This window comes from Streptomyces sp. NPDC034085 (genome assembly GCF_055575555.1).
The window spans coordinates 337893-450251 of record NZ_JBVISL010000004.1; the positions used below are offsets into that span (position 1 = coordinate 337893).

101 protein-coding genes and 1 pseudogene (2 of these 102 running past the window's edge) are annotated in these 112359 nt (G+C 74.8%); 54 read left to right on the plus strand and 48 right to left on the minus strand.

Annotation, left to right across the window (positions count from 1 at the left end):
* A protein-coding gene (locus ACZ501_RS16345; protein ID WP_468796023.1) for an acyl-CoA synthetase crosses the window boundary here: on the plus strand, window positions 1–209 show its 3' end. The gene continues 1348 nt to the left of window position 1, outside the view; the window shows 209 of its 1557 coding nt (coding positions 1349–1557); the start codon falls outside the window, past its left edge; it ends in the stop codon at window positions 207–209.
* A gap of 10 nt (window positions 210–219) precedes the next feature.
* On the opposite strand, the gene ACZ501_RS16350 is transcribed toward ACZ501_RS16345, so the two are convergent.
* A complete protein-coding gene (locus tag ACZ501_RS16350) occupies window positions 220–771 on the minus strand; it encodes a DinB family protein (protein WP_362464854.1) in 552 nt (183 codons plus the stop codon).
* A gap of 164 nt (window positions 772–935) precedes the next feature.
* Here ACZ501_RS16350 and ACZ501_RS16355 point away from each other — a divergent pair, with 164 nt between their 5' ends.
* Entirely contained in the window at window positions 936–2054 is a 1119-nt protein-coding gene (locus ACZ501_RS16355; protein WP_468796026.1) for a calcium:cation antiporter, read from the plus strand.
* Window positions 2055–2150: 96 nt separating this feature from the next.
* Here ACZ501_RS16355 and ACZ501_RS16360 read toward each other — a convergent pair whose 3' ends face one another.
* Window positions 2151–2876, minus strand: a complete 726-nt coding sequence (locus tag ACZ501_RS16360) for a hypothetical protein (protein WP_468796029.1) — start codon at window positions 2874–2876, stop codon at window positions 2151–2153.
* A gap of 385 nt (window positions 2877–3261) precedes the next feature.
* Here ACZ501_RS16360 and ACZ501_RS16365 point away from each other — a divergent pair, with 385 nt between their 5' ends.
* Window positions 3262–4761 carry a fatty acyl-CoA synthetase gene (locus tag ACZ501_RS16365; RefSeq protein WP_468796032.1) on the plus strand — a complete coding sequence of 500 codons (1500 nt, stop codon included), beginning with the start codon at window positions 3262–3264 and terminating at the stop codon, window positions 4759–4761.
* 89 nt (window positions 4762–4850) lie between these two features.
* Here ACZ501_RS16365 and ACZ501_RS16370 read toward each other — a convergent pair whose 3' ends face one another.
* The 4 genes and pseudogenes from ACZ501_RS16370 to ACZ501_RS16385 form a co-directional block, all read right to left on the minus strand.
* Window positions 4851–5711, minus strand: a complete 861-nt coding sequence (locus ACZ501_RS16370; RefSeq protein ID WP_468796035.1) for an oxidoreductase — start codon at window positions 5709–5711, stop codon at window positions 4851–4853.
* A 69-nt stretch (window positions 5712–5780) separates the two neighbouring features.
* On the minus strand, window positions 5781–6599 hold the full coding sequence (locus ACZ501_RS16375; RefSeq protein ID WP_361608338.1) for a YhjD/YihY/BrkB family envelope integrity protein: 819 nt from the start codon (window positions 6597–6599) through the stop codon (window positions 5781–5783).
* A 202-nt stretch (window positions 6600–6801) separates the two neighbouring features.
* Window positions 6802–8146: pseudogene (gene paaK, locus ACZ501_RS16380) on the minus strand (phenylacetate--CoA ligase PaaK).
* A 119-nt stretch (window positions 8147–8265) separates the two neighbouring features.
* Window positions 8266–9897, minus strand: coding sequence for an acyl-CoA synthetase (locus tag ACZ501_RS16385; protein ID WP_361608328.1), 1632 nt, complete (start codon window positions 9895–9897; stop codon window positions 8266–8268).
* Between the two features lie 174 nt (window positions 9898–10071).
* Between ACZ501_RS16385 and ACZ501_RS16390 the strand changes: the two genes are divergently transcribed.
* From ACZ501_RS16390 to ACZ501_RS16410, 5 genes are all read left to right on the plus strand, one after another.
* Window positions 10072–10872 (plus strand): crotonase/enoyl-CoA hydratase family protein, encoded by an 801-nt coding sequence (locus ACZ501_RS16390; RefSeq protein WP_468796038.1) that lies wholly within the window; start codon window positions 10072–10074, stop codon window positions 10870–10872.
* Window positions 10873–10985: 113 nt separating this feature from the next.
* Window positions 10986–11963: a Zn-ribbon domain-containing OB-fold protein gene (locus ACZ501_RS16395; protein WP_468796041.1), complete on the plus strand. Its 978-nt coding sequence runs from the start codon at window positions 10986–10988 to the stop codon at window positions 11961–11963.
* A complete protein-coding gene (locus ACZ501_RS16400; protein WP_468796044.1) occupies window positions 11963–13030 on the plus strand; it encodes a thiolase domain-containing protein in 1068 nt (355 codons plus the stop codon). Before ACZ501_RS16395 ends, ACZ501_RS16400 begins: the two co-directional genes overlap by 1 nt.
* Window positions 13027–14211, plus strand: coding sequence for a thiolase domain-containing protein (locus tag ACZ501_RS16405; protein WP_468796047.1), 1185 nt, complete (start codon window positions 13027–13029; stop codon window positions 14209–14211). The genes ACZ501_RS16400 and ACZ501_RS16405 overlap by 4 nt, the downstream gene beginning before the upstream one ends.
* Before the next feature lie 165 nt (window positions 14212–14376).
* On the plus strand, window positions 14377–14616 hold the full coding sequence (locus tag ACZ501_RS16410; protein ID WP_361608318.1) for a DUF397 domain-containing protein: 240 nt from the start codon (window positions 14377–14379) through the stop codon (window positions 14614–14616).
* 15 nt (window positions 14617–14631) lie between these two features.
* Here the strand turns inward: ACZ501_RS16410 and ACZ501_RS16415 are convergent, their stop codons facing one another.
* Window positions 14632–15171: a hypothetical protein gene (locus ACZ501_RS16415; RefSeq protein WP_468796050.1), complete on the minus strand. Its 540-nt coding sequence runs from the start codon at window positions 15169–15171 to the stop codon at window positions 14632–14634.
* A gap of 455 nt (window positions 15172–15626) precedes the next feature.
* Here ACZ501_RS16415 and ACZ501_RS16420 point away from each other — a divergent pair, with 455 nt between their 5' ends.
* Both ACZ501_RS16420 and ACZ501_RS16425 read left to right on the plus strand, forming a co-directional pair.
* The gene (locus ACZ501_RS16420; RefSeq protein WP_468796053.1) at window positions 15627–18302 is read left to right on the plus strand and encodes an ATP-binding protein; all 2676 of its coding nucleotides are present in this window, start codon (window positions 15627–15629) and stop codon (window positions 18300–18302) included.
* Between the two features lie 34 nt (window positions 18303–18336).
* Entirely contained in the window at window positions 18337–19161 is an 825-nt protein-coding gene (locus ACZ501_RS16425) for a maleylpyruvate isomerase family mycothiol-dependent enzyme (RefSeq protein WP_468796056.1), read from the plus strand.
* Between the two features lie 27 nt (window positions 19162–19188).
* On the opposite strand, the gene ACZ501_RS16430 is transcribed toward ACZ501_RS16425, so the two are convergent.
* Genes ACZ501_RS16430 through ACZ501_RS16445 form a run of 4 tightly spaced genes read right to left on the minus strand, consistent with a single transcriptional unit; the run spans window position 19189 to window position 22953 of the window.
* Entirely contained in the window at window positions 19189–20607 is a 1419-nt protein-coding gene (locus ACZ501_RS16430) for an FAD-dependent oxidoreductase (protein WP_468796059.1), read from the minus strand.
* Entirely contained in the window at window positions 20604–21794 is a 1191-nt protein-coding gene (locus ACZ501_RS16435) for an MAB_1171c family putative transporter (RefSeq protein ID WP_468796062.1), read from the minus strand. Before ACZ501_RS16435 ends, ACZ501_RS16430 begins: the two co-directional genes overlap by 4 nt.
* Before the next feature lie 2 nt (window positions 21795–21796).
* A complete protein-coding gene (locus tag ACZ501_RS16440) occupies window positions 21797–22327 on the minus strand; it encodes a toxin-antitoxin system, toxin component (RefSeq protein WP_362464908.1) in 531 nt (176 codons plus the stop codon).
* Window positions 22328–22341: 14 nt separating this feature from the next.
* A complete protein-coding gene (locus ACZ501_RS16445; RefSeq protein WP_361611477.1) occupies window positions 22342–22953 on the minus strand; it encodes a hypothetical protein in 612 nt (203 codons plus the stop codon).
* Window positions 22954–23358: 405 nt separating this feature from the next.
* Here ACZ501_RS16445 and ACZ501_RS16450 point away from each other — a divergent pair, with 405 nt between their 5' ends.
* On the plus strand, window positions 23359–23859 hold the full coding sequence (locus ACZ501_RS16450; RefSeq protein ID WP_361611550.1) for a hypothetical protein: 501 nt from the start codon (window positions 23359–23361) through the stop codon (window positions 23857–23859).
* Window positions 23860–23929: 70 nt separating this feature from the next.
* Here ACZ501_RS16450 and kstD read toward each other — a convergent pair whose 3' ends face one another.
* Entirely contained in the window at window positions 23930–25726 is a 1797-nt protein-coding gene (kstD, locus tag ACZ501_RS16455) for a 3-oxosteroid 1-dehydrogenase (RefSeq protein WP_468796065.1), read from the minus strand.
* A 199-nt stretch (window positions 25727–25925) separates the two neighbouring features.
* Complete coding sequence (locus ACZ501_RS16460; RefSeq protein ID WP_361609309.1) at window positions 25926–27050, minus strand: aminoglycoside phosphotransferase family protein; 1125 nt, start codon at window positions 27048–27050, stop codon at window positions 25926–25928.
* Between the two features lie 231 nt (window positions 27051–27281).
* On the opposite strand from ACZ501_RS16460, the gene ACZ501_RS16465 reads away from it, so the two are divergent.
* Window positions 27282–28778 carry a DNA-binding protein NsdB gene (locus ACZ501_RS16465; RefSeq protein WP_468796068.1) on the plus strand — a complete coding sequence of 499 codons (1497 nt, stop codon included), beginning with the start codon at window positions 27282–27284 and terminating at the stop codon, window positions 28776–28778.
* Window positions 28779–28911: 133 nt separating this feature from the next.
* Here ACZ501_RS16465 and ACZ501_RS16470 read toward each other — a convergent pair whose 3' ends face one another.
* Both ACZ501_RS16470 and ACZ501_RS16475 read right to left on the minus strand, forming a co-directional pair.
* Window positions 28912–30336, minus strand: coding sequence for a PP2C family protein-serine/threonine phosphatase (locus ACZ501_RS16470; RefSeq protein ID WP_361609313.1), 1425 nt, complete (start codon window positions 30334–30336; stop codon window positions 28912–28914).
* 261 nt (window positions 30337–30597) lie between these two features.
* Window positions 30598–30846 carry an SCO4226 family nickel-binding protein gene (locus ACZ501_RS16475; RefSeq protein ID WP_361609323.1) on the minus strand — a complete coding sequence of 83 codons (249 nt, stop codon included), beginning with the start codon at window positions 30844–30846 and terminating at the stop codon, window positions 30598–30600.
* 296 nt (window positions 30847–31142) lie between these two features.
* Between ACZ501_RS16475 and ACZ501_RS16480 the strand changes: the two genes are divergently transcribed.
* The 3 genes from ACZ501_RS16480 (at window position 31143) to ACZ501_RS16490 (ending at window position 35898) form a co-directional block, all read left to right on the plus strand.
* A complete protein-coding gene (locus ACZ501_RS16480) occupies window positions 31143–33374 on the plus strand; it encodes a xanthine dehydrogenase family protein molybdopterin-binding subunit (protein ID WP_468796070.1) in 2232 nt (743 codons plus the stop codon).
* Window positions 33375–33392: 18 nt separating this feature from the next.
* Complete coding sequence (locus tag ACZ501_RS16485) at window positions 33393–33848, plus strand: (2Fe-2S)-binding protein (protein WP_361609317.1); 456 nt, start codon at window positions 33393–33395, stop codon at window positions 33846–33848.
* Window positions 33849–33957: 109 nt separating this feature from the next.
* The gene (locus ACZ501_RS16490) at window positions 33958–35898 is read left to right on the plus strand and encodes an APC family permease (protein ID WP_468796073.1); all 1941 of its coding nucleotides are present in this window, start codon (window positions 33958–33960) and stop codon (window positions 35896–35898) included.
* Here ACZ501_RS16490 and ACZ501_RS16495 read toward each other — a convergent pair.
* Window positions 35816–37075, minus strand: a complete 1260-nt coding sequence (locus ACZ501_RS16495; RefSeq protein WP_468796076.1) for an RsbRD N-terminal domain-containing protein — start codon at window positions 37073–37075, stop codon at window positions 35816–35818. The genes ACZ501_RS16490 and ACZ501_RS16495 overlap by 83 nt on opposite strands.
* Window positions 37076–37219: 144 nt before the next feature.
* Between ACZ501_RS16495 and ACZ501_RS16500 the strand changes: the two genes are divergently transcribed.
* The 7 genes from ACZ501_RS16500 (at window position 37220) to ACZ501_RS16530 (ending at window position 44507) form a co-directional block, all read left to right on the plus strand.
* Window positions 37220–37795 (plus strand): TetR/AcrR family transcriptional regulator, encoded by a 576-nt coding sequence (locus ACZ501_RS16500; RefSeq protein ID WP_361610079.1) that lies wholly within the window; start codon window positions 37220–37222, stop codon window positions 37793–37795.
* A 159-nt stretch (window positions 37796–37954) separates the two neighbouring features.
* Window positions 37955–38350, plus strand: coding sequence for a hypothetical protein (locus ACZ501_RS16505; protein ID WP_361610080.1), 396 nt, complete (start codon window positions 37955–37957; stop codon window positions 38348–38350).
* On the plus strand, window positions 38347–39141 hold the full coding sequence (locus ACZ501_RS16510) for a transcriptional regulator (RefSeq protein WP_468796079.1): 795 nt from the start codon (window positions 38347–38349) through the stop codon (window positions 39139–39141). Before ACZ501_RS16505 ends, ACZ501_RS16510 begins: the two co-directional genes overlap by 4 nt.
* A gap of 98 nt (window positions 39142–39239) precedes the next feature.
* A complete protein-coding gene (locus ACZ501_RS16515) occupies window positions 39240–39689 on the plus strand; it encodes a roadblock/LC7 domain-containing protein (RefSeq protein WP_362458555.1) in 450 nt (149 codons plus the stop codon).
* A 90-nt stretch (window positions 39690–39779) separates the two neighbouring features.
* Entirely contained in the window at window positions 39780–40151 is a 372-nt protein-coding gene (locus ACZ501_RS16520) for a hypothetical protein (protein WP_361610082.1), read from the plus strand.
* Between the two features lie 166 nt (window positions 40152–40317).
* Window positions 40318–43902, plus strand: a complete 3585-nt coding sequence (locus ACZ501_RS16525; protein WP_361610083.1) for a bifunctional glycosyltransferase/CDP-glycerol:glycerophosphate glycerophosphotransferase — start codon at window positions 40318–40320, stop codon at window positions 43900–43902.
* 119 nt (window positions 43903–44021) lie between these two features.
* The gene (locus ACZ501_RS16530; RefSeq protein ID WP_361610084.1) at window positions 44022–44507 is read left to right on the plus strand and encodes a VOC family protein; all 486 of its coding nucleotides are present in this window, start codon (window positions 44022–44024) and stop codon (window positions 44505–44507) included.
* An 81-nt stretch (window positions 44508–44588) separates the two neighbouring features.
* On the opposite strand, the gene ACZ501_RS16535 is transcribed toward ACZ501_RS16530, so the two are convergent.
* Window positions 44589–45719, minus strand: coding sequence for an agmatine deiminase family protein (locus ACZ501_RS16535; RefSeq protein WP_468796082.1), 1131 nt, complete (start codon window positions 45717–45719; stop codon window positions 44589–44591).
* A 76-nt stretch (window positions 45720–45795) separates the two neighbouring features.
* Window positions 45796–47352: an APC family permease gene (locus ACZ501_RS16540; RefSeq protein WP_468796085.1), complete on the minus strand. Its 1557-nt coding sequence runs from the start codon at window positions 47350–47352 to the stop codon at window positions 45796–45798.
* Between the two features lie 175 nt (window positions 47353–47527).
* Here ACZ501_RS16540 and ACZ501_RS16545 point away from each other — a divergent pair, with 175 nt between their 5' ends.
* Complete coding sequence (locus ACZ501_RS16545; protein WP_361608101.1) at window positions 47528–48202, plus strand: TetR/AcrR family transcriptional regulator; 675 nt, start codon at window positions 47528–47530, stop codon at window positions 48200–48202.
* Window positions 48203–48275: 73 nt separating this feature from the next.
* On the opposite strand, the gene ACZ501_RS16550 is transcribed toward ACZ501_RS16545, so the two are convergent.
* The gene (locus ACZ501_RS16550; RefSeq protein ID WP_361608104.1) at window positions 48276–48998 is read right to left on the minus strand and encodes an SIR2 family NAD-dependent protein deacylase; all 723 of its coding nucleotides are present in this window, start codon (window positions 48996–48998) and stop codon (window positions 48276–48278) included.
* Window positions 48999–49205: 207 nt separating this feature from the next.
* On the opposite strand from ACZ501_RS16550, the gene ACZ501_RS16555 reads away from it, so the two are divergent.
* Window positions 49206–49652, plus strand: coding sequence for a hypothetical protein (locus ACZ501_RS16555; RefSeq protein ID WP_468796088.1), 447 nt, complete (start codon window positions 49206–49208; stop codon window positions 49650–49652).
* A 79-nt stretch (window positions 49653–49731) separates the two neighbouring features.
* Entirely contained in the window at window positions 49732–50592 is an 861-nt protein-coding gene (locus tag ACZ501_RS16560) for a GNAT family N-acetyltransferase (protein WP_362458493.1), read from the plus strand.
* Window positions 50593–50635: 43 nt separating this feature from the next.
* On the opposite strand, the gene ACZ501_RS16565 is transcribed toward ACZ501_RS16560, so the two are convergent.
* The 4 genes from ACZ501_RS16565 to ACZ501_RS16580 all read right to left on the minus strand — a co-directional run bounded on the left by ACZ501_RS16565 (window position 50636) and on the right by ACZ501_RS16580 (window position 53107).
* Window positions 50636–51079, minus strand: coding sequence for an SSI family serine proteinase inhibitor (locus tag ACZ501_RS16565; protein WP_468796091.1), 444 nt, complete (start codon window positions 51077–51079; stop codon window positions 50636–50638).
* Window positions 51080–51284: 205 nt separating this feature from the next.
* Window positions 51285–51749, minus strand: coding sequence for a Crp/Fnr family transcriptional regulator (locus ACZ501_RS16570; protein ID WP_361608116.1), 465 nt, complete (start codon window positions 51747–51749; stop codon window positions 51285–51287).
* A gap of 175 nt (window positions 51750–51924) precedes the next feature.
* A complete protein-coding gene (locus tag ACZ501_RS16575) occupies window positions 51925–52227 on the minus strand; it encodes a hypothetical protein (protein ID WP_468796094.1) in 303 nt (100 codons plus the stop codon).
* Between the two features lie 217 nt (window positions 52228–52444).
* A complete protein-coding gene (locus ACZ501_RS16580) occupies window positions 52445–53107 on the minus strand; it encodes an HAD family hydrolase (RefSeq protein ID WP_361608122.1) in 663 nt (220 codons plus the stop codon).
* A 162-nt stretch (window positions 53108–53269) separates the two neighbouring features.
* Between ACZ501_RS16580 and ACZ501_RS16585 the strand changes: the two genes are divergently transcribed.
* Entirely contained in the window at window positions 53270–56002 is a 2733-nt protein-coding gene (locus ACZ501_RS16585; RefSeq protein ID WP_468796097.1) for a DNRLRE domain-containing protein, read from the plus strand.
* A gap of 28 nt (window positions 56003–56030) precedes the next feature.
* On the opposite strand, the gene ACZ501_RS16590 is transcribed toward ACZ501_RS16585, so the two are convergent.
* Window positions 56031–56498, minus strand: coding sequence for a hypothetical protein (locus ACZ501_RS16590; RefSeq protein WP_361608128.1), 468 nt, complete (start codon window positions 56496–56498; stop codon window positions 56031–56033).
* A gap of 100 nt (window positions 56499–56598) precedes the next feature.
* On the opposite strand from ACZ501_RS16590, the gene ACZ501_RS16595 reads away from it, so the two are divergent.
* Window positions 56599–56925, plus strand: coding sequence for a hypothetical protein (locus tag ACZ501_RS16595; protein WP_361608131.1), 327 nt, complete (start codon window positions 56599–56601; stop codon window positions 56923–56925).
* Here ACZ501_RS16595 and ACZ501_RS16600 read toward each other — a convergent pair.
* Entirely contained in the window at window positions 56894–57727 is an 834-nt protein-coding gene (locus tag ACZ501_RS16600) for a MerR family transcriptional regulator (protein ID WP_468796100.1), read from the minus strand. The two genes, ACZ501_RS16595 and ACZ501_RS16600, sit on opposite strands and share 32 nt — an antisense overlap.
* Before the next feature lie 62 nt (window positions 57728–57789).
* On the minus strand, window positions 57790–58230 hold the full coding sequence (locus tag ACZ501_RS16605; protein ID WP_468796103.1) for a hypothetical protein: 441 nt from the start codon (window positions 58228–58230) through the stop codon (window positions 57790–57792).
* Window positions 58231–58518: 288 nt separating this feature from the next.
* Here ACZ501_RS16605 and ACZ501_RS16610 point away from each other — a divergent pair, with 288 nt between their 5' ends.
* The 4 genes from ACZ501_RS16610 (at window position 58519) to ACZ501_RS16625 (ending at window position 63142) form a co-directional block, all read left to right on the plus strand.
* Window positions 58519–59937: an MFS transporter gene (locus tag ACZ501_RS16610; RefSeq protein ID WP_468796106.1), complete on the plus strand. Its 1419-nt coding sequence runs from the start codon at window positions 58519–58521 to the stop codon at window positions 59935–59937.
* A 217-nt stretch (window positions 59938–60154) separates the two neighbouring features.
* Window positions 60155–60904, plus strand: coding sequence for a peptidoglycan-binding domain-containing protein (locus tag ACZ501_RS16615; protein ID WP_468796109.1), 750 nt, complete (start codon window positions 60155–60157; stop codon window positions 60902–60904).
* A gap of 115 nt (window positions 60905–61019) precedes the next feature.
* Window positions 61020–62096, plus strand: a complete 1077-nt coding sequence (locus tag ACZ501_RS16620) for an RNA ligase (ATP) (RefSeq protein WP_468796112.1) — start codon at window positions 61020–61022, stop codon at window positions 62094–62096.
* Window positions 62097–62224: 128 nt separating this feature from the next.
* Window positions 62225–63142 carry an NADP-dependent oxidoreductase gene (locus tag ACZ501_RS16625; protein WP_362458552.1) on the plus strand — a complete coding sequence of 306 codons (918 nt, stop codon included), beginning with the start codon at window positions 62225–62227 and terminating at the stop codon, window positions 63140–63142.
* 45 nt (window positions 63143–63187) lie between these two features.
* Here the strand turns inward: ACZ501_RS16625 and ACZ501_RS16630 are convergent, their stop codons facing one another.
* From ACZ501_RS16630 to ACZ501_RS16640, 3 genes are all read right to left on the minus strand, one after another.
* Complete coding sequence (locus tag ACZ501_RS16630; RefSeq protein WP_468796115.1) at window positions 63188–66016, minus strand: poly(A) polymerase; 2829 nt, start codon at window positions 66014–66016, stop codon at window positions 63188–63190.
* Entirely contained in the window at window positions 66016–67773 is a 1758-nt protein-coding gene (locus tag ACZ501_RS16635) for an RNA ligase family protein (RefSeq protein ID WP_468796118.1), read from the minus strand. Before ACZ501_RS16635 ends, ACZ501_RS16630 begins: the two co-directional genes overlap by 1 nt.
* A 114-nt stretch (window positions 67774–67887) precedes the next feature.
* The gene (locus ACZ501_RS16640; RefSeq protein WP_468796121.1) at window positions 67888–68349 is read right to left on the minus strand and encodes a hypothetical protein; all 462 of its coding nucleotides are present in this window, start codon (window positions 68347–68349) and stop codon (window positions 67888–67890) included.
* A 301-nt stretch (window positions 68350–68650) separates the two neighbouring features.
* On the opposite strand from ACZ501_RS16640, the gene ACZ501_RS16645 reads away from it, so the two are divergent.
* Together ACZ501_RS16645 and ACZ501_RS16650 are read left to right on the plus strand one after the other, a co-directional pair.
* Entirely contained in the window at window positions 68651–69658 is a 1008-nt protein-coding gene (locus tag ACZ501_RS16645; RefSeq protein WP_468796124.1) for an NUDIX domain-containing protein, read from the plus strand.
* 55 nt (window positions 69659–69713) lie between these two features.
* Window positions 69714–70226 carry an SRPBCC family protein gene (locus ACZ501_RS16650; RefSeq protein ID WP_361610363.1) on the plus strand — a complete coding sequence of 171 codons (513 nt, stop codon included), beginning with the start codon at window positions 69714–69716 and terminating at the stop codon, window positions 70224–70226.
* Window positions 70227–70273: 47 nt separating this feature from the next.
* On the opposite strand, the gene ACZ501_RS16655 is transcribed toward ACZ501_RS16650, so the two are convergent.
* The 3 genes from ACZ501_RS16655 to ACZ501_RS16665 are packed head-to-tail and all read right to left on the minus strand — an operon-like array spanning window position 70274 to window position 74741.
* The gene (locus ACZ501_RS16655) at window positions 70274–71191 is read right to left on the minus strand and encodes an antibiotic biosynthesis monooxygenase (RefSeq protein ID WP_468796127.1); all 918 of its coding nucleotides are present in this window, start codon (window positions 71189–71191) and stop codon (window positions 70274–70276) included.
* A complete protein-coding gene (locus ACZ501_RS16660; protein WP_468796130.1) occupies window positions 71188–73914 on the minus strand; it encodes a molybdopterin-dependent oxidoreductase in 2727 nt (908 codons plus the stop codon). The genes ACZ501_RS16655 and ACZ501_RS16660 overlap by 4 nt, the downstream gene beginning before the upstream one ends.
* Complete coding sequence (locus ACZ501_RS16665; protein WP_468796133.1) at window positions 73911–74741, minus strand: FAD binding domain-containing protein; 831 nt, start codon at window positions 74739–74741, stop codon at window positions 73911–73913. The genes ACZ501_RS16660 and ACZ501_RS16665 overlap by 4 nt, the downstream gene beginning before the upstream one ends.
* A gap of 240 nt (window positions 74742–74981) precedes the next feature.
* Here ACZ501_RS16665 and ACZ501_RS16670 point away from each other — a divergent pair, with 240 nt between their 5' ends.
* The gene (locus ACZ501_RS16670; RefSeq protein WP_468796136.1) at window positions 74982–75734 is read left to right on the plus strand and encodes an SDR family oxidoreductase; all 753 of its coding nucleotides are present in this window, start codon (window positions 74982–74984) and stop codon (window positions 75732–75734) included.
* Window positions 75735–75789: 55 nt separating this feature from the next.
* Complete coding sequence (locus ACZ501_RS16675) at window positions 75790–76329, plus strand: hypothetical protein (protein WP_468796139.1); 540 nt, start codon at window positions 75790–75792, stop codon at window positions 76327–76329.
* A 33-nt stretch (window positions 76330–76362) separates the two neighbouring features.
* Here the strand turns inward: ACZ501_RS16675 and ACZ501_RS16680 are convergent, their stop codons facing one another.
* On the minus strand, window positions 76363–77871 hold the full coding sequence (locus ACZ501_RS16680) for a DEAD/DEAH box helicase (RefSeq protein ID WP_468796142.1): 1509 nt from the start codon (window positions 77869–77871) through the stop codon (window positions 76363–76365).
* Window positions 77872–78033: 162 nt separating this feature from the next.
* Window positions 78034–78531, minus strand: coding sequence for a MarR family transcriptional regulator (locus ACZ501_RS16685; RefSeq protein WP_361611413.1), 498 nt, complete (start codon window positions 78529–78531; stop codon window positions 78034–78036).
* Between the two features lie 90 nt (window positions 78532–78621).
* Here ACZ501_RS16685 and ACZ501_RS16690 point away from each other — a divergent pair, with 90 nt between their 5' ends.
* Window positions 78622–78990 carry an HGxxPAAW family protein gene (locus ACZ501_RS16690; protein ID WP_362458432.1) on the plus strand — a complete coding sequence of 123 codons (369 nt, stop codon included), beginning with the start codon at window positions 78622–78624 and terminating at the stop codon, window positions 78988–78990.
* A 108-nt stretch (window positions 78991–79098) separates the two neighbouring features.
* Window positions 79099–79302, plus strand: a complete 204-nt coding sequence (locus tag ACZ501_RS16695) for a cold-shock protein (RefSeq protein WP_362458429.1) — start codon at window positions 79099–79101, stop codon at window positions 79300–79302.
* Between the two features lie 147 nt (window positions 79303–79449).
* On the opposite strand, the gene ACZ501_RS16700 is transcribed toward ACZ501_RS16695, so the two are convergent.
* From ACZ501_RS16700 to ACZ501_RS16710, 3 genes are all read right to left on the minus strand, one after another.
* A complete protein-coding gene (locus ACZ501_RS16700; RefSeq protein ID WP_468796145.1) occupies window positions 79450–79689 on the minus strand; it encodes a ferredoxin in 240 nt (79 codons plus the stop codon).
* 5 nt (window positions 79690–79694) lie between these two features.
* Window positions 79695–80882: a cytochrome P450 gene (locus tag ACZ501_RS16705; RefSeq protein WP_468796148.1), complete on the minus strand. Its 1188-nt coding sequence runs from the start codon at window positions 80880–80882 to the stop codon at window positions 79695–79697.
* Between the two features lie 166 nt (window positions 80883–81048).
* Complete coding sequence (locus ACZ501_RS16710; protein WP_361611359.1) at window positions 81049–81393, minus strand: thioredoxin family protein; 345 nt, start codon at window positions 81391–81393, stop codon at window positions 81049–81051.
* A gap of 116 nt (window positions 81394–81509) precedes the next feature.
* On the opposite strand from ACZ501_RS16710, the gene ACZ501_RS16715 reads away from it, so the two are divergent.
* A complete protein-coding gene (locus ACZ501_RS16715; protein WP_361611357.1) occupies window positions 81510–81779 on the plus strand; it encodes a hypothetical protein in 270 nt (89 codons plus the stop codon).
* 197 nt (window positions 81780–81976) lie between these two features.
* On the plus strand, window positions 81977–82333 hold the full coding sequence (locus ACZ501_RS16720) for a YciI family protein (protein WP_362458420.1): 357 nt from the start codon (window positions 81977–81979) through the stop codon (window positions 82331–82333).
* 133 nt (window positions 82334–82466) lie between these two features.
* Here the strand turns inward: ACZ501_RS16720 and ACZ501_RS16725 are convergent, their stop codons facing one another.
* The 4 genes from ACZ501_RS16725 to ACZ501_RS16740 form a co-directional block, all read right to left on the minus strand.
* Window positions 82467–83933 carry a condensation domain-containing protein gene (locus ACZ501_RS16725; protein ID WP_361611173.1) on the minus strand — a complete coding sequence of 489 codons (1467 nt, stop codon included), beginning with the start codon at window positions 83931–83933 and terminating at the stop codon, window positions 82467–82469.
* A 123-nt stretch (window positions 83934–84056) separates the two neighbouring features.
* Window positions 84057–85022 (minus strand): ABC transporter ATP-binding protein, encoded by a 966-nt coding sequence (locus tag ACZ501_RS16730; protein WP_468796151.1) that lies wholly within the window; start codon window positions 85020–85022, stop codon window positions 84057–84059.
* Window positions 85019–87766 (minus strand): hypothetical protein, encoded by a 2748-nt coding sequence (locus ACZ501_RS16735; protein ID WP_468796153.1) that lies wholly within the window; start codon window positions 87764–87766, stop codon window positions 85019–85021. Before ACZ501_RS16735 ends, ACZ501_RS16730 begins: the two co-directional genes overlap by 4 nt.
* Window positions 87763–91011 (minus strand): FtsX-like permease family protein, encoded by a 3249-nt coding sequence (locus ACZ501_RS16740; RefSeq protein ID WP_468796155.1) that lies wholly within the window; start codon window positions 91009–91011, stop codon window positions 87763–87765. Before ACZ501_RS16740 ends, ACZ501_RS16735 begins: the two co-directional genes overlap by 4 nt.
* Window positions 91012–91230: 219 nt before the next feature.
* Here ACZ501_RS16740 and ACZ501_RS16745 point away from each other — a divergent pair, with 219 nt between their 5' ends.
* The gene (locus ACZ501_RS16745) at window positions 91231–91914 is read left to right on the plus strand and encodes an ABC transporter ATP-binding protein (RefSeq protein ID WP_468796619.1); all 684 of its coding nucleotides are present in this window, start codon (window positions 91231–91233) and stop codon (window positions 91912–91914) included.
* On the opposite strand, the gene ACZ501_RS16750 is transcribed toward ACZ501_RS16745, so the two are convergent.
* A complete protein-coding gene (locus ACZ501_RS16750) occupies window positions 91808–92317 on the minus strand; it encodes an STAS domain-containing protein (RefSeq protein ID WP_468796157.1) in 510 nt (169 codons plus the stop codon). The genes ACZ501_RS16745 and ACZ501_RS16750 overlap by 107 nt on opposite strands.
* Before the next feature lie 17 nt (window positions 92318–92334).
* Between ACZ501_RS16750 and ACZ501_RS16755 the strand changes: the two genes are divergently transcribed.
* Entirely contained in the window at window positions 92335–93231 is an 897-nt protein-coding gene (locus tag ACZ501_RS16755; protein WP_468796159.1) for a hypothetical protein, read from the plus strand.
* A 37-nt stretch (window positions 93232–93268) separates the two neighbouring features.
* On the opposite strand, the gene ACZ501_RS16760 is transcribed toward ACZ501_RS16755, so the two are convergent.
* Both ACZ501_RS16760 and ACZ501_RS16765 read right to left on the minus strand, forming a co-directional pair.
* On the minus strand, window positions 93269–94483 hold the full coding sequence (locus ACZ501_RS16760) for a hypothetical protein (RefSeq protein ID WP_468796161.1): 1215 nt from the start codon (window positions 94481–94483) through the stop codon (window positions 93269–93271).
* 149 nt (window positions 94484–94632) lie between these two features.
* Window positions 94633–95112 carry a hypothetical protein gene (locus tag ACZ501_RS16765; protein WP_468796163.1) on the minus strand — a complete coding sequence of 160 codons (480 nt, stop codon included), beginning with the start codon at window positions 95110–95112 and terminating at the stop codon, window positions 94633–94635.
* Between the two features lie 122 nt (window positions 95113–95234).
* On the opposite strand from ACZ501_RS16765, the gene ACZ501_RS16770 reads away from it, so the two are divergent.
* A complete protein-coding gene (locus ACZ501_RS16770; RefSeq protein ID WP_361611309.1) occupies window positions 95235–96341 on the plus strand; it encodes a DUF2330 domain-containing protein in 1107 nt (368 codons plus the stop codon).
* A 12-nt stretch (window positions 96342–96353) separates the two neighbouring features.
* Entirely contained in the window at window positions 96354–97223 is an 870-nt protein-coding gene (locus ACZ501_RS16775; protein WP_468796165.1) for an alpha/beta fold hydrolase, read from the plus strand.
* A 146-nt stretch (window positions 97224–97369) separates the two neighbouring features.
* Here ACZ501_RS16775 and ACZ501_RS16780 read toward each other — a convergent pair whose 3' ends face one another.
* Window positions 97370–98170 carry an ATP-grasp domain-containing protein gene (locus ACZ501_RS16780; protein WP_468796167.1) on the minus strand — a complete coding sequence of 267 codons (801 nt, stop codon included), beginning with the start codon at window positions 98168–98170 and terminating at the stop codon, window positions 97370–97372.
* Complete coding sequence (locus ACZ501_RS16785) at window positions 98167–99081, minus strand: ATP-grasp domain-containing protein (RefSeq protein ID WP_468796169.1); 915 nt, start codon at window positions 99079–99081, stop codon at window positions 98167–98169. The genes ACZ501_RS16780 and ACZ501_RS16785 overlap by 4 nt, the downstream gene beginning before the upstream one ends.
* A gap of 229 nt (window positions 99082–99310) precedes the next feature.
* Here ACZ501_RS16785 and ACZ501_RS16790 point away from each other — a divergent pair, with 229 nt between their 5' ends.
* The 8 genes from ACZ501_RS16790 to ACZ501_RS16825 all read left to right on the plus strand — a co-directional run bounded on the left by ACZ501_RS16790 (window position 99311) and on the right by ACZ501_RS16825 (window position 107162).
* Window positions 99311–100837 carry a sensor histidine kinase gene (locus ACZ501_RS16790; protein ID WP_468796171.1) on the plus strand — a complete coding sequence of 509 codons (1527 nt, stop codon included), beginning with the start codon at window positions 99311–99313 and terminating at the stop codon, window positions 100835–100837.
* The gene (locus tag ACZ501_RS16795; protein WP_361610367.1) at window positions 100834–101235 is read left to right on the plus strand and encodes a roadblock/LC7 domain-containing protein; all 402 of its coding nucleotides are present in this window, start codon (window positions 100834–100836) and stop codon (window positions 101233–101235) included. Before ACZ501_RS16790 ends, ACZ501_RS16795 begins: the two co-directional genes overlap by 4 nt.
* Entirely contained in the window at window positions 101232–101588 is a 357-nt protein-coding gene (locus ACZ501_RS16800; protein WP_361610369.1) for a DUF742 domain-containing protein, read from the plus strand. The genes ACZ501_RS16795 and ACZ501_RS16800 overlap by 4 nt, the downstream gene beginning before the upstream one ends.
* Window positions 101569–102225 (plus strand): GTP-binding protein, encoded by a 657-nt coding sequence (locus ACZ501_RS16805; RefSeq protein WP_468796173.1) that lies wholly within the window; start codon window positions 101569–101571, stop codon window positions 102223–102225. The genes ACZ501_RS16800 and ACZ501_RS16805 overlap by 20 nt, the downstream gene beginning before the upstream one ends.
* Window positions 102222–103451, plus strand: coding sequence for a cytochrome P450 (locus ACZ501_RS16810; RefSeq protein WP_468796175.1), 1230 nt, complete (start codon window positions 102222–102224; stop codon window positions 103449–103451). The genes ACZ501_RS16805 and ACZ501_RS16810 overlap by 4 nt, the downstream gene beginning before the upstream one ends.
* Window positions 103448–104686, plus strand: a complete 1239-nt coding sequence (locus ACZ501_RS16815) for a cytochrome P450 family protein (protein WP_361610374.1) — start codon at window positions 103448–103450, stop codon at window positions 104684–104686. The genes ACZ501_RS16810 and ACZ501_RS16815 overlap by 4 nt, the downstream gene beginning before the upstream one ends.
* Window positions 104687–104746: 60 nt before the next feature.
* On the plus strand, window positions 104747–105475 hold the full coding sequence (locus tag ACZ501_RS16820; protein WP_468796177.1) for a DUF7873 family protein: 729 nt from the start codon (window positions 104747–104749) through the stop codon (window positions 105473–105475).
* A gap of 514 nt (window positions 105476–105989) precedes the next feature.
* A complete protein-coding gene (locus ACZ501_RS16825) occupies window positions 105990–107162 on the plus strand; it encodes an alpha/beta hydrolase family protein (protein WP_468796178.1) in 1173 nt (390 codons plus the stop codon).
* 213 nt (window positions 107163–107375) lie between these two features.
* On the opposite strand, the gene ACZ501_RS16830 is transcribed toward ACZ501_RS16825, so the two are convergent.
* Both ACZ501_RS16830 and ACZ501_RS16835 read right to left on the minus strand, forming a co-directional pair.
* On the minus strand, window positions 107376–108107 hold the full coding sequence (locus ACZ501_RS16830) for a zf-HC2 domain-containing protein (protein WP_468796180.1): 732 nt from the start codon (window positions 108105–108107) through the stop codon (window positions 107376–107378).
* The gene (locus ACZ501_RS16835; RefSeq protein WP_361611079.1) at window positions 108104–108706 is read right to left on the minus strand and encodes a sigma-70 family RNA polymerase sigma factor; all 603 of its coding nucleotides are present in this window, start codon (window positions 108704–108706) and stop codon (window positions 108104–108106) included. The genes ACZ501_RS16830 and ACZ501_RS16835 overlap by 4 nt, the downstream gene beginning before the upstream one ends.
* Window positions 108707–108971: 265 nt before the next feature.
* Between ACZ501_RS16835 and ACZ501_RS16840 the strand changes: the two genes are divergently transcribed.
* From ACZ501_RS16840 to ACZ501_RS16850, 3 genes are all read left to right on the plus strand, one after another.
* Window positions 108972–109706: a DUF1838 family protein gene (locus ACZ501_RS16840; protein WP_468796182.1), complete on the plus strand. Its 735-nt coding sequence runs from the start codon at window positions 108972–108974 to the stop codon at window positions 109704–109706.
* Between the two features lie 385 nt (window positions 109707–110091).
* Complete coding sequence (locus ACZ501_RS16845; RefSeq protein WP_468796622.1) at window positions 110092–111867, plus strand: S8 family peptidase; 1776 nt, start codon at window positions 110092–110094, stop codon at window positions 111865–111867.
* A gap of 236 nt (window positions 111868–112103) precedes the next feature.
* On the plus strand, window positions 112104–112359 hold the start of the coding sequence (locus ACZ501_RS16850; RefSeq protein ID WP_468796184.1) for a helix-turn-helix transcriptional regulator. Its footprint extends 2501 nt past the window's final position; 256 of the gene's 2757 nt are visible here — the first part of the coding sequence; its start codon is at window positions 112104–112106; its stop codon lies beyond the right edge, outside the window.

Consider the following 112359-nt stretch of genomic DNA (forward strand, 5'->3'; position numbering starts at 1 on the left):
TCAAGGCCGTCATCGAACCCGCCGAGGGGTTCGAGGCGGGCGACGCGCTGGCCGCCGAGATCCTGCACCACTGCGAACGGCAGCTGGCCGGCTACAAGCGGCCGAAGTCGGTCGACTTCATCGAGACGATGCCCCGCGACCCGAACGGCAAGCTCTACAAGCGCCGGCTGCGCGACCCCTACTGGGAGGGCCGCGAGCGCGCCGTCTGACCGGGTCGTGTCACACGCCGACGGCCCCGTCGATCCGCTCCCGCAGCAGATCGGCGTGGCCGTTGTGGCGCGCGTACTCCTCGATCATGTGGATCAGCACCCACCGCAGCGACACCGTCCCCCGCCATGCGTCATGCCCTTCGACGTCCAGGTCGGGGGCCTCGGCGGCGAACCGGTCGGCGAACTCCACCTCGTGGCGCCAGGCTTCCCACGCCTCCTCCACGTCCCCGGGTGCGGACACCGCCCCGTCGAAGTCCCCGTCCGGGTCGGCCGCCGAGGAGAAGCGCGGCGCCGCGTCCTGCCCGGCCAGGACCCGGCGGAACCAGCCCCGTTCCACGTCCGCCATGTGGCGGACCAGGCCGAGGAGCGAGAGCGTCGACGGCTCCACCGCCCGCCGGGCCAACTCCGCGCCCAGACCGGCGCACTTGAGTTCCAGCGTCGCGCGCTGGGCCGCCAGCATGGAGAGCAGCATGGGCCGTTCGCCGCCGGTCGCCGGACCCTCGAACCGGCTCTCGCTCCCCGGCCCCCGGAACAGTTCCGCTCTTCTCGTACGGTTCGTCATGTACTGATCATGAATGAAGGGCTCCGCGCCCGGAAGGCCCCCGGGCGGGGCACGGCCCGCGTCGTGTCCATCGAAGCCCGATATTTCGTGAGAAGTGCCACTCGGTGCCCCCGGACGCGCGCCGCTCGGCGCACCGGGGCGGCGGTTCTGGCAACTTGGCTGGCATGAGTACGGCAACGCGCAGATCCCCCCTGACCGACTGGACGCTCCTGGTCCCCGTGGTGGCGCTCGTCGCGCTCGTCCTCAGCTGGGGACGCGACCTGCCCGGGGGCGCGGTGGCCCTGGTCGCCCTGTGCCTCGCGGGGGCGGTCCTCGCAGCCGTCCACCACGCCGAGGTCGTCGCCCACCGGGTCGGCGAGCCCTTCGGCTCGCTCGTCCTCGCCGTCGCCGTCACCGTCATCGAAGTGGCCCTGATCGTCACCCTGATGGCCGACGGCGGCGACAAGACCGCCTCCCTCGCCCGGGACACCGTCTTCGCCGCCGTCATGATCACCTGCAACGGCATCGTCGGCCTGTCCCTGCTCGTGGGGGCCCTGCGCCACCGGATCGCCGTCTTCAACGCCGAAGGCTCCGGCGCGGCCCTGGCCACCGTCGCGACCCTGGCCGTGCTGAGCCTGGTGCTGCCGACCTTCACCACCAGCAGGCCGGGCCCCGAGTTCTCCACGCCCCAGCTGGCCTTCGCCGCCGTCGCCTCGCTCGCCCTCTACGGGCTGTTCATCGCCGTCCAGACCGTCCGGCACCGGGACTACTTCCTGCCGGTGGAGGGCACCGGGAGCAGCGGAGGCGGCAGCGGCGGCACCCCGGGAGACCACGCCGAACCGCCCAGCGCCCGGGCCGCCCTGATCAGCCTCGGCCTGCTCTTCGTCGCCCTCGTCGCGGTCGTGGGCAACGCCAAGGCCGTCTCCCCGACCATCGAGAAGGGCGTCTCCGACGCCGGGCTTCCCCATGCCGTCGTCGGTGTGGTCATCGCCCTGCTCGTCCTGCTGCCCGAGACCCTCGCCGCCGTCCGGGCCGCCCGCCGCGACCGCGTCCAGACCAGCCTCAACCTGGCCTACGGTTCCGCCATCGCCAGCATCGGCCTGACCATCCCGGCCATCGCCCTGGCCTCCGTCTGGCTGACCGGGCCGCTGCTGCTGGGTCTGGGGCCGATCCACATGGTGCTGCTCGCCCTGACCGTGGTGGTCGGCGCCCTGACGATCGTGCCGGGCCGCGCCACCCTGCTCCAGGGCGGCGTCCACCTCGTCCTGCTGGCGGCGTACCTGTTCCTCGCGGTCAGCCCGTAGCGGGGCGGCCCCCGGGCGTCCGCCGCCGGCCGGCCGGGCCCGGGTGGTGCCGCTCGCCGGAGGCGGGAGCGGCACCACGGAAGGGGGCCGCTGCCGTCAGGCCTTGCCCGTCAGGGAGGCCACCAGTTGCTTCGCCAGCTTGGTCGCGCCCGGCAGGCCGTTGTCGGTGCTGCTGCTGACGAGCACGGTCACCACCGAGGTGCCGACCCGCGCGGCCACCAGCGTGGTGCCGCCCTGCCAGGCGGTGCTGGTCTGGGTGATGGACCAGGCTCCGTCACCCACGCCCGCCAGGGGCTTCTCGGCGACCGTCACCTTGGCCTGGGTGTCGCTGTCGGTGTAGCCGGGGCAGGCCTTGGAGATCTTGCCCAGCGCGTCGAGCACGGTCGTGGCGGTCGTGCCCCGGTAGACGTCGATCTCCTGGGCGAACTCCTCCGAGGAGTTCTTGTTCACGTACGCGTTCTGCGCGAAGGAGACGCCGCTGATGCCGGTGATCTCCGTCCACGAGGTCGCGCCGAGCCTGGTGCAGTCGGGGGCGGGCACCTCGGTGGTGGCCGGCAGCTGGTAGGTGTCGCCGGTGTCGCGCGTGAGCTCCGGGTCGGCGGCGAAGCCGGCACCGAAGAACGAGGCGGGCGCGAGCGCCGCCTTGAGCTGCCTGCCCGTCAGGAGTCCCTTGTTGGGGTCGGCGGACGGCGCCGCGGCGGCCGACGGCGTGCCCGTCGTGGAGGGCGCCGCGGCCTTCGGGGCGATGAAGGAGCAGGCGGTCAGCGCCAGCGGAAGTGCCGCGACGGTGACGATCCTGGCGGCGGAAGATATCTGACGCACGGTGTGGCTCGACCTCGATGTTCATGTGTGGCGTACCGGATATGCCGATACGTCACGGGTTGGCTGAGAGTGGCTCCACCGGGCAGGGTGCGGCCCGGCGGGGCTCGGCAAGGGACCCGCGCATCCCATCCGGTTCCGCTCCGGAGGGCAAGAGCCCGGCAAAGGCTTTGCCGGAGTATGGAAAACGTTTACCGGAATACGCCCGTCCGGGTTTCGTTCCTGGTAAAGGCCGTAGCTGGCTGACATGCCGTCACCGACTGTGCGGTGGTCAGCCGGAGGGCGTGCGGCCGTCACCGCCCCGGCCCTCGCCGGGCGCCCGGGCGCCGGGCCCCGGTTCGCGCGCCGATCTTGACCCCGGCGCCGGGGCGGGGCGAGGATCGCGCCCATGACGGCAGTGCGGCACCAGACGGTCGACGGACTCCTGCGGGACAGCGCGCGACGGACCCCGGGCCGGGTCGCCGTCCGCTACCGGGAGCGGAGCTGGACGTACGCAGAACTCGATGCGGCCGTCTCCACCGGCGCCGCCGTACTGCGGGAGGGGTACGGGCTGGCGGCGGGGGACCGGGTCGCGGCCTTCGCCCACAACTCCGACGCCTATCTGATCGCCTTCCTCGCCTGCGCCCGCGCGGGCCTCACTCATGTCCCGGTCAACCAGAACCTCACCGGCGAGGACCTCGCGTACATCCTGGGGGACTGCGCGAGCGCCCTCGTCCTCGCCGACCCGGACCTGGCCCCGCTGGTCCCCGGCGGACACCCCGTACGGGCGCTGCGCGACGCGCCCGGGTCCTTCCTGTCCGAGCTGGCCGAGCCGATCGCCTACGAGGCCGCCGGGGACCCGTCCGCGGTGGTGCAGCTGCTGTACACCTCGGGCACCACCGCCCTGCCCAAGGGCGCCATGATGACCCACCGGGCGCTGGCCCACGCGTACGAGAGCGCGATCGAGGCCCTGGACCTGGCGGAGACCGACCGCCCCGTCCACTCGCTGCCGCTCTACCACTCGGCGCAGATGCACGTCTTCCTGCTGCCCTACCTGGCGGTCGGCGCGCACAACACCGTCCTGGACGCGCCGGCCGCCGAGCAGATCTTCGACCTGGTGGAGGCGGGCGATGCCGACAGCCTCTTCGCGCCGCCCACGGTGTGGATCGCGCTGGCCGGCCATCCGCGGTTCGAGCACCGGGAACTGGGCGCCCTGCGCAAGGCCTACTACGGCGCCTCGGTCATGCCGGTCCCGGTACTGGAACGACTGCGGGCCCGGCTGCCCGGGCTGGGCTTCTACAACTGCTTCGGGCAGAGCGAGATCGGCCCCCTGGCCACGGTCCTGCGGCCGGAGGAACACGAGGGCCGGATGGACTCGTGCGGGCGCCCGGTGCGCCACGTGGAGGCCAGGGTCGTCGACGAGGACGGCGCGGACGTCCCCGACGGCACGGCGGGGGAGGTCGTCTACCGCTCCCCGCAGCTGTGCCGGGGCTACTGGAACGCCCCCGAGGCCACCGGGAAGGCCTTCCGGGACGGCTGGTTCCGCTCCGGGGACCTCGCGGTACGGGACGCCGAAGGCTACTTCACGGTGGTCGACCGGGTGAAGGACGTCATCAACTCGGGCGGCGTGCTGGTGGCGTCCCGGCAGGTCGAGGACGTGCTGTACACCCACCCCGGGGTGGCCGAGACGGCCGTCGTCGGGCTGCCCGACGAGCGGTGGATCGAGGCGGTCACGGCGGTGGTCGTACCGCGCGGGGAGGTGACGGAGGCGGAGCTGATGGCCTACGCCCGGGAGCGGCTCGCCCCTTTCAAGGCACCCAAGCGGGTGCTGTTCGTGGAGGCCCTCCCGCGCAACGCCAGCGGCAAGATCCTCAAGCGGGAACTCCGCGACCGCTTCGGCCCCCGCTGAGGCCCCGCCGACCGGCTCCCCCCAGCCGCGAGACGCCGGCCGGGGGGACGGTCGGGGCGGGGGTCCGGCCGGTCAGGGCCGCGGGCCGGTCAGGCGTCGTCGAAGTCCGTGCCCCGGCTGACGGACTCCCAGGTACGGGCCTCCGCGCGGGCGGCGTCGGCGTGGGCGAGGATCGCGTCGAGCGCGTCGTTGCCCAGCGCGAGCCGCAGCGGTGTCCGCTCGGCGTCCAGGGCGGCCAGGATGGCGGCGGCCGCCTTGACCGGGTCGCCGGGCTGCTTGCCGTCGCTGTCGGGCAGCCCGGTCCGGACCCCGCCGACCGTGCCCTCGTACGCCGGAAGCACCGCGGCCGTCTGACGCAGCGCGCCGCCGCCCGCGAAGCCGGTACGGAACGCGCCGGGCTCGACGATCAGCGTCCTGATCCCGAACTCCGCGACCTCTCCCGCGAGCGCCTCGGTCAGCCCCTCCAAGGCGAACTTCGTCGCCGAGTAGGCCCCGACCCCCGGGAAGGACAGCCGCCCGCCCATGCTGCTCATCTGCACGATCGCCCCGGACTTCCGCGCCCGCATGTGGGGCAGCGCGGCGCGTACCAGTGCGGCGGGGCCGAAGAAGTGCAGGTCCATCAGGTCGCGGAGCTCGGCGTCGGAGGTCTCCTCCACCGCTCCGACCAGGCCCCGGCCGGCGTTGTTGACGAGGACGTCGATCCGCCCGAACCGCTCGACCGCCTCCGCGACGACCTGCTCGGCGCGCGCCGTGTCCGTCACGTCCGCCGCCACCGGTACGAGCCGCTGCGGGTGGGCGGCCGCCAGGTCGTCGAGCGCGGCGGGCCGGCGGGCCGCGGCGACGACGGTGTCCCCGGCCGCCAGCGCGGCCTCCGCCAGCGTCCGGCCGAAGCCCGACGAGGCTCCGGTGATCAGCCATACCCGGCCGGCGGCGTGCGTCTGCTCTGACATCAATCCCCCTGCGTGACAACGGTGTTGTGGGTGGTGCACGGCAATCCTGCCAGCCGTCACCCGGCTGGGTCACTCCGGTTCCGTATCATGAGAAGGGCCGTCCCCGGCGGGCAGGAGCCCGCCGGCGCGCAGTCTGCGCAGGGTGAGGTGCTCGTGGACGAGGCGGCCGACGAGGGCGCCGCCGTAGACCACGAAGCCGACCCCGACGAGCCAGGACTGGACGACCAGCAGCGTGCCGAAGGGGCCGTAGGTGACGGCGTTCGAGGCGATCAGCGGGGAGAACACCAGCTGCGAGAAGACCCTGAGGCCCACCAGCCCGATGCTCGTCGCCACCGCCCCGGGCAGCAGGGCCCGCCAGCGGACCCGGCCGCCGAGCAGGAGCCGGCCGGAGCTCCAGAAGAAGAGGCAGGTGCCGACCGTGTCGCTGACGGTGCCCACCACCGTGCCCACCGCGGTGTCGGAGGGGGCGGGGATGCCGACGAGCAGCGCGAGGTAGCAGACCAGCAGTGCCAGCCACACGACGTGCCGCCACATGGTGTGCCAGCGGGCGGTCGGCACGTCCCACACCTTCTCGTAGCCGGTCTGCACGGCGGAGCCGAAGGTCAGGCCGAACACCGCGAGGGCCGCCAGTCCGAAGGCGGTGGTCCGCTCCAGTGCCAGGTCCGCCGCCCCGAACAGCATCTCCACCCGGGCCCGCGAGGCCGCCGTCACCCCGAGGGCCTGGCCCAGCCAGCGGCCGAAGCCGGAGCCGCTCCCCGGTGCGGCCGCCGCGACGACCACCAGCAGCGGGACGAGGGTGAGGAAGCCCAGGGCGGCGAAGCCCATCGCCCGGTGCATCAGCTCGATCTCCCGGCCCCGGCTCCAGGCCAGGCCGGCCGGGGAGCCCATGAGCCGGTCGTGGAGGTGCCGGAGGGTCGAGATCACACCTGATCCCCTACCCGGGCGGACCCGGCCGCTCCCGGGAGCGGCGCCGAAATCAACCCGAACAGGTGGTTTCAGCCCCCGTCGGCGCGGCGCACCACCCCGGGCCGGGCTCCGGGCTCCGGTCAGGCCCCCGCCCCCTCGGTGCGGTGGCCGTCCTCGGTGGCGCCTACGCCTCTTCCGCGGTGGGCGGGGGCTCCCGGAGGTCCTTCACCCGCTTGATCTTGCCCACCGACCGCTCCAGGCTCTCCGGTTCCACCACCTCGACGGCGACGGACACCCCGACGGACTCCTTGACCGCCCGCACCAGCTCCGCGGCGGCCGCCCGCCGGGTGCCGGGCGTCGGCGTCCCGGCGCGCCTCCACCCGCACGGTGAGGGCGTCCAGCCGGCCCTCCCGCGTCAGCCGCAGCTGGAAGTGCGGAGCGAGGCCGGGGGTGCGCAGGAGTATCTCCTCGATCTGGGTCGGGTAGAGGTTTACCCCGCGCAGGATGATCATGTCGTCGCTGCGGCCGGTCACCTTCTCCATCCGGCGGAAGGCGGGCCGGGCCGTCCCCGGCAGCAGCCGCGTCAGGTCCCGGGTGCGGTAGCGGACTATCGGCATGGCCTCCTTGGTGAGGGAGGTGAACACCAGCTCCCCGGGCTCTCCGTCCGGCAACACCGCCCCGGTCAGCGGGTCGATCACCTCGGGGTAGAAGTGGTCCTCCCAGATGTGCAGGCCGTCCTTGTGGGAGGCGAACTCCTGCGCCACCCCCGGGCCGATCACCTCAGACAGGCCGTAGATGTCCACGGCGTCGATCCCCAGCCGGTCCTCGATCTCGCGGCGCATCTCCTCGGTCCAGGGCTCGGCGCCGAAGACCCCGGTGCGCAGCGAGGTGGCGCGCGGGTCCACGCCCTGGCGCTCCATCTCGTCCAGCAGCGTGAGCATGTAGGAGGGGGTCACCATGATCACTTCTGGGCGGAAGTCCTGGATGAGTCTGACCTGGCGGTCCGTCATGCCCCCGGAGGCCGGCACGACCGTGCACCCCAGCCGTTCCGCGCCGTAGTGGGCGCCCAGGCCGCCGGTGAACAGGCCGTACCCGTACGCGACGTGCACGATCTGCCCCGGCCGGGCGCCCGCCGCCCGCAGGGACCGGGCGACGACATCCGCCCAGGTGGCGAGGTCCCCGTCGGTGTAGCCCACCACCGTCGGGCGCCCGGTGGTGCCGCTGGAGGCGTGGATGCGGCGGACATCGGTGCGGGGCACGGCGAACATCCCGAAGGGGTACTGTTCGCGCAGGTCGGCCTTGGTGGTGAGCGGGAAGAGGGAGAGGTCCGCGAGCGAACGGCAGTCGTCCGGGTGGACTCCGGCCTTGTCGAAGGCCTGCCGGTAGAAGGCCACGCCGTCGTACGCCCGGCGCAGGGTGGCCCGCAGCCGCTTCAGCTGGAGCGCCGCCAGCTCGTCGGGACTCAGCCGCTCGCCCTCGTCCTGGACATCCTCCGGGTCGTCGAGACCCGCACGCGCACGCGCCGTCATTGCCGTCACCTCATCGTGAGCCGGACCGCCATAAGCCAACCGAACGTTCATTCGGTAGATTGCCGGACCCTGCCCGGTAAAGCAATGACTCGAACGAGTGATCGTCTGCCCGGGGTTCCTCAGCGCTGCGCGTCGGCCTCCGCGGCCACCGCCTTCGCCCAGCGGTAGTCCGCCTTGCCGCTCGGGGAGCGCTGCACCGCCGGTGTGACCACCAGCTGGCGCGGGATCTTGTAGCCGGCGAGCCTGGTCCGGCAGTGGCGCTGGATCTCCTCCAGCGTCGGCTCCGGCGCACCCTCCCGGACCTGCACCACCGCGGCCACGTGACTGCCCCACGTCGGGTCGGGGACGCCCGCGACCAGGGCGTCGTACACGTCCGGATGGGACTTCAGCGCCTGCTCCACCTCCTCGGGGTAGACCTTCTCCCCGCCGGTGTTGATGCACTGCGAGCCGCGCCCCAGCACGGTGACGATGCCCTCCTCGTCGACCGTCGCCATGTCGCCGAGCAGGACCCAGCGTTCCGTGCCCTTGCGGAAGAACGTCTCCGCGGTCTTCGCCGGATCGTTGTAGTAGCCGAGCGGGACGTGCCCGCGCTGCGCGAGGCGCCCGGGCACGCCGACCGCCACCGGCTCGTGCGTCACCGGATCGACCACCTGCGTACGGTCGTTGACCTGGAGCCGGAAGCCCTTCTCGGGTCCGGAGTCGTCCGTCGCCCGCCCGTTGGAACCCGACTCGGACGAACCGAAGTTGTTCAGGAGCACCACGTGCGGCACCAGGCGCTGGAACTCGGCGCGGACGCTCTCCGACATGATCGCCCCCGAGGAGGAGACGCTGAACAGCGAGGACAGGTCCGTTCCCTTGAGCGGCCCGTTCAGGGCGTCGATGAGCGGCCTCAGCATCGCGTCGCCCACCAGCGACACGCTCGACACCTTCTCCTTCTCGATGGTGCGCAGCACCTCCTCGGGCGCGTACTTCCGGTGGATCACCACCCGCTGGCCGTAGTTGAAGGCGATGAACGAGGTGAGCGTGGAGGTGCCGTGCATCAGCGGGGGAGCCGGGAAGAAGGTGAGCCCGGCCCCCCGCGCCGCGACCCGCTCGGCCAGCTCCTCGGGCCGCTTCACCGGCTCGCCCGAGGGCTCCCCGCCGAAGAGCCCCGCGAAGAACAGGTCCTCGGCCCGCCACATGACGCCCTTGGGCATGCCGGTCGTGCCGCCGGTGTAGATGATGAACAGGTCGTCGGCGCTGCGCTGCGGGAAGCCGCGCTCCGGGGAACCGGCCGCCTCGGCGTCCTCGTACGCGACCGGTGCGATCGCCGGCTCCGGAGCGCCGTCCGGGGCCCGCCCGACGCGGATCAGGTGCCGCAGCCGCGGCGTCCGCGGCAGCGCGGCCGCCACCCGCTCGGTGAACTCGCCCTCGAAGACGAGGGCGGCGAGGTCGGCGTCGTCGTAGAGGTAGACCAGCTCCTCTTCCACGTACCGGTAGTTGACGTTCACCGGCACGAGGCGGGCCTTGAGGCAGGCGAGCACCGTCTGCAGGTACTCGATCCCGTTGTAGAGGTGCAGCCCCAGGTGCTCACCGGGCCTCAGCCCGCGCTCCAGCAGGTGGTGCGCGACGCGGTTGGCCGCAGCGTCCAGCTCCGCGTAGGTCAGCCGGCGCTCCGCGCCGGTCCCGGGGTGGTCCACGTACACCAGCGCCTCGCGGTCCGGGACCACGTCCACCACCGACTCGAACAGGTCGGCAAGGTTGTACTCCACCGTTCCTCCTGACCCGAAAGTGCTCATGGCTGGGCTGCTCGGCGGTCATTAGAGCGCCGCCCGCTCCAACTGGGAAGGGCGCCCGCCAAGAAATCTGACTGGGTGTCAGAAAACTATTGAACTGCACCCGGCCCTCCTGCAACCTGTTCTAGGTCTTGAGACGGGAGGACGGCAATGGGTGGGACCGAACACCTGACCGTGGAGCGCCGCGGCGCCACGCTGGTGCTCACCATGAACAGGCCGGAGGCGAAGAACGCGCTCTCGCTTCCGCTGTTGGTGGGCCTGTACGACGGCTGGCTGGAGGCGGACGCGGACGACACGGTCCGCTCGGTGGTCCTGACGGGCGCGGGAGGCGACTTCTGCGCCGGCATGGACCTCAAGGCGCTGGCCGGCCGGGGCATGGCGGGCGCCCCCTACCGGGACCGCCTCAAGGCCGATCCCGACCTGCACTGGAAGGCGATGCTCCGCCACCACCGGCCGCGCAAGCCGGTCATCGCGGCGGTGGAGGGGTACTGCGTGGCGGGCGGCACCGAGATCCTCCAGGGCACCGACATCCGGGTCGCCGGGGCCGGGGCCACGTTCGGGCTGTTCGAGGTCCGGCGGGGGCTGTTCCCGATCGGCGGCTCCACGGTGCGGCTGCCCCGGCAGGTCCCGCGCACCCACGCGCTGGAGATGCTGCTGACGGGGCGTCCCTACTCGGCGGAGGAAGCGGCGCGGATCGGGCTCGTGGGGCGGGTGGTGCCCGACGGGACGGCGCTGGAGGCGGCGCTGGAGACCGCCGAGCTGATCAACGCGTGCGGGCCGCTGGCCGTGGAGGCGGTGAAGGCGTCGGTCTACGAGACCGCCGAGCTGACGGAGACGGAGGGCCTCGCCGCCGAACTGGCCCGGGGCTGGCCGGTCTTCGACACGGCCGACGCGAAGGAAGGGGCGCGGGCCTTCGCGGAGAAGCGCCGGCCGGTCTACCGCCGGGCGTAGGCGCCGGCCGCGCGCATGTGGAACCGCCGGCCCTGCGGCCCCGCTCCGGCGTCCCGGCCCGCCCGCAGGCCCGGTCCAACCGCCCCCCTCGATCGAGAATCGGAGAGTCATCCATGACAGCCGCGTCCCCGCCCGAGGTGCTGCGAGCGCCCCTCGTCGTCGAGTTCCCCTTCACCCGCTCCCTCGGCCCCGTCCAGAGCGCCTTCCTCACCGGTCTCCGCGAGGGCGTCGTACTCGGCGTCAAAACCTCCGACGGCCGCGTGATGGTGCCGCCCGCCGAGTACGACCCCGTCACCGCCGAGGAGATCCGCGAGCTCGTCGAGGTCGCCCCCACCGGCACCGTCACCACCTGGGCCTGGAACGGGGAGCCCCGCCCCCAGCAGCCCCTCGGCACCCCCTTCGCCTGGGTGCTCGTCAGGCTCGACGGTGCCGACACCGCCCTGCTGCACGCCCTCGACGCCCCGGGCCCCGACGCCGTCCGCACCGGGATGCGGGTACGCGTCCGGTGGGCCGCCGAACGCACCGGGGCCATCACCGACATCGCCTGCTTCGAGCCCCACGAGGACGACGGCGGCCACGACGGCCCGGCCGCAGCCCGCGCCACCCCCCACGACGGCCGCTTCACCGACCCCGTCACCGGCATCGTCGCCGAGGCCCGCCTCGACTACACCTACAGCCCCGGCCGCGCGCAGACCGCCTACATCAACGCGCTCTCCGAGCGGCGCACCGTCGGCGAGCGCTGCCCCTCCTGCCACAAGGTGTACGTCCCCCCGCGCGGCGCGTGCCCCACCTGCGGCGTGGCCACCACCGACCGGGTCGAGGTCGGCCCGGCCGGGACCGTGACCACCTTCTGCATCGTCAACATCAAGGCGCGCAACCTCGACATCGAAGTCCCGTACGTCTACGCCCACATCGCCCTCGACGGCGCCGGCCTCGCCCTCCACGGCCGGATCGGCGGCATCCCGTACGACCAGGTGCGCATGGGCCTGCGCGTCGAACCGGTGTGGACCGACGGCGGCCGCTACCCCGACCACTACCGCCCCACCGGCGAGCCGGACGCGGACTACGACGCGTACAAGGAGCTCCTCTGATGCCCAGGACCCACCGGTACGCGCGCGAGGTGGCCGTCGTCGCCTTCGCCCAGAGCGACCACCTGCGCCGCACCGACGAGCTCAGCGAAGTCGAGATGGTGATGCCCGTCCTGCACCGGGTGCTGGCCGCCACCGGCCTCAGGCCGGGCGAGATCGGCTTCACCTGCTCCGGCTCCAGCGACTACCTGGCCGGCCGGGCCTTCTCCTTCACCATGACCCTCGACGGGGTCGGCGCCTGGCCGCCGATCTCCGAGTCGCACGTGGAGATGGACGGCGCCTGGGCGCTCTACGAGGCCTGGGTCAAGATCCAGACCGGCGAGGCCGACACCGCGCTCGTCTACGCGTACGGGAAGTCCTCGCCCGGGTCCGTCCGGGACGTGCTGACGCGCCAGCTCGACCCGTACTACCTCGCCCCCCTGTGGCCGGACGCGGTGGCCCTGGCCGCCCTCCAGGCACAGGCGCTGATCGACGCGGGCGAGACCGACGAGAGCGCGCTCGCGGCCATCGGCGCCCGCAGCCGGGCCGCAGCCGAGGGCAACCCGCACGCCCAGCTCAGCGGCTCCGTCCCGCAGGGCGGCTACCAGGTCCGGCCCCTGCGCACGGGCGACTGCCCGCCCATCGGGGACGGCGTGGCCGCCGTGGTCCTGGCCGCGGGCGACGTGGCGCGGCGCCTGTGCGGACGGCCCGCCTGGATCACCGGCATCGACCACCGCATCGAGGCGCACGGCCTCGGCCTGCGCGACCTGACCGACTCCCCGTCCACCCGGACCGCCGCCGAGCACGCCGGGGTGTTCGAGGCACCCGTCGACACGGCGGAACTGCACGCGCCGTTCTCCTCCCAGGAGGTCGTGCTGCGCAAGGCGCTCGCACTCGGCGACGCGGTGGCCGTCAACCCCTCCGGCGGGGCCCTGGCCGCCAACCCGATGATGGCCGCCGGCCTGATCCGGATCGGCGAGGCGGCCGCCCGGATCCACCGCGGCGCGTCCGACCGGGCCGTCGCGCACGCCACCTCCGGCCCCTGCCTCCAGCAGAACCTGGTCGCCGTCCTGGAAGGGGACCCCGCATGAGCACACCGGGCGCACCGGGCAAGGAGCCCGTGGCCGTCGTCGGAATCGGGCAGACCAAGCACGTCGCCGCCCGGCACGACGTCTCCCTCGCCGGCCTGGTCCGCGAGGCGGCCACCCGCGCCCTCGCCGACGCCGAGCTGACCTGGGCCGACGTCGACGCGGTCGTCATCGGCAAGGCCCCCGACTTCTTCGAGGGCGTGATGATGCCGGAGCTCTACCTGGCGGACGCCCTCGGCGCGGTCGGCAAACCGATGCTCCGCGTCCACACGGCCGGGTCCGTCGGCGGGTCCACCGCCCTGGTCGCCGCCAACCTGGTCGCGGCCCGCGTCCACCGCACCGTCCTGACCCTCGCCTTCGAGAAGCAGTCCGAGTCCAACGCCATGTGGGGGCTCTCGCTGCCCGTCCCCTTCCAGCAGCCGCTGCTGGCGGGCGCGGGCGGCTTCTTCGCCCCCCACGTGCGCGCCTACATGCGGCGCACCGGCGCGCCCGACACGGTCGGCTCGCTCGTCGCGTACAAGGACCGGCGCAACGCGCTGAAGAACCCGTACGCGCACCTGCACGAGCACGACATCACCCTGGAGAAGGTCCAGGCCTCGCCCATGCTCTGGGACCCGATCCGCTACTCCGAGACCTGCCCGTCCTCCGACGGCGCCTGCGCGATGGTCCTCACCGACCGTGCGGGCGCGGCCCGTGCGCCGAAGCCGCCCGCCTGGGTGCACGGCGGGGCGATGCGCAGCGAGCCGACCCTCTTCGCGGGCAAGGACTTCGTCTCCCCGCAGGCCGGCAAGGACTGCGCGGCCGACGTCTACCGGCAGGCCGGGATCACCGACCCCCGCCGGGAGATCGACGCGGTCGAGATGTACGTGCCGTTCTCCTGGTACGAGCCGATGTGGCTGGAGAACCTGGGCTTCGCGCAGGAGGGCGAGGGCTGGAAGCTCACCGAGGCGGGGGTCACCGAACTGGACGGCGACCTCCCGGTGAACCCCTCCGGCGGGGTGCTGTCCACCAACCCGATCGGCGCGTCGGGCATGATCCGCTTCGCGGAGGCGGCCCTCCAGGTCCGCGGGCAGGCGGGGGAGCACCAGGTCCCGGGAGCCAGGCGGGCACTGGGGCACGCGTACGGCGGGGGAGCGCAGTTCTTCGCGATGTGGCTGGTGGGGGCAGAGCCGCCGCGTTCCTGAACCGGCGCGGTGCGCCGGGACCGGTGGCGGGTGACCCGCCGTGCCCTGTGCGGCACCCGCCGCGATGGCTACCCTGGCCCCCGGACAAGCGCGGCCGCGCGGGAGCGGGGCGGAGCTCGACCGAGGGCATGGACGACGACGTACCGTACCGGGAGGAGCACGCACGTGGCCGAGAGCACGACTTCGCAGCCGTACGCCGGCTGGGGCAGGCCCGAACTCGACCTCAGCCGGGCCGACTGGCAGCCGGGCAGCCGGGGGGTGGGCGACGTCCAGATCGCCTTCGTGGAAGGGTTCATCGCGATGCGCCGCGGCGAACGCCCCGACGGCCCCCCGCTGGTCTTCGCGCCGCACGAGTGGCGCAAGTTCGTCGTGGGGGCGCGGGGCGGGCGCTTCGACCTGACCTGAGCCGCCCCCTCCGGATCACGCCGGGCGGGCGGTCAGCCGCAGGGAGACCTGGAGCTCGTGCTCGCCGGACACCGTACCGAGGTGTTCCCCGGCGAAGGCGTCCTCCAGCACGGCGCGGACCTGCCGTACGGGGTCCGCGGCGCCGTCCAGCTCGGCGGTCACGGGCGAGGCGGGCCGGGCCTGGGGGTGCGTGCCGGGCGCGCGGCGGCGTACGTCCACCGTCGCCGACCAGATGCCCGGAGCCGCCGCGGGCCCCGCGTTCCACACGGGCGTCGGCCGGGTCATCCCGGGGAACGCCTCGGCCAGGACCCCCAGCACGGCGTCGGCGCCCGCACTGTCGCAGTGACTGACCAGTACGTTCACCTCGGCCTCGGCCTGGCGCTGCTCCTGCGCGCGCGCCGCGTCCACCCGCGCGGGATCGGCCGCCGCGCCGGAGCCCGTCCCGGTGCGCGAGGGCGCGCCCGGCGGGCGGCCGTGCTCGTCCAGCATGGCTCCCGCGTCCGGGAGCAGCGCGCCGCGCCGCTCCGGGGCGTCGTGCCCGCGGTTCGTGTTCATCGTTCGCCTCCGGGTCGGGGTACGGCCCCGCGCGGAGCCCGAGGCCGACCGTGGACCGGCACGTGTGGGTGCCTCACCTGGCGGCTATCCGTGCACGGCCGTGCCAAACCCGTCACGGCGGGCCGATCCCTCGCGGCGGCGCACTACCGCCGCGTCGACGGCCGGCCCCTGCCCGCGCCACCCCCCGGCACCGCCCGACCGCCCGCGACGTCCGCGGGTCGCCGCCCGCTCCTCGCCATCACGCGCCGTCCCGGACATGCGTGCAGGCCGCCCTGCCCGCGCCCGCCGTGCCGCTGCCCGTGGCCACCGCGGGCGTCGCCGTCGTCGCCGCCCTGGTCGCGCGTCTCGGAGGCGACGGCCCGCAGCAGAAGATCGGATTCTTTCCCGATAGTGGGATCCCCCGGGATGTGCGCGGGCGTACGCTGATCCCCCGAGCCGGCCTGGGGGGTACAGCCATGACGGAACGCCGGACCCGCACACGGCGCGCGCTCTTCGAACGCGAAGCCGAACTCCTCGCCGTCGACGACGCGTTGGACCGGCTCGCCGGATCCGGCCCCGACAGCGGCGGCGGCCTGCTCGCGCTCTCGGGCCCGGCCGGCCTCGGCAAGACCACCCTGCTCGCCGAAGTCCGCCGCCGCGCCCTCGCCCGCTCCTGCACCCTGCTCGCCGCACGCGGCGGCGAGCAGGAGCAGACCCAGCCGTTCCACGTCGCCCGCCAGCTCCTCCAGCCCCAGCTGGCCGGCCGCCCCGAAGCCGAACTGCGCGCCGCGCTCGGCGGCTGGTACGCCATCGCCGGCCCCGCGCTGGGCCTGTGCGCCCCCGCCCAGGGCGCCCCGCCCGACCCGCAGGGCCTGCGGGACGGGCTCGACTGGGTCCTCACCCACCTCACCGTCCAGCGCGCCCCCGTCGTGCTCGTCCTCGACGACGCCCACTGGGCCGACCCAGAATCCCTCGGCTGGCTCGCCGGCTTCGCCCCGCGCGCCGAACACCTCCCCCTGCTCCTCGTCACCGCCTACCGCCCCGACGAGCTCCCCGCGCACGCCGAGGCCTTCCGCACGCTGCCCGGACGGGCCGGACAGCGCCCGCTCAGCCTCGCCCCGCTGAGCGCGGACGCCGTCACCACCCTGGTCCGCGAAGCCGTCGGGGAGCACGCCGAGGACGCCTTCTGCCGCGAGGCCTGGGCCGTCACCACCGGCAACCCCTTCGAGGCCGTTGAACTCACCGCCAAGGTCCGCGCCGAGGGCCTCGACCCCGTCGAGGCCAGCGCCCCGCTGCTGCGCGACCTCGCCGCCGCCCAGCGCGGCAGCGGGCTCGTCGCCCGGCTGCACAGCCTCGGCCCCTCCACCGTCCGCTTCGCCTGGGCCTGCGCCGTCCTCGGCACCGCCATCCCCCGCCGGATCGCCGCCCGGGTCGCGGTGCTCGGCGCGGAGGAGGCCGCCGACGCCACCGTCCGGCTCCGCGACGCCCGCATCCTGTCGGCCCCGCCGGCCGAGGCCGGAGCCGGCGAAGAGGACGACGCCGGGCTGGAGTTCGTCCACCCGCTCATCGCCACCGCCATATACCGCGCCATCCCCGACGCCCTGCGCGTCGCCCTGCACGGCAAGGCCGCGGCCGCCGTCGTGGACGCCGGGCTCGGCTCCTCCGCCGCCGCCCGGCACCTGCTGGAGACCCAGCCGGAGAACGACCCCTGGGTGGTGCGCACCCTGCGCGAGGCCGCCGCCGAGAACCTCCGCGCCGGCGCCCCCGAAGCCGCCCGCCGCCAGCTCGCCCGCGCCCTCGAAGAACCGCCGGACTTCGGCGAACGCGCCGCCGTCCTCTACGAACTGGGCTGCGCCTCCCTGCTCACCGAGCCCGCCACCACCGTCAACCACCTGCGCGCCGCCCTCGCCGAACCCTCCGACGACCCCGTGCTGCGCCAGGGCATCGTCATCCGGCTCGCCCAGGTCCTCGCCCACAGCGACCACCTCGCCGCCGCCTCCGAGCTGCTCGGCCGCGAGATCCCGCGCACCCCCGACGCCCGCGCCCGGCTGCGCCTGCAGGCCGAGCAGTTCATGTGGGACGCCTTCAACGCCGCCGAACCGGACTCCCCGGCGCGCTCCCGCCGCCTGGCCCGCCTCGCCGACCGACTCGTCGGCCGCGATCTCACCGAGCGCTACGTCATCGGCCTGCGCGCCTGGGACGCCTGCCTGCGCGGAGAGCCCCTCGACGTGGCCCTCCGCCACGCGGACCGGGTCCTGCGCGAGCCCTTCGGCTGGGCCCACGAGGACCGCGGCTTCGAGGTGCCGGTGCTCGCCGCGATGGTCCACATGTACGCCGACCGGCCCGGACGCGCCGAGGAGCTCTTCGAGGAGGGCACCGCCGAGTTCGAGCGCCAGGGCTGGCACGGCGCCCACCTGTCCTTCGCGTACAGCCTGCGCGCCTACCTCCGCTACCGGCGCGGACGGCTCGCCGAGGCCGAGGAACTGGCCCGGGACGGACTGCGCCTCGCCGAGCGCGTGGGCCGCCGTACGCCCGTGCACTGGTACGCCATCGCCATCCTCCTGACCACGCTGATCGCCCGGGGCCGGGTGGAGGAGGCCTGGCGGCTGGCGCGGGAACACGAGTACGGGGAACCCTTCCCCGCCGCCGTGGTCTTCCCCGACTCGCAGACCGTGTACGCCGAACTGCTCCTGGCCGGCGGCGACCGGAAGGCGGCCGCCGCCGAACTCGAGGCCGTCGGACGGCGGCTGACCCCGCGCGGCATCCAGAACCCGTCCTGGTGCCCCTGGCGGCTGCTCCTGGCCCGGGCCGTCGCCCCCGAGGACCCCGCCCGGGCCCGGGCCCTGGCGGCCGAGGCCCTGCGCCGGGCCCGCGTCTTCGGCGCGCCCTCCGCCGTCGGCCAGGCCCTGCGCGTCACGGCGGAGGTGGCCGCCCCCGAGGACCGGGCGGACCTGCTGCGCGAGGCGGTGGCCCTGCTGGAGGACTCCCCGGCCACCTACGAACTGGCCCGTGCCCTGGCCGCGCTGGGCACCGAACTCCAGGACCCGGGCCTCCTCGACCGCGCCCGCCTCACCGGCCGCGCGTGCGGCGCGGACGCCCTGGAGGCGAGCACGGCCCGGGCGCTGGAGGCGTTCGCCCAGCGCGCAAGCTGAGTCCCCGGGGCCGCGACCGGGCAGGGTGGGTCCCATGGACCACCACACCAGACTCGACGTCTTCGAGAACGAGGCGGCGGCCTTCGCCGAAGCCGTCCGGCGCGCCGCCGACGGCGGCCGCGAGGCGCCGCCCGTGCCCTCCTGCCCCGGCTGGTCGGTCGCCGACCTCGTCGGACACCTCGGCAGCGTCCAGCGCTACGTCACCCACCACCTGCGGGAACGGCTCACCGCACCCTGCGACCCCACCGACCCGCAGCTCTACGCCCTGCCCGCCGACCCGGCCGTACGGGCGGCCTGGCCGAGGCCGGACCGGACCCCGCACCGCGGGCCCGTACCGCAGGAGCTGTTCGACTGGTCGCAGGCCGCCGCCCGGGACCTGGCGTCCGTCCTGCGCGAACTGGGCCCGGACGCGCCGGTGTGGACCTGGTCGGCGCAGGAGGAACACACCAGCGGCTTCTGGCTGCGGATGCAGACCATCGAACAGGCCGTCCACCGCTGGGACGCGCAGGCGGCGCTGGGGGACCCCGCCCCCTTCGACCCCGATTTCGCCGCGGACGCCGTCGCCCAGACCTTTGAGGTCATGGCCCCCGCCCGGCGCGGCTGGAAGCAGGCCCCGCCCGGCACGGGGGAGCGCTACCGCTTCCGCCGCACCGACGGACCCGGCACCTGGACGGTGGAGTTCGACGGCGACCGGGTCGGCCTCGCACCGCAGGACACGGCCCCGGTGGACGTCGAAGCCGCCGGCACGGCCGGCGACCTGATGCTGTTCCTCTGGCAGCGGCTCCCCGCCGGCCGCCTGCACGTCACCGGTGACGCCGCACGGCTCGACCACTGGTTCACCCTCGTACCCCCGGTCTGAGCGGTGTCCTGCGCCGGAGGAGACGGCTCAGCCCCGCTGCGCCGCGACCGCGGCCAGCTCCGCCGGCGCGAGCGGCGGCCCGGTCAGCTGCGGCCGGCGCGGCCCCAGCAGGGCCGCCAGCAGCACCGGCGGGGTGAACAGCCGGCTGGCGGGACGCTCCAGGGTCATCACGTCCGTCACCGCCCGGGTCACCCGGCCGTTGCCGGTGCTCGTGCGCATCAGCCGCCGCACGTAGGCCGCGGCGACCCGCTCGGCCGGCGTCGGGCCGCTCTCCGTGGCGCCGGGGTAGAAGACGTCGTTCCCCGTGGACAGCGCCCACGCGGCGGCCACCGGCCCGGCGACGGCCTTCTGGGCGCGGGCGGCGAGCCGCCCGTCGGACCAGCCGTACCGGACGACGGTGTCCCGCAGGGCGAGCGCGCTCTGCGCGGCCACCGACATGCCGTGCCCGTAGACCGGGTTGTAGGCGGCGACCGCGTCGCCGAGCACCAGGAAGCGCCCGGGCAGCGCGGCCTTCTCGTAGTGGTGCCTGCGGTTGACGGTCGTACGGGTGAGCACCACGTCCGTCAGCGGCTCCGCCCCGGCGATCAGCTCGCTCACGATCGGGTGCCGCAGCGCGCGGGCGAACTCCTCGAAGTCCCCCGCGTCCGCGGTGGGTTCGCCGCCCCGCGTCCCCGACAGGGTGACCAGCCAGCGGTCGCCCTCGATCGGGACCAGGGTCGCGGACCGCCCGGGGCCGGTCTCGCGCGGGTCGGCCTGGACGTTCACGATGACGGGGAAGGTGCTCCCGAGGTCCTTCGGGGCCCGGAAGATCCGGCTGGCGTAGACGAGGCCGGGGTCGACCGTCCGTACGGCGGGCTCGGCCACGCCCAGCTCGCGCAGCCATCGCGGCGTGCGGGAGGCCCGCCCGGAGGCGTCCACCACCAGGTCCGCGTCCAGCACCCGCTCCGCGCCGTCCTCCCCGCGCACCCGGACGCCCGTGACGCACCGGGCGTCGCCCGCCGGGCCGAGCACCTCGGTGCGGTCGGCGACGGTGACGCCGGGCAGCGCCGCCACGGCCCGGCGGACGTGCCAGTCGAGCAGGTCGCGGCTGGCGAGGAGCACGTAGTGGGACTCCTTCTCCCACCGGCGGAACCAGCCCTCGGGGGAGAAGCCGACCATGTTCGTGGGCAGCGAGATCCGGTGGGCCCCGTCGTCCCGCAGCGCTGCGATGGTGCCCGGTACCAGGGCGTCGACGGCCGCGGCCCCGCCGGACCACAGCAGGTGCGCGTGGTGGGCCTGCGGCAGCCCCTTGCGGGAGAGCGGCCCCTGCGGCAGCGCGTCCCGCTCGACGACCACGACCTCCCCCGCCCCGGCGCGGACGAGCGCGGCCGCCGTGAGCATGCCGGCCAGGCTGCCCCCGATGACGACCGCGACGGGCCGGCCGGGGGACGGTGCTGAACTGCTCATGAAGTCACGCTCTCTGGGTGGTCTGACGGCCCGGACCGGGCGCGGAGGGAGAGGACGGCAGGGGACCGGCGCAGGGCCTTGGCCACCGCCACGAGGTCCGGCGCCGCCGCCGGGCCCGCCACCGGCCCGTCCCCTGCCCCGGCCTCGACGCCGTCGCGCAGGGCCGCGACCGCCGCCACCACGGCCACCGCCTCGGCGGTCGCCGCCGCCCGCTTGGGCGCCTCGCCGCGGGCCAGGGCCTCGGCGAGCGCCCGCTCGCGGACCCCGGGGTCCGTGTACGGCTGGAGCCGCAGCAGCCCGTCGCTGATCTGGGTCCTGCGCTGGACCAGGCGCCGGCTGATGGGGGACCGCCGGGGGAGCCGCACCGAACCGGTGTCCAGACCGGCCAGTTCCCGTACGAACGGGCCGAGGCACCGGTAGTGGTAGTAGTCGGTGCAGAGCCCCTGGAGCGCCTGGCCGGCGTGGGGCAGGATGAAGCCCACGGCGATGAACAGGGCGCACACGGAGGCGATGGGCGGGGCCACGTACGTGCTGAGCCAGTCCAGGTCGTGGCCGCCCCAGCGGGCGAACACCGCCGTCAGCTTCACGCTGTCGTAGCAGAGGTTCAGGACGAACCCGATGACCAGGAGCACGAGTCCGGAGCGCAGCCAGCCCGTCACCTCCCGCAGCCAGGCCCAGGTGACCGCCGCGGTGATCGCGCAGGCGATGGTGTGGGCCCCGAGGTAGAGCATGATGTGCTCGCGCATCCACGGCGTGTTGGCGTAGTACGTGTCCAGGTCCCGCAGCCGCTCGACCGGTACGTCGGCGAACGCGAAGGTGGTCCACAGGCCCGCCACGACCGCCGCGTAGGCGATGCCGATCGTCCAGTTGGTCCGGCGCACCCGCCGGGGATCGCCCCCGCGCCAGTGGATGATCATGATCAGGCAGGAGGCGCAGAACATCGTGAGCAGTGTGTAGACCAGCGGCGCCGCGAAGTTGCTGATGCCGGTGGAACTGTTCAGCAGCGCCAGGGTCTTCGGCCGGCCGAAGTAGAAGACGGCCGAGGCCAGCAGGAGCAGGCCGCCGACGGACCGCACGTTCGGGTCGATCCGCCAGAACCTCATCATGACCGGGAGACGGATCGCGAAAGCGAGGGTGAGGATCGCCGCCGGTATGAGGTACGGGATGTAGTACTTGTCCGAGGTCACCGTCAGCCGATCGGTCCGCGGTAGCCCAGGGCGTTGCCTATCCGCCCGGCGACGTCGTTCCTGCGGACGGCCCCCGGGGCGTCGCCGCCCACCAGCCACGCCCGGCACCGGTCCCCGAGCATCAGGCCGAAGCTCTCCGCCTCGATCTCCTGGGCGTCCTCGTAGTGCGAGCGCGCGGCGACACTGGCGTACGTCAGGTCCGACGCGTCGGGCAGGGCCCGGGCGGCATCGGCCGCCCCGCGCCCGTGGCCGGTGCAGTGGCCGGCCTTCATGTGCCACAGCTCGTGCCCCAGGATGACCAGTTGGTGGTCCGGGGTCGTGTACTTCTCCACCACGACGATGTCGTATTCCTCCATGTTCAGCCACAGGCCCGAGGTGGTCAGCTCGGAAGGGAAGCGCTCGAAGCGCAGCACGATCGGGCGGCCGCCGCGGGTGCGGCTCATGGCGTCGCACAGGGCCCGGAAGAGGGTCTGCGGCTCGACCGGCGCCTCGAGGTCGAGGGAGGAGGTCAGCGCCGTGCACAGCTTGCGCATCGAACGGGACAGGTTCACCGGGCCACCTCGGTGGAGAGCATTCCGCTGATCATGCCCAGGAGCAGCGTCTCCTGCGTACGGCTGAGGGCCCTTCCCCGGGTGGAGATGGAAACCAGCCCGTACTGGTTCGTGAGGTCGGCCATCAGGTCGCCCGATCCGTAGCTGAGGGACTCGACCGCGGGCCACAGGGCCCTGCTCACCGCCTGCGCGGGCGTGTCCGTCAGGAAGGTGATGTCCCGGCCGAAGAAGGCCGCGAACTCCTGGCAGTGCCGCAGGTGCGGAGGTTTCCCGCCCGACACCAGATCGCCGACCCACCGGGGGTCCGCGCCGATCGCCGCCGCGATCTCCGCGACAGAGTACGGCTGTCCGTGGGTGTCGCGCGAGCCGGCGTACAGGAACGCCGCACGGGCGCGGACCGTCTCCCCGGTCTCCTCGGACGCGGGCCCGGCGGACTGCTCGCCCCGCAGCAGCGCCGCCGTCACCTCCACGGGGACGCCGGTCCGCTCGGAGAGCGACTCCGGGTCGAGGATCTCGTCCACGTCCAGTTGCCTCTCCGCGGCGAGCGCCCGGATCCGGGCGAGCGTCGTGGCGAGGGAAAGCGGCGGACCGCCAACGGGGACAGTCATCTGTCTGTGCTCCCATACGTCCGAAGGGCAGATCCGTCTGCACTCCCGGGACGACGGTAGGCCCCCCCGGGCAACAAGATCCCCAGCGCCGAACGGATCGTTGTCGAATCGAAAACGATCGATGACCGGACGCGGGGACGCACAGCAAGATACAGCCAGCGCGGCGGCCCGTGGCGGGAAAGGGTGCATGCCCGCAGCTCATCGGGGCGACCTGCCCGGCCGGTAAGGAGTACGCCGGGCATCCGCCCCATACCCGCAGGTCCGGGCACCCGCCGTCCGCGCCCCACCGCCCCGCACCCGCCCGCCCCGTCCCCCGCCGCCGCGCCCGCGCACCCGGCCGGGCGCCGCCCGGCACCGGGGAGCCCCCGGCGCCGGAAAACCCGCGCGGCCACGTACCATGGCCGCATGTCCTTCCTCCGCCGCCACCGCGCCGCCACACCCGCCGGCCCGGACTTCGACGTCCTCGCCATGGACCCGGGGGACTGGCCGGGCAACCTCGGGGCCGGGCTGCTGCCCGCACCCGACGGCAGCTGCCAGGGCGTCTTCCTGCGGTACGACCTGTTCGGCGGCCGCGGCCCCGCGATGATCATCGGCAACCTGCCCGAGGGATCCCCGGCGCGGGAGCTCGCCGAGGGCCAGGTCCCCTTCGAGGTGGCCCAGCTCCTCGACGCCCTCGAGAACGACGAGGACGTCGAGGTCACCGGGACGGAGGACTGCCCCGTCATGCAGGGCGACAACCTCCTCATCGTCCGGAAGATCAAGCTCTCCGAGGGCCGCATCTCCTGCGTCCAGTTCGACCGCAGCGACAACGTCCTCGTGACGATCGCCAGCTGGGACCGGCCGATCACCGACGACCTCTACGCGCTGCTGAAGCCGCTCCCCGCCGAGCTCTTCCAACAAGGCTGACCGCCGCACCGCGCGGCGCCACCGCGCATACGGCCGCACCGCGCGGCGCCACCGCGCACACCGCCGGGCGCTACGCGTCCGCGATGTCGTTCGCCGCGACGTAGCCGAACGTCATCGCGGGCCCGATCGTCGATCCGGCCCCCGCGTAGCTGTGGCCCATCACCGCCGCGCTCGCGTTGCCCGCCGCCCACAGCCCCCGGATCACCGACCCGTCCGCCCGCAGTGCCCGGGCCCGCGCGTCGGTGACGATGCCGCCCTTGGTCCCGAGGTCGCCCGGGACGATCCTGAAGGCGTGGAACGGGGGCGCCCAGACCGGCGCCAGGCACGAGTTCGGCGCCACGTTCGGGTCCGTGTAGTAGTGGTCGTACGCCGTGTCCCCCCGGTGGAAGTCCGCGTCCGTCCCGCTCCAGGCCTGGGCGTTGAAGCGGTTGAGCGTCGCCCGCAGCGCGGCCGCCGGCACCCCGATCTGCCCGGCCAGCGCGTCCCAGGTCCACGCCTTCTTCGCGGCGCCCGCCTCGTACCACGCGTCCGGGAAGGGCAGCGTCGGCAGGATGTCCTTGAACAGGTACCTGTTGCGGTAGTTCTGGTCCACGATCAGCCAGGCCGGGATGTGCGAGCCCGCCGCATCCCGGTCCTTCTCGTACATCACGTGCACCACGTCGCTGTACGGCGCGGCCTCGTTGACGAAGCGGGCACCCGCCCGGTTCACGATCAGACCGCCGGGCAGGGTCCGCTCCGCCAGGCAGAAGTACGGCTCCCCGGGCAGCGGGATCGACGGCCCCCACCAGGCGTCCTCCATCAACGCCAGGGCCGCGCCCGCCCGTTGGCCGGCCCGGATCCCGTCACCGGTGTTCTCCTTCGCGCCCACCGACCACTCGGTGCCGATCGGCTGCTGCTGGTACTGCGCCCGCATCTGCGCGTTGTGCTCGAAGCCGCCGGAGCCGATCACGACCCCCTTGCGGGCCCGTACGACGCCCCGGACGCCCTCCTTCTCCACCACGACCCCGGTGACCGCCCCGCCCTCCTGCACCAGGTCGGCCAGCGGGCTGTTCAGCCACACGGGCACCCCCGCGCGCAGCAGCCCGGCCCGCAGTCCGGCCGCCAGCGCCTGGCCCATCGTCAGCGGCTTCTCGCCGCGCAGCGCGGCCTTCGTCCCGCGTGCCAGGCACTCCGTGGAGACCGCGAGCCCCCTCGCGCTGACGGCGGCCAGGTTCAGCCACTTGTAGTCCTGGCTGAACACGACCATCCCGGCGGGCACCGGCATGTACGGCGGGTTCAGGTGCGCCAGTTCGGCGCCCAGGACGTTGCCGTCGATCTGGTCCGGCTCGATGGAGCGGCCGTTGGGCAGTCCGCCCGGCAGGTTCGGGTAGTAGTCGCTGTAGCCGTCCATGAAGCGGAACCGCAGCGGGCTGTGCGCCATGACGAAGTCCAGCATCCGGGGACCGTTGTCGAGGAACGCCCGCTGCCGGCCGGCCGGCACCTGCGGACCCACCACCGCCGACAGGTACGCGGCGGCCTTCTCCGGGGTGTCCGGCACCCCCGCCTCCAGGATCACCGAGTTGTTCGGCAGCCAGATCCCGGCGCCGGAGCGCGCCGCCGAACCGCCGAAGGTCGCCGCCTTCTCCACCACCAGCACGGTCAGTCCCCGCCCGGCGGCGGTCAGGGCGGCGGTCATCCCCGCCGCCCCCGACCCGACCACCACGACGTCGTACTCGCCGAGCGGGGTCTCGGCAGCCCGCGCGGCCGCACCCGGCAGCACGGTGGCGGCGAGCACCCCGGCCCCCGTGCCGGCGAGGACCGCCCGGCGGGAGGGAGGGGCGGGGTGCCGTCGGTCGGGGCTCTCGGTCACGGGCACGGCCTCGGTCATGGGCGGGCTCCAGCGGGAGGGGAGGGCGGGGGGCGGCTCCGGCACGTCTGATGCCGGGTCAGAGAAACTGTTCGGGGGATCATGTGATGTCAAGGCACGCGCGCCGCACAACCGGTCCGGCCCCGGACAGGCCGAATCCCGTGCCCCGCACACGAGGTGTGCGGGGCACGGGATTCGGAAGGGGCCGGACGGCCGGCGGTCAGCGGGTGCCGACCGCCGCCCGGACCGCTCTGCGGGCCATTCCCGCGTCGTCGTGCAGGCGGCGCAGCAGCAGGCGCTGCTCCTCGCCCGAGGAAAGGGCCCCCGCCGGCAGCGGCTGGGCCGGTGCGGCCGCCAGCATGGAGCGCTGCACCGCCGTCTCGGACATCCGGATCTCCCGGGTCAGTACCAGCATCAGGTTGACCAGGAAGGCGTCCCGCGCCGCCGGGCCGGCCGACTGCGCCAGCCGGCTGATCTGGCTGCGCGCCGCCGGGGCGTCGCCCAGCACGGTCCACAGCGTCGCCAGGTCGTACCCGGGCAGGTACCAGCCGGCGTGCTCCCAGTCGAGGAGCACCGGCCCGGCCGGGGACAGCAGCAGGTTCGACAGCAGCGCGTCGCCGTGGTTGAACTGCCAGGGGAGGGCCGCCGGCCGCAGTCCGCGCAGCAGCTTCTGCAGGTCGCCGAAGTCCCGGTCCGTCAGCAGGCCCAGCTCGTGGTCGCGGGAGATCCGCCGCGCGTAGTCCACCGGGTGGCCGAACAGATCGGCGGGCGGCCGCCACTGGTTCACCCGGCACACCGCACCCAGCGCGGCCCGTACGTCGGCCCGCGGCGGCGCCTCCACCGGATGCCGCTGGAGCGCGGCGACCCGGCCCGCCATCCGCTCCACCACCAGGACGCAGTTCTCCGGGTCCGCGGCGATCAGCCGGGGCACGCGGACCGGCGGGCGGTGCCGGACGAAGGTCCGGTACGCCGCTATTTCGTGCCGGTACCGCTCGCGCCACTCGGGCGAGTGGTCCAGTAAAACCTTCGCGACCGCGGTCATCCGTCCCGTCGTCCCCACCAGGAGCACCGACCGGCCGCTGCGCCGCAGCACCTGCACCGGCGCGAACTCCGGACAGATCCGCTGCACCGACGCGAGCGCGGTGCGCAGCTGTGCCCCCTGCGGCCCGGACAGGTCGATTCTTCCGCTGAGCGGCTGCGGTCCGGTCCCCGGCATCCGGCGCGCCCGTACGGCGCCCTGCGCCGGTACCGGCTGGCGGCCGGGTTCGAGGTAGGAGCCGCCCCCCGCCGGGAGGGTGCGGTGCTGGCGGACCGGGGCGGACACGGAGGACGTTGCTGCGTACATGGCGTTTACGGTTCCCTTCGTGCGCCGACGAGTGCGTACGCCGCCCCGCCGGATCCCGTACTTCACCCTGGGGAGTTCCGCCGGTGAACCGGGTCGGGGAGGCGCATTCCTACCTGACACCCGGCGGTCCCTGGCGAACCACGGGGCGTGCCCTGGCGAACCCTGGCGAATAGTCCACGGGGATCTGACAGGGGGTTACTGTCAACTCAGCCGAGAACCTGGGGGCTTGACGTGAGCAAGGGTCCAAACACCCGTCTGAACGACCTGTTCGGCCTGGCCGGCTGGTCGAAGGGCGAACTCGCGAGGATGGTCAACCGGCAGGCGGCCGCGATGGGCCACCACCAGCTGGCCACCGACACCTCGCGGGTGCGGCGCTGGATCGACATGGGGGAGACCCCGCGCGAACCGGTGCCCACGGTACTGGCAGCACTGTTCACCGAGCGGCTCGGTCGTGTCGTGACCATCGAGGACCTCGGGTTCGTACGGCAGCGGCGCACCACCAGACGGCAGCCGGACGGGGTGCAGGAGAACCCCGACGGAGTGCCATGGGCGCCCGAACGCACAGCCGCGGTCCTCACCGAATTCACGGGAATGGACCTCATGCTCAACCGTCGCGGCCTGATGGGCGCGGGAGCCGCGCTCACCGCCGGCTCAGCCCTCAGCAACGCCATGTACGACTGGCTGCACACCGAGCCCGCCGGCGCCAAGAACGCGCGTGGTTTCGCCGACCCCCACCAGGCCGACCCAGCGGGCTACGACCGCTACGAGGCCGCACCGATCGGCTCCCAGGAGATCGAGGCCCTGGAGCGCTCCGTCGAGGTCTTCCGGGCCTGGGACGCCTCCCGGGGCGGAGGGCTCCAGCGCAAGGCCGTCGTCGGCCAGCTGAACGAGGTGGGCGGCATGCTGGCCTACCACCACCCCGACCACCTCCAGCGCAGGCTGTGGGGGGTGGCGGCCAACCTGGCGGTCCTGGCGGGCTGGATGTCGCACGACGTGGGCCTCGAACCCACCGCGCAGAAGTACTTCGTCATCGCCGCGCACGCGGCCCGCGAGGGAGGCGACCGGCCGCGCGCCGGCGAGGCCCTCTCCCGCGCCGCCCGCCAGATGGTCCACCTCGGCAAGCCGAACGAGGCCCTGGACCTGATGAAGCTGGCGCAGTCCGGCTCGGGGGAGCAGACCCTGCCGCGCACCCGCGCCATGCTGCACACCATCGAGGCGTGGGCCCAGGCCGCCATGGGCAAGGGCCAGGCCATGCGCCGCACCCTGGGCGAGGCCGAGGACCTGTTCGTCTCCGACAAGGGCGACGTACCCCCGCCCTCGTGGATGCAGCACTTCGACGAGGCCGACCTGCACGGGATGCAGGCCCTGGCGTACCGCACGCTCGCCGACCACGACGCCTCGGCGGCGCCCGTCGCGGCACGCCACGCGCGGGAGGCGCTGCGGCTGCGCGGCGACGGCTACCAGCGCTCGCAGATCTTCGACTACATCTCCATGGCCTCCGCCTGCTTCATCGCGGACGACCCGGAGCAGGCGGACCGCTACGCCCGCCTCGCCCTGGTCTCGATGAACGAGACCTCCTCGCACCGCACCTGGGACCGGCTGCGCGAGATGTACCGGCTCACCGGCCAGTACGCCGGGTACGGGCGCATCGAGGACCTGCGCGAGGAGATCAAGCTGGCGCTCCCGGACAGCCCCGCGCCCCGCGTCGCCCGCGGTGCGGAGGTCTGAGGCGGGGGTGTGGCCGAGGGGACGGGCAGGGCGGGCGGGACGCGGAGAGGACGGGCGGACGGCCACGGAAGAGGGCCGCGCCTCACCGGCGCGGCCCCCGACGTTCCTCCAGCAGTCGCCCGACCCGCCGCCGTCAGCCGCCGATCCGGGCCACCAGCACGCAGGCGTCGTCCTCGCGCTCGCTCTCGCCGAACTCCTCCGCCACCATCCGTACGCAGTCCCGCGCCGACCGGGCCTGCGAGAACCGCGGCGCGAGCGCCAGCAGCCGCTCGGTCCCGTCCGTCCGGCTGAACTCGATGCTGCGCGGGGTCAGCCCGTCCGTGTGCAGGACGAGCACGTCGCCCCGTTCGAGCCGCTCCTCGGCCTGCCCGTACACGGCCCCCGAGGTGGCTCCCAGCAGCACCCCCTCCGGGGAGTGCAGGGCCCGGCCCTGGCCGCGGCGGAAGAGCAGGGGAGCGGGGTGGCCGGCCTGGGCCCAGGAGAGCACCCGGCGCGCGGGGTCGTAGCGGCAGCAGACGGCCGAGCCGAGGGCGGGCTGTACGGAGGTCTCCAGCAGCTGGTTGAGCCAGCCCATCAGGGGGCCCGGCTCGATCCCGGCCATGGCCATCCCGCGCAGGGCGCCGAGCATCATCGCCATCCCGGAGGTGGCGGTCACCCCGTGGCCGGTCAGGTCACCGACCGTCAGCAGGGAGCGTCCGTCCGGAAGTTCGAGCGCGTCGTACCAGTCGCCACCGATCAGCGCGCTGGTCGCGGAGGGGAGGTAGTGCGCGGCCACGTCCATCGTGCCGGCGTTCTCGTGCGGGAACCGCAGGGAGCCGCGCCACGGGGGGAGCACGGCTTCCTGCAGCTCGACCGCCAGCCGGTGCTCGGTCTGTGCGATCTGCCGCTGGCGCTGGAGCGAGTCCCGTGACTCGCGCACTGCCCGCTGGCTGCGGCGCAGCTCGCTGACGTCGCGCAGCACGGCCCACATGGAGGCCGTGCAGCCGTCGGAGTCGAGCACCGGCTCGCCCCTCATGTGGAGCGTCCGGACCCGTCCGTCGGCGCGGACGATGCGGAACTCGCCGTCTATCGGCTTGCCGTCGACCAGGCAGTCCGTGACCATCGCGGTCAGCAGGGGCTGGTCCTCGGAGAACAGGGTCGAGCCCAGCTCGTCCAGGGGCAGCGCGCCCGCCTCGGGGGGACGGCCGAAGATCTGGAAGAGCTCCTCGGACCAGGTCACCTCGTCCGTCAGCAGGTTCCACTCGGCGCTGCCGACGCGGGTCTGGCGGTCCTCCTGCGCGACCTCCGGGGGGGCCGGGGGGAGTTCGACGGGCTCGGGAGCGGGCGGCAGGCCCTCCTTGAGCTGGCCGAGGTGCTGGCCGAGGTCGTCGAGGTGGTGCACCGCGAGGTCGCAGAGCGCGCGCTGCCAGCGGCCGTGCGCGTCGTCGTCGTCCACGACGGTGTCGCGGCGTACGGCGTCCACCTCGCCGCGCAGCCGGCGGGTCTGCGAGATCAGTGCGTCCACCGATCCCGGCTCGGGCGGCTGCGCGGGACGGTCCGCGTACAGGTGGGACGGCATGATGACTCCGATACAGGCGCGGCGATGCAGACGCTGCTCGGTCGGGTCCCGGGGGGCGACCGGTGACGGCTGTGGACCGACTCCGACTGTGGCACAGCCGGAGACTGCCTGTAAGGCGTTTGGCAACATCCGTAGCGGCCTTGCTCGGGGCATATGCCGAAGGCCTCCCGGTCACCTCCACTCCGTACGAACATTTCCGGTCAGCCGTGGGCGCCGTTCCGCCCGTTCGCGGCTGTGCTCGCGCCGTGTCCGCGCAGTCCGTCAGACCATGAGCGGCACCGGGTGGATCTCGTCGGCGGGGTGTCCCGCGCGTTCGTGGATCCGGCGGATCGCGTCGGCCGAGGGCGCCTCGGACAGGCAGTACACCTCGCCGGAGGCGGGGTCGGCCCAGGCGCGCTCGAACTGCACCTTCTCGTCCGCCTGGATGGCCAGGTCCGCCCGGTGGGCGGCCATCAGCTCGTCCGCGGTGATGCCCTTCATCCCGTGGTGGACATCCATGAACTTGGCCACCGCGAACACCTCCTCACGTGTTGCGACGTACAGGTCTGCTTCCATCGTGCGCCCGCGGCCGGAAAAGGGCCCTCCGGCGGACGGCGGTCGATCGTACGGGCGAGGTGTACGAGCCGCCCGCGCCCCTCCTCGCGCCCGGGCCGGCGGTCACCGCCCCGTCAGCGGGACCACCCGAACGAAGGACCCCGTTCCGGCGGCACGCTTCCCACGGCACCCCGTGATCGCTACCCTACGTGTCGGTAATGAGCCGGGGGGCGGTCCGTTCGGCGGGCCCGGGGGCGGGGGACGACGACCGGATGGCCGAACAGAGCAGCGCGCCGGCAGGGCGGAGCCGGCGCTCCTTCCTGACCCACCTGGTCGCGGCGCCCACCCTGGCCCTGGTCACCCGGACCGGCGCCGACCTGCTCGCCCCCCAGACCGCCCACGCCGTGGTCCCGACCCTGCCGGCCCTCGCCGACCTCGTCGACCTCGGGGACCTCTTCATCCTGGCCGGCGCCCCCACCTCGGCGCTGCTGGCGCTCGCCGTGGAGGCGGACGGCACCATCCGCTTCCGGCTGCCGCGCGAGGAGGTCGGCCAGGGCCTGACCACCGCCGTGGCCATGCTGGTCGCGGAGGAACTGGACGCGCCGCTGGACGCGGTCCGGGTGGAACTGGACGACGCCCGGCCCGAGTTGCTCTTCAACCAGCTCACCGGCTCCTCCAACTCGATCCGCTCGCTGTACGGGCCGGTCCGCCAGTGCGCCGCCACCGCCCGGGCCCGGCTGGTCGCGGCCGCCGCCGCCCGCTGGAGCCTGTCCGCCGCGACACTGACCACCGCGAACGGCTCCGTACGGGCCCCCGACGGCCGCTCCGCGAGCTACGGCAGCCTCTCCGCCGCGGCCGCCTCGCCCGGCCTCGTCGTCCTCGGCGCCTCCCCGAAGCCGGCGGCGGAGCACGCCCTCGTCGGCACCCCGACCCGGCGGATCGACGCCCGCGCCATGGTCACCGGCGCCCAGAAGTACACCCTCGACCTCGACGTCCCCGGTGCCAAGCCGTGCGTGGTGCGCCGCCCGCCCTCCGTCGGCGGCACCGTCCGCGCCGTCGGCAACCTGGCGGCCGTGCGGGCCATGCCCGGCGTCCTGGACGTGGTGACCGTCGCGACCGGGGTCGCCGTCGTCGCCGAGACGTTCGGCCAGGCCCTGGACGCCAAGGCCGCCCTCCGGGTCGACTGGGGCCCCGGCCCCGCCGACCGGCTCTCGGACGCGCAGATCCGTACGAAGCTGCGGGCCGCCACCCCGCCGCCGCTGGTGCCGCCGCTGCTCACCCCGTACGTGGACGCCGAGTTCGACTTCGCCTTCGTCAGCCACGCCCCGATGGAGACCAACTCGGCCGTCGCCGACGTACGCGACGACCGCGCCGAGATCTGGTCCGGGCTCAAGTCCCCCATCGTCGCGCGGGAGACCATCGCCGCGGAGCTCGGGCTGCCGCTGGACCGGGTGAAGGTCCACGTGGTGCAGGCCGGCGGCTCCTTCGGCCGGCGGCTGTTCTTCGACGCCGCCCTGGAGGCCGCCCGGATCTCCAAGGCCTGCCGCCGCCCCGTGCGGCTGATGTGGACGCGCGTGGACGACACCCGGCACGGCCGGATGCGCCCCGCGACCCACCACCGCATCCGGGCCACCCACCTGCTCGGCGAGGTGCTCAGCTTCGAGCACCGCGTGGCCGCCGCCGAGACCGACTTCCGGCACGGACTCGGCGAGATCATCACCGCCACCGCCGCGAGCCTGCCCTCCGGCATCGGCAACGCCACCCTCGCCCAGACCCTGTTCCTGACCACCGTCAAGTCCCCGTACCACTTCGGGCTGACCACCCAGGCCCTGACCGAAGTCCCGACCGGCATCCCCACCGGGTCCTGGCGGTCGGTGTACTCGGCCAACACCCGGGGGGCCGAGGAGATCGTGGTGGACGAACTGGCCGCGGCCACCGGCAAGGACCCGTACCGCTTCCGGCGGACCTTCCTCAAGACCGACGCGCAGCGCGCCGTGCTCGACAAGGCGGCCGCCGAAGGACAGTGGGGCCGCGCCCTGCCGGCCGGCTGCGCGCAGGGCATCGCCTTCCACGAGGAGTACAAGTCGCGCACCGCCTGCCTCGTGGAGATCGACACCCGCGACCCCGGCCACGTCCGCGTCACCAAGGCGGTCATCGCCGTCGACGTGGGCCTGCCCGTCAACCCGCGCGGGCTGGAGGCCCAGATGATCGGCGGCCTCACCGACGCGATCTCCACCACCCTGCGGGCCGGACTCCACCTGGACAACGGGCTTCCCCTGGAGGGCAGTTACAGCCAGTTCCACTGGGCGCAGCAGCGCGACACCCCGCGTGACGTACGGGTCTTCGTGCTCCCGGCGACCGGCGGCGAGCCGGGCGGCGCGGGCGAGCTCGGCGTGCCGGCCGCCGTCGGCGCCATCGCCAACGCCTGGGCCCGCGCCACCGGTTCCAAGCCCCGCAGCTTCCCCCTCGACTTCGACGTCGACTTCACCCCCTACCCGCGCTGACCGCTGGAGTACGCCGCCGTGCCTCTGCACACCTTCACCGTCAACGGCCGCAGCGTCACCGTCGACGCCCCCGACGACCTGCCCCTGCTGTGGGTGCTCCGCGACATGCTGGGCGTCACCGGCCCCAAGTACGGCTGCGGGGTGGACGTCTGCAAGGCCTGCACCAGCCATCTCGACGGCGTCGACGTCCGCCCGTGCGTGGTGCCGGTGTCCGCATGTGCGGGCAAGCGGGTCACCACCATCGAGGGGCTGGCCGACGGGGACCGGCTGCACCCCGTCCAGGAGGCCTGGCTGGAGCAGGACGTCGCCCAGTGCGGCTACTGCCAGCCCGGCCAGATCATGGCCGCCGTGGCGCTGCTCCGGCGCACCGCCGAGCCCACCGACGAGGACATCGACGCCATCGCCAACATCTGCCGCTGCGGCACCTACTTCCGCATCCGCGAGGCCATCCGCAGCGCGGCCGCCCGGATGTGAGGACCGCCCGCCGCGCCGGCGCGGCGGCGGCCGGACGGCGTACCGCCTCCCGCACGGGACACAGCGCTCATGCGCCTGATATCCGGCTGGAATGGCAGATCATGCCGGAATGAGGCGAATCAATGCGAAACGCGTGCTGGTCGGCGAGCCGCTCGACACCGCGCGCCTGGGCGAGACCCTCCTGCCCAAACGGCTCGCGCTGCCCATTTTTTGCAGCGACCCGCTCTCCTCCGTGGCCTACGCCACGGAGGAGATCCTGCTGATCCTCGCCCTCGGCGGAGTCGCCCTGCTCCACCTCACCTGGTACGCGGCCGCCGCCATCGTCTTCCTGCTGGTGGTCGTCGTCGCCTCCTACCGGCAGACCTGCCACGCCTACCCCGGGGGCGGGGGCGCCTACGTCGTCAGCTCCGAGAACCTGGGACCGGCAGCCGCCCTCACCGCCGCCAGCGCCCTGCTCGTCGACTACGTGATGACCGTCGCCGTCTCCGTCGTCTCCGGGGTCGCCGCCATCACCTCGGCGATCCCCTCCCTCAGCGACCACCGCGTCGTGCTGTCCGTGGGCTTCGTGGTGCTGCTGACCCTGATGAACCTGCGCGGCGTACGCGAGTCGGGACGCGTCTTCGCCGTCCCCACCTACGGGTTCGTCCTCGTCATCTACCTGATGTTCGCCGTCGCCGCCGTCCGGCTCGCCACCGGCGACACCATCCGGGCCGAGTCCGCCCACCTCCCGATCACCGCCGCCGGGACCTACACCGGCCTCGCCCTGGTGCTCCTGGCCATGCGCGCCTTCGCCTCCGGCTGTACGGCCCTCACCGGCGTCGAGGCCATCAGCAACGGCGTCCCCGCCTTCCGCAAGCCCAAGGCCGCGAACGCCGCCACCACCCTGGCCGCCATGGGCGCGCTCTCCGTGACCATGTTCGCCGGCATCACCGCCCTCGCCATGTCGTACCGGGTGCACGCCGCGGCCGACCCCACCGAACTGGGCCTGCCCCCCGGCACCCCCATGTCCACGGCCCTCGCCCAGATCGGCCGGGCCACCTTCGGGGACTGGCACGTCCTCTTCTACCTGCTCCAGGCCGTCACCGCCGGCGTCCTGGTCCTGGCCGCGAACACCGCCTTCAACGGCTTCCCGATGCTGGCCTCGATCCTCGCCAGGGACCGGTACGCGCCGCGCCAGCTCGCCAACCGCGGCGACCGGCTCGTGTACTCCAACGGCGTCATCCTGCTCGCGCTCGCCGCCATCGCCCTGATCGTCGCCTTCGACGCCGAACTCACCCGCCTCATCCAGCTCTACATCATCGGCGTCTTCGTCTCCTTCACCCTGTCCCAGTCCGGCATGGTCAGGCACTGGAGGCACGAGCTCGCCTCGCCCGCGACGCCCCGGTCCGAACGCGTCCACATCCACCGCCGCCTCGCCGTCAACGCGGTCGGCGCGGTCCTGACCGCCCTGGTCCTGGTCATCGTCCTGGTCACCAAGTTCACGCACGGGGCCTGGCTGGTGGTCATCGCGATGCCCGCCCTCTTCCTCGGCATGAAGGGGGTCCGCCGCCACTACGACCAGGTCGCCGGGCAGGTAGCCGCCGCCCCCGGGGCCAGGCCGCGCAGACCCTCCCGCCACCACGTGGTCGTCCTCGTCGCCAACGTGCACGCCCCGACGCTCAAGGCCCTCGGCTATGCCCAGGGACTGCGGCCCGACACCCTCAGCGCGCTCTCCGTCGCCGCGGACGAGGAGGAGGCGCTCCGGCTGCGCGCGGCCTGGGCGGAGCACGACCCCGGGATCCCGCTGAAGGTGCTGCACTCGCCCTACCGCGAGGTGGTCGGGCCGCTGCTGGAGTACATCGAGGAGGCGGCGGCCGCCGAGGGGACGGACGCGCTGTCGGTGGTCATCCCGGAGTTCGTCGTCGGGCACTGGTGGGAGCAGCCCCTGCACAACCAGAACGCGCTGCGGCTGAAGGCGCGCCTGCTGTTCACCCCGGGGGTCGCGGTGATCGACGTACCGTACCTGCTGGAGTCGGCCCGGTCGGCGCGGCCGCAGCCGGGCCCGGAGTAGGCCCGGCGGGGGAGGGGGCCTGGGCCGCCGCCGCGTGGGCCAGGGCCAGTTCCACCACGTGCGCGGGATCCGACAGCGCGCGGCCGGTGAGCCGCTCCAGGCGGCGCAGCCGGTTGGAGACCGTGTTGCGGTGGCAGTACAGCCGCTGGGCGGCCTGCGTGGTCGACCCCCGGCAGGCCAGCCAGGTGCCCAGGGTGGTCAGCAGCACCCGGGCGTCCTCCGCGGGCAGCGCCAGCACGGGTCCCAGCACCACCTCGCGCAGCCGGGCGGCGAGTTCGGGGTCGGCCGCCACCAGCGCGGCCGGGAGCCGCTCGTCCAGCAGGGCCGCGCCGCCCGCGGCGGACGGCGGGGCGGCTGCGGTGCGCAGGGCGAGGGCCGCGAGCCGCCGGGCCCCGGCCAACTCGGCCGGGGCCCCGACCACCGGGCTGATCCCGGCCCGCACGGCGAGCGGGGCGAGCAGGTCGCGCAGGGAGTCCAGCGGATGGTGGCCCAGGTCGGCCAGGGCCGTCTCGCCGTCGGCCCGGATCCGCCAGAGCAGGCGCGGGGAGCCCGGTCCCGCACCCGCCCCGCCCTCGGGGCGGACCGGCGTAGCGGGGGCGGCCGGGCCGAGGACGACCACCGCGAAGCGCCCCCGCTCCGCCAGCCCCAGCTGCGCGGCCGCCTGCGCGGAGGGGCCCGAACCGTCGAGCAGCGCGTCCAGCAGCGCGGCCCGGCGCTCCCGTTCGCGCGCGCCCCGCTCGGCCTCGGCCAGCCGGTACGCCTCCGAGGCGGCGTCCGTCATCTGGTCCAGTACCTCCCACAGCGCGCCCGCCCCCGGCAGCAGCCGGGGCAGCGCCGCCCGGTCGTGGGCGGCCACGGCCTCGGTCAGGCTCTGCCACAGCAGCCGGCCGCCGTACCGGTAGGTGCGCCGCAGTGAGTCGAGCGGCAGCCCCTGCCCGGCGCGCAGGGCGCCGGTGGCCCGGGCGCCGGACAGCTCCACCGGCAGCCCCCGGGAGCTGCGGACCAGGCCCTCGACGGCCTGGTCGAGGCTGTGGTGGATCCGCTCGCGCAGCTCGGCCCGCCCGGTCAGGGCGGCGTAGGCGGGATCCTCGGTCAGCGTCCGGTCGGTGAGCCGGTCCGCCGCGACGGCGATCCGGCGGCTCAGGTCCTCGCGTATCTCCTCGATGATCCGGTCCATGACGGGCAGGGTGACACGGGGGAGGGGGCCGTGGGGAGGGGCCGGGGACCGGCGGTCCGCTAGCGTGGCCTGAGTACGGTGGGCGCAGTGCTTCGCGGGCGCCCGACCGCCCGCCGACCGCCACACCACCCCGGGGAGCCCTCCATGCGCCAGAATCCGCAGCGCCGCGCCGCGCTCCTCGACGCCGCCATCGAGGTCCTGGCCCGCGAGGGCTCCCGGGGCCTGACCCTGCGCGCCGTCGACGCGGAGGCCGGGGTCCCGACCGGCACCGCCTCCAACTACTTCGCCAACCGGGGCCAGTTGCTCGTCCAGATCCTGCACCGCACCCGCGAACGGCTCACCCCCGCCCCCGACGAGCTGGCCGGCCCCCTCGACACCCGGGTGCTGCTCGGCCGGCTCCTCGGACGGATCCGCCGCGAGCGCAGCGTGCACACCGCCATGCTGGAGCTGCGCCTGGAGGCCACCCGCAGGCCCGAACTCCAGGCGGAGCTGTCCGCGTTCCTCGCCGCCGAACTGGAGGAGAACATCGCCTGGCACCTGGAGGCGGGCCTGCCCGGGGACCGGGAGGGCGTCGCGCTGCTGTACTTCGCGATGCAGGGGCTCATCGTGGACGACCTGACGGTCCCCGCCCTGCTCGCCTCCCACCCGGTGGACGACCTGCTCGGGGTGATGGTGGAGCGTCTGCTTCCGGAGCGGCCCGCCGACCTGACCCAGTCTTGATCAAAAACGGACGGGTTCCGGCCAAGCCGGCACGTGCCAACGTGCATGTTCCAGCGGAAAATGCCAGAACACCCTTCCGCTGTGTGGAACTTGAGTAAGTTCCCTCCTGTCACGCCGTACGACCGTGCGACCAGCACGTCCGCCGGGAGGGGAGCCCGCGTGCCCGGGATCGACGAATGCCTGCTCGAAGCCATGGCCCTGCCTGGTGCGCGGGGCGCCGCGCTCGTCGACTGGAGCAGCGGGCTGGCCCTCGGCACCGCCGGTGACTCGCCCGTCGGCGACCATGAGACCACAGCCGCGGAGACCGCGGAACTGGCGCGGGCGGCGGCCGAGTACGAGTCCTTCGCCCCCGCGCCCGACGACCCCGGCCCCGCCGGGCCGCCCGTCGAGGACCTGATCGTCACCACCCGCACCGGCTACCACGTGCTGCGCTTCGTCGAGACCAGCTTCGACAGCAGCGTCTTCCTGCACCTGTGGCTCGACCGCACCGACGGCAACCTCGCCCTCGCCCGGCACCGACTCCGCGCCCTCGCCGAAGGACTGGTCCTGCGATGACCGCCGCCACAGCCACCACCACCGCCGCTACCGCCGTCTCCCCGCTGCTCACCCGGCTCGCCGCCGAGCGCGCCACCGGCGCCCTCCTGCGCGACCGGGGCACCCTCTTCCTGGAGGACGGCCGCGTCGTGCACGCCGAGAGCCCCTCCACCCCCGGCCTCGACGTCCTGCTCACCACCGGCGGGGCCCTGGCCCCCGAGCGCTGGAACGAGGCGGTCAACGAGGCCGGTGCACGCCGCCAGGTGGGCCGGTTCCTCGTGGACAGCGGCGGGCTGGCGGGCGGCGAGCTGGAGATCTGCCACCTCGCGGCCATTTTCGACGCGGCCTTCTTCGCGCTCTCCCCGGGCAGCGGCCCCTCCCGGTTCCGCCGCGGCGCCACCCACTGGCTCGGCTCCGTCCGCTCCGTCCCGGCGGCCGCCGTGGAACGGGAGACCTGCCGCCGCCGCGAACTGCTGGACGCCGTGTGGCCCTACCCGCTGCTGGACACCGCCCCGGTGGTGCCCCGTCCGGCCGCGCCCGGGCAGACCGTCACCGCCCGGCAGCGGCTCCTGCTCGAACAGGCGGACGGCATACGCACCCCCGCCGACCTCGCGTGGCTGCTGGGCCGGCCCGCCTTCCACACCCTGCTGGAGGTACGAAGACTCGCGGCCGCCGGCCTGGTCGACACCCCGCACGCCCCCCCGGTCCCCGCGCCGGCCCCCGAACCCCTGCCCGACTGGATCACCCGGGCCCAGCCCCCGGACGTGGCACTGCTCCGCCGGTTACGCGACGCACTGGAGGCAAGCCTGTGAGGCTCCCGCTGCGACCGGTCCTGCGAGCCGACCGCTCCGAGCGGAGGCCGCCGGAGGAGAGGCGGCCCGAAGAGAGGAAGGCCGACATGAGCCCGCCCATGGTGCCCGCCGAGGCCGAAGCCGACATACTCGCCGAACTCCGCCGGCTGCGGGCCCGCGTACCCCAGCTCACCGGCGTCCTCGCCGCCAGTGCCGACGGCCTGGTGCTCGCCCAGGAGAGCGCCGCCACCGAGGCCGAGTCCCTCGCCGCCCTGACCGCGGCCGCCCTCGGCGTCGCCCAGCGGCTCAGCGACTGCACCGGCCAGGGCGGCTTCCGGGAACTGCTCGTGCGCGGCGAGCACGGGTACGTCGCCACGTACGCGGCGGGGGACACGGCCGTCCTGACCCTGATCGCGGAGCCGCGCGTCAACGTCGGCCGCCTCCACCTGGAGGCCCGCCGCTCCACCCTGCGCATCACCGAGCTCATAGACGACAGCCTCGGCCGCCGCGGCGCCGGAGCGCCGCCCGTCGGCGGCGCACCCCCGGGCCGCCTGGCGGACCGCCCCTGACCTTCCCCGCAGCACACGAGCACGACGCGAACGCAAACCATCGGGCCCGGTACGGCTACGGGCGACGACAGCAGAAAGAGGAACCATCCCATGCTCAACGTGGAGACCGCTCTCAAGGAAGTTGCCGGCATCGAGGGCACCCTCGGCGCGGCCCTCGTCGACTACGGCAGCGGCATGCCCCTGGGTACCGTCGGCGGGAACAAGGAACTCGACCTGGCGGTGGCGGCCGCGGGCAACACGGACGTCGTGCGGGCCAAGGTCCGCACGATGGAGATGCTCGGCCTGAAGGACGAGATCGAGGACATCCTGATCACGCTCGGCAACCAGTACCACCTGATCAGGCTGCTGAAGGGGCGGGGCGGCGAAGGGTTCTTCCTCTACCTCGCCCTCGACCGGAACCGGGCCAACCTCGCGATGGCCCGCCTCCAGCTGAAGAAGGTCGAAGCGGATCTGGACATCTGACGGAGGTCCCGGCGAACCGCGACGGCGCGGTGGCGGGCGGCTGAATTCTTTGCCGTCCGCCCCGGCGGTCCCTGGGGATGTGTCCAGGATGGGCGGACTTTATCATCCTGTTACAGAGTAAGATGCTGTAATCAGCTGATCTTCAACCCCCGTCGAACACGCGAACATGCTGGAGAACCCGTCACCCATGCCCCCGCGCCTGAGCATCGTCGTACCCGTCTACAACGTCGAGCTCTACCTCGACGAGTGCCTGGAGTCCCTAGCAGCTCAGACGTTCGACGACTTCGAGGTCGTGATCGTCGACGACGGGTCCACCGACACCAGTGCCGTGCTCGCCAAGGCCTTCGCGGAGCGTGACAAGCGCTTCCGGGTCGTCCTCCAGGAGAACGCCGGCCTCGGTGCCGCACGGAATGTCGGATTCCGGCACGCTTCCCCCGACAGCGAGTACATCGCGTTCGTCGACAGCGACGACACCATGCCGCCGTACGCCTACCAGCGGATGATCGACTCCCTCGACGAGACCGGCTCCGACTTCGCCGCCGGCAACGTCAAGCGCTTCCGCTCCGTGGGCATGCAGCAGTCCTGGGGCCACCGCGTCGCATTCGCGAACAACCGGCCCAAGACCCACATCTCCAAGTTCCCGGCGCTGGTCACCGACCGCACCGCGTGGAACAAGGTCTACCGGCGCGGCTTCTGGGAGGAGCACGGCTTCCAGTACCCGGAGGGCATCCTCTACGAGGACGCCCCCGTCAGCATCCCCGCGCACTACTTCGCCGAGAGCGTCGACGTCATCAGCGACGTCGTCTACCACTGGCGGGTCCGCGAGACCGGCGAGCGCTCCATCACCCAGCGCTCCACCGACCCGGTCTCCGTCATCGACCGCGTCAAGTCCGTCCGCCTGGTCCGCGAGGCCCTGCTCGCCAAGCCGGGCGAGAAGTACGCCCGCTACCTGCGCGAGTACGACCACAACGTGCTGAGCGAGGAACTCCCGCTCATCTACAAGTACGTCGGCGAAGGGGGCCCCGACTTCCGCGCCGCCTTCGTCAAGGAGGTCGGCGGCCTCATCCGGGAGATCGGAACCGGTCCCTGGAACGACCTGACCGTCGCCGACCGGCTCAAGGCGTACCTGGCCCGCGAGGGCCGCGTCGAGGAGTTCATCGCCCTCACGCACCACCAGCGGGACTTCAGCTACAGCGTGCCGGTGAAGGGACTGGCCCGCCCGCAGGCCGACTACCCCTTCCTCAAGGCACCGGTCCCGGCCAAGCTGCTCACCCTCGGCCCGCGCGAGCGCCGCGTCGTCAGCCGCCTGGAGCAGGCCGTCTGGAGCGACGGCAAGCTGCTGCTGCGCGGCTACGCCCTGCCCGGGCACCTGGGAGCCGAGAGCCGCCTCGGCTCCCGCAAGATGCTGGTCTTCCGCGAGCAGGGCAAGCGCCGCCGCACCGTCGTCAGCGCCCGCACCGTCGCCTCCCCGATGGCGACCGTGAACTCCCCGCACCTGGCCCTGCGGCACGCCGACTGGGCCGGGTTCACCGCCGTGGTCGACCCCACCGTCTTCCAGTCGGGCGGCACGTGGCGCGAGGGCATATGGACCACCTCCATCGCCGTCACCGGCGCCGGAGGCCTGCACCGGGCCCGCCTCAAGGGCGGCGAGCACGACAGCGGAATGGCCCCGCCCGCCCACTGGGCCACCCCCGACGTCCGCATCCTGCCGCTGGTCTCCGGCTCCCTCACCGTCCAGGTCGAGATCGTCCGGGCCCGGGTCCTGGACGTGCACCACCGCGACGACGCCCTGGAACTGACCGGCGAGCTCGCCGCCGAGGCGGCCGGCGGCGCCACCCTGCACGCCCGGCACACCACGACCGGCACGGTCGTCACCACTCCGCTGACCACCGCCGCCGCCACGGCCGGCGGCCGGATCCCCTTCACCGCGGTCGTCCCGCTCGCCGAGCTGGCCGCCGTTCCGGACGGCGAGACGCAGCCCGGCGGCTGGAACCCCGAGCCGTGGACCCTGTCCGTGGTCGGCGCCGACGGCACCGTCCACCCCCTGGCCCACGACGAGCGCAGCGGCTTCACCGGCCTCGTCGCACCGCTCCCCGGCAGCGCCGGCGAGCGCACCGTCTACGCCAAGCGCGGGGCGAGCGGCCACCTCGTCCTCTCGGTCCAGCCCTCCCCGCCGCTCGTCGACTCGGTCACCTCCCGCGACGGCACGCTGACCCTGCGCGGAACCTTCCGCGCCCCGGCCGCCACCGCCGACGCCCCGTACGAGCTGGTCCTGCACGACCAGCACGGCACCGAGTTCTGCTACCCCGTCACCCGCGACGGCGACCGCTTCGAGGCCACCTTCGAGCCCAGGCTCCCCGAGCCGTACGCCGGCCGCACCACCCTCCCGCAGGGCCGCTGGTGGCCCACCCTGCGTCCGGCCGCCCAGGGAGGCACCACCGCGGGCCTCCTCGGCGTCGACCGGGGCGCGCCCGTCCAGCTGATCGCGCCGGCCCTGGGCTCCGGTCCGCACGCCGTCACGGTCCTGGGCCGCCGGATGCGCGTCGAAGCACGTCTGAAGGACCGCATGGTCCTGGTCAGCGACCCCCTGCTGAGTCCGCACGACCGCTCCCGCTACGCCCAGCGCATCGCCCGCGACGAGACCTACCCGGCCCAGCGCCGGCTGCCGGTCAAGGACATGGTCGTCTACGACACCTTCCAGGGCCACGGCGCGGGCGACGCGCCCCGCGCCATCCACGAGGAACTCCTGCGCCGGGGCGAGAAGCTGGAGCACATCTGGCTCGTCCGCGACGGCCGGGCCGAGGTCCCGCCGACCGCGCGCGCCGTCCAGTACGACAGCCTGGAGGCCTGGGACGTGCTGGCCCGCGCCCGGTACTACGTCGTCAACGACAGCGTGCCGTCGCACTTCCGGCGCCGCCCGGGCCAGACCGTCGTACAGACCTGGCACGGCACGCCGCTCAAGCAGATCGGCTACGACTACACGCACGACTACTACACCAGCCCCGACGTGCTGGAGGCCCTGGAGCACGACAGCGCCCAGTGGACGCTGCTCGCCTCCCCGAGTTCGTACGCCACGACGGTCCTCAAGCGTGCCCTCGGCTACCAGGGCGAGGTCGTCGAGTACGGCAGCCCGCGCACGGACGCGCTCGTCAAGCCCGACGCGCAGCGGATCGCGGAGGTCCGGCGCCGGCTCGGCCTGCCCGAGGGCAAGAAGGTCGTCCTCTACATGCCGACCTGGCGCGAGAACCGCGAAGGCTGGTCGGGCGGCTACAAGCTCGACCTCCGGATCGACCTGGACGCGGCCCGCCGCGAGCTGGGCGAGGACCACGTGCTGCTGGTCCGCGGGCACCACCGGGTGACCGAGCAGGTACGCGACCGCGTGCGCGACGGCTTCGTCGTGGACGTCTCCCGCTGGCCCGACGCCACGGACCTGCTGCTCGTCGCCGACGTCCTGATCTCGGACTACTCCTCCGCGCTCTGCGACTTCGCGCTGACCGACCGGCCGATCCTGCTGTTCACGTACGACCTCGCGCACTACCGCGACACCCTGCGCGGCTTCACCGTCGACCTGGAGGAGAAGGCTCCCGGCCCGCTGCTGGCGGACTCGGCGAGCCTGATCCGGGCCGTGCGCGACGCGGACGCGCTCGGCGCCGAGTACGCCGGGGCGCGGGCCGCGTTCCGCGCCGAGTTCTGCGACCTCGACGACGGCCGGGCCGCCGAGCGGGTCGTCGACCGCATGCTCGGGATGTAGCCCGCGAGGGTGAACGTACGGACAGGTCCCGCGCCCACCGATGAGTTTCGGGCGCGGGACCGGTCTGTTGGTGAGGGACGGCGTTCCAGCCCCCTCATCCACCCGCCCGGGAGGCAGTCATGACCACCGAGGGTTTCACCACGTGCCTGTGGTTCGACGGCGAGGCGGAGGCCGCCGCCGACTACTACGTGTCCGTCTTCAAGGACGGCCGGATCCTGCGGACGGCCCGCTACACCGAGGCGGGCCCCGGCCGGCCCGGGTCGGTGATGACCGTCGAGTTCGAGATCAACGGCCAGAGGTTCGTGGGCCTCAACGGCGGCCCCGAGTTCCGCTTCAGCGAGGCCATCTCCTTCCAGATCCACTGCGCCGACGAGGCGGAGGCGGACTACTACTACGACGCGCTGACCGGGGACGGCGGCGAGGAGTCGGCCTGCGGCTGGGTCAAGGACCGGTTCGGGGTCTCCTGGCAGGTCGTCCCGCCGGGCGCGATCGACCTGGTCAGCGACCCCGACCCGGCGCGCGCCGCCCGCGCCATGGCGGCGATGATGCGGATGAAGAAGCTCGACGTCGCGGCCATGAGGCGGGCCGCGGACGCCGGCCGGTAGCCCGGACCCGCGACGCACCGGGCCCGTGCGACGGCCTCCTGACGGGGCCGTCGCACGGGCTGCCGGGTGCTCTCGTACGGGTCAGCGCAGGCGCGGGACGTGCTGGGTCACGCAGTGGACGCCTCCGCCGCCCCAGGCGAGGTTGCGGGCCGGGGCGCCGACCACCTGGCGGCCCGGGAAGAGGGCGGCGAACTGGGCGAGCGCCGCCGAATCCGCCGCCGCTTCGCCGGAGGTCGGGACGACGACGTTGCCGGTGGTCTCGTAGTAGTTGGTGTAGCTGAACGTCCGCACCGTCAGCCCGTTGTGGCGGAACTGCGGCTGGTGGTGCATCTCCACGAGCTGGAAGGGCCGCCCGGACGCGTCGGTCGCCGCGGTGAGCACCGCCTTGTTGGCCGCCATGCGGTCGTGGTTGGGGTTCGCGGGGTCGGGCTGGGTGTGCAGCAGCAGCCGGGCCGGGCCGAGGTAGGCGGCGACCAGGTCGACGTGCCCGTTGGTGATGTCGTCGCCGGCCAGGCCGTACGGCAGCCAGATCACCTTGCTCGCGCCGTACGCGGCCAGCAGCGCGGCCTCGACCTGGGCGCGGGTCATCCCCGGGTTGCGGTTGGGGTTGAGCAGGCACTCCTCGGTGGTGATGAGGGTGCCCTGGCCGTCGGTGATGACGGAACCGCCCTCCAGGACCATGTCGACGGGCCGGCGGGTGACGCCCAGGTACGCGCAGGCGCCGACGGGCAGGAAGTCGTCCTTGTCGTAGGGGTACTTCTCGCCCCAGCCGTTGAAGCGGAAGTCCAGGCCGACCGAGTGGGTCTTCGCGTCGTTCACGGCGAAGACGGGTCCGGTGTCGCGGGCCCAGCAGTCGTTGACGGGGTACTCGGTGACGGTGACCGAGCTGCCGCAGCGGGCGCGGGCCTGCGCCGCCTGGCCAGGTTCGGCGAACATCACGACCGGCTCGAAGCGGGCGATGGCCCGGGCGATGCCGGCGATCTCGCCCTGGACGTCGGTGAGCAGTCCGCCCCAGCCCACCGTTCTGTCCCACGGCCAGGCCATGACGCAGGCGGAGTGCGGCTCCCATTCGGCCGGGGCGTGGTGGAGCTCGCCGCCGCTCGTCTGCGCGTCCGCGGCGAACGCGGGGAGGGCGGCGCCGACGAGGGGGTACGCGGCGGCCGCGAGGGCCGCGGCGCCGAATCCGCGCCGGCTCATGCGTGGCAGGTGCATGCCATATCTCCTTGTGAGGGTGGGGAGGTTGCGGGGGCTGGAGGTCAGGGGGTCAGCGGGTCGGTGCGTCAGGGGGTCAGGGGGTTTCGGGGGTGAGCTCGCCGGCCCGGGTCTCGCCGGCGCTCGTCCCGACGGCGTCCTCCTCGCGCGCCCGCGCCGCCCGCAGGGTCTCCTGCGGCTTCTTGACGGCGAGGTAGAGCAGGCCGACGGTGATCACCGCGCCGGTGCCCAGCAGGCCGGCCCAGACCTGGTACCAGGGGGCTTCCGGCGGGGCGAGGATCGCGCGCGGCCAGCACACGTTGACCACCTCGAAGGCGGTCCAGAGCACGGCGAGGACGTTGAGGACGGTGCCCTTGCGGCCGAGCCGGATGTGCCCGGAGGGAACCCACGTCCCGCAGGTCCGGGCGATCAGCGCGGCCAGGCTGACCAGGAAGAACGGCAGGAAGGTGGCCGCGGTGCCGAAGGCGATCAGGCTGCCGATGGCGGTGGCGTTCAGGCCGAGCAGCAGGCCGGTGCAGCTGACCAGCGTGGAGGCGATCAGCCCGCCGATGGGCGCCTGGCGCCGGTTGACCCTGCGGACCAGCCGGGAGAAGGGGAAGGCGCCGTCGCGCGCCAGCGAGTACACCCCGCGGGCGGCGCCGCCCTGGGAGGCCATGGCGCAGGCGAGGAAGCCGACCAGGACCACGGCCACGAAGGGCTTGTCGGACCAGGAGCCGAAGGCCGTGACCACGGCCGTGGTCACCGGGTCGAGGTCCTCGCCGGCGACGACGGCCCGCGGGTCGGGGTGGGCCAGGGCGACCGCCATGGCGTTGAGGATGACGACGAGGCCGACGCTGAGCAGGGCCCACCACATGGCGCGCGGCACCTGGCGGCCGGCGTCCTTGGTCTCCTCGGCGGTCGAGACGCAGGCGTCGAACCCGATGAAGCCCCAGCCGGCGACGGCGAGGACGGCCAGGAAGGCCATCGTGGTCGACCCCCCGGACAGCTCCTCGGCGCCGAGGGTCTCGGTGAACATCGAGAAGCCGTGCTCGCGGAAGAACAGCAGCAGGGCGAAGCCGACGAGCACCGAGGCGATGGCCTCGGCGGCGATGCCGAGGGAGACGAACCAGCTCAGGATCCGGATGCCGTAGGCGTTGACCAGCATGCACGCCAGCAGGATCCCGGCCGCCACCGCGACCATGGCGCCCGGCGTGGGCACCACCCCGACGAGGGCGAAGACCCAGGGGGCGGCCAGGTAGGCGACGGTGGTGTTGCCGAACATCACCGCGAACTGCCACACCCAGCCGCTCATCCAGCCGAACGACGGGCCGAGCAGCCGCCGGCCCCACTGGTAAGGGCCGCCCGCCAGCGGCCACTGCGAGGCCAGCTCGGAGTAGACGTTCACCACGAGGCACTGGCCGAGCAGCACGATCGGCAGCGCCCAGACCCAGGCGGGCCCGGCGATCATCGTGCCGACCATCGACACGGCGTAGAGGGCGACGACGGGCGAGACCACGGCGAAGCCCATGGCGATGTTCCCGAGGACGCCGAGGCTGCGGTTCAGCTCCTGCTTGTAGCCCAGGTCGTTCAGGCGGGCGGCGTCGTCGTCCTGCGGGACGGCCGCTCCGGGAGCGAGGGGGGAAAGGTCTGGCATGCGCACCTCTTGAGGAGGCGGAACGGCTCCGGCCGCCCCGAGGGGCGCCGGACCGATCCGGAACTTAAATCTAACGTTGTTAGGTATCGGGAATGCGGGGACCCTAACCCGCCCCGAACCTCTTGGGAACCCCTCCGTCCGGGTAACCTGGCGGCGGAAAACGAGGGGGATCACCGTGGGCCGACCCAACCAGCCGCTGCTCAACCGCGGGATCATCGCCCGCGCCGCCCTCGAACTCCTCGACGAGGAGGGCCCGCAAGCCCTGAAGATGCGCACCCTCGCCGACCGCCTCGGCGTGCGCGGGGCCTCGCTCTACCACCACGTCGCCTCCAAGGACGACGTCCTCGACGCGGTCTCGGAGCTGATCAACGAAGAGATCGACCTGCGCCCGCTCGACGACCCGCGGTGGCGGGAGGGGATCGCGGCGTACGCCCGCGGCTACCGGCAGGTCTACCTCCGCCACCCGAACGCGATCGCCCCGGCGGCCCGGCGCCAGGTGGAGGCCGACAAGGCGCTGCGCGGCTACGACGCGCTGCTCGCCGCGCTCGTGCGGGCCGGCTGTACCCCGGCGCGGGCGGCCGAGGCCGCCGCCGCGGTCGACTACCTGGTCCTCGGCTCGGCCCTGGAGACCTTCACGGCCGGCTTCAGCCGCAGCCCCGCCGACTACCGCCCCCGCTACCCGGCCCTGGCCGACGCGCTCACCGGCGCCGCCGCCACCGGAGCGGGCCTGGCCGCGCTGGACGACCGCGGCTTCGAACTCGGCCTCGGCCTCCTCCTGGACGGCCTGGCGGCCCAGCTCCCACCGGCCCCGCTCTCGCCGGCCCGGCCCGATCCGAAGGTCACGCCCTAGCCGGAACGCGGGCGCGCCGCGCGACCGGTCAGGCTGCGGGCCGGGATACGAAGGCGGCGTTCCGCAGGCGGTGTTACGCGAAGCGCGCCAGGAGCGGCGGGAGGGCGGTGCCGATCGGCTCGCGGATCACCTCGTCGGCCAGCGCGTCGTACGGGGTCTCCTCGGCGTTGACGATGATCAGGCGCGCCCCCGCCTCGGCCGCCATGCCGGCGAGCGAGGCGGCCGGCTGGACCTGGAGGGTCGTTCCGACGGCGATGAAGACCTGGCACCCCTTCGCCACGGCCACCGCCCGCGCGAGCACCTCCGGGTCGAGGCGCTCGCCGAACATCACCGTCGCCGTCTTCAGGATGCCGCCGCAGGTCAGGCAGGCCGGATCCGGCTCCCCGGCCGCCACCCGGGCCAGCGCCTCCTCCGTCCCCGACCGGGCGTGGCAGCGGGTGCAGACCACCGACCGCGCGGTCCCGTGCAGCTCGAACACCTTCCGCGCCGGCATCCCGGCGAGCTGGTGCAGGCCGTCCACGTTCTGCGTGATCACCCGCACCGGAGTGCCCGAGCGCTCCAGCTCCGCCACGGCCAGGTGCGCCGCGTTCGGGCGGGGTGCGAGGGCCCACACCTCGGAGCGCATGAGCCAGGACCGGCGGCGGATCTCCGGATCGGCCATGTAGTACTCGTACGTCACGAGCTTCTCGGCGCCCGGGTCGCGCCGCCACAGCCCCTGCGGCCCCCGGTAGTCCGGAATCCCGGAATCCGTCGACATCCCGGCCCCACTGAACACTGCGACGAGCGGCTTCCCCATGGGCCGACCCTATGCGGCCCCCGCCCGCACCCGCGACCCGATTACGCCCCGTCCGGCAGCTCCCGCAGCCACCGCATGACGGCGGTGCGCGCGGGGGCCGGCCGGCGCAGCGGGAGGGCCGTTCCCGCGGTGAATCTGCGCGCCCACCGGAGTGAGCCCGCGCCGCGCCCCTGCGGCGGGGCGGGAGCGGGCGGCTACAAACCGGACATGACGCTCACCCCGTACCGCCCGGGCGCCCTGCTGCTCGCACTGTCCGCCTCCCTGCTGCCCCTGATCGCGTCGTCGGCCCCGGCGGCCGCCCTCGCCGCCCCCGTGCCCCGCCCGCACCGCCACCAGCACACCGCCGACGAGATCACGGGGTTCCTCACCGCCTTCTACGGGACCCACGGTCCCTCCGCGCCGGACCGCGGCCAGCGGATCTCGCAGCAGCTGAAGGACAAACAGGCCCACGCCCCGGACACCGACGTCCTGCTCTGCGCTCCCGGCACCCCGAGGGCGATCACCGTCGGCCCCGCCACGGTCGCCCAGGCGGCCGGCGTCGGCTGGGCCACCGTCACCACCGTCTGGGACTCCGGCGTCCTCGACACCTTCACGGCCTACGTCCGCCTCGACTCCCGGCCGATCACGCTCGACGACGTGATCTGCGCGGGCTGACGGAGGGAGCGGGTACGGCCGTTCACCGTCCCCGGAGGCGCCCTGTGGCGACCCCGGCCGTTCTGGTACAACACGGGCCATGACGGGATTCGAGATCACCGGCGCGAGCGCCGCCGACATGGAACTGCTGCGCACCTGGGCGGACCGGGAGGGCTGGAACCCGGGGGACGACGACCGCTTCGCCTTCGCGGTGGCCGATCCGGAGGGCTTCCTCGTCGGCCGCCGGGACGGGGAACCGGTGGCCTGCATCTCGGCCGTCCGCTACGGCGCCGGCTTCGGCTTCATCGGCTTCTACATCGCCCGGCCCGACGTACGGGGCCGGGGCTACGGCATCCGGCTGTGGCGGGCCGGGATGGACCGCCTCCACGGGCGGCTCGTCGGACTGGACGGGGTGGTCGAACAGCAGGCCAACTACCGCAAGTCCGGGTTCCGTTCCGCCTGGACCACCATGCGGTACGAGGGCGTCCCCCGGCCCGGTGCGGACGGCGCCGACGGCATCGGGGGCGGCGTGGAGATCGTCGACGCCGCCTCGCTGCCCTTCGCCCGCCTGGCCGCCTACGACCGCCGCTTCTTCCCCGAGCCGCGCGACGCCTTCCTCTGCGCCTGGACCTCCCTGCCGGGCAGGACGGCCCTCGCGGCCGTCCGGGACGGCCGCATCGAGGGCCTCGGCGTGGTCCGGCCCTCCAGCGGCGCCTCCCGCATCGGCCCGCTCTACGCCGCCACGCCGGAGGTGGCCGCCGCGCTCGTACGGCGGCTCGCCGGGCACGCCCGCGGCGGCGAGGTGGCCGTGGACGTGCCCGACGCCAATCCGGCGGCGGGAGCGGTGGCGACCGGGCTGGGCCTGGCCCCGGCCTTCGAGACGGCCCGCATGTACACCGGTCCGGTCCCGGAGGTGGAACTGGCCGGGCTGTACGGGATCACCAGTCTCGAGCTGGGATGAGGGAACCCGTCGCGGCTTACGGCGCGGCCGGCTCAGGCCGTGCTCAGACGCCGAAGAGCACCCCGGTGGTGCTGCGCAGCCCGCACGGGTTGCCGAAGGTGTAGGTGTAGCTCAGCCGGCGGCCCTGCCAGACGCCCTCGGCCGTGACCGTCACCGGGTTCCACTCCCTCGTACACGCGGTGTCCGGACGGGGTGCGGCCAGCGCGTCCAACGAGGCTCCCGCCGCCCGTAATTCGGCGCAGGCCGCCGCCGGGTCGGGGTGCGTGCCGCCGGGCCGCGGCGCGCACACCAGCGTGGCCGCGCGCAGTACCGTCCCGTGGGCGGCGTCCTCTCCGGCCGTCACGCTGACCACCAGCGCGGACGGCGCGTACAGGCTCTGCGTCCCGGCCGGCGCCGCGTCGGCGGCTCCGCTTCCGGCCACCGCGGTGAGGGCGGTGAGGGCCATTGCTCCGGTAGCCAGTCCCAGACTCCTGGTGATGGACCGCATTGCGAACACTCCTCGGGTCGGTGGATCGGATAACGGACGCGAGTCTTGCCCATGCGGACCGGGAGCGCCCGTTCGTACCGCCATTTCCCGTCACTGATCGTGAGCGCATGAGTGCAGCCCGCAGCCGCCCACCGGAAGCTGACCTGTGGGGGAGGGGCGTCGGGAAACGGCTGAACACACCACCCCGGACGGCTCGGGAGGCGCCTCAGCGGTCCGCGCGCGTGCGCGGCGAGTAGAGGTCGAGGAGCCGGGTGCGGGTCTGTTGCAGCCGTACCGCGAGGACCCGGCCGACCCAGTGCCCGATCGCGGAACCGAAGGCGGGATCGGCGTCCATCAGCATGCGGACGGTCGCCCCGTCGAACTCGTAGGCCCGTACCGGCGTCATCGCCTCGGCGCTCAGCTGCCACACGTACGGCGGGAACAGCCACGACCAGCCCACCAGCTCCCCGGGCCCGAGGCTCTCGACGGGGGCGGGGCCGCGGCGGCCGGGCACCGGGATCTCCAGCGTCACCGTGCCGGAGCGCACGATCCAGAAGGCCCTCGCCGCGCCGCCCTCGTCGAAGAGCCGTGCGCCTTCGGGGAAGTTGACCTCACGGGCGTGGGACATCAGCCGGCCGCGGTGCTCGGCGGTCAGGACGGCGGCGATCCGGATGGGGGAAGGTGTGCTCACGACGGCCTCCGATCACGGCCCCCCGGAACTCTGTTCCCCCAGTGTCGCCGACCCGGCCCGGATTCCGGCATGCCGCGGTCAGGGTAAACGGGCGGTCGCCCGCCGCCCACCGAGGGTGGCGGGGCCCCCGAAGCGCGGACCGCACACCGGCGGCGAAACCGCTCCGGGGGGGCGCTCAGTCCTCGGCGTTCGCCTCCAGGCAGGCCAGCTCCATCGCGTCGAGCACCGCTTCGTGGCTGCGCCCGCTCAGATCTGCGACGTTCTCGATCTGCGCCGTCGCCCAGGCGGCCAGCGTCATCACCAGCACCCGCAGCCCGTCGGTGCCGTGATCGGCGAGGATCGCGTCGGCGGCCGCCATGGCGTCCTCCGGCACCTGCTCCGGAGGCTCCAGCCCGGCGAGACCGCGCAGCATCGCCAGGGTGCGGCGGGAGATCTCCGGGGTGATCCTCGCCAGCCGCATGTCCTCTTGGTCGTCCATCAGCCCCGCCCTCCGTAGCCCGGCCCTGCCCCTCAGGGCACGGTAGAGGCGCCGGGCCCCGCGCGGGGCGGTTTCGCCGGGGCGGGCCAGCGCGAGGGGATGGCCCGAGCCTGCCGGAATTGACGCCTCCGGCAGCGGCGCACCGCAAGCCGGCCCCGCCCCCGGCCGTCGCGCCCCGCACGGCGCCCGGGCCGCCTCCCCGGGCCGCCCCGGCGGTTCACACCAGGTCCTCCAGCAGCGCCGGGAGCTCGCGCATGTCGCCGAAGACCACCGTGCCCGGCCCGCCGAGCGCGGACGCCGGAGTCAGGCCGCCGGCGTAACCCAGGGACCGCATGCCCGCCGCGCGCGCCGCCTCGACGCCCGGCCGGCTGTCCTCGACCACCACGCACGCCGCCGGTTCGACCCCCATCCGCCGGGCCGCGTACAGGAAGAGGTCCGGGGCCGGTTTGCCGCGCGGGACCTCCGTGGCGCTGTGGATGCGGCCCGCGAAGCGCTCGTACAGGCCCGTACGGCCGAGGGTGTGCCGCATCTTCTCGTGGGAGCCGCTGGACGCGACGCAGGTCGCCAGCGTGATCCGGTCGAGGGCCTCGGGCAGCCCCTCGACCGGCGCCAGCCCCGCGTCCACCGCCTCGGCGTGCAGGAGGGCGAAGCGCTCGTCCCACTCCTGAGCCGTCGCGGCGCCGAGCCGGGCGGCGATCTGCTCGCGGACGGACGCGCTGGAGCGCCCGATGAAGCGCTCGATCACCTCGGCCTCGGTCAGCGGCCAGCCCAGCTCCGCGCCCAGCGCCACCTGCACGCGGGCCGCTATGCGCTCGCTGTCGACCAGGACGCCGTCGCAGTCGAATATCACCAGCCGGACCGGCTCAGTTGGAACGATCATGGGGGAAGGGTAGGGCAGGTCCCCCCGGCCCCGGCCGCCGCCCCGTACGCGTCCGGTATCCGATGGGCCAGTCGGCTGCCCCGTACGGCAATTCGCCCTAGGGTGCGCCCGTACGGAAGTGCTGTGGCACCGCAGTGCGACGGACGACGAACTGGGGGGTTCATGCGTAGATCCAGAGGACCGGCGGCCGCTCTCGCCCTGTCACTGGCCGGCGCCGGCGCGGTCGTCGGCCTCGGCCCCGTGCCGCAGGCGGCGGCCGTCACCCCGCCCGTGGCCTTCACCGCCGACCCGCTGCCCACCTGGCAGCCCAACGGGGTCGTCTGGGCCCTCGCCGAAGCCGGCGGCACCGTCTTCACCGGCGGCACCTTCTCCGCCGTGCGCCCGCCCGCGGGCGCGGGCGGCAGCGAGCGCCCGGCGGTCAACTTCGCCGCGTTCGACGCCGCGACCGGCGCCCCGACCTCCTGCACCCTGTCCTTCACCATCGGCAGCGGCACCGCCACCGTCCGCGCGCTCACCGTCTCGCCCGACAAGAAGACGCTCTACGCGGGCGGCTACTTCGGCGCGGTCAACGGCACCCCCGTCTCCAGCATCGCCGCCATCGACGTGGCCACCTGCACCGTCAAGCCGTCCTTCCGGCCCGCCTTCGCGGCCACCGTACGGGCCATCGCCGCCACCGCGGACACCGTCTACGCGGCCGGCGACTTCCTCACCGTCGCGGGCCGGCCGCGCGGACGCTTCGCGGCCGTCGCCGCGGCCGACGGCGCGCTGCGCCCCTTCACGGCCGACGCCGACGAACCGGGCCGAGCGATAGAGGTCACCCCGGACGGGAAGAACGTCCTGCTCGGCGGCGACTTCTTCACCGTCAACGGGACGGACACCCACGCCCTGGCCGTCGCCGACGCCACCAGCGGCGCCCTCACCAAGGCCTACCCCGGCTTCATCGAGACCAACTCGGTCGTCAAGGACATCGCCGCCGACGCCACCGGCTTCTACACCGCCAACGAGGGCACCGGAGGCGGCGTGTTCGACGGCCGCATCGCCCTCGACCTGACCGGCTTCGGCCAGCGCTGGCGCGACACCTGCCTGGGCGCCACCCAGGCCGTCCTGCCCTACCGGAACGTGCTCTACAGCGCCTCGCACGCGCACGACTGCTCCAGCGTCGGCGAGTTCCCCGACGGGCAGCGCCACCACCTGCTGGCGCAGCCGACCGCGGGCACCGGCAAGCTCGGCTGGTCCCCCGACACCAACGACGGCATCGGCGAGGGCATCGGCCCGCGCGTGATGGCCGTCGGCGCCAAGGCGGACGTCCCCTACCTGTGGGTGGGCGGCGAGTTCACCACCGTCAACGGGGCGGCGCAGCAGAGCCTGACGCGCTTCTCCTCCACCGGCGACACGGGCGCGCCCACCGTTCCCGTCGCGAGCGCCGCCGCCTTCACGCCGGGCGAGGTCCAGGTGCGCTGGCGCACCAGCCTCGACCTGGACGACAGCGCCCTCACCTACCGGATCTACCGCAACGGCGCGGCCACCCCCGTCGCCACGGTCACCGCCGACTCGCTGTTCTTCAGGCGGCCGCAGGCCTCCTGGACCGACACCACCGCCCAGCCGGGCCAGTCGTACACCTACCGGGTGACGGCCACCGACGCGGCGGGCAACGTCAGCGCCCCCTCCGCCCCGGCGGGCGTGACGGTCCCGGTCACCGCCGAGGCCTACCCGAGCCAGGTCCGTGCGGACGGCGCCCAGCTGTACTGGCGCTACGACGACCCGGTCCTGCCGTACGCGGCCGACTCCTCGGCCGCCGGGAACCAGGCGGGCGTGCACCAGGGCGGCCCGGCCCTGCGCCAGTCGCCGGGCGCGGTGGGCGGTGCGAGCACGGCGATCGGCTTCAACGGCACCGACGCGCACGTCTACGGCGACCGCCGCCAGAGCGTGGGCAGCACCTACAGCATCGAGACCTGGTTCAAGACCGGCACCACGCGGGGCGGCAAGCTCGTCGGCTTCGGCAACCAGCAGATCAACGGCAGCAGTCAGTACGACAAGCACATCTACATGACCAATGACGGCCGGCTGGTCTACGGCGTCTACACCGGAGCCACCCGCACCATCACCACGGCCGCCGCCTACAACGACGACAGGTGGCACCACGTCGTCGCCACCCAGGGCCCCGGTGGAATGACCCTCTACGTGGACGGCGCCCCGAAGGGCACCCTGAACGTCACCACCCACGAGAACTTCGCCGGCTACTGGCGCACCGGCTTCGACGGCCTCGGCGGCTGGCCCGACCGCCCCGCCGACGAGCACTGGGCGGGCCGGCTCGACGAGACCGCCGTCTACCCCGGCGTCCTCAGCGCGGCGCAGGTCCAGCACCACTTCGCCCTCGCCTCCGCCCCGGCCGACTCGGTCGTGCTGCTGACCGCCGCCGAGGACACGTACGCCAACGCGGGCGCCCCGGGCTCCACCTACGGGACGTCCGGGTCCCTCGCCGTGCGCGGGACCCCGCTGTACACGAGCTACCTCCGCTTCCAGCTGCCGCCCGCGCCCGCCGGCCAGGTCCTCACGTCGGCCGCGCTGAGCGTCAAGACCAGCACCATGGCCGGCGCCGGGACCACCGACACCGTCTCGGTCGTGCCGGTCACCGGCGCCTGGTCGGAGGGCGGGACCACGTACGCCAACCGCCCGGGCACGGGCGCTCCGGCGCTCGGCGCCTTCCCCGGTGTCCCGGACGGCTCGGCGGTCCACACCGCCGGGCTGGACACGGCCGCCGTGGCGGCCGCGCTGGGCGGCTCCTACAGCCTGGCGCTGACCAGCACCGGGACCGACGCCCTGTGGCTGTGGTCCTCGGAGGCCGCCGCCAACGAGGGGACGCCCCAGCTGCGCCTGACCTTCGGACCTCCGTAGCCCCGGGAGCCCCGGCCCGCCGACCGGATCAGCGCGGGCCGGTGGCGCGGTGCGGGCCGGGGGGCTCGACCTCCAGGAAGCGGCGGCCGCGGGGGCCGCGGTAGAGCAGGCACTCCCACCCGTGCCGCTCCAGCTCCGCCGCGCACGCCTTCAGGCGTTCCTCTTCCACCCGGGCGGCGCCGCCGCCGGGCGGGCCCGTCCAGGTGACCTCCACCCGGTCCGCACCCGGCGCCACCCGGTACCCGGTCCGCACCCGCCGCCCCGAGCCGTCCACCGCCGACGGGGGGAACCCGGCCGCCTCCAGGACGAGGGCCACCGCGCGCGGCATCAGGCGCAGTTCCCACGGCGCCGGGACCCCCGGCCCGCCGGCGAGCAGCCGGCGGATCTGCACCAGCCCCTCGTACGCGGTGGCCACCTCGGCCGCCCGCCCGGCGGAGGCCGGCTCCGGGCCGTCTCCGGTCGCCGGCTCGAAGCCCGCCCCCTGGGGTTCCGTCACCGCTACCGCCCTCCGCCCCGCCCCGTCTGAGTACGCCGTACCCAACGGCCTGAGTATCCGCCCCGATTCCCGGCCGCGCCGCCGCTGCTGCAATGACGGCATGACCACCACCGCACCACCCGCACCCGCCCGGCCGCGCCTGGGCCACGTGACCGCCGCCGGCTCCGCGCTCGCCGTGGCCCTGGTGCCGCTGGTCGTCGGCGTGCTGATCGCCAAGGGGGTCGCCGCCGACCCGCACGCGCCGGTCAACGCCCTGATCACCGGCGGCGGCCAGCGGGCCGGGCTGCCCCGCGCCGAGTGGAGCCGGCGCGGGCACGGCGCGGTGCGCCGGCTGCGGACGGCCCGCCGGGGCACCGCCCGGTGCTGCGCGGCCGTCCGCGCCCGCCGCCGGGCCCTCAGGACGCCAGCGGCTCCTGTAGCTCGGTGACCCACTGGTCCCGGTCCGGCGGGCACGCCAGCGTGAGCTCGCGGGCGTAGCCGGCCGAGCGGTGGCCGTTCGCGTCGATCCACCGGGCCAGGGCCTGCGCCGTCGGGAGCACGCCGTCCATCGCGCCCCGGTGGACCACGGTCGCCGCCCGCTCGACCCCGGGCAGTTCGACGATCCGCACCCCGGCTCCGAGGTCCTCCGCGCCGACGGCCGCGGCCACCGGAAGCCCGGCGTGCACCAGGACGGATCCCGGCTCACCGCCCGGGGCCTCCTCGTAGTACGCCAGACCCGGGCCGGCCGGGACGACCCCGGCGGTCTCGACGCGGCGGCACAGGTCCTCGTACAGGGGGCCGATGACCGGCCCGATGTCCTGGGGGGCGTAACTGCCCGCCACCCCGGTCAGCACGGCCAGCCGCACGGGCGGCAGGCTCTTCACGACGATCTCGTCAGCGGGCATGGTCCCCTCGCTCTCGATGGTCCGGAGCCTCGTCTCGACCTGGACCAGGCGGGCCGCGGCCTCCGCCACGGCGGTCTCCAGTTCCGCCCGGCGCAGTCGCAGCATCCCGCGCAGTTCCTCCGTGCCGACCTTGTCGTCCAGCACCGCGCCCACCTGTTCGAGGCTGAAGCCGAGCTCCTTGAGTGCGATGAGGCGGTTGAGGCGGGCCAGCTGGCCGGCCTCGTACGAGCGGTAGCCGGTCAGCGGGTCGACACGCGCCGGGCGCAGCAGTCCGAGGGCGTCGTAGTGACGCAGCATGCGGACCGACACCCGGCCGTGCTTCGCGAAGTCTCCGATGGTGAACATGACGCCTTCCAGTGGACGGCCTGACACGGTGTGAGGGTCAAGTCTGTCCGGCCGGCGGCCGGTCAGCGGCCGTACTGGCGCACGCAGAGGTCCACGATCGACGGCGGGACGGCCCCTTCCGCCGCCTCGCACAGCTCCTCCCCGCGCAGCGGACGCGGCACGCGCGCCGGGGGCGGCTTGGGGGGCCGCGCGTGCCGGGGCGCGGCGGGCTTCGAGGGCCGCTCGGCCGGCGGGCGGGCCCGGCGGACGGGCGGAGCCGGCGCCGGCGGGTCCGGCTCCGGGCCCGCCTCCCGTTCCGGGACGTCGCCCAGCGGCAGGGGCCGCGGTGGCGGGTGGTGGGCGTGGTGCGCGCCGGTGGCGTCGGGTGCGTCCGTGGCGTCCACGGGAGGTACGGAGCCCCGTGCCGGGCCCGCTGCACCGGATTCCGGGCCCACGGAGACGCAGCCGGCGCTCGCGAGGAGCGCGAGGAGGGAGAAGGGCAGGGCGGCCCGGCGTAACTGCATCCGACCACCATGCCGTAGTCCGGGCGGGCCGGATCCCGGCGCTCACGCGTCCGGGTGACCCCGGGACGGCGGGGTACCGGCCCCGGGCGTTGCCGAATCGATTCTTCATGGGGTGGCCGGAAACGCCCCCGGCGGTCGCAGAATGAGCGGGAACGCGATCGGCACGGCACGGCAGTGCGGGCGGCGGGGGAGGCGCGACCCCCGGCGGCTGGTGCCGCCGTGCCCCTCCCCGGACTCCGTCCGGGGGGCCGCGAACCGTCCGCCCGCCCGCCGTACGGAGTGCCGAGCATGACCCAGCCAGCCGCGTCCAGCGTTCCCGACCCCGTCTCCCACCCCGATCCCGTCTCCGCCCCCGTCTCCGCCCCGCCGGCCGCCCCCGCCGCCGTCGCGGAGGGCGGGCGCAGTCCCTGGAAGGGGTGGGCGGCCGTGGGGGCCGTTTCGCTCGGGATCTTCTGCCTGATCACCTCCGAGCTGCTGCCCATCGGCCTGCTCACCCCCGTCGGCGCCGCCCTCCACGTCTCCGACGGCACCGCCGGGCTGATGGTCACCGTCCCCGGGCTGGTGGCCGGCTTCTGCGCCCCCTTCGTCACCGTCGGCGCCGCCCGCACGGACCGGCGGCACCTGCTGTGCGCACTGATCGCCCTGATGGCCGCCGCCAACCTCGCCGCCGCGTTCGCCCCGGACTTCACCGTGGTCCTGGCCGCCCGGCTGCTCGTCGGCATCAGCGTCGGCGGGTTCTGGGCCATCGCGGGCGGCCTCGCCGTCCGGCTGGTCCCCGCGCAGCACGCCGGCCGGGCCACGGCCCTCATCTTCGCCGGGGTCCCGACCGCCTCCGTGCTCGGCGTCCCCGCCGGGACCCTCCTCGGCGAACTCGGCGGCTGGCGCGCGGCCTTCGCCGCGGTCGGCGTCCTCGGCGCCCTCACCCTGGCCGCCCTCCTGCTGCTGCTCCCCGCGCTGCCCCCGGCCGGGCCCGTCACCTTCCGGGAGCTGCCCGCCCTGCTGCGTCGCAATCGCGGGGTCCGGGCCGGAGTGATCGTCACCTTCCTGGTGGTCACCGGCCAGTTCGCCGCCTACACCTTCGTACGGCCGATCCTGCGCGACGTCTCCGGCGTCGACTCCGGGCTGGTCAGCACCCTGCTCCTGGGTTACGGCCTCGCCGGGGTCGCCGGCAACTTCCTCGCCGGGCCGCGCGATGCCCGGCGTACGCTGCTCACCGTCAGCGGCACCCTCACCGTCGTGCTGGCGCTGATCGCCGTCCTGCCCGGAGCCGTCGCCGGGACCGCGCTGCTGCTGCTCTGGGGCCTGGTCTACGGCGGGGTCTCCGTCAGCCTGCAGCGCTGGATGCTCCACGCCGCGCCGCAGGCGGCCGAGGCGGCCTCCTCCCTGATGGTGGCCATGTTCAACTTCGCCATCGCGGCGGGAGCCCTCGCCGGCGGGCTCGCGGTGGACGGCGTCTCCGTGCCCGCCGCACCGCTCACGGGGGCGGCGCTGATGCTGGCGGCCGCCCTCACGGTGGCGGTCACCTCGCGAAAGGACCGCGACCGCGACCGGGACCGCGACCCGAAGCCGGCCCGGGACCGCGACCCGGAGCCGGCCCGGGACCGCGCCGTCGGGATCCCCGACCACCACCCGGCCGCGTCCGCCGAGGCCGCCGGTCCGGTGTCGGAGCAGAAAGGATGGATGGGGCGGAACGGACACCCGGCTTGACGAAGCGGTCGCGGACGGAAAGAGTCCGCTCAAGAGCCACCGAATGATCCGCACTTCGGAGAAGTCCCAGATGCCGATATCCGCCCGCGCCCCGCTCACCGTGCCGGCCCCGGGGGCGGGCACGGCCCTCGCCGCCCGGCGGCGCTGGGCCTGACCGGCTGGACGGGGGCCGGTACCGCACCGCCGCACCGGCCCCCGTCCGCGCCCGGAGACAACCGTGTCCCCACACCCCGATGAGAGCGGTCCCGAGCCCGACGACCGCCTGTTCGTACGCCCCTACGTCGCCGTCTCCGACGGCCCGTCCGGCTCGGCGTACCCCGCCTGGCCGTCCGGGCCGGCGTTCCCGGAGCCGGACCACGTGACGGAACCCCTTCCGGTGGTGCCGCCCGCACCCGCGCCCCCGGCCTCCCCCCGGCGCGCCGCCCGGGAGCAGGCCGCCGCCGCGCGGCGGGGGAGCCGGCTGCCGCTGGCCGTCATCGCGCTGCTGGCCCTGGCCGGCGGGGCGGGCACGCTGGCGTTCCTGATGAGCGGGCCCGCACCCGAGCCCGCTCCGGCCTCCCTCCACCCCGACCTGGCCGTACCGGCGCTGCCCGCCCGCAGCCCGGGCGCCGGGGAGCCCAGCGTGCGGAGCCGGGCCGCCACCGGGACGCCCCCGGCCTCCGCCACCGCGCGCACCCCCTCAGCCACCCCGTCCTCGGCGAAGCCCGCGACGAGCCCCCCGGGTGCCGGCAAGCCCTCGCCGAAGCCGGCGGTCGGCACGTCCCGGACGCTGCGCCCGGGTGACCGGGGGCCCGACGTCAGCGCCCTCCAGGAGCGGCTCTACGGGCAGGGGTTCACGTACGTCTCGGTGACCGGGGTCTACGACGGCCAGACCAAGCGCGGGGTCGCACAGCTCCAGCGGGACCGGGACATCCAGGGCGACCCGAAGGGCGTCTACGGACCCGCGACCCAGGCGGCCTTCGGCTGAGCCCGCCTGCGTGCGGCGCAGGCTAACACCCCGATTTCCGCTGGACCAGCGGGAATGGCGGGGCCGAGAGTGGTGCGGTCATGCCACATCCCCGTCGCCGTCCCAGGAGGCGCCCATGTCCACCCTGCGGGTCACCGTCGAAGAACTGACCGTCCACGAGCACCCCGACGCCGACGCGCTGGAGCTGGCCCAGGTGGGCCTCTACCGCGCCGTCGTCGCCAAAGGCGCCTACCGCACCGGCGACTTCGCCCTCTACATACCCGAACAGGCCGTCCTCCCGGCCCCCTTGATCGAGGAACTGGGCCTGACCGGCCGGCTGGCCGGCGGCTCCCGCGACCGGGTCAAGGCGGTCCGGCTGCGCGGGGAGCTCTCGCAGGGGCTGGTCTGCCGGCCCCGCGCCCTGGCCGGCGTGGACCTGGCGGCGGCGGCGAAGGAGGGCACCGACTTCGCGGAGGCGCTGGGCATCGTCAAGTGGTCGCCGCCCGTGCCCACGACGATGGACGGCGAGGTCGAGGCGGCCCCCGACCTGCTGCCGTGGGTGGACATCGAGAACCTCCAGCGCTACCCGCGGATCTTCGAGCCGGGCGAGCCCGTCGTCCTCACGGAGAAGCTCCACGGCACCGCCTGCCTCCTGACCTACGTCGCCGCGGAGGAGCGCGTCCTGGTCTCTTCCAAGGGCGTCGGCGCCAAGGGGCTGGCGCTCAAGGAGGACGAGCGCAACGTCTACTGGCGTGCCGTACGCGGCCACGGCGTCGCGCTCGCCGCGGCCCGGCTGGCCGAACGGCTGGGCGCGAGCCGGGTCGGCGTCTTCGGCGAGGTGTACGGGGCTGGGGTGCAGGACCTGGCGTACGGGGTCCATGCCGCGACGGCGGACACGCCGCCCGGCTACGCCGTCTTCGACGTGTCCGCCGAGATCGACGGCCAGGTGCGCTGGCTGGACCCGGCGCAGGTGCTGCGGCCCGGGGAACTCCCGCTCGTACCCCGCCTCTTCGAGGGGCCGTACGACCCGGAGGCGGTGCTGGAACTGGCGAGCGGCCGGGAGGGCGTCTCCGGACGAGGCCTGCACCTGCGCGAGGGCGTCGTCGTCCGGCCGGCGGCCGAGCGGTACAGCCCGGTGGTCGGCGGACGCGCCATCGCGAAGGCCGTCAGCCCGGCGTACCTGACGCGCAAGGGCGGCACCGAGTACGAGTGAGGCGGCCCGCACGGTGCGGGCGGCGTTGCGCACGGCGGTGCGGGCGGCCTTCCGTGATGGGATGGGGCAGGTCGATTCCGCCGGTTCACGGAGAGGCCGCAGCCATGTCGCAGGACACCGAGGGCACCATGAGGGCGATGACGTACGAGACGTACGGCGGGACGGAGGTGCTCGCCGAGTCCCGGCTGCCGGTCCCCAAGGTCGCGCCCGGCGAGGTCCTCGTCCGCGTCCGCTGCGCCGCGGTCAACCCGGTCGACTGGAAGATCATGTCGGGCGGGCTCGACGGCATGATGGACACCGTGTTCCCCGTCGTCCCGGGCTGGGACGTGGCCGGCACCGTCGAACGGGTCGGCATCGACGCCCCCGAGTTCACGCCGGGCGACGAGGTCATGGGCTACGCCCGCAAGGACTGGGTGCACGGCGGTACCTTCGCCGAGTTCGTCAGCGTCCCCGTACGGTGCCTCGCGCCCAAGCCCGCTTCGCTGGACTGGGGGCAGGCGGCCGGCCTGCCGCTGGCCGGGCTCACCGCCTACCAGCTGCTCACCCGCCTGGGAACCGGCGCGGGCGACACGGTCCTCGTCCACGGGGCGGCGGGCGGCGTCGGCTCCCTCGGCGTCCAGATCGCCCGCGCCCTCGGCGCCCGGGTCATCGGTACCGCCTCCCCGCGCAACCACGACCGGCTGCGCGAGCTGGGCTGCGAGCCGGTCGCCTACGGGGACGGCCTGACCGAACGCGTCCGCGCCCTCGCCCCCGAGGGCGCGACCGTCGTCGCCGACTTCGTCGGGGGCGTCCTCGACGTCACCCGCGCCGTCCTGGCCGCCGGCGGCCGCCACGCCTCCATCGCCGACCACACCGTCCTCGGGGCGGGCGGCCAGTGGATCTGGGTCCGCCCCGACTCCGCGGACCTCGCCGCTCTGGGCCGCCTCGCCGACTCGGGCCGGCTGACGGTCACGGTCGCCCGGACCTTCCCGCTGTCGGACCTGGCCGCCGCCTTCGCCCTCAGCCAGGAGGGCCACACCGCGGGCAAGATCGTCATCGAGGTGTGAGGCCGGCCCGGCGTCCCTTCACCGGGCCCGGCCCCTGCGGTGAGGTCAGGTGAGGTCCGGGACCTCACCCGACGCCGCCCAGGCGACCTCCACCCCCGCGAGCCCCGCCGCCCACGGCGCCGCCAGCGCCGCCAGGGCGGCGGCGTCCGGCGGGGTGGGGCCCAGGCCGACGGCGTAGCGGGCCAGGGTGGCGGTCCGCTCGAAGGGGCGGGGCCAGGCATGCGCGTCCGGGAGCGTGGCGAGCAGGGCCCGCAGCCGGCCCCGGGCCCGGCCCAGCCGCTCCTCGAACTCCCCGGGCGCGTCCGCCCGTACGCTCACCACCGCCCACGCCGCGTGCCGGCGGTGCAGCGGCGGCGGCGACAGCAGCCCGCCGAAGCCGTCCGGCTCCGCCTCCAGCAGCTCCCAGGCCGCGTACAGCTCCTGGACCAGCAGGTCCCGCAGACCGGGACCCACCTGTGCCGTGCAGCTGCGCACCGGCGCGCAGGGGGTGAGGACCGTGACCGGGTCCGCCGCACCGCCCGCCTCGCCCGCCCCGCCCGACGGGAGCAGGGACACCGGCTCGCTCCAGTCCCAGGCGGCCCAGCCACCGAAGAACTCCCTGCGCAGCGCGCCGGGGGAGCGGTCCGCGGCCTCCCGGACGGTCCGTGCCGCCAGGACGGCCCAGGCCAGTCCCGGCAGCCCGCCGAAGGGCGCCGAGTCCAGCCCCCGTGCCCGCGCCCAGGCCTTGACCTCCCGCGCCAGCCGGGCGAAGGCGGCGTGCTCCGCACCCACCGCCTCCCGTACCGCCCCGGCGTCGGCGAGCGCGCTCAGCGCGACGGCCGCCGCCCCGCCCAGCTCCGCCCGCCGGGCCACCGCGAGTGCCGGGTCCAGTGCGCCGGCGCCGACCACCACCAGGTCCACGTCCAGCCCGGACGCGGACAGCCGCAGCCCCGGCACCCGCGCGCCCGTCACCTCCCGCAGCCGCCGGGCACCGGGCAGCGCGGCCGCCACCCGCGCCCGCACCCCGGCGGCATCCCCCGGCCCGGGCAGCACGGCCACCAGGTCCAGGTCGGCCCCCGGCAGCGCGCACCCCATGGCGCGGGAACCGGCCGTCCCCACCAGGCCCTCCGGCAGGGCCGCCGCGATCCGCGCCGCGACCTCCTCGGCGGCGCCCGCCGCCTCGACGGCCCCGGCCGGGGCCTCGGGCGGCGTCCAGCGCACCGCACCGGTGCCCAGCTCCACCACCGCCCGCACCCGCATCGGCCCGTCCCCGCGCCGCGACAGCACCGCGAGCTCCCCGACCCGGGCCGTGCGCCCGCCGGGGCCGAGCCGCTCCGCGAACTCCCGCTCCGCCCGCAGCGGGTCCCCGCTGCGGCCCAGCGTCAGGTGCGGGGTCCAGCCACCGGCAGACCCCCGGCACCCCGGGAACCGGTCGGCGAGGGCGTCGCGCAGCGCGTGCCACGGCGCGTCGCCGCCCTCGCCCGCCGCCGGGTCCAGCCACAGGGTGGCGTCCTCCCGGTGCCCGAAGGAGTGCACGCCCTCCAGCCGGGCGGTGAACGGCCGCGTCGCCGCCGCGACCTGCGCCAGCAGCGGCAGCGCCTCCTCGAAGGACGACTCGGGCACGAAGCCGGACAGCAGGTCCACATGCGCCGGCCAGCGCTCCGCCTGCGGGTCGTGCGCCCGGCGCAGCGCCTCGACGACCGGGTCCGGCGGCGCCGGCCACGCCACGGCCGTCCGCGCCGTCGCGGCCGCCGCGCACCGCTCGGCTCCGGCGTCCGCCGTCCCGTACTCGACGGTGGCCTCCACCCCGAAGTGGTCCGAGACGAACAGCCCGTCGGGCCCGGGGGAGTCGCCCCGCAGTGCGGCCTCCCGCACCAGCGCGCCGCCCGACGGCCGCAGCAGGATCCGGTCCAGGCGGGCCGCCCGCCCCGACAGCGAGCCCACCGCCGCCAGCGGGTTGACGCCCGGGTCGAAGGTCGGGGTGTCGTCCTGCGGCCCGTGGACGTCGTTCCACGCGTCCCGCAGCCCCAGCGCGGCGGCCGGCCCCTCGGCCCCGGAGCGGCCGTCGTTGAAGTCGCCGAGCAGTGCGATCCCGGCGTCGATCCCGCCCAGCCCCTCGGCCAGGCGCGCCAGTTCGGCCTCCCGCCGGCCGGCGCCGTCCTCGGTGTGGTCGCTGGTCAGGTGTGTCGCGGCGACGACCAGCGGCCCGCCGGCGGTGTCCACGGTGACGGCGGCGACCGCCTTGTGCGGGCCGAGCGCGTGCATCCCGGCCTCGCGCACCGGCAGCCGGCTCAGCACCAGCAGCCCGCTGTCGGCCACGTCCGCGCCCTGCGGATCGGTACCGAGCGCGTACCCGTCCCGCACCCACGGCGCGGCCAGCAGCAGCGCGAGCAGCGCCGGCTCGACCTCCTGGAGGGCGATGACGTCGGCGTCGGCCGCCGCCAGGCCGGCCAGCAGCATCGGCCTGCGCAGGGCGGTGGCGATGCGCGGGGCGTCGTACCGGTCCCACAGGGTGTTCCAGGTCAGCAGCCGCACGCTCGCCGCGGGACGCGCGGCCGGCGCGGCCCGCACCGGCCGCCAGTCGCCGGCCGAGGCGTCCCACGCGTGCGGGGTCCGGGCCGTGAAGAACGGGGCGTTCAGCAGGCGCCGCTCGCGCACCCGCCCGGCCCGCGTCGTGTCGATCCGGTCCACCCCGGTGGCCCGGTCCCACACCAGCTCACCGTCCGCCTCGACGAACAGCACCCGGTGCCAGGGGATGTCGCCGCCGGGCACGAACGAGGGCAGCGGCACCCGTTTCGGCGCGGCCCCGCGCTGGAGCAGGCCGAGCGTGAACCGCGCCGGATCGAAGCGGGGGTCCCAGCGGACCTGGTGGTAGAGCTGCTCGCTGGTGCGCATCAGACGCCGTCCTCTTCGTCGCTCCCGGCCCCGCCGTGCGGCGCCAGGTGCCCTGCCCTGTCCTCGACCGCACCGGACGCCCCGACGTACCAGGTCCGGTGCGCCTGCCCCGGGTACGGCGGGCTGAACCGCCGCAGCTGCGCCGCCAGCACGGACTCCGGCACCGGGTGGGGGCGTACGGCGTTGCGCCGCGCCAGCTCCGCCTCCCCGACCAGCACCACCACCCGGGTGACCAGCGCGTCGCGGCGCCGGGCGACCGCGCCGGCCAGCCCGCGCTGCTGCTCGGTCAGGGAGGTGGCGTCCCACACCACCGTCCCCCCGGCGGCCAGCGCCGCGTCGAGCCGCTCCAGGCCCTCGCGCAGCACCTCCGGATTGGCCCGCTGGTCGGCGCGCGCACCCCGCGCCGCGCGCAGGTCGTCCAGGGCGACGTACGCGTCGACCCCGGGCAGGGTCCGCGCGAAGGTGCTCTTCCCGCTGCCCGAGGGCCCGCACAGCTGTACCAGCCGCGGGTACGCCGACCCGTCCCGCCAGCGCCAGGTCGCGGCCACCGCCTCCTGCGCCGTGGACAGCGAACCCCGCCCGAAGGCCTCGCGGGCCTCGGCCCAGCACCGGTCGGCGGCCTCGGCGTCCAGCCCGGCGAGGGCCTCGCGCAGCCCGGCCCGCAAGCCCCCGAGGGGGTCCGGGCCGAGCAGGCCGGCCTCCTCGGCACACAGCGCGGACCACTCGGCGCACTCCAGCTCCCCGGCCGTCGCCGGGAGCCCCGCGGCCAGCGCGTGCAGCACCCCGAGGTCGGCCGCCGCGGCCATCCGGACCAGCCCGGCCCGCCGCTCGTCCTCCGGGAACGGCCGCCGCAGCGCCGGGTACAGCCCCACCAGGTCCGCCACCCGCCGCGCCGTCCGCATCCCGAGCGGCCCCGCCGCGAGCCGCGCCCCGAGGGCGGCCCGGGGGCGGCGGTGCAGCGCGGCGGCCAGCACACCGGCCAGCCGGGCCTCCCCGGTGCGGCCGGCGCCGTCGAGCCGGGCGGTGACCTCGGCCACGGCACGCTCCGCTGCGGCGTCGGCCGGCTCCTCCACCCCGAGTGCGGCCAGCAGCCCGGCCGTGTCGGGCTCGGAGCCGGAGCGGACCGCCCACAGGGGAGCGCCCGGGCCGAGCCCGTTGGGCACGACGGGCGCGTACATCCAGTGGGTGCCGGTCTGCACGTGGCCGCCCCGCACCCACTTGGCGACGTAGCGGCCGAAGTCCGCGCGGCCGAAGCCGGCCGTCGTGCGGACCACGTAGCCCTCCTGGCGGGTGGTGTCGACCCGCAGCCGGCGCAGCGCCCGCTCGTCGTAGGTCCCGCGCCACAGCACCTTCGGGACGGGGATGCCGAGCCGGCCGAGGAAGCGCACCGTGCGGTCCCAGTCGAGGCACCGGTCGCCGTCCCACACCGAGAACCCGTAGAACCAGCTGTCCAGTTCCTCGTAGGCGAGGGAGTGGCGGGCGTACAGGTTCTCCCCGCACACCCGCCACCCGGCGGGTATCCCGGCGCCGATCCGGCCCTGGAGGCCCTTGACCCAGGCGCGGGAGGGGTGGTGGCCGGAGTCGAGGGAGCGGGCGTGCAGCCCGTCCGCGTACAGGGTGGTGTTCTCCCCGTCGAGCTTCTCGGTGACGACCACCTCGCGCCCGGCCAGTGCCGGGGTCCCCGCGGCGCGCACGTCGTCGGCGGTGGCGCCGGGGGACCACGGCAGGTGGGCCGTGCGGGGGTAGTGCGTACGCATGACGGGCTCCAGCGCGGGGGACGGGGTGCCCGGTCACCCTACGTATCCGCTGCGGCGGGCTTCCACCCAATTCGGCCGGAGCGGGCGCTCCCGAGGGGCGCGGCCGGACACGGCCTAACGGCACAGCGCGGCGATGGCCGGGTCCACCACCCCGCGGGCCGCCTCGCACAGGGGGGCCATGTCGTACGAACGCCGCGGTGCCGGACGGGGCTTGGGCCGTACGGGTTCCCGGGTGCGCGGCTTCGCGGCGGGGGCGCGGTGTGCGGGGCGGGCGGGACGCGGCGGGCGGTCGTCGGAGCGGGCCCGGGGCGGGTGTCCGGCGGCGGGCTGCCGGCCGGCCTCGCCGGGAGCTGCCGGGGCGGCCTCGGAGGCGGGCGCGGGCGACGGCTCCTGCGGCTCCGGCGCGGGCCCCAACGGAAGCCCCTCCGACGCCGGTTGCCGGGGCGCCCCCACCGTACGCGCGGGCCCCGGCGCCTCGGCGGGCCCCGGTGCCCGGACGGTCACGCACCCGGTGGTCAGCACCAGCGCGGCGAGCATCAGGGACAGGAGCGGCGGCGGGGTCGGGCGCGACGGCATCCGCCCACCCTGCCGTACGGGAGCACCGGCGGTCGCGCCCGCTCACACGGACGGGTGAGCGCCCCCCACCGGGTCGCCGGGAGGTCCCGTGACCCGGTACGTGGTCGGACCAGCTGCTTTCACACCGCCGGTCCGCACGACGGACCGTATCAAGATCGACATAATCTGGTCATAAGGAGGTATCGGGGCGGTAAAAGGATCTTACGGCGGTGTGCCGGGAGCGGCGGCCGGCCGCCGTAACCCGCAGGCTGCCCCCGCTGTTGCACGCACGACGGGTCCACCCACGGTGAACGGAGTACCGATGCCGCAGCTGACCGACGACCCGGAACGGGCGGGCACCTGGATGACCCCGGCGGAGTACGGGGCCTCCCGCGCCGTCCTCTGGACCGGAGCGACCGTCCTCGTCACCGACCCCGACGGGCGGGTCCTCGTCCAGAGCGTCGACTACCGCCGCGACCGGCTGCTGCCGGGTGGCGCCGTCGACGCGGGAGAGGCGCCCTCGGCCGCCGCGGCCCGCGAGATGCGCGAGGAACTCGGCATCGACGGCCACTACCCGCGCGGACTCGCCGTGGACTGGGTCCCCGCGGACACCCCCGGCTTCCCGCCCGAGATGCGCTTCCCCGGCGAGATCCTCCACGTCTACGACGGCGGCACCTGGACCCCGGAACGCATCGGCTCCGTCCGCCTGCCCGCCCAGGAGGTCACCGGCATCGACTTCGCCGAGCCCGCCGACCTGCCCGCCCTGATGGACGCGGGCGACGCCCGCCGCGCCCTGTCCGCCCTGCGCGCCCGCGTCAACGGCGGCGGGCCCGCCCTGCTGGAGGACGGCCGCCCCACCACGCCCACCGCCCTGGACCGGCTCGGGGTGCTGCGCACCCGCCGCGCCCCGCAGCACGGCACCTGGCACCCCGGCCCCGTCCCCGCCCACCTGCCCGTACGGGACCGCACGGGCTGGCTCTTCGCCCCCGACGGCCGGGTGCTGCTGCTCGTCGCCCGCGCCACCGGCGCCGTGCACCTGCCCTCCCACCGGGCGGAGCACGCCGTCGCGGCGGTGCCGCTCGGCTACCGGTACGCCGACCAGCAGGCCCACGCCCGTACCGCGGCCCGGCTCACGGCGCTCTCCCCGGCCGCGGACCCGGCGTACGCCCGGCTGCTGGCCACCCCCGAGCAGGTACGGGAGCTCAGCGACTGGGGGCCGGCCGGGCGGCACGAGCTCGCCTCCGTCCACGCGGCCCGCGCCCACCTCGGCCTGCCCGCGCCGCCGCGCACCCCGCCGGTGGAACTGCCCGAGCAGGGGCTGCGCTGGTGAGGGACCCGTACCGCCAATGCGGGGCCCGCGGCGGCCCGTCCCGCAGCATGGGGCCATGACCGACAGCGTGATCGACTACACCCTCTACATCCAGGCCGACCCCGCCCGCGTCTGGGAGGCCCTCACCGACCCCGCGTACACCCGGCGCTACTGGGGCCTCAGCTTCGAGACGGACTGGGCGGTGGGCTCGACGATGGACTGGGTCGAGCGGGGGGCCCGCACCAGCGACCCCGAGCAGGTGGTCCTCGACTGCGTCCCCGACCGCCGGCTGTCCTACACCTGGCACACCTTCAGCCCCCAGTGGGCTGCCTCCGCCGGCATCGCCGAGGAGCTGCGGGCCGAGCTGGCGGGCGAGCCGCGCACCCGGGTGACGTACGAGATCGAGCCGGTCGGGGACACCCTCGCCCGGCTCACCGTCCGCCACGAGGGGTTCACCCCGGGCGGCACCCTCTTCGGCATGTGCGCCGGTGCCTGGCCCCTGCTCGTCTCCAGCCTCAAGACCCTCCTGGAGACCGGCGCCCCGCTGCCGGAGGCCCGGCCGGCCCCGGGCGGCGCCTCAGGGCAGTGACCAGATCCGGGTCGTCACGACGTAGAACACGAGCACCCAGAACACGGTCATTTCACCGCGACGGTCCCGAGGCCGATGAGGTTGGTCCGGGCCGGCCGCTCCGTGGGGGACGGCCGCAGCCACCGCTTGAGCAGCGGGTTCACGTAACGGGGCATCGTGAAGAAGCTCATGATGAAGCTCGACAGCAGGTTGCCCACCAGCAGCCCCAGCCACAGCGGCATCCTCAGCGGCGACAGGGCGAGCGTCAGCAGCACCACGGTCGGATACAGGCCGACCCAGACCGCGAGGGCGGTCTTGGTCTCCGACGGCGCCGGCGCCTCCCTGCCGTTCTCCGCGAAGGCGAACCAGCTGCCGAAGGAGTTGTCGACGGTGCGCAGCTTGAAGTCGTCGAACTTCCGGCCCTCGGCGAGGACCTCCTGCCGCTTGTCCGAGGTCAGCCAGGCGTCGAGGTGCTCGGCGCTGTCGTAGCGGTACAGGGTGGTCCACTCGTTCTGGAGGCCCTCCACCGGGTGGAAGACCTCGCTGCCCCGGAACCCCTCGAACGTGCTCTCCGCATGGCTCATGCGGCGCTGCCAGGCGAGGAATTCCTCGACGTGGCCCGGGTGGACGCGGTGGGTGACCACGACGGTCACCAGCGGGTCGGTCGGCCGGGAGCCGCCGCTGATGACCTGCTGGGTCGCCGGTCCGTCGAAGTACTGCTCGCCGACGTCGAGGAGCCGCTGCCGGGTCGCCCCGTTCATCCAGGCCTGGAGGTGGGCGATCGAGTCGAACCGGTAGACGACCACCCAGTCGGGCTGGAGCGGCGTCGGCGGGGACACCTCGGCGCCGAGGTAGCCGGGGTAGTCGGCCGCGGCGGCGTTGACCCCGTACTGCCACTCCTCGTACTCCCGCTCCCGCCCGGGCAGGACCTTCCGGCCGATGATCACCGTGGCGGAGGCGTCCGCGTCCCCGGGCCCGGTGTTCACCGTCCCGGACCCGTCCGCGCGGCGCGGCTCTCCCCCAGCCGACTGTAGATCCGCTCGGGGGTCAGGGGCAGCTCGCGGAACCGTACGCCGGTGGCGTCGCGCAGCGCGTTCGCCAGGGCGGGGGCCACCGGGTTGATGCAGCATTCCGCGATGCCCTTGGACCGCAGCGGCCCGACGGAGTCCGACGACCCCACCAGGAGCACCTCGGTGCGCGGGACGTCGGCGTAGGCGGGGATGCGGTAGTCGCGCAGGCTCGGGTTGGCCATGGCGCCGTCCGCGTCGACCCGGTGGTTCTCGGTCAGCACGAACCCGATGCCCTGGGCCACGCCCCCCTCGATCTGCCCGCGCACCTGCGCGGGGTTGACCAGCACACCGGCGTCGGCCGCCTGGACGCTGTGCAGGATCCGGATCTCGCCCGTCACCGGGTGCACGGCGATGCGGAACCCCTGCGCGTTGGAGGTGACGCTGCGGGGCGAGCCGTACGCCTTGCGGGCCGCGGTGAACCGGATGCCGCGCGCCCGGGCCGCGGCGACGAGGTCGGCCAGCGCGACGCGCTGGTCGCCGCAGACCACGTACTCGTCCTCCAGCGCGCACATCACGACGTGGACGCCGGTGCGGGCGGCGGCGAACTCCAGGATCCGGTCGCGCACCGCGCCGGCCGCCCGCAGGACCGCGTTGCCCGCGACGAAGAGCCCGGCACTGGCGAAGGCACCGGTGTCGAACCCCGTGCGGTCGGTGTCGGACTGCACCAGACGGATCCGCGAGGGCGTCGTCCCGAGCCGGCCGGCGGCGATCTGGACGTGCGCGGTGGAGGTGCCCTCGCCGAACTCGACCGTGCCGACCGCGAGTTCGTACACGAGGTCGTCGCCGAGCGTGACCCAGGCCTCGGAGATGTGCTCCGTCGGGGGCGCGGTCTCGTGCAGGGAGCACGCCACCCCGGTCCCGACGAGCCAGCCGGGGCCGGGAGGGGGGCTGCCGTCCGTACGGGCCAGGGCGCCGGCCACCAGGCCGAGGCACGCGCCCAGCCCGTCCTCGCTGAACGTCACGTCGTCGGGGCCCTCGTGCATCGCCACGAGCGGGTCCCCGGGCCGCACGACGTTGCGGCGCCTCAGCTCGACCGGATCCATGTGCAGGGCCAGTGCCAGCTCGTCCATCGCCGACTCCACGGCGAAGGCCGGCTGGGTCATCCCGTAGCCGCGCAGCGCCCCGCTGGGAACGGTGTTCGTGTACACGGAGTACGCGTCGTACTTCTTGTTGGGGCAGCGGTAGAGCATCACGGCGGCGCCGCCCGCGTACAGGGTCTCCCCGCCGTGGTTGCCGTAGGCGCCGGTGTTGGACACGTTGCGCACCTGCAGCGCGGTGAGCGTGCCGTCCGCCTTCGCGCCGAGCCTGACCGTCAGCTTCATCGGGTGCCGTGGCGAGGCGGTGGTGAACTCCTCCTCGCGCGTGAACTCGTAGCAGACGGGCCGGCCCGTGTCGAGGGCGGCCAGCGCGGCCAGGTCCTCCGAGACGACCTCCTGCTTGCCGCCGAAGCCGCCGCCGACGCGCTTGCAGAACACGCGCACCTGGTCGGGGCGCAGGGCGAAGAGGTAGGCCAGTTTGAGCCTCGCGATGGACGGCGACTGGGAGCTTGTGCGGACGTTGAGCCGGCCGTCCTCCGTCCAGGCGATCGAGCCGTGGGTCTCCAGGTGGACGTGCTGCACGCGCGGGGAGGAGTACGTGCCCTCGTGGACGACGTCGGCCGCGGCGAACCCGGCGTCGACGTCGCCGATGTGGGAGTGGATCTCGAGGAGCAGGTTGCGGGCGCTGTCGCGGACGAAGGGGTCCTCCGAGCCGTGCAGCCGCGGCGCTCCCTCGGCCATGGCCTCCTCGGGGTCGAACACCGCCGGCAGCACCTCGTACTCCACGGCCACCCTGCGGCAGCCCTCCTCGGCCGCTGCGGGAGTGTCGGCCAGGACCGCGACGACGCGCTGGCCCACAAAGCGGACCGTGTCGTCCAGGAGGTAGGTGTCGTCCGGATCGACGAGGTGGTCGGTGTGGAGCGCGGTGGTGAAGCGCCTGCGGGGCACGTCCTGCCAGGAGTAGACGCGGTGCACGCCGGGGACCGCGAGCGCGGCGCTCCTGTCGACGGAGGCGACCCGCGCGTGGGCGTGCGGGGAGTGCAGCACCTTCAGGTGCAGCATGCCCTCCATCCGGGTGTCCATGGTGAACTCGGCGCGCCCGGTCACCACGTCCTCGGCGGCCGGGGCCCCCACGTTCGTCCCGACCGCCCTCGCGGGCGCGGCTCTCTCCACGTGGGCGACGCCGTTGACGGCGTCCTCGATGGCCCGGTAGCCGGTGCAGCGGCACAGGTTGCCCTTGAGGGCTCTCGGCAGGTCCGCCTTCTGGGCGTCGGTCAGGGCGGCCGCCGTCATGATCATCCCGGGGGTGCAGAAGCCGCACTGGAAGCCGGGCGCGTCGCGGAAGCGCCGCTGGACGGGGTGCAGGTCGCCGGGCGCCCCGAGCCCCTCGACGGTGGTCACGGCGCGGCCCTCCGCGCGGAAGGCGGGGGTGATGCAGCTGTGCACGGGCACACCGTCCAGCCACACCGTGCAGGCGCCGCAGTCGCCGGCGTCACAGCCCTTCTTGACACCGAAGTGGCCGAGCGAACGCAGGAAGGTGCGCAGGCACTGTCCGGGAGCCGGCTCCTCCTCGAACGCGCTGCCGTTGACGAGGTAGGTCATGCCGGGCCCCCGGAGGCGAGTTCGCGGCGGATCTCCTCGGCGAAGTGCCGCGTCAGATGGCGGCGGTGGCCGGGCGTCCCGTTGGGGTCGTCGAACCAGACGTCGGCGGGGACGGCGTCGATGCTCTGCCGCAGCGTCGCGGCGTCGGGCATGTGGTCGAAGGCGAACCGCACGGGCCGGGTGGTGCCGGCGGTGACGGTCAGCAGCAGGTTGCTCGTCCCGGGCGCCTGCGTGCCGATCAGGAACACCGTCGAGCGGCCGAGGCGGGTCAGGGAGAAGCGCCGGTGCGCGGCGCGTTTGGCCAGGGCGTGCGCCGGAACGTCGATGCGGCGCAGGACCTCGCCGGGGGCGAGGACGTTGCGGTGGTCCCCGGTCACGAAGTCCAGGGCGTCGACCGTGCGTACGGTTCCGTCGGCGGCCCACAGCTCGTAGCGGGCCTCCAGGGCGACCGTCAGCGTGATCATCGGGCCGGCGGGAAGGGACATGCAGATGTTGCCGCCGACGGTGGCCGCGTTCCAGACCTTGAACGAGGACAGGAATGCCTCGCAGGCGGTCCTGACGAGGTGGCCGGCCCCGGGCCAGTCGGGCGGCGCCCGGAAGGCGTACAGGTCGCGGACGGTGCAGGTCGCGCCGATCTCGAGGCCCGCGTCGCTCGGGACGAGGGGCTCCCAGGGCAGCGCGGTCAGGTCTATCAGGCGCCGCAGGTGCGGCTGCTCCGCGGAGTACAGCCAGGTGCCGCCCGCGAGCCACGCGTCGCCTTCGCGCCAGTCGGCGCCCGGCCGGTCGGAGGGCCGGCGCACGACCTCGGTGACGGTGTTGAGATCCATGGGGAACGGACTCCCTCACGACGGACGCGCGACGGACGCGCGACGGACTCATGACGGACTCATGACGGGTTCACAGCGGACCCGCGACGGACCCGAGGCGCTGCGCGACGAAGATCCTTTCCAGGATAGGGCGCGGGCCCGGCCCCTGCCATGCAGGCCCGTCCGCCGCCCCGCCCGCACGGAATTTCTTGATCATCGGCGGAGTTCACGTGTACGGACCACACACGAGGAGGCGGCCGCATGGCACGTGAACACCACCGGGTCGTCATCACCGCGGCGGGCCGGGACTTCGGGCGAACCCTGGCCCTCGGTTTCGCCGCGCGGGGCGCAGAGGTGCACCTCTCCGCCCGCACCCTCGAAGGTGCCGAGCGCGTCCGCGCGGAGATCGCCGCCCAGGGGCACGACCCCGACCGGGTCCACGCGTACGCCTGCGACCTCACGGACCCGGCCTCGGTGCGGGCGTTCGCCGCGGCGGTCGCGGCCCGTGCGGACCACGTCGACGTCCTCGTCAACAACGGCTCCCGCTACCAGCACGGGACGGACCTGCTGTCCGCCTCCGACGAGGACGTCGTGGACACCCTCGCCTCCGGGGCCACCGGAACCGTCCTGGTGACCAAGGCCTTCCTCCCCCTGCTCCGCGCGTCCGACAGGCCGGACATCGTGACCATGGTCTCCGGCTGCGGCGAGGCCGGGAACCACCGGTCCGACGCGCACAGTGCCTTCTACGCGGCCAAGAGCGCCCAGGCGGGGTTCACCGAGAGCCTCTCGCGCCGGCTGCGCGGCGAGGGCATCCGGGTGATCTCCCTCTACCCGCCGGACTTCGACAACCACGACCCGCTCTCGCCGGCCTGGGAGGACGCCCCGCGCACCGCGGAGGACCCCCTCACCGCCCAGTCCCTGATGGACTGCGTCTTCTTCGCCGTCGGCCAGCCCCGCGACTGCTTCATCAAGTCCTTCCACTTCGAGCAGGCCGCCGGGGACCGGCCGCACTGACCGGGACCGGGACCCCCGTCGGGGCCGCGCACGGCCGTCGTGTGGAATGTGTGCCATGGGGAGCCCTGAACACCACATACGCCGCGTGCCGGCGGCCGGCCCGGCGACGCCGCCCCGGCCGCCGGAGCAGGCCCTTGCCGTGGCGGCCGACCGCTGGCGGTACGCCCGCCACCTCGACCGCCTCGCCGCGGCCGGGGCGGCCGGCCCGGCCGCGGAGGCCGTGGCCGTGGCCGACGTGCTGCGCGACCCGGACCCGGTGATGGCGCAGAGCGCGGTGGTGACCCACCTCGACCGCCGTGCCGTACGGCTGCTGCCCGGCGCCGGCTTCCACGACTGGGCCCGCGCCCTGCTCCTCGTACTCGACGGCCACGCCTTCCCGGCCCGCCGGCTGCGCGAGTGGACCCTGCTGAAGGCCCTGGAGGCGGGCGGGGCGTGGTCGGCCGGGGAGCTGGCCGCCGCCTCCGACTGGTGCCAGCGCACCGCCGCCCGGTCGCCGGCCCCCGACGAGGCGCTGGCCCTGCTGGCCGCCTCCGGCCGGACCGGGCGGGTGCGCACCGCTGCGGCCCGGCGGCTTCACCGGCGTGCCACGTCCTGACCCGCCGCGCGTCATGCCGGCGGGCGGCCGGTGTCAGAGGCCCTTGCGGACCCGGGCCGCGCGGCGGGCCTCGGCGGCCTGGCGCGCCTCGATGGTCTTGCGGGACTCCTTGCCCTTGCCGGGCCGGCCCGGGCGGGTGCCGATGCCGCGGAAGCCCAGCTCCGAGCCGCTCGGACGCCCCTTGGCGTCGGTCGGCAGGGCTCCGGCCAGCGGTACCCCGGACGGCTTCTTCGCACCGGTGATCCGGCTCAGCGCCGCCTCCCCGGAGCGCACCTGGGTGATGGTGGGCCGGATCTTGGCGTCGGCCATGAGGCGCACCATGTCGCGCCGCTGGTTGGGGGTGACCAGGGTGACCACCTTGCCGGACTCGCCGGCCCGCGCGGTGCGGCCGCCGCGGTGCAGGTAGTCCTTGCTGTCCGCCGGCGGGTCGACGTTCACCACGAGGTCGAGCTCGTCGACGTGGATGCCGCGGGCGGCGACGTTCGTCGCGACCAGCACCGTGACCAGCCCGTCCTTGAACTGCCCGAGCGTGCGGGTGCGCTGCGGCTGGGACTTGCCGCTGTGCAGCCCCTCCGCCCGCACACCCATGGCCCGCAGGTGCTTCACGAACTGGTCGACGCCGTGCTTGGTGTCCAGGAACATGATCACCCGGCCCTCGCGGGCCGCGATCTCGGTCGCCGCCGAGACCTTGTCCGCCGCGTGGATGTGCAGCACGTGGTGGTCCATCGTGCCGACCGAGGCCGACTGCGGGTCCACGGAGTGGGAGACCGGGTCCTTCAGGTAGCGGCGCACCAGCTGGTCGACGTTGCGGTCGAGTGTGGCGGAGAAGAGCATCCGTTGCCCGTCGTGGTGCACCTGGTCCAGGATCTCGGTGACCTGGGGCATGAACCCCAGGTCGCACATCTGGTCCGCCTCGTCCAGCACCGTGATCCGCACCCGCTCCAGGTGCACGTCACGCCGCCCGACCAGGTCGCTGAGGCGCCCGGGCGTGGCGACCACGACCTCCGCACCGGTGCGCAGCGTGCTCGTCTGGCGCCCGATGGACAGTCCGCCCACGACGGTGGCCATGCGCAGGTGCAGGGCCTGCGCGTACGGGGTCAGCGCCTCGGTCACCTGCTGCGCCAGCTCGCGCGTCGGGACGAGGACCAGCGCGAGCGGCCGCTTCGGGTCGGCCTTCTGCCCGGCCGTCCGGGCCAGCAGGGCCAGGCCGAAGGCGAGGGTCTTGCCGGAGCCGGTGCGGCCGCGGCCGAGGATGTCGCGGCCCGCGAGGGAATTGGGCAGGGTGGCCGCCTGGATCGGGAAGGGCTCGCGCACCTCCTGGTCGGCCATGGTCCGTACCAGCTCAGCGGGCAGCCCGAGTTCGTCGAACGAGGCCACCGGGGGCAGGGCCGGGGTGGCGGTCCGGGGCATGGCGAACTCGCCCTGCGGACCGAGGGTCCGGGGGGCCTTGCCGGCCCCCTTGGCTCCCTTGGCTCCCGGCTTGGAGCCTGCCTTCGCTCCGGCCTTGACACCGAAACGCCCGTGAGCTGACGGGTTCTTCATGCAGAACCTTCCGTGAGGAGAGTGAGGGGTGCGGGGCCCGCGGCGCCGGAACGGCGACGAGCCGGGGACCGTACCCCTCGGTACGGTCCCCGGCTCGTCGTACGCGTCCGCACCGGGCGACAGCGCCCGCGCCTCAAGTTTCCCGGCCATTTTACCAGCCGGTCACCGGCCCGGCCCGGGGTCCAGTTCCCCCGACCGCACCCGGGCGAGGTGGGCCCGCATCTCGACCTCCGCCCGGACGAACCAGTCGGCGATCACGGCGATCTCGTCGGCGGTGTACTCGGCGAACACGGCGCCCAGCCGGTCGTAGAAGGGCTGGTAGGTGGCGATGACCCGGGCGGCGGCCTCCGGGACGGCCACGACCCGTACCCGCCGCCGGTCGGCGGGATCGGGCTGCCGGCGCGCGTACCCGGCCCGCTCCAGCCGGTTGAGCACACCGGTGACGGCGCCGGTGGTGAGGTTCACCAGCCCGGCCAGATCGCCGGCGGAGAGGGGGTTGTCGCAGGCGTTCAGGATGTGGCCGAGGCAGGTCAGGTCGGTGACGTTGATCCCGAGGAGCTGCGCCACCTCCTGCTGGCCGATGAGGCCGAGGGCCACGTACTGGTCCATGCGGGCGATCGCCTCCCCGGCCGTGGCCGCGGGGCGGGGCTTGCCGTGCACCGACACTCTCCTTAGTATCTAAGTTACTTAGCTCGTGAGATAAATGATCCTGCTCCGAGCGTACTGCTGCCTGCCCTCAGAGGGGGAACCATGAGCGCCCACGGCGACGTCGACCTCGGCCACACCGTGGCCGGCTGGACCGGCACCACCCTGGCCCTGCTGGGCTGCACCGGAGCGGGGGCGGCCCTGTGCGCGGGCTGGACCCCCGGGATCTGGCTCGGACTCGGCCTGGTCGTCGCGGCGGGCCTGGCCGCCTGGCTGCTCCACCTCGCCGGGTGGGGCAAGCCCAGCGGCCCGCGTCCGCGCGAGGCGTGGGACTGGCGCGTGCGGGACACCGCCGCGCGGACCGGGCACGCCGACTGCCTCGGCTGCCGGGCCGCCGGTCCGCGGCGCGCCGCGGCGGCGCCGGCCGGCCGCCGGTCCGCCGCGCCGCTGCCCGCCGGGGACGGCGGCGCCTGACCCGCCCCGGTTGGCCGAGCCCCGCGTGTGGCGCACGGGACGGACGGGCAGTATCGAGACGGCCGCGCGTGTGCGGCCCGAGCGGAACGTCGAGAAGGATCAGTACCGATGGCAACTGGCACCGTGAAGTGGTTCAACTCGGAGAAGGGATTCGGTTTCATCCAGCAGGACGACGGCGGCCCGGACGTGTTCGTCCACTTCTCCGCCATCCAGGGGGCCGGCTTCAAGTCCCTGGAGGAGAACGCCCGCGTCTCGTACGACGTCACCCAGGGGCCCAAGGGCCCCCAGGCCGAGCACGTCGTGCCCGAGTAGGACCGCGTCCCCCGGCGCGCCGCCCGCCCCCGCGCCCCCGGGGGCGGGGCCGCCCGCCCCGCGGTCACCGCCAGTGGAGCCCCCGCCGGTCACCCGGCGGGGGCTCCCGCGTTCTCCGGGGGGCGCCGCCTGGCGGACGGGCCCCGCTCAGTGCGCCGGGCCCCCCGCGGCCTCCCCTTCCTCCCCGCCCGCGCCGTCCTCGCGCACGGTGATCGCCGAGACCGGGCAGGCCCGCGCGGCCTCCCGTACCAACGGGCTGCCGTGGCCGTCCTCCCGGCCCGCCAGCACCTCGCTGAAACCGTCGTCGTCCTGGGTGAAGACCTGCGGCGCGGTCAGCACGCACTGGCCGGCGCCGATGCACACGCCCTGGTCGACGGAGATCCGCACGCCGCTCACCACGTCACGGGCAGTTCGATCATGCCCTGGATGGTGTCGCCCGGCTTGAACGGGATCCGGTCGGGATCGGCCGCCAGGCGCAGCCCGGGCAGCCGCTCGAAGAGGGTGCCCAGGGCGATCTCCATCTCGGCGCGGGCCAGGTTCTGGCCCAGGCACTGGTGGATGCCGAAGCCGAAGGCCAGGTGGTGGCGGGTCGGCCGGTGCCAGTCCAGGGCGTCGGGGTCCGCGAAGACGGCCTCGTCCCGGTTGATGACCGACGTGGAGAAGACCACCCCGTCGTCCGGGCGGATCGTCACCCCGCCGATCTCGATGTCCTCGGTCGCCACGCGCAGCATGCCGTCGGCGATCGACAGGTACCGCATCAGCTCCTCCACCGCCTCCGGCATCAGGGCGGGGTCCGCCCGCAGCTCGGCCAGCTGCTCCGGGTGCCGCAGCAGGGTGAAGGTGCCGAGGGAGATCATGTTCGCCGTGGTCTCGTGCCCCGCGATCAGCAGGATCGCGGCCAGCGAGACGAGTTCCTCGACGTCGGTCTCGCCGGTCTCCAGCCGGGTGGCGACGAGCTCGTCCAGCAGCCCGTCGCCCGGATCGGAGCGCTTGCGCCGGATCAGGGCCTCGAGGTAGGCGTCGAGCCGCTCCCGGGCCTCCTCCACGTCGGCGGTCGCGGGGCCGCGCAGCAGCCGCCGCGACTGCTCCTCGAAGAACTCGTGGTCCTCGTACGGCACCCCGAGCAGGGCGCAGATCACCATGGACGGCACCGGCAGGGCGAAGGCGCCCACCAGCTCCGCCCCCGGGCCCCGGTCCACCATCGCGTCGATCAGCCGGTCCACGGTCTCCTGGATCCGGGGGCGCAGCGCGGCCGTGCGCTTGACCGAAAAACTCGGGATCAGCATCCGCCGCTGCGTGTTGTGCTCGGGGTCGTCCACCCCGAGCAGGGCCGTCCGCCGGTTCTGCAGCCCCTTGAACCGGGGGCTGGGGGAGGGGAAGGCCTCTTTCGTAGGGTCGGTGGACAGCCGCCCGTCGGACAGCAGGGCCCGCGCTTCGGCGTGGCCGGTGACCACCCATACGGAGCGGCCGTCGAAGAGGGTGACCCGGGAGAGCGGCCGGCCCTCCCGCAGCGGCTGGTAGGCGGCCGGGGGGTGGTAGGGGCAGGTGCGGTCCTGGGGGAAGGCAACGGCATCGGACATGGAAAGCAACACCTCACAAGCGATGGTTCCGTCTTGCCGGACTCCATTACATGCCTGAGGCACCTATCCCACCTACGCCACTTTCAGCCAGCCTGCCCGAGTTCACCCGCGGGGCCCGGCGGCGACCGGACCCAGGCCGGAACCCGGGCGGGTCCGCCGGCACGACCTAGAGGTGCGCATCCAGGAAGGCGCGCAGCTCCGCCGCGCCCATCGGACCCGCGTGGGCCGCCACCGCCTCGCCGGACCGCAGCAGGACCACCGTGGGCGCGCCCGTCACGCCGTAGCGGCGGACCGGCCCGGGGCAGCGGGTGATGTCGGCGCGGACGGCGGTGAGGCGCGTGCCGTACTCGTCCTCCCGCACCAGCTCCGTGACGAGCGCGTCCAACGCCCGGCACGCCTCGACGGCCTTCGGCCAGGTGCCGGTGAAACAGGCGAGGACCGGCCCCGGTGCCATCCGGACGATGAAGTCGAATTCCTGGTCCTCCAGCGGCCGGTGTACCCGACGGGCCATGGGTGGTGCTCCTCAGTTCGGACTGCCGTGACCGCCAGCCTAGGTGGTGACCTCCCGGCGGTCCGCCGGGAGGGGCCGGACCGCCCGTTGTCAGTGGCGGCTGTGAAGCTGGGCCCATGGACGACAGGATGCTGCGCCGCCGCGTCTACGGCGCCGACCACGACGACCCCGACCCGGGCCCGCGCCCCGGCCACGCCTACGGTGAGCTCGTGGGCGGGCCCCTCGACGGGCTGCTCCTCGACGTCACCGGCTGGAGCGCCCGCCGACTGTCCGAGGAGGTCCGGCTGCCCACCGAGATAGGCCGCTACGGCGCCGGCGGCCGCGCCCACTACCGCCGCCGCGCCGCGGACCCCGGCCGCTGGGACTGGTCGGGGGACAGCCGGTAGCGGCCCGGGGGCCGGCCGGCCCCCGGACCGGCGTGCCGGGGCCCGTACCCCTGGTGCACCTGACGGGCCCCCGCGGTGGCCGGTTCCGCGGAACCTCCGAAGAATCTTGCCCAGAGCTGTCGATCCGGGCGCCTCCCGTTCGACGCAGAGGTGAGAGGCGGGGAGAGCCCCCGCCCTCCCACGACCGAGGAGCCACCATGCCGCGCTTCCTGATGCTGATCCGCATCGACGAGCAGGACCCGCCCCCGGAGGACTTCCCGCCCGGCTTCGAACAGCGCATGGGCGCCCTGATGGACGAGCTGACCCAGGCCGGGGTGATGCTCGACACCGCCGGGCTGCTCCCCACCTCCGAGGGCACCCGCATCACCTGGTCCGGCGGGAGGACCAGCTTCACCGACGGCCCCTTCACGGAGACGAAGGAGGTCGTCGGCGGCTACATCTTCCTCCGGTGCAAGGACAAGGCGGAGGCCCTCGCGTGGACCAAGCGGTTCCTGGAGGCCCACCCGGCGGAATGGACCGTCGGTGCCGAAGTCCGCCAGGTCCACGAGATGTGACCGGCGGCGGCCCGCGGCGCCGACGGCGGGCGCGCACCGGAGGCCCGCGCCGAGGTCGAGAGGGCGGCCGCCCTCACCCGCAGCGCCCGCGGACGGGACCTGCTGCCGGGCCGCGCGGCCGCCCTCGGGGACGTCAGCCCGTGACCCGTACCGCCTGCGGCTCGGGCCGCCGGGGCGCCGTGAGCGCGACGGGCCTGCGGAAACCACCCGTGCGCGCGATGCTCTGCACCGTCAGCCGCAGCGCCTCCTGGAAGTCGCCCATCGTGCGGCGCGCCGCCGGGGTGTCCACGTACAGGGAGTTCATGTGGAGCCCGTCCGCGTCCCGCTGGAACCAGGAGCAGGTGCCGTTCGCCCGCGCCGACCACACGTGCGTGGTGGGCCGCCACTCGTCGTGGCGGTCGGCGCCCGGGCAGCGGCGCATGTCGATGTACGAGAAGAAGTTCACCGGGTACGGCCAGGAGCGGCCGGCGAACTCCTCGGGCGCCAGCAGCTGCCAGGCCCGTACGAACGGCACGTCGAGGTGGCGCATCATCTCGGTGAACCCCGCCCGTACCTCGGCCATGACCTGCGCGAAGTCCTTGCCGGGGGAGGCGTCGAACTCGATCGGCAGGGTGTTGACGAACCAGCCCACCGAGTTGTTCCAGTCCTCGCGCCCGCGCTCGCTGACCGGCATGAAGCCCCGGTAGACGCCGGGGCCGCCGGCCTCGCGCAGACACACGCCGACCGAGCCGAGCAGCCCCATGAACGGCTTCCCGCCGACCTCGCGGCACGTCTTCTCGAACACCTCGGTCTCGGCTGCGTCCAGCAGCGTGGAGGCCTCGTTGACGATCGGGTACATCCGGTCCGGCTCGATGCCCAGGTCCAGGGGGAAGCGCGGGAAGAACTCCCCGCCCCGCCGCGTGAAGGACTTCCAGTAGTCGAGGCGTTCGTCACCGGCGTCGATGGACAGGTAGCGGCGGCGCTGGTCGTCGGCGAAGTCGAGGTAGCTGGGCGCGGGCGGCAGCACGGCCGTCTCGCCGCGCCGCAGGGCCTCGTAGGCGGTCAGCACGTCATGGGCGACGACCGGCATCGACATGCCGTCGCAGACGATGTGGTCGAAGGCCAGGTACACGGTCGCCGAGTCGGGGCGCAGCACCGCGCCCATGGTGAACAGCGGCCACGCGAGGGTGTCGATGCTGCGCGTGAACCGCCCGGCGAGGTACGCGCCGAGCCGCTCGGTGGAGTCGAACGTGGCCACGTACTGTACGTCCAGGGCGAGTTCACCGATGGGCAGGGGCTCGCAGGACAGCTCGCCGGCGAGCCTGCGGAACGCGCAGCGCAGCACCTCGTGCCGCTCCACGAAGCCCAACAGGGCCCGTGTCATGGCCGGTTCGTCGAGCGCGCCCTCGACCTCGAAGGTGACGGCCACCCAGGAGGCCGTGGGGTCGTCGTCCGCGCGGGCTTCCTCGGCGACGGTGAAGTGCTTGTCCTGGTTGAACGACGCCTTCTTGCCCTCCGTGCCACCCCGGCCCGGGCCCTGCGGTTCGGCGGTGGCCCGCAATCGCCACTCGAACAGGCGCCCCGGCGCCACGTGGTGTGTCTCCAGAGGAAACTGCCGCATTCCGTCATCCCTTCGCCCCCCGAATCAGCCCCGAGCCCCCTAACGACCCCCGGGCCGCGGAGGTGACGCCCGCGCAGGGACGGCCCCTGGGAACACCTCCCGGGGAGGCGGAACTCGGGGAGGTCAGGCGCCGGGGTCGTCCGCGTCGTCGCGTCGGACCTCGATGCGGTCGGGGGCCAGGTCGACCGCGACGCGGTGTTCCATGCCCAGTGCCTCCAGGAACTTCTGCGGGAGCTGTACGCGGCCCGTGCGGTCCAGCATCACGTACTCGCGCTCGCTGACCGACTCCGTGCCGTGCTCGTCGGTCACCGTGCGGCGCAGGACCTCGCTGCTGGTGCGGCCGTCGCGGATCGCCACCGTACGGCGCACCTCGCCCGCCACCATGGGGTCGTGGGTGACGATGACCACGGTGGCGCCCAGTTCCCGGTTCACGGTGCGGAAGGCCTCGAAGACGGCCGTGCCGGTCTCGGAGTCCAGTTCGCCGGTCGGCTCGTCGGCGAGGAGCACCGCCGGGTCGTTGGCCATGGCGACGGCGATGGCCACCCGCTGCTGCTGGCCGCCGGAGAGTTCGGTCGGGCGGCGGCCGCCGAGTCCGCCGATCTCCAGGGCCTCCAGCAGCCGGTCGACCCGGGCCGCGCGCCGTGCCCGCGCACCGCGCCCGCCACCCTTCAACTCCATGGGCAGCGCGATGTTCTGCGCCGCCGTCAGGAAGGGCAGCAGGTTGCGGGCCGTCTGCTGCCAGACGAAGCCCACCGTGTCGCGCCGGTAGCGCAGCCGCTCGCGCGCGGACATCTCCAGCAGGTCGTAGCCGCCGACGGTGGCGGTACCGGCCGTGGGCACGTCCAGTCCCGCCAGGATGTTCAGCAGCGTCGACTTGCCGCTGCCGGAGGCGCCGACCAGCGCCACCAGGTCGCCCTGGGCCACCGTCAGCTCCAGTCCCTGGAGGGCCTGCACCTCGATGCCGTCACTGGTGAAGATGCGGACCAGCCGGTCGCAGACGATGGCCGTCCCCGGCGCGTGCCGGCGCGGTGCGGCGTCGGCCAGGGCCTGGCGCCGCAGTTCCTCGTACGTGGGCGCTTCGGTGTTCAACGTCGGTCTCCCGCTCTCAACTCGGTGGTGATCTGACGCCGGCCGGTCACCGCCGCCTCGGCGAGCACGGCCAGGGCCACGAGACCCGCCAGGCCCAGCGCCTGCGCGAGCACGGGCCGCAGGCCGAAGCCGAGCCCGGGCGGCACGCCGGCGCCGACCAGGGTCGACAGGTCCACCGACGGGCCCAGCACGGCGACGGCGGCGACCGCGGTCAGGGCGCCGCCCAGCGGGGCCGCCAGGACCTGCGGCAACGACTCCGTCAGCACCAGCACCACGCCCTGCCGGGGCCGCAGGCCCATGGTCCGGAGCCGGGCCAGCAGCGCGGCCCGCTCGGGCGCGGCCCGTACCAGGGTCAGCAGGACGGACAGCAGCGCGAAGCACGCCGCCGCGGCCAGGGAGGTCCAAAACAGCCGGGCCGCCGCGCGCTGGAGGGGGTCGCCGGCGAGCTGCGCGGAGACGGCCGTGCTGGTGCGGACGAAGGTCCGCTCGGCGACCGGGGCGGGGGCGTGGGCGCGGACCAGTTCGCGCAGCCGCTGCTCGTCGACCGTGCCCAGGGCGAACCAGTGGTTCGGGCGTGCCGCCTCGGGCAGCCGTGCGGTGACCGGTCCCGCCGGCAGCACGACGACCGCCGCCTCCACGGACGGCTCCGCCGGGGTACCCTCGACCACGCCGACCGGCCGCGCCCGCAGTTCCACGCCGCCCGCGAGGCTGACCCGGAACTCGCCCCCGGAGTCCTTCCCGGCGAGGTTCTTGCTGATCAGCACCGGAACGGGCGCGTCCGCACCACCGCCCCCGGTCAGCCGCGCCGGGTCGAACCGCCCCCGCCCGACCGCCTCGGACAGCGCGGCGTAGGCCGCCGGGTCGGCGACCACCGCCCTGATCCGGGTGTCGGCCAGACCGTCCGACAGCAGGAGGGCGTCCCGGTCGGTCCACGCCCCGACGGAGCTCCGTAGGCCGGGCAGCGTGCCCGCCGCCCGCAGGAACTCCGGCGCCAGCGCCTCGTGGGGCGGGGCCGACACGTGGGCGTCGCCCCCGACGTCGGCCCGCGCCGCCCGCAGACGGGCCCCGTCCACGGAGGCCAGTACGGCCGACCCGAAGCCGCCCGTGGTCACCGCCAGCAGCAGCGCGATCATCGGCAGGACGGACGGCCGGGCACCCCCGGCGTTCCCCCGGGCCGCGCGCGCCAGCCCGAGGAAGGCGGTCAGGCCCCGCCCGCGCCCCGCCGCCCGGGCCGCCAGCCGCGCCAGCGGGGGCAGCGCCCGGGCCAGCAGCAGCGCCCCGCACAGCGCGAGCAGCAGCGGCGCGGCGACGAGCAGCGGGTCCAGCCCGGCTCCGGCGGGGGCGACCCCGCGCCGGCGGACCTCGGCCACGGCGGCCGCGGTGGCGCCGAGCACCAGCAGCTCCGCCACCAGCCTGCGCCGGGGTGCGGCCGCACGTGGGCCCGACAGCAGCACGAAGGCCCGTACCGGGAAGGCCAGCAGGGCCGCCAGCGCGACGGCCCCGGCCGCGAGCAGGCCGGGCGCCAGGCGGGGCGTCGGCAGCAGCAGCACCCCGAGGGCCGCCGCGAGGACGGCGGCGGGCAGCACGGTGACGGCCCCCTCGCCCAGCAGCCGGCGCAGGACGCCCGCGCGGGAGCCGCCCCGGGCCAGCAGCAGGCCCAGTTCGGCCTCGCGGCGGTCGCCGGTGAGGCCGGCGGCCAGGCAGAGCACCACGAGCGCGACACCCGCCGCGCCGGCCGGCCCGATCGCGGCGAGCGGCGCGGCGGCCTGCCGGCGGGCCTCGGCGGCGGCGAACAGCTTCGGCAGATCGGAGGTGATCCGGATGCCGGGGCGGCCGGTCTCCGCGGTCAGCCGCGTGGCGGTGGGGCCGGCCACGTACGAGGCGATCTGCCCGGCGGCCTCGGGCAGCCGGTCGGCGCGCAGGCCGCCCGTGTCCACCGGCAGCCGCCAGAAGTCCGTCGCGCGGGTGCCCCAGGCCGCCAGCCGGCCGATCCCCTCGGGGCCGACCAGGGCGGACGCCTCCCACCAGGACTTCTCCTGCTTCTTGTCCCACTTGAGGCAGGCCCGCAGCAGGCAGGTGGTGTCGGTGTCGCTCCAGTAGACGTCGGCGGGGTCGGCCGGGGCGAACAGGCCGACGACCTCGATGCCCATCGGCGGGGCGAAGCCCGAGGAGCCCTCCAGGACCGAGCCCACCGTGGCCCCGATGCTGTCGGCGGCGCTCTTGGACAGGGCGACCGGGACGGTTCCCTCACCACCGCCGGACGGCCAGCGCCCCTGGACCAGCCGGCTGTGCGCGGCGATCTGCGGCAGGTGCAGCAGGTCCATGTCGGGCGGGATGTCCGAGGGGCGGACGAGCCCGGGGCCCGTCAGGGAGCGCGGGTCCTTCGTGCGCACCCCGTACACGGGGCCGGAGTCCGCCAGACGGTAACCCGGCCCGACGGCCGCGCGCAGGGCGGCCAGCGAGGAGTCCAGCAGGACCGCGGGGTCCCCGCTCTGCGGCGTCCGGTCGGTGGCGATCAGGCTGGTCGGGCCCGGGCCCTGCTCGGCCAGGTAGGCGCGCAGGGCCCGGTCGGCGCCCCGGTCGAGGGCGCGCGGCAGCGCGGTGGCCAGCAGCACGGAGACGAAGACCAGCACGGCGGACAGGAGCGTGGCCAGCGGCGCGGCGCGCAGCCGCGTCCGCACCCAGCCGGCCCCGCCGCGGCCCCTGGGCACGGCGCTCCGCGGCTCGGTGGTCGGGCCGGTCATATCTCCTCCACGTGGCGCAGACGGGCGGCGGTGCCCCGGGACGTGCGGTCGCCGCCGCCGAGCACGGCCGACAGCAGCGGTACCGCCGCGACGGCGACCGCCAGCAGCAGGGTCGCCGGGCCCGGCAGGTCCACCAGCACCGCCGGTACGGGGCGCTGCGCGGCGGGGGTCAGCACCATCAGCGGCACCGTCAGGTGCACGATGGCCGCGCCCACCGCCAGTCCCACCCCGGTCCCGAGCGCGACCAGGACCAGGCCCTCGGCGGCGGCCGCCCGGGCCGGACTCCGCCGGGGCGCTCCAAGGGCCAGGAGGACCGCGGACTCCCGGGCCCGCCGCCGCGCGGCCGCCGCCGAGGAGGCGGCGAAGCCGATGGCCGCCAGCACCGCGCAGGACAGGGCGAGGGCGGCCAGCGCGATGCGGGGGCCGGCGCTCAGCGGGTCGTCCAGCAGCCCGGAGGCCACCTCCTCGCGCAGCAGCATCCGGTGCGAGCCGGCGCCCGCGCGCAGTTCGGCCGCGGCCCGCGCGGGCGCGGCGTCCGATGCGGAGGCGGCGGGCAGCCACCACTCGTCGGCACCGGGCAGGGCCCGCCCGTCGGTGGCCGCCAGCAGCCGCCCGGCGGTGGCGAGGTCGACGGCCACCGCCTTGTCGCCGGACGCGGGCAGCGCGGCGACGGCGGCGGTGATCCGCACGGGTACGGCCGCCGGGCCCAGCAGCACCGGGATCCGGTCCCCGACCCCGGCGCCGACGGCGGCGAGGTAGGCGCGGGTGGCGATCCCCGGCAGCTCGGCGGCGGCCCGGGCGCCGGTGGTGAGGCTGAGGTCGTAGGCGCCCACGGCGGCGCCCGCGTACCGCAGCCGCAGCAACGCCCCGTCGGCCGGCAGCAGCCGGCCGGCCGGGGCGTCGCCCGTGGCGCCGACGCCGGGGCCCGCCAGGTTCCAGGCGGGTGCGGGCGCCTCGACGGGGACGGCCCCGCCGCCCGCCGTCTGCGCGACCGAGACCCGGAGCAGCGCCAGTTCCGCCTCGACCGCCGGCCTGCCCCCGTCCGCGTAGCCGGACGGGCCGGGCTCCGACCCGTACGACAGGGCGAGCCCGGCGATGGACAGCGGTTCGGCGGCCGCTCCGAGCGGGGCCCCGGCCAGTGCCGCGACATCCACGGAGACGGTGCCCGCGTCGTTCTCGGGCAGGGCCTGCATCGGCGCCCGGTAGGTCAGCCCGAACCGGTCGCGCAGCAGCACGCCGAGCCGGGGGGCGCCGCTCGCGCCCGTCGCCCGCAGCGACACGCCCAGTTCGATCCGCTGCGGGCGGCCCGGCAGGATGATGCCGGCGCTGCCCGGCGCGTCGACCGCCAGCGGGGTGAACAGCTCCTCCATGGTCCGGCCGTCCCGCAGGTCGGCCCGCAGCGGCACCCGCCGCGCCACGGCGGGCGCGTCCAGGGCCAGCAGCTCCCCGGTCGTTCCGTCGGGCAGTCCGTGGGCGGAGCGCACCACCGGGACCACCCGGTCGCCGCCCGGCAGGGACGCGTACCGGCCGGCCCGGCCGGGGGCGGGCAGTTCGCTGCCGGTCACGCGCAGCCCCCCGGCGGTGGCGAACTCCGCCTGGTCGCGCTGCGAGGCGGACCAGGCGGTGTGCTGGCCGAGGGCGAGGACCCCGCTGGACACCGAGAGGACGAGCAGCAGGACCGGTCCGGTGGCCCGCCCCGGGCGCCGCGCGAGCTGCCAGCCCACGAGCGCCGGGCCGAGCCCGCGGCCCCGGGCGGCGATCCGGGCCCCGAGCCGCGCCGCGAACGGCAGGAGCCGCAGCACGAGCAGGGTGCCCGCGCACAGGGCCAGGGTGGGCGCGGCCACCAGGACCGGGTCGACGCCGAGTTCACCGCCCGGGCCGGTGGCGCCCCCGCTGTAGCGGTCGAGCTGGCGGTACGCGAGGACGGCCAGGGCCACCACCGCCAGGTCCAGGCCGGAGCGCGCCGCCCCCGACACCACGGCCGCACGGCGCCCGGCCCGGCGCAGCACCACCGCCGCGGCCCCGCGCAGCACGGCGGGCAGGGAGGTCAGCAGGACGCACCCGAGCGCGCAGGCCGCCGCGGCCGGCCACAGCAGCCACGCCCCGCCGGTCTCGACGGGGGTTTCGGCCAGGGGTCCGTAGCGGCCCGCCAGGTGCAGCAGCGCAGGGGTGAGCAGCGGGGCCAGCACCGCCGAGGGCAGGACCAGCAGCAGCGCCTCGGCCGCCGACAGCATCCCGAGCCGGCGGCGGGAGGCGCCGCGCGCGGTGAGCAGGATCCGCTCGGGCTCCTGGCGTTCCGTCAGCAGGTGGGCGACGAGCAGCAGGGCGGCCCCGGCCAGGACGGCCAGCTGGAGCGCCCCGACCAGCAGGGTGGAGCGGGCCACCCGACGGCCCGTCTCCAGCGCGGCGGAGTACTCCCGCAGTGCGGTGGTGACGGTGAGCCCGGCGGGGCCCTTGGCGCCGGTCTCCGGCGCCAGGGTGCGCAGGCGCTCGACGTCGGCGCCGCGCGCGGCACGGAAGTCGGGGGTCAGCAGCGTGGCGCGGCTGTTCTGGACCAGGGCGCCGCCCGTGAAGGCGGAGTCGTGCACGAGCAGCGGGCCGTAGCTGGTGAAGGAGGCGACCTGCACCTCGCGGCCGCCGAGTGGATCGAGCCGCCAGTACGGGGACTGCGGGTCGGCCGCCCGGAAGACGCCTGTGACGAGGACGCCCAGCGGCGCCCCGCCGTAGCGGTCCTCCAGCCGCACCTCGGCGGGCAGCGCCCGCGCGGTCAGCCCGAGCCGGTTCAGCGCGGCCTCGGGCACGGCCACCGGGACGGGCCCGGGGCGGTCCCCGACGGGCTCGGGCCACTGGCCCGCGAGGAGCCGTACGCGGTCGCGGTCGAGGGCGGCGAGCAGGGTGAGGTCCGGTTCCCCGCCGGGGGTGCGGGGGCCGGGCAGCCCGTACGAACGGCTGCGCGCCACGCTCGCGACGGAGACGGGCACCCTCCCGAACAGGGCGTCCGCGAAGCCCCGTACGGCCGCGTCCTCGCCCGCCCGGGCCGCCAGCCCGTGCTCGCCGGCGAGGACGACGGCGGTGCTCGACCTGCCGCCCGGACCGGTCAGGGCCCGGCGCAGCCCGGCGTCGCCCACACCCCGGGTGAAGGCCAGGAGCGCGGTCAGGGTGGTCGTGGTGATGAGCGCGGTGAGCAGTACGGCGGCGGCGAGCGGCAGTCGGCCGCGCAGCCGGCGCACGACGAAGCCGATCATGTGCCTGTTCCTTCCCCCCGAACCGGACCAAGGGCACCGGATAGCGGACGATGTTGTCAGATCCGGTCGGACAGAGGAAGGGACTTGCGTGATGGATGTGACAGATGAGCAAATTCGGACGCGAAGGCAGCGAAGAGCGCGCCGGCCGAGGGGGAGCCCACCATGACGCAGCAACCGGACCCGCAGGACACCCCTACCGCCGGGAGCACCGCGCCGCCCATGATGACGGTGCGCGGTCTGCGCAAGAGCTTCGGCACCGGGGCCAACGCCGTACACGCCCTGCGCGGGGTCTCGTTCGAGGCCCGGCGGGGCGAACTCACCGCCCTCAAGGGCCGGTCGGGCTCCGGCAAGACCACCCTGCTCAACCTGGTCGGCGGCCTCGACACCCCGACCGGGGGCACCGTCGAACTCGACGGCACCGACCTGTCCACCCTGGACGAGAACGGACTGCTCGCGCTGCGCCGCGACCGGATCGGCTTCGTGTTCCAGTCGTTCGGGCTGCTCCCGGTGCTCACCGCCGCGGAGAATGTCGGCGTCCCCATGCGGATGCGCAGGCTCCCGGCGCGGCAGCGCGAGGAGCGCGTCCGCACCCTGCTGGCCCTGGTCGGCCTGGCCGAACACGCCGGGCAGCGCCCCGGGGAACTCTCCGGCGGCCAGCAGCAGCGCGTGGCCCTCGCCCGCGCGCTCGCCAACGAACCGTCCCTGATCATCGCCGACGAGCCCACCGGCCAGCTGGACTCCGAGACGGGCCGCTCCATCATGCGGCTGCTGCGCGCCGTGGTCCGCAGCGAGGGCGTCACGGCCCTGGTCGCCACCCACGATCCGCAGCTGATGGAACTCGCCGACCGGGTGGTCGAGTTGCGCGACGGCCAGGTCGTCGAACCGGCCTGGCCGGCCCGCTGACCGGCGCCGGCGGAACCCGCACCCGGTCGCACAGCTCCAGCAGCATCCGCACGGAGCGGGAGGCGGCGGCCAGCTCCCAGCGGCGGCCGCCACGGCCCCACCGGTCCAGCACGTCGAGCAGGGCGGAGTCGCAGAAGGTGACCCCGGCGGCGTCGAGCACCAGGCGGCGCGCCCCGAGGGCCGCCCCCTCGTCGAGGAGGGCGCGCAGCGGGGCGCAGCTGTAGTGGTCCAATTCCCCGGCCAGGCCGACGGCGAGGACGCCGTCGCGCAGCGCGGAGCGGATACGGGGGAGCGGCGGGCCGGTCACGCCCCTCCAACGGGCCGTGCCCGCGGCGGGAACCGGCGCCCCCGCGCCATTCACCCGCGTGGCCGTGGGGCGCGCACCCCCGGGCCGGGCGGCCATGACCGACAGTGGGGCGCGTGGATGCCGATGCGGAAGTGGATCTGGAAGAGATCGTCGACGCCCTGTACGTGCCGCACCCCGCCGGGTTCAAGGCGGCGCGGGACGCGGCCGCGGCACGGGTGAAGCGGGTCGGCGACCCGGCGGCGGCCAAACGGATCGCGGCACTGCGCAGGCCCACGCTCGCGGCCTGGGCGTCCAACACGCTGGTCCGGGCGAAACCGGAGGAGACCGAGCAGTTCGTCCAGCTGGGGCAGACCCTGCGCGCGGCCCACCGGTCCCTGGACGGGGAACGGCTGCGGGCGCTGTCCCACCAGCAGCACGTGGTGATCGGGGCCCTGGCGCGGGAGGCCGCGCGGCTGGCCGAGGAGGCGGGGACGCCGGTCTCGGAGGCGGTGGTGCGGGAGGTCGAGCAGATCCTGCACGCCGTCCTCGCCGACCCCGACGCGGCCCGGGAGTGGGCCTCGGGCCGGCTCGTACGGGCTCCCGACCCGGTGTCGGAGTTCCCGGCGGTCGCCCCGGACGCGGTGCTCCCGCCGCCGCCCGAGCCGGCACCCGGCGCGGAGCCGGAAGCGGAACCCGCCCCGGCCCCGGAGGCCGCGGACCCGGCCGGCGCGGCCCGGCTGGAGGCCGCCCGGGCGGCCGCCGCGGACGCGGCGTGGGCCGTCTCCGCCCGCGAGGACGAGCTGCGGACCGCCGAGGAGGCCCGGCAGCACGCCGTGGCCCGCGCGGCCGAGGCCGACGCGGTGGTCCACCGGCTGGAGGGGGAGGCCGCACAGGCGCGGACCGAGCGGGACCACGCGTACCGGGCCGTGTCGGAGGCGGAGGCCCGCCACCGCGCGGCCGAGCAGGCGGCCCGCGCGGCCCGCCTCACGGCGGCCTCCGCCCAGCGCCGCCTGCGCCGGCTCCAGGGCTAGGGGGTGCGGGCCGGGCCCCGTCGGCCAGGAGGGGCCCTCAGTCCTGCCAGTAGAACAGCAGGGTGCGGACGTCCAACGGGACGCGGGCGCCGAAGTAGTAGACGCCGAGGCCGGTGACCTCGATGGAGCCGACGGCCCCGTCGATCCAGCGGAAGCCGGCCGATTCGAGGGCGTGCCGGACGGCCGGTTCGTCATCGTGACCGGCGGCGAACCGGCCGAGCGTGCTGAGGTGGACCTCGCCGTCGTCCTCCCCGTAGCCGATCACGTCGTACGTGCCGTCCCCCTGCCCGTGGGCGTCCCCGCAGGAGACCGGCGGCTTCGGCGCGAGGCCCGCGGCGGTGAGCGCGGCAGTGGCCCGCACCAGCCGCTCGGCGGGATCGGCAGCGGGGGGCGGCTCCGTGCACAGGGCTTCGATCCGCCACCGCGGATCACTCCGCTCCTCGCACCACGGCCCGTACTCGTGGACGATCGCCGCCCGCAGCTCCTCGTCGAGGCCGGCGACCTCCACCCGGGGCCGCCCCAGCGCCTCGTACACCCGCCGGGTCTCGGCGGCGTCCTCGGTGAGGCGGTGCAGCGCGTAAGCGGCCCACAGCTTCGCCTCGTCGGTCGGAGCCTCGGCCAGGTACGCGCGCAGGCGGCCGGGGTCGGTCAGGAGCGCTTGGGCGCGGTACGCGACGCCCCGGTCGGGGTCCGCGAGCGCGTCGGTGACGTCCTCCCCGGCGCGCTGCCGCATCACGACCCGGACGGAGCGGTCCTCGGGCCGGGCGTCGCCGAGCTCGGCCAGCACGGCCTCGACCCCGTACCGGGCCGCCAGGTCGTCCAGCCCCGCCTCGCCCGTCTCGCGCCGGTGGCGCCACGGGCTGAAGGCGAGCGTGGCCAGGGCGCTCGCCGCCGTACGGTCGCCGACCGCACCGCGCGCCCTCAGGATCGCCTCGGGCATGCCGTACCCGCCGTCCCGCTGCCGCTCCTCGTGGCGCAGCCACGGCTGCAGCTCGGGGCGTTCGGCGAGGACGCCGAGCAGGGCGATGCGGACCTCGCTCACGTCACCGGTGTCCTGCACGCGGGAGATCAGCTCGGCCAGCCGCCGCTCGGGCACCCGTCCCGTCAGCGCCTCCGCGCAGGCCCTCCGGCGCCACCACGGCTGCCCGGTGTCGGCCGCGCACCGCGCGAGGGCGTCGGCGTCGTACGCGCGCAGGGCAGCGGTGTCGGCCCGCCCGGCTTCGGGGCTCAGGGCCTGGATCGTCGTGGACATCCGGGGATGCTACTCGGCGCGGGCGTCCGGCCGCCCCGGATATCGGCGGCACCCGGACGCCCGGACGCCCGGACGCCCGGACGGTGCCGGCGGCGGGGGAGCGGTGACGCGACCCCGCCCCGAAGCCTCCCCGGAGCTCCCGCGCCGCCTCACGCGCACAGCGCGATGAGGTCCACGATCCCCTCGGCGTAGGCGGCCGACACCGAACCGGGCCGGCCCGCCCGGCCGTCGCGCAGCAGGGGCAGGGCGGCCCGGACGTGGGCGGCGCACTGGCCGTAGAGCCCCGCCTCGTACGGGGTCCCGTCGTCCTCCGAGTTCAGCAGCGCCAGCAGCGTCCACAGCAGGGCCTCGCGGGTCGCCAGCCGGGGAGGGCCGGCCGACCAGACGGCCATCAGCACCGCGCAGGCCGCCGGGGCCGGGGGCCACAGCCGGGACCGGGCGAAGACGTGGCCCTCCAACGCGTGGAAGGCCGCCGGATGTCCCTCGGCCGCGTCCCACAGGGTGTCCTCGAGATGCCCCGCCGAGCGGCCGCAGCCGCAGGCGACGGACTCCCAGTCGTACCGCGCGATCGTCTCCCGTACGCCGTCGGGCACCAGCGGGCTGGTGCGCGGCGGTTCGTTCCCTCTCATGAGGCCCCAGTATGGGAGCGGGGTGCGGGCCCGGTCGAGGAGGCTGCCCGCAGACCGGGCCGTCCGGCGGTCCCGCCGGGCGGAACCGGTCGGCGGGCGGCCACGTCTGAGTCCCCGTGTGGATGAAGAGAAGGATCCTGGCGCTGCTGTTCGCCCTGCTCACGACCCAGATCGTGGCCCTGGTCAGCCCCGCCTACGCGTGCGGCTGCGGGGCGATGGTGCCCGACGGCGGCTCCCGGATCGGGGTCGACCGGGAGAGCTCCGTCGTGCGCTGGGACGGACGGACGGAAGAGATCGTGATGCGCTTCACCGTCGGCGGCGACGCCCGCCGCGCGGCCTGGATCATGCCGGTCCCGGGCCGGGCCTCCGTGGAGCTCGGCAACCCCGCCCTCTTCCCCCAGCTGGCCGACCTCACCCGGCCCGAGCGCAGGACCCGTACGTACTTCTGGCCGCGCGGCACCGACTGGCCCTTCTCCTCCGGCTCCTCGGACGGCGTGGGTGCCGCCCTGCCCGGCGCCGGCGCCCCGGTCGGCGTCGTCGGCCGCGAGCGGCTCGGCGACTTCGACGTGGCGCGGCTGACGGCCACCGACCCCGAGGCCCTGCGCACCTGGCTCCGGGACAACGGCTTCGAGCTGCCCGAGCGGCTCGCCGCCGAACTGAAGCCGTACGTCGACCAGAAGTGGGAGTACGTCGCCGTCCGCCTCGCCCCGCGGGAGCAGGGCCGGACCCTGCGCGGCGAGCTCGAACCGCTGCGGATCCGCTTCGACAGCGCCCGGCTCGTCTACCCGATGCGGCTGTCCCGGCTGGCCCGCACCCCGCAGTCCCTCGGCCTCTACGTCCTCGCCGGCCACCGGATGGAGCCCCGCTCCGCGATCGGCGGCGCCGTACCCGAGGTCACCTTCGCCGGGACCGTCAGCCCCGGGGGTGCGCTCGGGGAACTCACCGGCGGCGAGCCGGTGTTCCTGACGGCGATCGAGCAGCGGTTCCCGGACCCGTCCCGCATCGACGGGGACCACGAACTGCGGGCCACGGCCGAGGACACCCCCTACCGCAGGGCCGTCTACCGCAACGAGCTCCTCACCGCGGGCGGCGTTCCGGTCTGGCTGCTGACCGTGGGCGGCGTCCTGGCGGCGGCGGTGGCCGCCGCCGTCCTCCTCGTGGTGCGCGGGCGCCGGCCGTCCCGCTCCGGCCGGCCGGACAATCGTGTTGACCTGCGAGAACGGCCCTGACATGGTCCCGTCATGATGACCTTCACGGCCCATGACGGAACCCGGCTCGCCTTTCACGTCAGCGGCGGCGGGACCCCGCTCGTCTGCCTCCCCGGTGGCCCCATGCAGGACTCCGCCTACCTGGCCGGCCTCGACGGCCTCCTCCCGCACCGCAGCCTGGTCCGGCTCGACCTGCGCGGCACCGGCCGCTCGGCGGTCCCCGAGGATGCCGCCTCCTACCGCTGCGACCGGCTCGTCGACGACGTCGAGGCGCTGCGCGAGCACCTCGGCCTGGAGACGCTCGACCTCCTCGCCCACTCCGCCGGCGCCAACCTGGCCGCCCTGTACGCCGCCCGCCACCCCGGACGCGTCGGCCGGCTCCTGCTGGTCACCCCCAGCGTCTTCGCCGTCGGCATCCCGGTCACCGGCGACGACCGGCTGCAGACCGCCCGGCTGCGCGCCGCCGAGCCCTGGTTCGCGCCCGCGTACGCGGCCCTGGAGGACCTCGTCGCGGGCCGCGCCACGGCCGAGACCATGGGGGACATCGCCCCCTTCTGGTACGGCCGCTGGGACGAGGAGGCCCGCGCGCACCGGGCCGCCGAGTCCGGTCAGAAGAACCACGAGGCCGCGGCGGCGTACGGGGCCGAGGGCGCCTTCGACCCGGAGGCCACCCGCAAGGCGCTCGCCGAGCTCGCCGCACCCGTGCTGCTCCTCGCGGGCGAGGCCGACCTGGCGGCCCCGCCGCGCGCGGTGGCGGAGTACGCCGGCCTGTTCCCGAACGCCGAACTCACCGTCCAGTCCGGCGCCGGGCACTTCCCCTGGCTCGACGACCCGGAACGCTTCGCCACCGCGACGGCGGGCTTCCTCGGCCGGACCGGTGCTCCCGCCGCGGTGAGCGGCTGAAGCGCCCGGCACGGCCGTGACCCGCGGGACCCGCCGGGCGCTCCCGCCCCGCAGGCGTCCCGTACGACCCGAGCCGCAGCCGCGTCACCCCGGACGTTCCACTCCTCGGACCGGCCCCTAACCGGAGGCGGCTGTCCGGAAAGCCGTCACCGCTCCCCGCGCCGCCCCGCGCGCCGCAGGGCCAGGGCCGCGAGGGCCTGTGGGGCGCCGGCCTGGCCGCGGATGCCGGGGAAGGCGTTGACGTCCACGATGAGGGGCCGGCCGCCGTCCGCGGCGATGACGTCCACGCCGTAGACGTCCAGGGCGAAGACCTCGCCCACCCGCAGGGCCAGTTCGGCCCAGCCGTCGGGCAGCCGGCCCGGCCGCCGGGCCGGCTCCTCGCCCCCGGCGGCCAGTTCGGAGCGGCGCAGGCCCGCGAAGACCCGGTCGCCGACCACCCACAGCTTGTGGTCCCAGCCGCTGTTGGGGGCGAACGGCTGCACCACGACCGGCTCGCGCTCCCAGCCGGCGGCCAGCGCACCGAGGCCGTCGGGGCCGTCCACCCGGGCGACCAGGTCGTGCTTGCGGCTGTGCCGGCTCTTGACCACCACCGGCCAGGCCGGTTCCGCCGACGCCCGGAGTGCCCCGAGGGAGGCGTGGGTGCGGGTGGCGGCGAAGGGGAGCCCGGCCCGCAGGGCCAGTTCGGCCATGGCGGTACGGTCCTGGCACCGCCCGGTGGCGGCAGCGGAGTTCAGTACGGGCGCCCCGCGCCGCTCCAGTTCCCGGGCCAGGGTCAGGGCCGAGGGGGTCCGCGCCTTCAGCAGGTACACGTCGGCCCGCGCCCCGGCCGCCGCGGCGGCCCCGGCGCGTGGGTCCAGTACCCGTACCTCGTGCTCCGGCGCCAGCAGCCCCGCGGTGTCGGCCAGCAGCGGGTGCCCGGGGTCCGGGGTGATCAGGCCGACCCTCACGCGCCGTCCCCCGCCCCTGCCGCCGCCTGCGCTGGGATCGCCACCGGGAGGCCGTACGGGCGGCCGGGCGGGCAGGGCGCGGCGGCGACCGGGCGCCCGCCGCCCGACCGGGCCAGGTCCAGGACGGCGCGCGCGACCCGCGCGGCCGCGTCCGGCACCTGGCGGAAACTCGGGAAGTCGTTCACGTCGACCACGACCGGCCCGTCGGGGCCCAGCAGCACGTCGACCCCGTACAGGTCCAGCCCGTACACCTCGCCCACCCGGGCGGCGATCCGCGCCACCTCGCCCGGCAGCGCCACCCGGCGCTCGCGGACGGCGGCGGCCGGGTGCAGCGGGGAGCGGCGCTCGGTGGCGAACAGCTCCCCGCCGACGCAGTACACCTTGAGGTCGGTACCGGAGTTGGGCACGTAGGGCTGCGCGATGAGCATGCCCTCGCCCGCGAGGGCGGGCAGCAGCGCGGCGAGCCGGTCCGGCGAGGGCACCAGGTGCACGCCCCGGCCGGAGCTGCCGTCCGCGGGCTTGACGACGAGCGGGTAGGCCGCGTCCGGTAGGCCGGCCAGGAGTTCGGGGCGGGCGATGGCGTAGGTGGGCGGCAGCGGGAGCCCCCGGGTGCTGCCCAGGGCGGCGGCCAGCGCCTTGTCCCGTACCCCGCGGATCGCCCGGGCGTCGTTGACGGTGGTCGTGCCGCCGGCGGCGGCGGCTTCCAGGAGGGTGAGCCCGGGCCCGCCGGACACCGTCTTGAGGACCCAGGCGTCGTGCGCGCCGGCCCGGACCAGTCCGTCCATGCGCAGCAGCGATCCGCCCGGACGGATCACGTCCACCCGGTGTCCCCAGGCGGTCAGCTGCGCGACCACCTCGTTGGGCATGCCGTCGTGGCGGTAGTGCTCCTCCACCAGGAAGCAGAGCCTCATGGAACTTCCCCGTTTTCCCCGGACGTCCGCCGATTCCGTCCGGCGAGTGGTGACGTCACAGGATGCCATGGCATAGCCCCGAAACCGCTCCAGAAGCAGCCTAAGTGGGCACTACTCAACGTAATGTTTATCAAGACCTTTCCGAAACGATCACCAATCCTCTTATAGTTGTGCCTCGTTGCCACAGGAACCCTCTCTTCCATTTACGCCCGGTTTGAGGCTTTGATTGATGACGGCGTCGCCCTCCCCCCTCCGCCCCTCCGCGCTCGCCCTGCTGGTGACAGCAGCGGCCGCGGGCGCCCTCTCCACGGCGGCGGTGGCCGCGGCCCCGTCGGCCGTCCAGGTGCCCCTCGCGTGGTTCTCCTTCTCCGGCTCGCTGCTGCTCGCCGTCGCCGCCTGCGCGGTCACCTGGTGCGCGCGCAGCGCCCGGCAGCTGCGCGGCCGGCTGTCCGCCCTCGCCGGCGAAGTCTCCGCCCGTGACGGGTACATCGCCCGGCTGACCGCCGACGCGGCCCGCGACACCGCGGCCCGCACCGCCGAACGCACCCGGCTGGCGGCGGAACACGCCGCCGAGGTCGAGCAGCTGACGACGGCCCACGCCGCCGAGCTCCACCGCCTCACCACCGCCCACGCCGCCGAACTGGACGCCCTCACCGCCGCCCAGCTCGCCACCCGCGAGCGGCTCGGCGAGGAACTGCGCCGCGCCCGGTCGGGCCGGGCCGCCGCCATGGCCGCCACCGCCAACGCGGCCGGCCGGATGCAGGCGCTCGCCACCGGAATGCTGGCCGACCTGCGGGAGATGGAGCACAAGCACGCCGACGAGGAGGTCCTCGGCGACCTGCTCCACCTCGACCACCGCACCGCCCAGGCCGGCCGCCTCGCCGACTCCATCGCCGTCCTCACCGGAGCCCGCTCGGGCCGCCGCTGGGCCAAGCCCATCGTCATGGAGTCCGTCCTGCGCGGCGCCATGGGCCGGATCGGCGGCTACCAGCGGGTCCGGCTGCACTCCACCAGCGAGGCCGCCGTCGCCGGGCACGCCGCCGAGGGCGTCATGCACGCCCTCGCCGAACTCCTCGACAACGCCGCGAACTTCTCGCCGCCCACCGCCGAGGTCCACGTCTACGTGGAAGAGGTGCCGGCCGGGGTCATCATCACGGTCGAGGACAGCGGCCTCGTCATGAGCGAGGTCCAGCTGCGTCGCGCCGAACAGGCCGTCACCGCCGAGTCCCTGGATCTCGCCGGGCTTTCCGGCACCCGCCTCGGACTCGCCGTCGTGGGCCGCCTCGCCCGCAAGCACGGGCTGACCGTCTCCTTCCGCCCCTCCGCCCGCGGCGGCACCGGCGCGCTCATGATGATCCCGGAAGAGCTGATCAGCCACGCCCCGGCCGAACCCGTCCCCGCCCCGGCCCTCCTCGCGGCCCCCGAGCCCGCTCCCGCACCGGCGGCCCGGCCCACCGGGCCGGAGGCCGCCCACGACACCCCCGTAGAATCCGGGGAGCCCGAAACCACCGGCCCGAACCCGGTGCTCGGCGACAGCGGACTGCCCCAGCGGCGGCGCGGCCGGACCCTGGCCGCCGCCCACCCCGAGGGGCCCGGCGCCGCGAGCGCGGCGGCCCGCACCCCGGCCGCCCCCGCCGGCGCGTCCCGGCCCGCCCCCCGCTTCGGCAGCTTCCGCCAGGCCGTGCGCGGCAGCACGGCCCCGGCGCAGCAGCAGCCCACGAACCCCCCGCACCCGGAAGGCGACGACACCCCATGACCGGCTCCACCACCGACGAGACGCTCAGCTGGCTCCTGGAAGGACTCCTGGAGCGCACGCCCGGCGCCCGGCACGCCCTCGTGCTCTCCCGTGACGGCCTCAAGCTGTGCCGCACCCCCGAGCTCTCCGTCGACCAGGCCGACCAGCTCGCCGCGATCTCCGCCGGCATCCAGAGCCTGTCGCACGGGGCGTCCATCGAGTTCGGCGACGGCACCGGCGGGGTCCGCTCCGCCATGGCCGAGTTCTACGGCGGGATCCTCTTCATCGTGGAGGCCGGCGAGGGCGCGCACCTCGCCCTCGTCGCCGCCGAGGACGCCGACGCGGGCCTCGTCGGGCACAACATGTCCGAGCTGGTGGAGCAGCTGAGCGAGCATCTGATCGCCAGGCCCCGGGGTTGAGCCGCGTCAGGCCGGGCCGGGACGACTCCCCGGACCGGCTGTACACCCTCACCGGCGGCCGCAGCAGCTCCGGCAGCGATGCCTTCGACCTGGTCACCCTGATCGTGGCCGAGTGCGACCCGGTCCCCGGCATCCAGTCCGAGCACGCGGCGATCCTGCGGATGTGCCGCTTCCCGACGGCCGTCGTGGAGGTCGCGGCCGAACTGGGCCTGCCCGTCTCGATCACCCGGATCCTCCTCGCCGACCTCCTAGACGCCGGGCGCATCAGCGCCCGGCACCCGCGCGTCACGACGTACCGCCTTCCCGACCCCGACATCCTGGAGCAGGTGCTCGTTGGACTCCGCAACCTCTGACCGGGGCGAGCCCCGCCAGGCACTCAGCAGCACCGCCGACAACGGCCTCAAGATCGTGATCGTGGGCGGCTTCGGCGTCGGCAAGACCACCCTGGTCCGCTCGGTCAGCGAAATACGCCCGCTGAACACCGAGGAGACGATGACCGCGGCGGGCGAGGCCGTCGACCACACCGACGGCATCACCGCCAAGACCGCCACCACCGTCGCCTTCGACTTCGGCCGGATCACCCTCGACGCCCACAACGTGCTCTACCTGTTCGGCGCCCCCGGCCAGGAGCGCTTCTGGTTCCTGTGGGACCGGCTGTTCTCCGGCACCCTCGGTGCCGTCGTCCTCGTCGACACCCGCCGGCTCGCGGACTCCTGGTACGCCATCGACCGCCTCGAACACCACGGCACGCCCTTCGTCGTCGCCTGCAACGACTTCGGCGGCCCCGCCCACACCCCGGAGGAGATCCGCGCCGCCCTCGACCTCCCGTCCGAGGTGCCGCTGCTGTTCTGCGACGCCCGCTCCCGCGCATCCGGCAAGCAGGTCCTCATCTCCCTCGTCGAGCACCTCCAGCACCTCCAGCACCTCCAGAGCCGCCGGCCCGACCAGCCGGACGTCGTCCCGCACACCATCCCGGAGCCCACCCCGTGACCACGCCCGAGCCGCAGCCCGTCTACCTCGGCGGCCCCCGCTTCCAGAGCGACCCCGCAGCGCTGTACCGGGAGATGCGCCGCGACCACGGCGCCGTCGCCCCGGTCGTCCTCGACGGGGACATACCGGCCTGGCTCGTCCTCGGCTACCGCGAACTGCACCAGGTCACCAGCGACCCGCAGCTCTTCTCCCGCGACTCCGACCTGTGGAACCAGTGGGACCGCATCCCGGCCGACTGGCCGCTGCTCCCGATGATCGGCCGCAAGCAGCCGTCCATCCTCTACACCGTCGGCGAACGCCACCGCGAACGCGCCGCCGTCATCTCGGACGCACTGGAATCCGTCGACCCCTTCGAACTCCGCGGCCACGCCGAGCGCTTCGCCGACGAGCTGATCGACGGGCTCTGCGGCAAGGGCACCTGCGACATCGTGGGCGAGTACGCCATGCTCCTGCCCCTGCGCGTCCTCGCCCGCATCTACGGGTTCTCCGACGAGCAGGGCCCCGGCCTCGTCACCGCCATGAACGACATGATCAACGGCAGGGAGGGCGCCCTCGACGGCCAGCGCCACCTCGCCGAGTCCATGTACGCGCTCCTCGCCGCCAAGGCCGCCGCGCCCGGCCCCGACGTCGCCTCCCGGATGCTGGCCAACACCGCCGGGTTCACCGTCGACGAGATCGCCCAGGACCTCATGGTGATGATGGCCGCCGGGCACCAGCCCACCGCCGACTGGATCGGCAACTCGCTGCGCCTGATGCTCACCGACGACCGGTTCGCCGCCTCCTTGGCGGGCGGCCGGCACAGCGTCGGCGAAGCCATGAACGAGGTGCTCTGGGAGGACACCCCGACCCAGAACGTCGCCGGCCGCTGGACCACCCGGGACACCCACCTCGGCGGCCGGCGCATCGGCAGCGGCGACCTGGTCCTGCTGGGCCTGGCCGCCGCCAACGGCGACCCGCACGTACGCACCGAAACCGGCGCCCTCACCGGCGGGAACAACGCCTTCTTCTCCTTCGGGCACGGCGAACACCGCTGCCCCTTCCCGGCCCAGGAGGTCGCCGAGGTCATCGCCCGGACCGGCATCGAGGTCCTCCTCGACCGGCTCCCCGACGTCGACCTCGCCGGGCCGGCCGCCGGACTCACCCGGCGCCCCTCGCCCTGGCTGCGCGGCCTCACCGCCCTGCCCGTGACCTACACCCCGACCCCCGCGCTTGGAGCCACCCCGTGACCTGCCCGATCGACCACACCGGCCCCGCCCCGCTCGTCCTCGACCCCTTCGTCGCCGACCTCGACGCCGAGAGCGCCGCGCTGCGCGCCGCCGGCCCGCTGGCCCGCGTCGTCCTGCCCGGCGGGGTCGCGGTGTACGCCGTCACGCACCACGCCGAGGCGCGCAGACTCCTCACCGACCCCCGCCTCGTCAAGGACATCGGCGTGTGGGGCGCCTGGCAGCGCGGGGAGATCCCCCTCGACTGGCCGCTCATAGGCCTCGCCAACCCCGGCCGCTCCATGCTGACCGTCGACGGCGACGAGCACCGCCGCCTGCGCACCCTCGTGGCGCAGGCGCTGACCGCCCGCCGGGTGGAGAAGCTCCGCGCCGGCATCGAGGCCCTCACCGCCCGCTCGCTCGACGCGCTCGCCGCCCTCCCCGCCGGTGAGACGGTCGACCTGAAGGCGCACTTCGCCTACCCGCTGCCGATGAACGTCATCAGCGAGCTGATGGGCGTCGACGCCGCCGAACACCCGCGCCTGAAGGCCCTCTTCGAGAAGTTCTTCTCCACGCAGACCCTCCCCGAGGAGGTCCCCCAGATGATGGCGGACCTCGGCGCCCTCTTCTCGCGCATCGTGGAGTCCAAGCGGGCCACCCCGGGCGACGACCTCACCAGCGCGCTCATCGCCGCCTCCGAGGACGGCGACCACCTCAGCACCGAGGAGATCACCAACACCCTCCAGCTGATGGTCGCCGCCGGGCACGAGACCACCATCAGCCTGATCGTCAACGCCGTCGTCGCGCTGGAGACGCACCCCGCGCAGCGGGCCCTCGTCCTCAAGGGGGAGGTCCCCTGGGAGAACGTCATCGAGGAGACCCTGCGCTGGTCCACCCCCACGTCACACGTCCTGATCCGCTTCGCCACCGAGGACATCGAGGTCGGCGACCGGATCCTGCCCGCCGGCGAGGGCCTGATCGTCTCCTTCGGCGCGCTCGGCCGCGACGAGGCCCAGCACGGGGAGACCGCGGGGGAGTTCGACGTCACCCGCACCCCCAACCGGCACATCGCCTTCGGCCACGGCCCGCACGTCTGCCCCGGCGCGGCCCTGTCCCGCCTGGAGGCCCTCGTCGCCCTCCCGGCGCTCTACGCCCGCTTCCCGGAGCTGTCCCTGGCCGTCGGACGCGAGGAACTGCGCAACAAGCCGGTCCTCACGCAGAACGACCTGTACGACCTCCCCGTCCGGCTGCGCCCGTAGGAAAGCGCGCCACTGGAAAAGAAATGGTAGTCGCACCGGAGCCGTTGCTAGGTTGCTCACGTGCCGAAGCTGAATCAGATCATCGCAGTCGAAAAGGGCGTCAAGTCCAAGTCCCTCCAGGAGCTCTCCCAGGCTCACCACGACGTGCAGAAGCCCGCCCTGCTGGCCGGCATCTCGCGTACGTACCAGCCCAAGGACGAGGAGGGCGAGCAGCCGCCCGAGTCCACCCGGGTGCAGGTCAAGGCGGAGGACGTGCTGCGGGCGACGGCCGGCACCCTGACCCGCCTGTTCGACGTGACGGCGACCAAGGACTGGGCGAACCGCACGGCGGCCGCGGACGTCGTCGTCGACGGCCGGGTGCTGCTCGCCCAGGTTCCGGTGCCGTACCTGCTCTTCCTCGAGAAGCAGCTGACCGACCTGCACACCTTCGTGCGCAAGCTGCCCGTCCTCGACGCCTCCGAGTCCTGGAACCTGGACCCCTCCACGGACTCCTGGAAGACGGAACCGGTGCGCACGATCCGCACCAAGAAGGTGCCGCGCAACCACGTCAAGGCCGAGGCCACGGAGAAGCACCCGGCGCAGGTGGAGGTGTACTACGAGGACGTCGCGGTCGGCTACTGGACGACCGTGAAGTTCTCCGGCGCCCTCCCGGCCCGCCGGGTCAACGAGCTCCTCGACCGGGTGGAGCGGCTCCAGCAGGCCGTGAAGTTCGCCCGCGAGGAGGCCAACGGCGCCGAAGTCACCGACCAGCGGGTGGGGGACGCCGTGTTCGGCTACCTGTTCGGGTAGCCCCGAGAACGCCCCCTGCGCGACAGGGGGTGCGCGAGAGCGCAAGCTGAAACTGACGTTGAAGCTGAAACAGGGGTGTCACTGAGGGTTCGAATCCCTCCCCCGGCACACGTGCCGGGGTGGCCCAAGCGGTAGAGGCGGCCCCTTGAATCTCAGATTATCGCTCCAGTCTCAGCATTCGCCGCCGAACACCGGATCGACCGGGCGGGGACGATCACCGACGGATGGGGGTTCAAGTCCCTCCTGCGCCTCTTCGCGGCGCGGTAGTTCAAAGGCAGAACACGTCGGCCTCACCATGATCCCCTCCCTTAAACGCCGCCGGTGTGCGCAATTGGGTGGCACACAGGGGCCCGGGAACTGGACATGTTCCCGGGCCCCGTCACGTTCCCCGGGCAACTCCCGTTCCCTCAGCCACTCGTACGACGCCCCGAGCGGCGGACTGCGACCACAGGGTGACGGCGGATCCCTCTGTGAGGCGACGAGGGCCCGCGGGCCCCCGCCTAGGTTGGACGGCATGACGATCCGACGCCGCACCGCGGCCGCCGCGGCCATGCTGGCCCTCCTCCTCCCGGTCCCGCTGATGGCGGCCGCCACCGCCACCGCCGCCCCCGCGGCAGCCACCGGCACCCGGGTAAATCCGGCAGAACTGCCCGCGCCCACCGGCCGGTTCGCCGTCGGCCAGGAGGACCTCCACCTGACGGACCGCAGCAGGACCGACCCCTGGGCGCACACCGGCCCCCGGGAACTGATGGTCACCCTGCGCTATCCCGCGCAGCGCGGCACCGGCCGCGCCCCGGCGCCCTACATGAGCACCGAGGAAGCCCGGCTCGTGCTGGCCGACAAGAAGCTGGACCAGGTCATCGACCCCGCCGTCTTCGCCGCCACCCGGGCCCACGCCCGCGTCGGCGCCCGGCCCGTCCAGGGCCGCTACCCGCTGATCGTCCTGTCGCCCGGCTTCACCGTGTCCCGCGCCACCCTCACCTCGCTCGCCGAGGACCTGGCCTCCCGGGGCTACGTGGTCGCCGCCGTGGACCACGCGTACGAGAGCGCCGCCACCGCCTTCCCCGGCGGCCGCATCCTGACCTGCCTGGCCTGCGGGCCGGCCGATGCCCCGGGGGGCCACGAGGCCGTCCTCGGCGTCCGGGCCCAGGACGTCTCCTTCCTCCTCGACCGCCTCACCGGCCGTCACCCGGCCTGGCGTCACGCCGGGCTCATCGACGCCGGCCGCATCGCCATGGGCGGCCACTCCATGGGGGGCGCCGCCGCCCTGCCGGCCATGGCCGCCGACCCGCGGATCCGCGCGGGCGCCGACATGGACGGGGGCCTGCCCGGTCCGTACCCCGCCGCCGGGATCGGCGGCCGCCCCTTCCTGCTGTTCGGTGCGGCCGCCAGCGCGCCCGGGGGCCACTCGAACGGCGACTGGTCGAAGACGTGGCCGCACCTCGACGGCTGGAAGCGCTGGATCACCGTCGACGGCACCGACCACTTCGCGGCCACCGACTTCCCCGCCATCCGCGACCAGCTCGGACTGCCCCACCCCGAGGCGCCGCTGCCCGGCTCCCGCGCCCTCGAACTGACCCGGACCTACGTCGGCGCCTTCTTCGACCAGCACCTCAAGGGACGGCCCGGGCCGGTTCTGCACGGCCCCCGCGCCGACACCCCCGAGGTCCGCTTCCACACCCCCTGAGCGGCCCGTACGGGGGCCCGCACGCGGGCCCCCGTACCGCGCCCGGCGGCTAGGCCGTCTCTTCCGGATCTCGCCTGACCCGCGTCGCCCGGCACCGCACCTCGCCGCGTTGTCGAGGCACCCGAGGACGTCCAGTAATCGGGAGCCTCTCCGCCTTGCGATGCACGGCACCGGACGACGCGGGCTTAACCGGCAAGATCCGGAAGAGACGGCCTAGACCGGCACGGACACGAAGGTCCGGCCCGTCTCGTTCACCACCAGGACCTCCCTGACGTCCGACGGGTCCACGGCCGCGGATCCGTCCAGGGCCGCGGCCTTGCCCTCGCCGTGCTCCGCCGCGCCCACGACCCAGCCGCCCGCCGTGGAGCGCGTACCGTCCCGGGAGACCACCACCAGCCGGCACCGCTCGCCCGCGGGCACCCCCGTCACCGCCGCGCGCAGCCGCACCCACCCGGCCGCCGGCGTCAGCTGTACGGTCATCCGCGCGCCCGTCCCCGCATCCGCGGCGGAGGCCACCCGGGTGCCCGCCACCGGCGGGGAAGGCGCCGCCGACACGGTCGGCGGCGCAGGCGGGGGCAGCGCCCCGGCGCTCCCCGGGTCCGCGCCCACCCGGGCACCGGCCCAGAACACCGCCGCCAGCGAGGCGGCCGCGGCCAGCCCCACCACGCCGGCCCGCCACCGCGCGGCCGACGCCCGCTCCCCGCGCACCTGCCGCAGGGTCCGCTGGAGCAGCAGGTCCCCGCCCGGCGGGGGCCCGTCGAGGAAGGCCTCCTCGGGCACCTCGCCCAGCACCCTCTCCATCTCGCGCAACGCGCCCACCTCCTCCCGGCACCGCACGCAGTCGCCGAGGTGCTCCCCGACGCGCCGTACCTCCTCCTCGTCCAGGACGCCGAGCACGTACGCGCCGAGCAGTTCCGGTTCCTCCTCGTGCCGCTGCCGGTTCACGCCACCACCTCCCGCAGTCCGCCGGGCTGCTGGGGCGGCCGGCCGGTTCCTCTCCTCCGCGCACCGTCCCCGGCGGCGTCCCCGAACACCTCGCGCAGGGCCTTGAGCGCGTAGTGCGAGCGCGACTTGACCGTCCCCGCCGGGATGCCCAGCCGGTCGGCGGCCTCGGCGACGCTGTGCTGGCGGTAGTACAACTCGGTCAGGACGTCCCGGTGTTCCGGCGACAGCCGGTCCAGGGCGCCGAGTACCGTCATGGCGTCCACCACGGCGTCGGCGTGGTCCCCCTCCACGGGGGGAGCGGCCGCCGACCCGGAGACCTCCGGCGGGCGGGCGGCCCTGGCCCGGTACCGGTCCGTGATGATGTTCCGGGTGACCGTGAGCAGCCAGCCGCGCACCGAGCCCTTGCCGTTGACCAGGACCTCGGAATGCCGCCAGGCCCGGATCAGCGTCTCCTGGACGACGTCCTCGGCGGCGGCGCGGTCCCCGGTCAGGCGGGTGGCGTAGGCGAGCAGGGCGTTGCCGTGCTCCTCGTACACCGCCCTGATCAGCGCCTCGTCGGTAGAGCCCCGCCGAGTACGGGGCCACAGTGGTCCGGGCATCTCACCCTCTCCGTCCGCCTCGTGTCGCGTCGTGCGCTCGGAACACGGCCCCGAAGGGCCGGCCGGTTCATGTGACCCGCGTCACTCGCATCCGGCAGGTGCGGCCCCCGTCGAGGCAGGCGACGGGCTCGCCCCCCTGGCGTCCGCCATCACGTCCAGGAACACCCGCGCGCCCCGGCCGGCCGCCCGGCGTAGCCCGGCGCGCGGCCGAGGTTGGCCCGTCCCGTGCTTGTCCGGCCGGGGGCCGCCCGCGAGAGTTCTCCGTATGACACCGGAAGAGCTCCTGCACTCCTTCGCCCGGACCCGTGCCTCCCTCGACGGCGAGGAGACCGTCTTCTGGTGGACCGGCGACGTCCACTCCTGGGCCCCCGGCGAGCCCTACCGCCGCCTCTTCGGCTTCGAGGGCCTCAACACCGCCCGGCTGGAGCGGGACGAGGAGGACGGCGGCTACCGGCTGCTCTCCCGGGAGGCCGCCTTCTACCTCGACCCCGCCACCCGGGACATCCTCGACACCTGGCACGGCAAGCCCGTGGTGCACGTCTGGAACGATCCGGCCAACCAGCGCTTGCGGCCCTTCCCCGTGCCGCGCACCGAACTGGGCGACCAGGTGTGCTTCAGCCTGGAGATCCCGCTCGCCTACCCCTCCCCGCTGCCGGTCGCCGACTACCCGCTCAACTCCGCCGACGACACCTACCGGGCGCTGGAGCTCTTCCAGTTCTTCACGCCCGCGGCGGCCCTCGCCGGTGACGCCCCGAGCGTCCCCGCGACCATGTCGTGGACCCGGATGTCCCCCTGGCTGCCCTGGATGGAACAGGGGCAGCGCCCCGGCGGCCTCACCTTCCACTGCCGGGGCGTGAAGCTCGCCTCCTACGCCGAGGTGCCCGAACGCACCCGCGCGTACATCGCCGCCCACGAGCCGCAGTTCGCCCGCGCGCCGGAGAAGTGGGCCGAGCCCAACGAGACCAGCTGGACCTACTTCCGCCGGCTCAACCCCCGCTGACCGGCGGTGACCGGCGGGGGAGGGCAGGGACCCCCCAGGGTCCGGACAAGGGTTTTCCCCGTATCGGGTTCACCCCCGCGTTGCCTACTGTCTGCCCACCGGCGATCTTCCGCGCCCCGGGCGGCCCCGCACCAACCCCACATGGTGTGAAGCGACCGCGGACGCGCTGATCGCCGGGTACGCCGTTGCCCTGCCCCGCCGTCGCGGCCGGACAACGCGGCGCGCGGCGGTGGCCGGGGCGGGTGCGACCAGCCCGCCCGGGCCCCGCTTCCGCCGGTTCCACCTCCCACACTGCACCGACCGGCCGCTCCGGCCTGCCCGGATCCGGCCCGTAAAGGGGAACAACGTGCACGCACCCAGACGCCGGCTCATATCCGTCGTGGCCATGTCCGTCACCCTGCTCGCCGGCTCCGCCACCGCCGCGGTGGCCGTGACCCCCGCGAACGACCCGGCCGCCTCCACCCTCCCGGCCGCCGCGGCCCCCGCCACCCCCGCCGCCGCCCCGGTCGAGAACCTGATCGTCGGCTACAAGTCCTCCGCCTCGGAGGCCGGTTCCAACGACGCGGCCGCCGCCGACGCCACCGCCAAGGGCAAGAAGGCCGGCAAGAAGGCGAAGTTCGACCGCCGTCTGGGCACCGGAGCCGCACTCGTCAACCTCGGCGGTGCGACCGCCCCGGCCGACGCCGCCGCCGTGATGGCCCAGTTCCGCGCCGACCCGGACGTCGCCTACGTCGAGCCGGACTCCCGCGCCTACGCGATGGCCACCCCGAACGACACCGAGTACGCCAAGCAGTGGGACCTCTTCGAGCCCACCGCCGGCATGAACGTGCCCGCCGCCTGGGACAAGACCACCGGTTCCGGCGTCACCGTCGCCGTGATCGACACCGGCTACGTGGCCCACTCCGACGTGGCCGCCAACGTCGTCGCCGGCTACGACTTCATCAGCAGCTCCACCGCCGCCCGCGACGGCAACGGCCGCGACAACAACCCGGCCGACCAGGGCGACTGGAGCGCGGCCGGCGAGTGCGGCACCGGCTCCAAGGCCAGCGACTCCTCCTGGCACGGCACCCACGTCGCCGGCACCATCGCCGCCGCGACGAACAACGCCAAGGGTGTCGCGGGCATCGCGTACAACGCCAAGATCCAGCCCGTCCGCGTGCTCGGCAAGTGCGGCGGCGCGACCTCGGACATCGTCGACGCCATCACCTGGGCCTCCGGCGGCACCGTCGCGGGCGTCCCGGCGAACGCCACGCCCGCCAAGGTCATCAACATGAGCCTCGGCGGCTCCGGCGCCTGCACCGCCACCTACCAGAACGCCATCAACGCGGCCGTCGCCCGCGGCACCACCGTCGTCGTGGCCGCCGGCAACAGCAACGCCGACGCGGCCGGCTTCTCGCCCGCCAGCTGCAACAACGTGATCAACGTGGCCGCGAGCAACCGCACCGGCGACCGCTCGTTCTACTCGAACTACGGCGCGATCATCGACGTCGCCGCCCCGGGCGGTGAGACCCGCCGCGCCACCGACACGCCCGGCACCGTCACCACCCCCGAGAACGGCATCCTCTCCACGCTCAACGGTGGCACCACCACCCCCGGCGCCGAGATCTACAAGCCGTACCAGGGCACCAGCATGGCCGCCCCGCACGTCGCGGGCCTCGCCGCCCTCCTCGTCGGCGCCAAGCCCTCGCTCACCCCGGCGCAGATCGAGTCGGCCATCAAGGCCAACGCCCGCCCGCTGGCCGGCACCTGCACCGGCGGCTGCGGCTCCGGCCTCGCCGACGCGGCCGCGACCGTCAACGCCGTGACCTCGACGCCCGCCACCCCGTCGTTCGAGAACACCGCGGACTTCGCCATCGGCGACAACACCACGGTCGAGAGCCCGATCGCCGTCACCGGTGTCACCGGCAACGCCCCGGCCGCGCTCAAGGTGGGCGTGAACATCGCGCACACCTACATCGGTGACCTGAAGGTCGACCTGGTCGCCCCCGACGGCACCGTCTACACCCTGCACAACCGCGCCGGCGGCAGCACCGACAACATCAACCAGACCTACACCGTCGACGCCTCCTCCGAGGTCGCCAACGGCACCTGGAAGCTGCGCGTGAACGACAACGCGGGCGGCGACACCGGCAAGATCGACTCCTGGAGCCTCGGCTTCTGACCCGGGTCCGCACCGGTCCCGGCGGAGCCCCCCAACTCCGTCCTGACGGACCGATGGTACGGACCAACCCAGTGCGCGGGTCTGCCAGTACCTCCCGTACCGGCAGACCCGCGGCGCTTTCCTGCCACCTGACTGAATTCTGCGTCACAATCCGGGTCCGCCGGGGGGCTGACCTCGTATTGTCGCGTCTCACAGGAAGGGCACAGAACAGGGGCGCGAAAGGCGGGTGGCTGTGCGTGGCGGCGACGGCGAACGCTGACACCAACGTCGGACACGGTGCACTCATCGAGGCGGTCGACCGAGCGCTGACCACGCACGGCCGCGCCGTCCTCACGGGACCCGCCGGCTCGGGAAAGACCGAGGTGGCCAGCGCCGTCGCGGGCGCCGCCGCCCGACGGCACGAAACCGTCCTGCGGCTCGCCCCCGAAGCCGCCGACCGGGACATACCCGAAGCCGCGGCCGCCGCCCTCCTCGCCTCCGTCCCCCGCGCCA

Excerpts from the sequence above, each read along its gene's own strand:
- ACZ501_RS16670 (WP_468796136.1), top strand. The coding sequence starts at position 74,982 with ATGGCACGTGAACACCACCGGGTCGTCATCACCGCGGCGGGCCGGGAC.
- ACZ501_RS16405 (WP_468796047.1), top strand. The coding sequence starts at position 13,027 with ATGAGCACACCGGGCGCACCGGGCAAGGAGCCCGTGGCCGTCGTCGGA.
- ACZ501_RS16610 (WP_468796106.1), top strand. The coding sequence starts at position 58,519 with ATGACCCAGCCAGCCGCGTCCAGCGTTCCCGACCCCGTCTCCCACCCC.
- ACZ501_RS16740 (WP_468796155.1), bottom strand. The coding sequence starts at position 91,011 with ATGATCGGCTTCGTCGTGCGCCGGCTGCGCGGCCGACTGCCGCTCGCC.
- ACZ501_RS16500 (WP_361610079.1), top strand. The coding sequence starts at position 37,220 with ATGCGCCAGAATCCGCAGCGCCGCGCCGCGCTCCTCGACGCCGCCATC.
- ACZ501_RS16690 (WP_362458432.1), top strand. The coding sequence starts at position 78,622 with ATGAGCGCCCACGGCGACGTCGACCTCGGCCACACCGTGGCCGGCTGG.
- ACZ501_RS16470 (WP_361609313.1), bottom strand. The coding sequence starts at position 30,336 with ATGCCGTCCCACCTGTACGCGGACCGTCCCGCGCAGCCGCCCGAGCCG.
- ACZ501_RS16400 (WP_468796044.1), top strand. The coding sequence starts at position 11,963 with ATGCCCAGGACCCACCGGTACGCGCGCGAGGTGGCCGTCGTCGCCTTC.
- ACZ501_RS16540 (WP_468796085.1), bottom strand. The coding sequence starts at position 47,352 with ATGCCAGACCTTTCCCCCCTCGCTCCCGGAGCGGCCGTCCCGCAGGAC.
- ACZ501_RS16440 (WP_362464908.1), bottom strand. The coding sequence starts at position 22,327 with ATGCGCAAGCTGTGCACGGCGCTGACCTCCTCCCTCGACCTCGAGGCG.
- ACZ501_RS16625 (WP_362458552.1), top strand. The coding sequence starts at position 62,225 with ATGAGGGCGATGACGTACGAGACGTACGGCGGGACGGAGGTGCTCGCC.
- ACZ501_RS16835 (WP_361611079.1), bottom strand. The coding sequence starts at position 108,706 with ATGCCCGGACCACTGTGGCCCCGTACTCGGCGGGGCTCTACCGACGAG.
- ACZ501_RS16720 (WP_362458420.1), top strand. The coding sequence starts at position 81,977 with ATGCCGCGCTTCCTGATGCTGATCCGCATCGACGAGCAGGACCCGCCC.
- ACZ501_RS16640 (WP_468796121.1), bottom strand. The coding sequence starts at position 68,349 with ATGCCGTCGCGCCCGACCCCGCCGCCGCTCCTGTCCCTGATGCTCGCC.
- ACZ501_RS16790 (WP_468796171.1), top strand. The coding sequence starts at position 99,311 with ATGACGGCGTCGCCCTCCCCCCTCCGCCCCTCCGCGCTCGCCCTGCTG.
- ACZ501_RS16515 (WP_362458555.1), top strand. The coding sequence starts at position 39,240 with ATGGTGCCCGCCGAGGCCGAAGCCGACATACTCGCCGAACTCCGCCGG.
- ACZ501_RS16630 (WP_468796115.1), bottom strand. The coding sequence starts at position 66,016 with ATGCGCACCAGCGAGCAGCTCTACCACCAGGTCCGCTGGGACCCCCGC.
- ACZ501_RS16530 (WP_361610084.1), top strand. The coding sequence starts at position 44,022 with ATGACCACCGAGGGTTTCACCACGTGCCTGTGGTTCGACGGCGAGGCG.
- ACZ501_RS16490 (WP_468796073.1), top strand. The coding sequence starts at position 33,958 with ATGAGGCGAATCAATGCGAAACGCGTGCTGGTCGGCGAGCCGCTCGAC.
- ACZ501_RS16770 (WP_361611309.1), top strand. The coding sequence starts at position 95,235 with ATGAAGAGAAGGATCCTGGCGCTGCTGTTCGCCCTGCTCACGACCCAG.
- ACZ501_RS16745 (WP_468796619.1), top strand. The coding sequence starts at position 91,231 with ATGATGACGGTGCGCGGTCTGCGCAAGAGCTTCGGCACCGGGGCCAAC.
- ACZ501_RS16520 (WP_361610082.1), top strand. The coding sequence starts at position 39,780 with ATGCTCAACGTGGAGACCGCTCTCAAGGAAGTTGCCGGCATCGAGGGC.
- ACZ501_RS16460 (WP_361609309.1), bottom strand. The coding sequence starts at position 27,050 with ATGTACGCAGCAACGTCCTCCGTGTCCGCCCCGGTCCGCCAGCACCGC.
- ACZ501_RS16750 (WP_468796157.1), bottom strand. The coding sequence starts at position 92,317 with ATGGCCGCCCGGCCCGGGGGTGCGCGCCCCACGGCCACGCGGGTGAAT.
- ACZ501_RS16605 (WP_468796103.1), bottom strand. The coding sequence starts at position 58,230 with ATGCAGTTACGCCGGGCCGCCCTGCCCTTCTCCCTCCTCGCGCTCCTC.
- ACZ501_RS16675 (WP_468796139.1), top strand. The coding sequence starts at position 75,790 with ATGGGGAGCCCTGAACACCACATACGCCGCGTGCCGGCGGCCGGCCCG.
- ACZ501_RS16650 (WP_361610363.1), top strand. The coding sequence starts at position 69,714 with ATGACCGACAGCGTGATCGACTACACCCTCTACATCCAGGCCGACCCC.
- ACZ501_RS16425 (WP_468796056.1), top strand. The coding sequence starts at position 18,337 with ATGGACCACCACACCAGACTCGACGTCTTCGAGAACGAGGCGGCGGCC.
- ACZ501_RS16735 (WP_468796153.1), bottom strand. The coding sequence starts at position 87,766 with ATGACCGGCCCGACCACCGAGCCGCGGAGCGCCGTGCCCAGGGGCCGC.
- ACZ501_RS16480 (WP_468796070.1), top strand. The coding sequence starts at position 31,143 with ATGGCCGAACAGAGCAGCGCGCCGGCAGGGCGGAGCCGGCGCTCCTTC.
- ACZ501_RS16715 (WP_361611357.1), top strand. The coding sequence starts at position 81,510 with ATGGACGACAGGATGCTGCGCCGCCGCGTCTACGGCGCCGACCACGAC.
- ACZ501_RS16495 (WP_468796076.1), bottom strand. The coding sequence starts at position 37,075 with ATGGACCGGATCATCGAGGAGATACGCGAGGACCTGAGCCGCCGGATC.
- ACZ501_RS16390 (WP_468796038.1), top strand. The coding sequence starts at position 10,072 with ATGGGTGGGACCGAACACCTGACCGTGGAGCGCCGCGGCGCCACGCTG.
- ACZ501_RS16415 (WP_468796050.1), bottom strand. The coding sequence starts at position 15,171 with ATGAACACGAACCGCGGGCACGACGCCCCGGAGCGGCGCGGCGCGCTG.
- ACZ501_RS16355 (WP_468796026.1), top strand. The coding sequence starts at position 936 with ATGAGTACGGCAACGCGCAGATCCCCCCTGACCGACTGGACGCTCCTG.
- ACZ501_RS16350 (WP_362464854.1), bottom strand. The coding sequence starts at position 771 with ATGACGAACCGTACGAGAAGAGCGGAACTGTTCCGGGGGCCGGGGAGC.
- ACZ501_RS16375 (WP_361608338.1), bottom strand. The coding sequence starts at position 6,599 with ATGGGCTCCCCGGCCGGCCTGGCCTGGAGCCGGGGCCGGGAGATCGAG.
- ACZ501_RS16760 (WP_468796161.1), bottom strand. The coding sequence starts at position 94,483 with ATGTCCACGACGATCCAGGCCCTGAGCCCCGAAGCCGGGCGGGCCGAC.
- ACZ501_RS16575 (WP_468796094.1), bottom strand. The coding sequence starts at position 52,227 with ATGGACGACCAAGAGGACATGCGGCTGGCGAGGATCACCCCGGAGATC.
- ACZ501_RS16420 (WP_468796053.1), top strand. The coding sequence starts at position 15,627 with ATGACGGAACGCCGGACCCGCACACGGCGCGCGCTCTTCGAACGCGAA.
- ACZ501_RS16795 (WP_361610367.1), top strand. The coding sequence starts at position 100,834 with ATGACCGGCTCCACCACCGACGAGACGCTCAGCTGGCTCCTGGAAGGA.
- ACZ501_RS16845 (WP_468796622.1), top strand. The coding sequence starts at position 110,092 with ATGTCCGTCACCCTGCTCGCCGGCTCCGCCACCGCCGCGGTGGCCGTG.
- ACZ501_RS16785 (WP_468796169.1), bottom strand. The coding sequence starts at position 99,081 with ATGAGGCTCTGCTTCCTGGTGGAGGAGCACTACCGCCACGACGGCATG.
- ACZ501_RS16645 (WP_468796124.1), top strand. The coding sequence starts at position 68,651 with ATGCCGCAGCTGACCGACGACCCGGAACGGGCGGGCACCTGGATGACC.
- kstD (WP_468796065.1), bottom strand. The coding sequence starts at position 25,726 with ATGACCGAGGCCGTGCCCGTGACCGAGAGCCCCGACCGACGGCACCCC.
- ACZ501_RS16665 (WP_468796133.1), bottom strand. The coding sequence starts at position 74,741 with ATGGATCTCAACACCGTCACCGAGGTCGTGCGCCGGCCCTCCGACCGG.
- ACZ501_RS16370 (WP_468796035.1), bottom strand. The coding sequence starts at position 5,711 with ATGTCAGAGCAGACGCACGCCGCCGGCCGGGTATGGCTGATCACCGGA.
- ACZ501_RS16775 (WP_468796165.1), top strand. The coding sequence starts at position 96,354 with ATGATGACCTTCACGGCCCATGACGGAACCCGGCTCGCCTTTCACGTC.
- ACZ501_RS16365 (WP_468796032.1), top strand. The coding sequence starts at position 3,262 with ATGACGGCAGTGCGGCACCAGACGGTCGACGGACTCCTGCGGGACAGC.
- ACZ501_RS16450 (WP_361611550.1), top strand. The coding sequence starts at position 23,359 with ATGTCCTTCCTCCGCCGCCACCGCGCCGCCACACCCGCCGGCCCGGAC.
- ACZ501_RS16525 (WP_361610083.1), top strand. The coding sequence starts at position 40,318 with ATGCTGGAGAACCCGTCACCCATGCCCCCGCGCCTGAGCATCGTCGTA.
- ACZ501_RS16725 (WP_361611173.1), bottom strand. The coding sequence starts at position 83,933 with ATGCGGCAGTTTCCTCTGGAGACACACCACGTGGCGCCGGGGCGCCTG.
- ACZ501_RS16585 (WP_468796097.1), top strand. The coding sequence starts at position 53,270 with ATGCGTAGATCCAGAGGACCGGCGGCCGCTCTCGCCCTGTCACTGGCC.
- ACZ501_RS16560 (WP_362458493.1), top strand. The coding sequence starts at position 49,732 with ATGACGGGATTCGAGATCACCGGCGCGAGCGCCGCCGACATGGAACTG.
- ACZ501_RS16595 (WP_361608131.1), top strand. The coding sequence starts at position 56,599 with ATGACCACCACCGCACCACCCGCACCCGCCCGGCCGCGCCTGGGCCAC.
- ACZ501_RS16620 (WP_468796112.1), top strand. The coding sequence starts at position 61,020 with ATGTCCACCCTGCGGGTCACCGTCGAAGAACTGACCGTCCACGAGCAC.
- ACZ501_RS16710 (WP_361611359.1), bottom strand. The coding sequence starts at position 81,393 with ATGGCCCGTCGGGTACACCGGCCGCTGGAGGACCAGGAATTCGACTTC.
- ACZ501_RS16555 (WP_468796088.1), top strand. The coding sequence starts at position 49,206 with ATGACGCTCACCCCGTACCGCCCGGGCGCCCTGCTGCTCGCACTGTCC.
- ACZ501_RS16600 (WP_468796100.1), bottom strand. The coding sequence starts at position 57,727 with ATGTTCACCATCGGAGACTTCGCGAAGCACGGCCGGGTGTCGGTCCGC.
- ACZ501_RS16550 (WP_361608104.1), bottom strand. The coding sequence starts at position 48,998 with ATGGGGAAGCCGCTCGTCGCAGTGTTCAGTGGGGCCGGGATGTCGACG.
- ACZ501_RS16445 (WP_361611477.1), bottom strand. The coding sequence starts at position 22,953 with ATGACTGTCCCCGTTGGCGGTCCGCCGCTTTCCCTCGCCACGACGCTC.
- ACZ501_RS16695 (WP_362458429.1), top strand. The coding sequence starts at position 79,099 with ATGGCAACTGGCACCGTGAAGTGGTTCAACTCGGAGAAGGGATTCGGT.
- ACZ501_RS16660 (WP_468796130.1), bottom strand. The coding sequence starts at position 73,914 with ATGACCTACCTCGTCAACGGCAGCGCGTTCGAGGAGGAGCCGGCTCCC.
- ACZ501_RS16565 (WP_468796091.1), bottom strand. The coding sequence starts at position 51,079 with ATGCGGTCCATCACCAGGAGTCTGGGACTGGCTACCGGAGCAATGGCC.
- ACZ501_RS16430 (WP_468796059.1), bottom strand. The coding sequence starts at position 20,607 with ATGAGCAGTTCAGCACCGTCCCCCGGCCGGCCCGTCGCGGTCGTCATC.
- ACZ501_RS16535 (WP_468796082.1), bottom strand. The coding sequence starts at position 45,719 with ATGCACCTGCCACGCATGAGCCGGCGCGGATTCGGCGCCGCGGCCCTC.
- ACZ501_RS16580 (WP_361608122.1), bottom strand. The coding sequence starts at position 53,107 with ATGATCGTTCCAACTGAGCCGGTCCGGCTGGTGATATTCGACTGCGAC.
- ACZ501_RS16840 (WP_468796182.1), top strand. The coding sequence starts at position 108,972 with ATGACACCGGAAGAGCTCCTGCACTCCTTCGCCCGGACCCGTGCCTCC.
- ACZ501_RS16395 (WP_468796041.1), top strand. The coding sequence starts at position 10,986 with ATGACAGCCGCGTCCCCGCCCGAGGTGCTGCGAGCGCCCCTCGTCGTC.
- ACZ501_RS16705 (WP_468796148.1), bottom strand. The coding sequence starts at position 80,882 with ATGTCCGATGCCGTTGCCTTCCCCCAGGACCGCACCTGCCCCTACCAC.
- ACZ501_RS16765 (WP_468796163.1), bottom strand. The coding sequence starts at position 95,112 with ATGAGAGGGAACGAACCGCCGCGCACCAGCCCGCTGGTGCCCGACGGC.
- ACZ501_RS16510 (WP_468796079.1), top strand. The coding sequence starts at position 38,347 with ATGACCGCCGCCACAGCCACCACCACCGCCGCTACCGCCGTCTCCCCG.
- ACZ501_RS16635 (WP_468796118.1), bottom strand. The coding sequence starts at position 67,773 with ATGCGTACGCACTACCCCCGCACGGCCCACCTGCCGTGGTCCCCCGGC.
- ACZ501_RS16680 (WP_468796142.1), bottom strand. The coding sequence starts at position 77,871 with ATGAAGAACCCGTCAGCTCACGGGCGTTTCGGTGTCAAGGCCGGAGCG.
- ACZ501_RS16825 (WP_468796178.1), top strand. The coding sequence starts at position 105,990 with ATGACGATCCGACGCCGCACCGCGGCCGCCGCGGCCATGCTGGCCCTC.